Raw genomic sequence first — 89,309 nt, forward strand, 5'->3', positions numbered from 1 at the left:
ACGGGACAGGGGGAATCATCATGGCAGTACAGTATCGCTGGGCCACGCTTGGCTGCGGCGTCATCGGGCATCAGCTGGCCGAGGCCATGCAGAAGCTTGGCGGCAATCTCTACAGCGTGGGAAACCGGACGTATGAGAAGGGCCTGGCCTTTGCGGCAGAATACGGCATCCCAAAAGTCTATCGCACGCCGGAGGAAATCTTTGCCGACGACGATGTCGATATCGTCTACATCTCGACGCCGCACAACACGCATATCAAATACCTGCGCCAGGCTCTGGCCGCCGGCAAGCATGTGCTGTGCGAAAAATCCATCACGCTCAATGCGGCGGAGCTCGCGGAGGCCGTGCAGCTGGCGAGAGAACACCATGTGGTGCTGGCGGAAGCGCAGACCATCTACCATATGCCCATCTATCGCGTGCTCAAGGAACGCATGGAAAAGGGCGAGTTCGGCCCCCTGCGCCTGCTGCAGATGAATTTCGGCAGCTACAAGGAATACAACATGAAGAACCGTTTCTTCAACCGCAGTCTGGCGGGCGGCGCTATGCTGGATATCGGCGTCTACGCACTGTCGTTCGTGCGCTGGTTCATGAGCTCGTGTCCGCATGAGATCCTCTCCCAGGTCAAGTATGCGCCGACGGGCGTCGATGAACAGGCGAGCATCCTCTTGAAGAATGAGCAGGAGGAGATGGCGACGGTTATCCTGTCCCTGCACGCCAAGCAGCCAAAGCGCGGCACAATCTCCTTTGACAAGGCCTATATCGAGCTTTACGAGTATCCGCGCGGCGACAAGGCCGTCATCACCTGGACGGAGGACGGCCGTAAGGAAGAAGTGACAGCGCGTGATACGGCCGATGCCCTGACTTATGAAGTGCGAGATATGGAGCAGGCCGTAAGCGGGGCTGAGAATACCATGCACCTTGATTATACGGTCGATGTCATGGATATCATGACGAAGATTCGTCAGGACTGGGGCATGAAGTATCCCGAAGAAAAATAAACACGATATAGAGACAAAAAAGTCCTCGCAGACGGCAATCCGCGAGGACTTTTTATCAGGAATGAGAAAATTTTTGACGGACTTCTTCATAATCGGGGATGGAGGATTGCGCACCGGGACGCGTTACGGCAATGGAGGCTGCTTTGGCGCCAAAATCGATGGCCGGTGCGAAATCCCTGCCATCAAACTGACTGATGAACGAAGCGAGGAAACAGTCTCCGGCGGCCGTCGTATCGACCGCTTTTACCGGATAAGCCGGGAATTCCCGCATGCCGCTCTCCTGAAGGAGAAGCGTGCCTTGCCCCCCAAGGGTCACCATGACATTCCGGACGCCCAGCGCATGGAGCTTCTGTGCCGCCCGTATGATTTCCTCCCGGCTGCCCGTGGGCATGCCAGTCAGAACAGACAGTTCGGTTTCATTGGGCTTGGCGATATCGACGAGCGGAAAGAAATCGGCCGGTATGTCCCGCATGGCTGGCGCAGGGTCCAGGATGAAGAGCTTTCCCTTCTGACGGCAGAGCTTTGCGGCCTGCTGGACAATGGGGAAGGGAATCTCCAGCTGCATGACGACGGCATCGGCCTGCTCAAAGAGATCGATGTGGTCGAGCAGCAGGGATTCATCGAGATCGTGATTGGCACCGGCAATCACCGTGATGTAATTCTGTCCCTGCCCGTCAATCTCGATGAAGGCTTTGCCGGTTTCCCGGTCAGACAGGCGGATGCCGCTCGTGTTCACGCCGGCTGTTTTGAGGTTTTGCACGAGCATCCTGCCGAACGGATCATCGCCGACAGCGCCGATCATGGACGTCTTTACCTTCATTCGGGCCAGTGCGTAGGCCTGATTGGCACCTTTGCCGCCAGGGACCATTTTCATGCTTTGTCCCATGACGGTTTCGCCAGCCGCCGGACGGCGGCTGGTATAGACGTCAAAATCCATGTTGAGACTGCCGATGACCAGTACATTATTCATGATGGATTCCTCCTTTTTCCATAAAGCGAATCTGAATCTCTTCGCGGTATGATTCCAGCAGATTCCGCTGGGGCAGTGAGGGCTGAACGCCGGGACCCGCGATGCAGAGACCGGCACTGTAGGTACCGAAGCCGATGGCCGTTTCTATGGACATGCCCTCGCTGAGACAGACGGCCAGTGCGCTGATGAAGGCATCGGCACCGCCTGTCGTGTCGACTGGCTGGATGTCCATGGCAGGGAAGTATTGATGTCCCCCCTGGTGGCAGAACAGGCAGCCATCGGCTCCCAGTGTGATGATGACATGTTTCACACCGGCCTGCAGGAAGTACAGTGCTTTTTCCTCCAGCGAGGACGGTCCCGGTATTAGTGTCTCGATTTCCCGGCGGCTGGGGATGAGATACGTAATGACGGGCAGCAGCGCGGCGGGAAGACTGCGGATATTCGCCGGCTTGACGAGAACCGGGACGCTTTTTCGCTGGCAGATCTGCAGGGTTTCTTCGATAGCTGACATGGGGATTTCCGTGGACAGCAGGCAATAATGCGCACCGTCAAAAAGCGTTTCCTGTGCCGCGATGTGTTCCCGGGTCAGCAGGCTGTTGGCACCTGGGTAGATGACAATGCTGCTATCGCCTTTGGCCGTGACGTTGATATAGGCCGTGCCGGTATCGAGTGCGGCATCGAAGGAAACACCCGTACAGCCGACATGATTTTTCTGCAGCTCATTGAAAATCGTTTGGGAGGCGGCATCCTTTCCCATCATGCCGATGAGACAGGTTTCCGCACCGAGTCTTGCGGCTCCGACTGCCTGATTGGCCCCCTTGCCGCCAGGAGCCTGCACGACTTTTGACGCCATCAGGTTTTCTCCGGCGGCAGGAAGATGCGGAAGGAAGATATTGCGGTCCATGTTGATGCTGCCGACAACGATGAGCTTCCTGCCAAGGCCCTTTTGAGGCGGTGCGGCGGTACTGCCGCATGGCAGGAGCTGTATCATTTGTTCATCATCTGCGGGTACATCTTCGGCACGGACGCCCAGCTGCTCCAGAAGATCGCGGCTTATCTTCGCCGCATAAGCCGTCCAGTCCATCCAGGCCATGGTGATTCTGGCAGCTTCCTTGTCAGCTTTTTCCACGCCGCTGAGACAGGCCAGCGAGATATCCTGCGGCACGCGCAGCCCGTGGCTGCGCAGCACTTCCCGTACCAGGACGGCCGTTTCAAGGTCGGAGCAGAGGATGGCTGTACATTCCTTGGGCAGCCAGAACGTCAGGGCGTTTTTGAGGACCTCGGAGGAAAGGACTGTTCCTGCCTGCTGATGCGCTTCCCGGAAGGCCTGCTCATACCCTTTTTGCCAGAGACTGGTACCGTCCCGGGCAAGGCCGAGAATGTGATGATGCCCGAGTGCGAGCAGGTATTTGGTCATGCGGTAAGCTGCCTGTTCTTTGATTGATGGCAGGGAAATCATCGTGGGATCTTTTTCGCCTGCCAGCCAGAAAACAGGAAGGCCGGATTCGGCAAGCGGCTTGAGCAGCAGCGGAGGGTCCTTGGTCAGTGCGAGGACCGCTTCGGCATGCTGCTTTTTTATGTTGTCCGTGAGAGGCGTTTGATAATCCGGATGATAGGGAAACACCATAAGGGAGTAGCCGGTCTGCATGAAGGCCTTTGTTAGGGCCGACAGGAAACGCATGGTGTCTGTGCTGCTGATATCGGTTGCGACGCCGATGATCCTGCTTTGGCGTTCATGTTCCTGGAGAATCTTTTTATAGGGCTGATACTGATATTTTTCGATGACGGCCAGGACGTTCTGCCGGGTGATGTCGCGTATGCCGCTGTCTTTGTGATGGATGACCTTGGATACAGTAGCTGGTGATACGCCGGCTAGTTCAGCAATATCCTTGATGTTCAAACTCTCACGCTCCTTTCTTTTTATTTTTTTGAGAAATAGTTTTCGTAAAACTGTTTCTCAAAGTGATGATATTATTATATAACCGTATTCGTGTTCTGTCAATTCTTTATTATTGATTGTATTTATTTTTTCTTATACAAATAAAAAGCCCCCATGAACCGGCTGGCTCATGAGGGCTCGTTCAAACGTATGGGAGATCACGCGTAATACATGCTGGCGCTGATGGAGTTGGCAAGCTCTTCCTTGCTCATATCCTTGAGGTTTTTCTTTTCCTGCTCGTAGGAGCGGATGCGGTTCTTGATGAACTGCGTATCGATGTTGCCCGTGCGGAAATAGATATCCTTGAGGATCTTCTTGTGCAGGGATACCGTCGTCTTGACGCCGTCGATGCGGAATTCGTTGAGCGCGCGCTGCATGATCTTGATGGCGTCGCCGCGCGTGCGGCCGTGCACGATGATCTTGGCAATCATGGAATCGTAATACGGCTCGATGGCAAGACCGGCCGTCACGCCGCTGTCGAAGCGGACACGCGGGCCGCTCGGCTCATGCATGAAGTTGATCTGGCCCGGCGACGGCATGAAATTGTTGTCCGGGTCTTCGGCGTTGATGCGGCATTCGATGGCATGACCGCTGAAATGCACATCGCGCTGGACGAAGTCGAGCGGCTCGCCGGCGGCGATGCGGATCTGCGTGCGCACGAGATCGACGCCCGTGACGGCTTCCGTGATGCCATGCTCCACCTGGATACGCGGATTGATCTCCATGAAGTAGAATTCGTTGTTCGAGAGGTCGAGCAGGAATTCCACCGTGCCGATGTTGGAGTAATGGACGCTCTTGGCGGCTTTGACCGCGAGGCTGCCGACGCGCTCGCGCATGTCCTGCGTCAGGGCGATGGACGGCGATTCCTCGAGGAGCTTCTGGTTGCGGCGCTGGATGGAGCATTCGCGTTCGCCGAGATGCAGCACTTCGCCGTAGTTGTCGGCGACGATCTGCACTTCGATGTGGCGGGAGCGTTCGATGTAATGCTCGAAGTAGTACTTCGTCTTCGTGACATCGACGAGATAATCGAGGATGTTGCGAAGATCTTTTTCGTCATGGGCGACACACATGCCCTTGCCGCCACCGCCGGCTACCGGCTTTAAAATGACGGGGTAGCCGACCTCGGCTGCTGCCTCGATGGCCTCCTCCTTGCTTGTGAGCGGATCGCTGCCCTTGGCCATCGGGATGCCCGAAGGCGCGATGGAGGCGCGTGCCACGTCCTTGTCACCGACAAGACGGATGGTTTCCGGCATCGGGCCAATCCAGGTCAGGCCGATGCTCGTGACCTGCTCGGCAAAATCGGCATCTTCCGACAGGAAGCCGTAGCCCGGATGGATGGCGTCAGCATCCATATCGATGGCGGCGCGCAGGATGGCGGTTTTGTTGAGGTAGCTGTCCGCGGCGTCCGCACCGCCGACACAGACCTTGTGGTCGGCCAGCTGCACGTGCAGGGCGTTTGCATCCGCTTCCGAGTAAATGGCGATGGTTTCGATGTCGAGTTCCTGGCAGGCGCGAATAATGCGAACGGCAATTTCTCCGCGGTTCGCAATAAGAATGCGTTTGAACATGGAATGACCTCCCTTGGTTTACAATATATCATCATTTCGTCATATTTCATCGTTATTCGTTAAATATCAGATGTTATAACCTGCTGCTAATTTACGAACATGAATAGATTCTAGCATATGTGTCTGAGAATTGCAATGATAACTTTTGTATATTGGTGTAATGCCATGAAAGAATAATTAATACATGTATACAAAGCGCAGATGGCAGGTACAAAGCATTCAATGGTATAATGAAAGCAGCATTTCTTTTTGAACACGGAGGAAGATCATGACCGATATCGTAGCGGAAAAGCTCAAGCTGCTGCCGGACAGTCCCGGCGTTTACATCATGAAGGACGATCACGGGCGCATCATCTATGTGGGCAAAGCAATCGTGCTCAAGAACCGCGTGCGGCAGTATTTCCAGAATAACCGCAGCCATACGCCGAAGGTCCGGGCCATGGTTTCCCATGTTGCGGATTTTGAGATCATCATGACGCATTCCGAGGTCGAGGCACTGATCCTCGAGTGCAATCTCATCAAGAAGCACCGTCCACGCTATAATATCAGCCTTAAGGACGACAAGAGCTATCCGTATGTCAAAGTCACGGTGAATGAGGAATATCCGCGCGTCTTCCTGACGCATCGCGTGCAGAAGGACGGGGCCCGTTACTTTGGGCCGTATACGAACGTCACGGCCGTGCATGAGAGCCTGAAGCTGCTGCGCCGCCTGTTCCCGCTGCGCACCTGCCGCCATCTGCAGGAGCGGCCGTGCCTGGAGTACCATATCCGCCGCTGCCTGGCGCCGTGTGCGGGCAAGGTAACGAAGGAAGAATACGCGGCGATGATCCGCGCCGTGCTGCTCTTCCTGGAGGGACGCACGGAGGATGTGGAACGCGAGCTCTCGCAGCGTATGGCCAAGGCGGCAGAGGCGTATCACTTCGAAGTGGCCGCGCGCCTGCGCGACCAGCTGCAGGCCGTGCGCAAGGTCGCGGAAAAACAGAATATCGTCACGGGCTCGGGCAATCAGGATGCCGTCGGCATGGCCCGTTCGGAGGTCGGCGTCTGCGTGCAGATCTTTTTCATCCGTGCCGGCAAGATGATCGGGCGCGAGCATTTCCTGCTGCAGGGCAGCGAGGAGGAGAGCGACGAGGATATTCTCACGGCCTTTCTGCAGCAGTATTACCACCGCGCGACATTCATCCCGCAGGAAGTCCTGCTGCCGCTTGAGCTGCCGGCAGCGGAACGCGAGCTGCTCGAAGCCTTCCTGCAGGAGAAAAAGCGGCAGGGCAGGGTCAGCCTGCTCTGCCCGAAGCGCGGCACGAAGCACGATATCGTGGCGATGGCTGCCGGCAATGCTGAAAAGTATCTGTCAGATGAGGCCGCACGCATCAAGCGGGCCAATGAACAGACCCTGGGGGCCGTGGAGGAGCTCGGGCGTTACCTCGGCCTCAAGACGCCGCCCAATCGCATGGAATGCTTCGATATCTCACACATCCAGGGCTCGGAGACCGTGGCCTCGATGGTCGTCTTTGAGGGCGGGCTGCCGAAGAAATCGGATTACCGGCGGTTCAAGATCCGCAGCACCGAGGGCAAGCCGGATGACTTTCTGTCGATGCGCGAAGTGACGACACGCCGGTATGTCGGTCTGCCCGAGGATGAGCTGCCGGACCTCATCGTCATCGATGGCGGCAAGGGACAGCTTTCGTCGGCGCTCGAGATCATTCGCGGCGCCGGTCACAAGGATGTGCCGGTCGTGGGCCTTGCCAAACAGTTTGAGCTTGTCTTTACCGAGGGCAATCCCGAGCCCGTCGTTCTGCCGCGCCACAGCCAGGCGCTCTATCTCATCCAGCGCATCCGCGACGAGGCGCACCGCTTTGCCATCACGTATCACCGCAAGCTGCGCGGCAAGCGCAATCTCGTCTCGGTCCTCGACCATATCGTCGGCATTGGTCCGAAGCGGCGGCAGGCTCTGCGCGCGCATTTCGGCTCGCTCGCGCGCATCAAGGAAGCCGGTGTGGAGGAACTGGCCGCGGTGGAGGGCATGAATAAGCCGGCGGCCGAAGCTGTCTATCAGTTCTTCCAGACCCAGAAGGAATGGCGCGGCGGCCATGTGACGTTATAATCTGCCAAAATGTGGAGGTGTGCATGATATGATCGATGAACATGAATGGCGCAGCGTCCTGCAGGTCGTGGAAGACGGGACGTTTTCCGCAGCAGCCCGCCATCTCTTTATTTCACAGCCCTCGCTTTCACAGTGCATCAAGAAGATTGAGGGCGAGCTGGGACAGCCCATCTTTGACCGCAGCCAGACGCCGCTAGCGCTGACCGAAGCCGGGCGCATCTACGTGCGGGAGGCCCGCCGCCTGGCTGCCGTGGCGCGGGACATGAAGAAGGCCGTGGAAGATTTGTCGGCCCTGCAGACGGGACGGCTGGTCATCGGCAGTTCGCATACGCGGTCTTTCTGTTATCTCGCGCCGCATCTCGTGGCTTTTCACCGCATGTTCCCGGGCATCGACCTGGAGGTGCTGGAAGGCAGCGTGGTGCAGCTCAAGGAATACGTGCGGCAGGGCAAGGTGGACTTTGCCCTGCTCTATGCGCCTTTGCCGGAACGGGAATTCTCCTTTCTGCCGCTGCTCGATGAGCACGTGTGCCTGGCGATTCCCCAAAATCATCCTTTGGCAGCGCCTTACCACGGGAAACAGCCGCTGACGCGTCCGGTGATATCGTTTTCTGCACTTCAGGGCCTGCCATTCATTCCGCTGAAGCCGCATCGTCAGATGGCATCTGTTTACGAGCAGCTCTGCAGGCAGACGGGGACGCAGCCCCAGGAGGTCTTTGTGGCCGATACGATCATCGGTGCCATGCGGCTGGCCTCACTCGGCATGGGGGCGACACTCGTCACCGATATGATGATGGAGAGGCAGGAGGATCATGAACATCTTTTGTATGTTTCTCTGGCGGAATACGTGGAGCCGCGTCATCTGCTGGCCGGCTATGGCAGCCGTCAGCCGCTTTCGCAGGCGGCACGCGAATTCATACGGCGGCTGCAGGAATCCTGAAGGATTTGCCTAATTTTTCCTATTGATAGCTCGTGTTTTTGCAATTGTATACGGCCATTTATAAGGGGTATTGGAAATTCCAATACCCCTTATAAGCATGTTGTATTTTTCGATAGTTTTTCTTAATGGTAAAATATCCTATAGCAAACAGGGATTCATCGGAACGCGCTGTGTTTGTTTTGCGATGAGAAGCTTAGGAGGAAGAGGCATGTCAAAAGAGATTTCAAGACGTACCTTCATCAAGGGGGCTGCGGCAGCCGGTGTCGTGCTCGCGGCCGGCAGCTATTTCACCTGGAATGGCCGCAATATCCCCGAGAAGGTACAGCAGGGCAATGTGACGTATGATGTATTGATCATCGGCAGCGGCGGTGCCGGGATGCGCGCTGCCTTGGCCGCGGCCGAGGACAAGAACTTGAAGGTGGCGGTGATGACGAAGCTCATCCCGACGCGTTCGGCTTCGACCATGGCGCAGGGCGGCATGAACGGCGTCACGGGGGTCACGGATCCGGCTGATTCCGTGGAATCGCATGTATTTGACACGGTCAAGGGCGGTGATTATCTCAGCGACCAGGATGCCGTGGAATACTTTGCCGAGCGGGCCGGTGCCAATATCTACGAGATGGATTACATGGGGTATCCCTACAACCGTCAGGCAGACGGTTCGTTCCATCAGCGCAAGATGGGCGGCTCATCGCATGCGCGTGCGGCGTATTTCGAGGACCGGGCCGGCCACGCGATGGTGCACACCTTGTTCGAGCAGTGCCTGGCGCACGATATTGATTTCATCTCGGAATGCCAGATGCTGGAGATCTCGATGGGCGGCGAAGACAGGAAACAGCTCAATGGCGTCATTGCCATGGATATGCGGACCGGCAACATCATGGGCATTCCCGCCAAGACCGTTTTGATCGCGACTGGTGGCTATGGCCGTGCCTATTGGATCCGCACGTCCAATCCATACAGTTCCACGGGCGATGGCATCGTGGCCGGCATGAAAGTGGGCATTCCCTTCAAGGATCCTGAGATGGTGCAGTTCCACCCGACCGGCCTGGCCGCCAATGGCGTGCTGCTGTCGGAGTCCAGCCGCGCCGAGGGCGCGCTGCTCATCAACAAGGATGGAGAACGCTTCATGAAGAAGTATGCGCCGGAGCGCATGGAACTTGCCACGCGCGATATCGTCGCCCGCGGCATCGCGACAGAGATCGAGGAGGGACGCGGCATCGGCGAGGGCATTCATGCCGGCGTTTATCTCGATTTCACGAAAATCCCGCCTGAACGCATCCGTGAACGCCTCGGCCAGGTCTATGATCTCGCGCGCCGCTTTGCCGGTGTCGACATCACGAAGGAACCGGTGCTCATCAGTCCGACCTGCCATTATTCGATGGGCGGCCTTGAGATGGCGGATTTCCATACGGGAGAGTCACGCGTGCCGGGCATCTATGTGGCTGGTGAATGCAGCTGCGTTTCCATCCATGGCGCCAACCGCCTCGGTGCCAACTCGCTCTCGGAGGTGCTGGTCTTTGGTCATACGGCTGGCGATGGCGCAGCGGCTTATGCGAGGGAGCATGCGTACGCGGGTTCTCAGCAGGATCTGCAGGCAGGTTGCCAGAAATGGCTCAATCACTTCGACGAAGTCACGCACCGCGCTCATCTCGGCAATTACACCGTGCCGGAGCTGCGCGATGCCATGGTCAATACCATGTGGTTCAAGGTCGGCGTGTTCCGGGATGAGCAGCATCTGCAGGAAGCGGCCCGGGAGCTGGAAGCGCTGGAGCAGGCATATCAGTCCGTGTATGTGGGGGACACGTCGCATGTCTACAATACGGCGTTTGAACAGTATGTGGAACTCGGCAATCTGCTTCAGGTCTCTCATGCCATCGTGCAGGGTGCCATCGCCCGCAAGGAAAGCCGCGGCGGTCATTCGCGCCGTGACTATCCGCAGCGCAACGACAAGGATTTCCTCAAGCATACCCTGATCTTCAAGGACGAAAATGGCTGGCGCACGGAATACAAGGACGTAGTCATCACGAAGTATCCGCCGAAAGAAAGGAAGTACTGATATGGACGCCAAACTCAGAATCCATCGTTTTGTCGAGGGGCGCAAATGGGTCCAGGATTATACGGTCACGGTCCGGACGGGCATGACCATCCTGGAAGCCCTGACGGAAATCAAGGAACATCAGGACCCGACGCTTTCCTTTACGTGCTCCTGCCGCTCGAGCATCTGCGGGGCCTGCGCCGTACGCGTCAACGGCAATGCGGAGCTTTCCTGCGAGATCCTTGTGGAGAAGCTTTTGGAACGCTATGAGACGGATACGCTGACTGTGGAACCTTTGGGGAATTTCCGCGTCATCCGCGACCTCATCGTCGACTGGGATCCCAAGTACGCCCGTTTGAAGAAGGTCCATCCGACGCTGCAGCCCAAGCCTGAATTCACGGCGGAGACGGGATGCAAACAGTCGCCAGCTGATTTTGACAAATACAAGAAATATGCCGGCTGCATCCTCTGTGGTTCCTGCGTATCGGAATGCAACAAGAATGCCTTGAACCAGAAGGATTTTCTGGATCCATTCGCCTTTGTCAAGGCGGAGAAACTCGTGGCGGACAGCCGGGAACGCAGCCCCGAGGAGCATCTGAAAGCCGTCATCGATGCCGGACTCTGGCGCTGCTTCAACTGCCAGGAATGCACGGCCAAATGCCCGAAGGGATTGGATCCTGCCGGTGCCATCGAGAAACTCAAGGCGGAAACGTTCCGCCATGGCCTGGCGGATAACGTGGGAGCCAAACATGCCAAGGCGATTTACGATGACATCCAGGAATCGGGCACGCTCGATGAGTCGAAGCTCAATATCAAGTCCGAGGGCTTCTTCCTGGCCTCGCTGCGCGCTCCCATGGCCCTGCGCCTCATGCATGTCGGCAAGATGAATCCGCTTGAGAAGCATCCGGTCAATCCGGAAATCGATACGGTCCGCAAACTCGTGAAGACCGCAGAAGCTGCTTCAAAAGAGGAATGAGAAAGAGAGGAATAGACCATGGAATTTGCATTATTTCCCGGCTGTGTCCTGAAGGGAGCGGCAGCGGAAGCCGAGCAGTCGCTCTATAAGGTTTGTGAGGCTCTCGGTATCGGCTTGACGGAAATCCCGAATTGGACCTGCTGCGGCGCCTCGCATGCCCAGGGCGTCAACGATCTGGCGGCGCTGGCCGTCAATGCCCGCAATATCTCGATTGCCGAGCATATGGGCCTCGATATCATGACGGTCTGCAATACCTGCACGCTGCAGCTCCGGACGGCGAAATACCGCCTGGATCACGATGAGGCCCTGAAGGAAAAAGTCAATGCACTGCTGAGGGAAGCCGGCCATCCATATCCCTATCAGGGAACGAGCAAGATTACGCATTTCCTTTGGGTGCTCGATGAACATCCGGAGCTCCTGGCAGGCAAGGTCACGGATGCCCTGCATGGCATCCGGGTTGCTTCCTACTATGGGTGCCATATCCTGCGCCCGCAGGAAATCATGGATCATGGCGACGGCAAGCATCCCGCTTACTTTGAGCGCCTGGTGCGGCGCCTCGGCGCGGAGCCCGTCTGGTTTGACGCCAACCGCCTCTGCTGCGGCTTCCATGCCCAGCTGGCGGCGGAGCATGATGTGCTCGTGCGCACGGGCCAGATTGTGCAGAGTGCAGATAAGGCCGGTGCCGATGTCATCGTGACGCCATGCCCGCTCTGCCAGATGCAGCTCGATATGTATGAACCAGAGGGACGCGACGCCGTTCATTCGCAGGCGGAAATCCCCATCCTGCATTTGCAGCAGCTTATCGGTTTTGCCCTGGGCATGAGCCGGGAGGACATGGGCTTTACGCGCCATGTTTCTGCGCAGCGCAAGTGGAAGGTAGGCTGACAGCAGCCTGATGCCTTGTCGTGTGATGGATCATCATGGAAAATCTTATCATCGGAATGCCTGCTTTCTTCCAGAAAAACGTGTATAATGAAGACAGGTTTTCCCTAGAGAAAGGAATCTTCCATGAAACAAAGCGAAAAACGAATCGATCTTCACGTCCATTCGCTCGTGTCGGATGGCAGCTATACACCGGCCGGTCTTGCGAAGCTGGCCAGGGAGCGCGGCCTGTCCGGCTTTGCGCTGACGGACCATGACAATATTGCAGGCGACGCAGAAGCGGCTGCCGCTGCGCAGCAGGAGGGGATTGACTTCATCCCGGGCATGGAGCTCACGGTGGAATTCGAGAACCGCAAACTGCACATCGTCTGCCTTGGCTTTGATGCCGCGCAGCCGGATTTCCAGTCCCTTTACCGCCGGATGCGGGCGACGAAAGAGGCAAAGATTGCAGAAATCATTCAATACATTGCGCAGAAGGGCATCGACATCTCACTGGAGAAGGTTCAGCCGTTTGCCTACGGGCGGACGATTGACCGCTATGCCATTATGCGTTATCTCGTTTCGCTGCATCTTTACGATCATGCACAGCCGCTCTGGGACAATTATCTGGATCCGGCCGTGCGCCTGCTGGACCTTGAAGTCAATATCACGGCAGAGGAGGCCCTGCCCGTCATCCACAAGGCGGGCGGTGTGACCTCGCTGGCACATTTCCATAAGAACATCGGGTTCAAGGGACTTTCGCGCCTCGAGCAGGAAGCCGCCATCCTGCGCCTCCATCAGCTCGGACTCGACGGCATGGAGCGCTGGTATCCGAATTATACAGCAGAGGATGCCGCCTTTGCCGGCTATATGATTGAAAAGTACGAACTGCTGCCGACGGGCGGCACGGATTTCCATGGTTCGAACCGTCCGGAAATCGAGCTTGGCACGGGCCTCCATGACAACATCGCCATTCCGTATGCCTATCTTGAGGGCGTTCGCGCAGCCTGCAAGAAAAAATTTGAGCTGGAGAAGGAAAAACAGGCTGGTAGGGCGAATTAACTAAGTGTGAAATTCTTTAGGATGTTCATGTTTCGCAGAGCGCGTTTCCGTTCTCTGCGGGACATTTCACGATTCATCACAGATGATGAGAATTTCCATTTGTGGATATCTTAATGATAAGGAGGCTGAACTATGAAAGTTTGGGTTTGCACGGTTTGTGGCTGGATTTATGATGAGGCCAAAGGTGATCCGGATTACGATCTCGCACCGGGTGTACCGTTCGCTGATCTGCCGGATGATTTCGTCTGCCCGCTCTGCGGCGTAGGCAAGGATATGTTCGAGGAGCAGTCCTGACGATTTGCCATCTCCTTTTGGAGGTGGCGGGGAGTCAGGATGGCTCCCTTTTTTGTCTGCTTGTCCTTTTGCGTATGGATAGGCATTCCAATAAGTATGGCTAATGATTCGATAAAATGTACACAAAATCCATTGATTTTTGACAACCATTTTGCTATAATTTACACGTAATGAATCATAAATCTGATGCATAACGTGTGGGCATTCCGAAAGTGGTTTCCTGCCCTTGTGCGCAGAAGAACGCTTTCAAGTCATAAGGAGGCAATTTATTATGAAGGTAACAGTTGTTGGCGCAGGTAATGTTGGTGCAACGGTCGCAAACGTGCTTGCCACGAAGAAGTTCTGCAGTGAGGTCGTTCTCGTTGATATCAAAGAGGGTGTTCCTCAGGGCAAGGCCATGGATATCATGCAGACGGCTCATATGCTGAACTTTGATACGACGGTAACGGGTGTTACGGCTCTGCCGAACGATCCGGAAGGCTATGCTCCGACGGCTGGTTCTGACGTCATCGTTGTAACCTCCGGCATGCCGCGTAAACCGGGCATGAGCCGTGAAGACCTCATCGGTGTCAACGCCAAGATTGTCAAGAGCGTTGTTGACCAGGCCCTCAAATATTCTCCGAACGCTTACTTTATCATCATCTCCAACCCGATGGATGCTATGACGTTCCTGACGCTGAAAGACACGAAGCTTCCGCGCAACCGCATCCTCGGCCAGGGCGGTATGCTCGACAGCAGCCGTTTCCGTTATTTCCTTGCACAGGCTCTGACGAAAGCCGGCTATCCGGCTACGCCGGCTGATGTTGATGGCATGGTCATCGGCGGCCACAGCGACAAGACGATGGTTCCGCTCGTCAGCTATGCAACGCTGCGCGGCATCCCTGTAACGCAGCTCCTCAGCAAGGAAGCTCTCGACGATGTCGTTGCCAACACGAAGGTCGGCGGCGCTACGCTGACGAAGCTCCTCGGCACGTCCGCCTGGATTGCACCGGGTGCTGCTGCTGCTACGATGGTTGAGGCCATTGCTCTCGATGCCAAGAAGCTCATCCCGTGCTGCGTATACCTCGATGGCGAGTATGGCGAGAAGGATCTCTGCATCGGCGTACCGTGCATCCTCGGCAAGAATGGCCTCGAGAAGATCGTCGAGATCAAGCTCGATGGCGACGAGAAGGCCAAGTTCGAGGAAAGCGTCCAGGCTGCTCGCAACACGAACGCAAAACTCGGCGATGCACTCAAATAATTGCCCTTTGGCCAGTTTGTCACTGGCATGATAAAAGCCTCCGCTTCGGCGGGGGCTTTTTTATACTAGAATTTGTACAGGATTTATGATGGCAGAAGGACAAGGCGGGGGTATGATGACGAGAAAACGACGAGGATTGCAGCTGGGCATTATTTTGATGCTGCTGAGTCTGCTGGTCCTGTTTTTCGTGCGAGAATCGCGAGATCATGTCGATATTTATTTTGATGATACACAGCGCGTAGAATCCTATGCGTTTGACACGCATGAACAACCGTTGAAAATTGCCATGATTTCTGTTCTTGATCAACAGGATACAGAACAGTACCAGAAACGACTGGCCAATGGTATTGGGCGCCAGCTTCATCGGCCGGTTCTGCTGCTGCGGCGTAAAAGCTATATGGAAATTAACCGTCTGATCAGCAAAGGCGAAGCAGATATTGCCATGATGTCGACCGGAGCATATTGCATGTATGGCCAGCAGGAGGGACTGTCTTTGCTAGCCATGCAGGAACGCAATGGACTGCCTTATTATTTCAGCTATATCATTGTGCCACAGGACAGTGCCGCATCTTCTTTAGACGAATTGAAGGGAAAGTCATTTGCCTACGTTGATCCATTAAGCTATTCTGGCTACCTGTCTGTACAGGAACGTCTGGCTCAGTCTGGCGAAGATCCTGCACAGTTCTTCAAGACAAGTTATTTTACTTATAGCCATTCCGACTCCATCGATGCAGTCGCGAATCGTGAAGTAGATGGAGCAGCGGTGGACAGCCTGGCCTGTGACTATTTGCAGCGCTATAATCCACAGATGCTGCAAAAGATTCGAGTTATAGAAGTCCTGCCAAAGCGTGGAACGAGCCCCGTTGTCGCACGAAAAGATTTTTCAGCAAATGATGAAGTTCAGCAGGCACTATTGCATTTGCATGAGGATCCGGATGCAGCCGATGCGATGCATCACCTTCTCATTGACCGGTTTATCCTGCCGGATCCTTCACTCTATCCGCCAATCCAATTAAGGGAGGGACGTTGATGGGATGGCTGACACATCTGAAGATTGCCAATAAACTCATCGTTATGCTGGTGAGTGTCATTTTCCTGTTCAGTGTCTTGTCGGGACTGTTATTCTATCAGACGCTTTCCAGTGTGATGGAGGAGGATCTGATTGTTCGTGGCCGTTCGGTTTCTTCCGGGATTGCGGAATTGGCAGCAGATCCGATTTTATCTGGCAATTTGCTGGCTCTGGAAGAAATCCTTTACATGGAAAAAAAGAATAATTCCTTTATCGAATATATCTTTATCCTGGATAAGGATAATCGTGTGATGGCACATACCTTTTCAAATGGGATGCCAAAGGGACTTTTGGGCGTGCATCGCGTTGATGAGGACGAGGTAAAGGCGTTTTCCAGTGATCGTGGCCGGATCCAGGATATTTGCAGACCAATCGAGGATGGTTCTTTGGGGTATGTGCGTCTCGGCGTAAACGAGAATTTGCTGGATGAGGTCTTGAAAAATAATTTCCTAAAATTTGCCGGTATTATCTTTTTGGCTGGCTTGCTCGGTGCACTGTTCGTCTATTTTCTGACACGCATCTTTACGCGTCCATTGGAAGGATTGATGCGATGGGCAAGGGAAATCACAAAAGGAAATTTTGCAGCGATGCCATTGAGCGTCTATTCGCGCGATGAGTTCGGGCAGCTGACCATAGCGATGAATGTCATGGCCACCCATTTACGGCGGGCAGAGGAAGATCGCCGCAGATTGCTGGCTCATCTGCTGACGGTTCAGGAGGAAGAACGTCAGCGCATATCCATGGAACTGCATGATGAAAGCGGTCAGGCTTTGACGGCCCTGATGCTTTCCCTTCGTACACTGGCCAAGCAGGCTGAAGATGAAGAGAGCCGACATTATATCCTGGCTGTACGGGAAGAAACGGCCCATACGTTTCAACGTTTGCGGAATCTGGCTGTGGAATTGCGTCCGCCGGCACTTGACGAACAGGGAGTAGAGGCTGCCATTTTCAATCTTGTTGAATCATACCGCAGGCAACATGAAGTTGTTATTGCATTTCATTGTCAGATGCAGGAATTGCCGGATAAAACGTTGAGTCTGGCACTTTACCGGATTATCCAGGAATGCCTGACAAATATTTTCAAGCATGCACAGGCCAGGCATGCAGAACTTGACCTGAAAAGTGCATCAGGAGAACTGCAGCTTTTCGTAAGAGATGATGGTATTGGCTTTACGAAAGAACGCTTGCGTCAGGCAAGGCGCGAGAATCATTTGGGATTATATGGCATACAGGAGCGTGTGCGTCTGCTGGGAGGGACGATTCATTTCACTTCGGAAGAATCGGAGTGGACGACGGTAATCGCGATTACCTTCTGGATGCATGGCAAAGAAAAAGGGGATGAAGTTGTTGAAAATCATGCTGGTAGATGATCATTCACTCATTCGTACGGGGTTGCGCCTGTTACTGAAGGGCGAACCGGGATTTGAGGTTACAGCAGAGGCTGGGACTGCGGAAGAAGCATTGGCAAAACTTGACCAGCAGCCGGTGGATTTGATGATTCTTGATATTTCCATGCCTGGCATGGGCGGGTTGGAATGCATTGCAGAAGCAAGGCGCCGATATCCCTCTCTGCGCATCATTGTCTTGAGTATGCATGAAGATGATTCATATATCCGTAAGGCGATGCAGCTCGGAGCCAATGGGTATATTCCGAAAAGTTCTGCCGATGATGAACTGCTGGATGCCGTGCGCGCTGTAGCTGCTGGACGCTTTTATCTGAGCCGGAATGCGGAACAATCCCTGTTTCAGGCTCTTTTCCAGACCTGCGACAAGCAGGATAATCCCCTGGACCGTCTCAGTCCGCGGGAGTTTGAAGTATTTACATATCTGGTTCATGGCTATACGATTACCGAGATCGGTCAGAAACTCCATTTAAGTGTGAAAACGATTGACACGCATAAGACCAAGCTTATGGAAAAGTTGGGCTGCATGAAACGCAGTGAACTCGTGACCATAGCACTGCAATATCGGATTTTGCAATGAGTGTGCGGGTAGGAATTTTTCCGATGGCAGAGGGAAAATATCTGAAGCAGAATGCAGAAGTGCTCTGATATCGGAATACTGATAATTCACATACAATAAAGATATCAAATTCCTGATATTCTGAATGGAGTGAAGAACATGATATCTTTGTTGAAACCGCGTCAAGTTCGTACCCGTGTCCCGAACGATCAGATTCAGCGCATCTATCGGTCGTTTCGCTTGCGTACCTTGCTGGGAATCACCATCGGCTATGCATGCTTCTATGTGGTGCGCAATAATTTTGCGCTATCGACGCCGTATCTCAAGGCGGATTTGGATCTTTCTGCCGGCAGTATTGGCTTGCTCAGCAGCTATATGCTGATTGCTTATGGTTGCAGCAAAGGCTATATGAGCAGCTTTGCGGATAAGGCGGATCCCAAACGTTTCATGGCCCTCGGACTTCTGCTCTGTGCCTTCATCAATATACTGCTGGGCTTCAGCTCAGGATTCATGGCAATTTCTGCGCTTGTCATCCTTCTTGGCACGTTTCAGGGAATGGGGGTTGGCCCCTGCTTCATTTCCATGGCCAAATGGTATCCGAAGAAGGAACGCGGTATCATCGGCGCCATCTGGAATACGTCACATAATCTTGGTGGTGGTATAGTAGCGCCGATTGTCACAGCAGGATTTTTCCTGTTTGGTACGGAACATTGGCAGGTGGCCAGTTATATCTTCCCTGCCATGATTGCCGTCATTGGTGCTGTCGTTGTTCTCTGCCTGGTCAAAGGTGCTCCTGAAAATGAAGGCCTGCCGAAACTGAGTGAGATAGTCCCCAATGATGAAAGCCTGGATAATCTTACACAGGATGACCGTACCGTCAAGAATATGAGTTCCTGGCAGATTTTCAAGACCTATGTCTTGCCAAATAAGAATGTCTGGTGTGTTTCACTCGTTGATACTTTCGTTTATACGGTTCGTTTCGGCATGCTGACCTGGATGCCGATTTACCTCTTGCAGGTGAAGGGCTTTACAAAAGCAGAAATGGCCATTGCCTTTCTCGTCTTTGAATGGGCAGCTATTCCGACGACTCTTTTTTCCGGTGTAATATCGGACAAGCTTTTTAAAGGGTATCGCATGCCGCCTGCCATCATCAGCATGATCCTGATCTTTGGCTGCATCATTGGATACTGGCAGAGTGATTCCTTGTTGGAAACGACAGTCTTTGCGGCTATTGTCGGCTGCTTAATTTATGTACCGCAGTTCCTGGCTTCCGTACAGACGATGGAAATCGTTCCTTCTTATGCTGTTGGCTCGGCTGTAGGGTTGAGAGGATTCATGAGTTATGTTATCGGCACCTCCTTTGGCACGAGCATCTTCGGTGTCGTCGTAGACCGTGTCGGCTGGAACGGGGGCTTTTATATTTTGTTTACGGCGGTTATCCTTTGCTTGCTGTTCTGCGTGCTCACGCATCTTGGGGCAGTAAAACTTCATCGGCAGCTTGCTGTACAAGGCGCAGAGACAACTCCAGCATCGGCGCCGGCTGATCATGTGTCCCGGAAGCTGGAAACAAATTCTTACAATTGAATTGAATGCAGGAATGCAAAATCCCGGCTGGGTTTAATCTCAGCCGGGATTTCTTATGTGCAGGAGAGTATTCAGCGCAGCCCCTGCAGGATCTTATAGAGTTCTGCTTTCATGGTTTCAATCTCGTCGGGGGAGAGAATGACTCCTGCTTCGGTCAGATGACAGCCCATCTGCTTCGGCACGTTCTTGGCCTGTTCCTTGAGCGCCATACCGTCTTCTGTCAGGATGGCATTGACGACGCGCTCGTCCTCGGCGCTGCGCCGGCGTTCGATATAGCCGAGCTGCTCGAGTTTCTTGAGTACGGGCGTCAACGTGCCGGAATCCAGGTAGAGACGATGTCCAAGATCACGCACGGATATCGCCTTCTTTTCCCAGAGCACCATCATGGTCACATATTGCGTATAAGTCAGGCCGATGGCCTTGAGGAAGGGGTGATACGCCGCCACGATCTTGCGGGCACAGGCATATATGGGAAAGCAGAGCTGCTTATCGAGCAAGAGTAAATCATCTTCGTGTTTTTGTGTCATATGGCATCCTTTCTGCGGTTCATAATAAGAATCCTTACGTGTATCATGTGCTTAATTATAGTATAGCAGATTTTTCAGGAACCATAAATAAAATTTTTTAAAATTGTATTTGACAAAATTAATTTGATACAATATAATTAAACCATACCAATTGACGGTAGATATTGTGTATGAATCGAACAGGAGGAAAAACGATGAGCTTGAATGGAATCATGAAAGGTACGGAACTGGAAGATGTTATGAAGAGTCTGATGCAGGGCGAGGCCAATGGCGTCATGATGTACTATGCGCTGGCACAGCTCGCACGTGAGCAGGGCTTTGAGGATGCGGCAGAGAGCTTCATCGAGGCTGCCAATGAAGAGGCTGTCCACGCTGGCTTCTATGCTGTTCTGAGCGGCAAGTATCCGTCGGATTTCTGGGGCCTCGTACGCGGCATCCAGAAAGCTGAGACGAATGGCGAAGCACAGATCAAGGCACTCGCCGACCAGGTCCGTGCTGCTGGCCATGCTGAGGCAGCTGATCAGATGGACGTCTTCGCTCGTCAGGAAGGCGGCCACGGTGTTCGCCTGCAGAAGCTGCTCGACAAGTACCAGAAGCATGCAGAAGCACCAGTTGGCCAGAAGGTCTATGTCTGCCCGGTCTGCGGCTATGAGCATGTCGGCGATATCAACGATGAAGATGATTCCTACGTCTGCCCAATCTGCGGCCAGTCAAAGAGCGCCTTCATCCTGAAGAAATAAACAGCATATGAACACATCGCGCAGCCGAATCTATAGGCTGTCTCCCAACTCCCAAATGAAGCAGATTGAGGTGCAATAGCAATGGATAACCAAAACGTAATCGATGCCTTTCACATGATGTGGGACAATTTTCCCGAACCCGTCATGCTCATCCAGAAGAGCCGTCAGATTTACGCTGTCAACAAGAAAGCGGCGTCGATGGGACTCAACACGGAGATGAAATGCTCTCAAATCGGTACAAAACCACATCGCGGCTGTCTCTGCAACAAAGCAGCAGATGAGAAAAAAGCCGTTTACATCACTTATGAGACCCCCTTGGGACAGGCCTATGGCTACTGGATACCGGTTGCCGGTCATGAAGAATATCTGCTTCATTTTGGCGTGGGATATACGTTTGAATACCCAAAATCGGAACTCAGATAATCCCTATTGCAGCAACTTCGCGTGGATAACTCCCTCTCTATTGCGAAACAGCAAAAATCGGTGTATGGATCTGTGCGCCGATTTTTGCTGCTTTTATGGCGTTTTGTGGATGACATGCCCTATGATATAATAAAGACGAAAATCTGTATTTGAGAAACGGGGGATGGTCATGCGAGAAGATGCGGATTATATGAGGATGGCGCTTGAGGAGGCGCAGAAGGCATATGATCTTGGCGAGGTGCCGATTGGTGCGGTGCTTGTCGATGCGGACGGCGAGGTTGTTGCGCGCGGCCACAATATGCGCGAGGTCTGGCACGACGCCACGGCGCATGCCGAGATGATTGCGATACGTGAGGCCTGCGAAAAGCAGGGCCGCTGGCGGCTTTCGGGGCTTACGCTCTACGTGACGATTGAGCCGTGTCCGATGTGTGCGGGGGCCATTGTCATGAGCCGTGTCGACCGCGTGGTTTACGGCAGCACCGATGCGAGGGCCGGAGCCTGCGAATCGGTGTTCAATATTCCCGGGAATCCGACGCTCAATCACCGCCCGGAGATGACGGCCGGTGTCCTGCAGCAGGAGTGCGCGGACATCATGAAGCGTTTCTTCAAGGAACGGCGGGGTCAGCGCAAACGCGCAAAACAGGAAAAGCAGGCAGCAAATTGAAGCTGCCTGCTTTTCTTGTATGTGGTCTGTTTTTATGGTGCTGACTGGGATGGCTGTGCAAGCCAATGGCTCCAGCTCGTCATAAAATCTTGGTCGCGATTGTCTCTGATGTATGTGTGGAACTTCTCAAGCCATGGCAGATAGCCGGCTTGCACGAGGTCGGCGCCACCGAGGGCTTTTTGATGCGCGGCGGCTTCTGCGGCGGAATGGTCCGGCTGCTCCAGCAGTTCGTATAAGGTCATGAAGGTCGTCGTGCGTCCTTGTCCGGCCTGGCAGTGGAAGAAGAGCCAGCCGTGCTCACGGGGCAGGCTGCGGTAGAAGGCGACGAAGTCGTCGATGGCCTGCGGCTCGGGCCAGCTCATATCCGTGGCTGCAAAGCGTTCGTAGCCGTAGCCAAGGGAACGGGCGAAGTGGCGTTCTGTTTCCCAGCTGCTGATTGTGCCGGCGAACGGAGCGGCAATCGCGAGCTGGTCGGCCTTGCCTATCGGCATGGCGATGACAGCGGTCTGCATGGCCGCTGCGAGCTGATGGCTCTCGCGTGCTTCCACTTCCGACGCGCCAAGGCCGCGGTTGGCTGCATTTTGCTCCGTGTGCCAGCTCACAGCCGCGCCGTTCAGGAAGCCGTGTGATTCCTGCCGGAGATCGATGATCCATAATGGCGTGCTGATAGGGAGGCCGAGTTCCTGCCGCAGATTTTTCAGTGTTTCCGGCGTCGGCTGATTGCCGCCGGCAATCTTCAGCTGCGCATCACTGCGGAAATTGCGCGGTCTCACCTGAGCCGGGTCGGCATCGAGGCGCCAGGAACCGGGATTTGCTGCCTGCACGTCGGCGGACAGCAGGCAGAGGAGTGCGAGGCAGGTGCAGATTGCGCAGAGAAGGCTGTTCATTCTGATTGTCATTGTGATGATTCTATTCATAGTGCGTTCCTTTCAATCTGTTATTAAGGCTGTGAGACAGAAGGTGAAACGGGGGCGGCTGTCTTACCGTACCTTTAAGTATACACGAACAGAAGCCGTTTCGTCATGGTGTCATCACAACGGGAAAATCATTTCGGGTGCCATGCGCGGCTACGGCTATTCGCTGCCGCCGGCGCTCCTGATGATGCTCACGATCTGCGGCGTTCGCATCGGCTGGATCTATACGGCGTTTGCGGCCGTGCCGACGTTCTTCATTATCATGCTCTCGTATCCGATCAGCTGGGCTGTGACGGTTGTCCTGCTGCTCGTCATTTACCGGTTCTACTGCAGGAATCTCACGGTACCCCGGCGGGGATGATGGGCCATGCCATGGACAGGATGCATCAATTGTCGTGCAATATTCGTCCATATCCATTATAATGAATATAATTGACCGTGACGATGGGAAATCCGTCACGGCAGGTGAGCCATCTGCTGCCGGAACGAGTTGCACGGATGGCAGGACAGCAAGATGAGGTGATAGCATACAGATGGATATTTCGATGACCTATTTGCTCAACAGCGGTTTTCTCGTGCGTGTGGGCCGCGTGCTGCTGGTCTTTGACGATTACAAGGACCCGAGCCATGCCGTGGACGAGGCTGTGGCAGCCGATGACTTTGACCAGCTTTACGTCTTTGCCTCGCATGCGCATTTCGACCATTTTGACCCGCACATCGGGCTTTACGCCGATGCCGTAAACCAGTACATCTTCGGCTATGACATCCGCCATACGAAGCGCGTGCGCGCCTTTCCGCAGGATAAGGTGCAGTTTCTGGCCACGTACAGTCATTGGGAGGATGAGGACCTGTCGGTTGAATCCTTTGATTCGACGGATACTGGTGTCTCCTTTCTCGTGACGCTCAAGCAGCAGGGCGTTCGCATCTTCCATGCCGGGGATTTCAACTGGTGGGATTGGGATGGCGAAGACCGCGAGACGCGGAAACTCGCTGAGAACGCTTTCCGCAAACAGATGAAGAAGCTGCAGGGCCTGCAGGCCGACGTTGCGTTCTTCCCGGTGGACGGACGCCTTGGCGGGCAGCTCGACAAGGGCGCGAAGGAATTCTGCGCGGAAACGGATATCGGTGCACTCGTGACGATGCATTCCGTGGGATATCCGGCCTGGCAGCCACCGGCAGGCTTTTTCCGTCCTGGCCATGAGGTGCCGATCTGGTCACCGCGTGAGCCCGGGGAAAAAAATGTGCTGCGTGATGGCAGGCTATTGAAATGACAGGAGGAGATGGGGTAGAATGAAGAAGATGCTTATGATGCTGCTGGCATTGACGCTTCTCCTGACGGGAAGCTGCCTGGCGGCAGGAAACAGTAACGCAACATCATCAGCCAATGGAGGAGAGAAACACATGGCAAATCGCATTGCAGTATTTGAGACGAACCAGGGAAATTTTGAAATCGAGCTTTTTGAGGATCAGACGCCGATTACGACGAAGAACTTCATCGACTTGGCACAGAAAGGCTTCTATGACGGCGTCATCTTCCACCGCGTCATCGACGGCTTCATGATCCAGGGCGGCGATCCGACGGGCACGGGTACGGGCGGCCCCGGCTATACGATCGAGGATGAGTTTGTCGACAGCCTGCGCTTCACGGGCGAGGGCATCCTGGCCATGGCGAACACGGGCATGCCTCATACGGGCGGCAGCCAGTTCTTCATCACGCTCGACAAGACGCCGTGGCTCAATGGCCACCATACGATCTTCGGCAAGGTCGTCAAGGGCATGGATGTTGTTCGCAAGATCGGCCATGTGGAGACGGATTTTGCCGATCGTCCGCTCGAGGATGTCGTCATCAAGACGATCAAGATCCAGGAAGCAGAATGACCGATGCCGGAAGCGTATACCTATATGGTTGAGTGCGCAGATGGCAGTCTCTATACGGGGTGGACGAATGACCTCAAGCGGCGCGTCGCGGCTCATAATGCGGGCCGGGGCGCCAAGTATACGCGCTCGCGCCGTCCGGTGCGCCTCGTTTATTTCGAGTGCTTCGCGACGAAAGAGGAAGCGCTCTCCCGCGAAGCCGGCATCAAGCACCTGACCCGTGCGGCCAAGCTGGCTTTGATTGACAGGTGCGGGAAAGAAACGTATAATGAATAAGTTAAACTGAACATACAAAGGGGCGTTTTATCATGGCAGACAAAAAGGTCATGCTGACCGAAGACGGCTATAATAAACTCGTAGAAAAGCTCAATTATCTCAAGAGCGTCAAGCGCATTGAGATCGCACAGCGCCTGAAGGCAGCCATTGCCCTCGGCGACCTTTCGGAGAACTCCGAGTACGATGATGCCAAGAATGAGCAGGCATTCCTCGAAGGCGAGATCCAGGATCTCGAGGCGAAGATCCGCAATTCGCACATCATCAAGGCTGGTGCCGGCGATGTCGTCCAGATGGGCAGCAGCGTAACGGTCAAGGACCTCGAGTTCGATGACGAGGACACGTTCATGCTCGTCGGTTCGACGGAGGCAGATCCGGACGAGGGCAAGATTTCCAACGAATCGCCGCTCGGACAGGCTCTGCTCGGCCAGAAGAAGGGCAGTGTCGTCGATGTGCATGCACCGGCTGGCATCATCAAGTACGAGATTATCGATATCAAGGGATAAGACTCCCGCAGAGATTGGAGTAAAGCAAGCATGGCAGATAAGCAGAAGAAGGGGCAGCAGGCCCCTGTGGAGGACCTCAATGAGATGATGAAGGTCCGCCGCGAGAAGATGGAAGAGTTCCGCGCCATGGGCGTGCCGCCGTTTGGCCATCGTTATGAGGTCACGGACTACGCAGAGCCCATCAAGGAGAAGTACGCGCATCTCGAGGGCGATGAAGAAGGCGACGAGGTACGCATTGCAGGCCGCCTGATGGCTATCCGCGGCCACGGCAAGGCTTCGTTCTGTACGCTCAACGACCGCACGGGCAATATCCAGGTCTATTTCAAGATCGATGTGCTCGGCGAGGACAAGTACAAGAATCAGTTCCGCAAACTCGATATTGGCGATATCGTCGGCATTCGCGGCGTGGTGTTCAAGACGCATCGCGGCGAGGTGACGGTCCGCGTCGAGGATTTTGATCTGCTCTCGAAATCGCTGCGTCCGCTGCCGGAGAAGTTCCATGGCCTGCAGGATGTCGACATCCGCTATCGCCAGCGCTACCTCGACCTCATCATGAATCCGGAGGTCCGCGATACGTTCCGCAAGCGCACGAAGATCATTCAGTCCATCCGTCAGTACCTCGATGACCGCGATTATCTCGAGGTCGAGACGCCGGTGCTCTCGACGATTGCCGGCGGTGCTGCGGCACGTCCGTTCGTCACGCATCACAATGCGCTTGACATCGATCTCTATCTGCGCATCGCGACGGAGCTCAACCTCAAGCGCCTCGTCATCGGCGGCTTTGACCGCGTCTATGAGATGGGCCGCGTCTTCCGCAACGAGGGCATGGATGTGCGCCACAACCCGGAATTCACGACGATTGAGTTCTATCAGGCCTATGCAGACTACACGGACATGATGGACATCACGGAAGGCATTGTCGTCAATGCGGCAAAATCCGTACTTGGCACGCCGGTCATCAATTACCAGGGCGTCGAGATCGACCTCTCGAAGGTCAAGCGCATCAGCATGAATGATGCCGTCAAGGAAGCGACGGGCAAGGACTTCCTCTCGTGTGAGACGGTGGAAGAGGCCCGCAGGATGGCTGACGAGATCGGTGTTCCGTACGAGCAGCGCCATGGCATCGGCGGCATCCTCAACCAGGCGTTCGAGGAGAAAGTCGAGGAGACTCTGATGCAGCCGACGTTCATCACGGGCCATCCGACGGAGATCTCGCCGCTTGCCAAGCGCAATCCGGAAGATCCGCGCATCACGGACCGCTTTGAGTTCTTCATCTATGGCCGCGAACTGGCCAATGGCTTCACGGAGCTCAACGACCCGATCGATCAGGAAGGCCGCTTCCTCGATCAGCTCAAGCAGCGCGAGGCCGGCGATGATGAGGCACATGTCATGGATCGCGATTACATCACGGCTATGGAATACGGCCTGCCGCCGACGGGCGGCGTAGGCATCGGCATCGACCGTCTCGTCATGCTGCTGACGGACGCACCATCCATCCGCGATGTCCTGCTCTTCCCGACGATGAAGCCGCTTGCTGAGTAAGGTATCTTATCCTGCATGAACAAAGGAGTTGTGATGGCGGGCTTTTGCCCGCTGTTCACAGCTCCTTTTTGGCACTCTGCTTATTGACAGCGTCTGGTGGATATATTACAATATCTGTAAAACATACTAGTAAACTATGTTAATGTGAATAACTGAGATAAAGTGAGGGATTCCCATGCAGCAGAATGAAATCATCGATAAGATCACCGAAGAATTTTACTGGTTCCACCGTCATCCGGAACTTTCCTATGAAGAGATTGAGACGACAAAGCGCCTGCGGCAGGATCTGGAGGCTGCTGACATCAAAATCCTTGATCTGCCGCTCAAGACGGGACTCGTCGCCGAGGTCGGCACGGGCAAGGCACCTTTTATCGCGCTGCGCTGCGACATCGACGGTCTGCCGATACAGGAAGAATCGGGGCTTGACTATGCGTCCGAACATGAGGGCCGCATGCATGCCTGCGGTCACGACTTCCACATCAGCACGGTGCTCGGTGCGGCGTATCTGCTCAAGGCGCAGGAAAATGAGCTCCGAGGCACGGTCTATCTGATCTTCCAGCCGGCGGAGGAGGCCCCGGGCGGTGCGCGCAAGGTCATGGTGACGGGCGTGCTCAAGGAGGTGCAGGCAATCTTCGGACTGCACACATCGCCGCTCTACGATGTCGGCACGCTCGGCATCCGCGAGGGAGCCGTGACGGCCTCGGTCGATAAATTCACGGTGACGTTTCATGGCAAGGGGACGCATGCGGCACATCCGGAACGCGGCATCGACCCCATCGTCATGGCGGCAGGCTTCGTCACGGCGGCGCAGAGCATCGTTTCGCGCAACATCGATCCCGCGCATCCTGGCCTCGTCTCGATCACGCATATCGAGAGCGGCAATACCTGGAATGTCATCCCCGAGTCTGCCTGGCTCGAGGGCACGGTGCGCTGCCTGACCGCGGAGGACCGCAAGCTCATCAAGAAGCGCATCTACGGGCTGGCGGAGGGGCAGGCCGCTTCCTTCGGCGGCCACGCGGAACTCACGTGGTATGCGGGACCTCCGGCTACGAACAACACGCCGTCTTGGACGGAATTCGCAGCGGAAGAGGCACGCAGGGAGGGCCTGACGGTGGAGCCGGCCCCCGTCAATCTGGCCGGTGAGGATTTTGCGTATTATCAGGAGGAGATTCCTGGGGCATTCGTGCTCGTCGGCACGGGCAAATCCCCGGCCAATCACAATCCGAAGTTCCATGTGGATCCGGCGGCACTCGGCCCAGCGGCCCGCTATATGGCAAATCTGGCCCGCGAGGCGTTTGCCCGCCTTTGAGTTGAAGCGAGGGATATCATGAAAATCATCGATGCGCATCTGCATTTCGGCGCGGATGCCTATTTTGACCAGATTGCCAGGGCTGCCCAGCACGAGAACAGCGCTGAGCACCTGCTGGAGCAGTATCGTGCACGCGGGCTCGTTCACGGTATTGTCATGGGCAATCTGCCCGTGGAGGATGTCTCGCCGGATTACCCGCCGTTCCTCTCGTACTGCGTGGGACTCGACAGCAGGATCTTTGACTTCGAGCATCTGGAAGCGCAGCTGCCTTTTCTGGAACGGCATCTGCAGCGTGACTGCTGCCGGGGCATCAAGCTGTATCCGGGGTACAGCTCGTTTTACATCTACGATGACCGGCTGGCGCCAATCTACGAGCTGGCCGTGAAATACCGGAAGCCGGTGGCCGTCCATACGGGATTGACGGCGACGGACCAGGCACTCCTCAAATACAGCCACCCGCTCGTCATGGATGAAGCGGCGACGCGCTTCCGCAAGGTACAGTTCGTCATGTGCCATTTCGGCGAGCCGTGGTTCACGGATGCAGCAGCCGTGATCGAGAAGAATCCAAATGTGGCGGCTGACCTTTCCGGACTGCTCGAGGGCAAGATTCCTGATTTTGAAGCGTTCCTGCAGAAGAAGCACTTCTACATCGAGCGCCTGAAGGGCTGGCTCGAGTATCTCGACTCGTATGACCGCTTCATGTTTGGCACAGACTGGCCGCTCGCGAATCTCGGGGACTACATCGCGTTCACGAAGGAGATCATTCCGGAAGAACATTGGCATGAGGTGTTTTACGAAAATGCCGTTCGCATCTATGGTCTGGACCCAAAAACATTGAGTGTTTGAGCTTTATCTGGTAAAATGCTGTGGACAGCGAAATTTCGTTGTGCCATAGCATTTTTTCTAAGAAAGTAATGTGCTCTTGTATTGGCATGATGCTGATGCCCTTTTGTCCTCTGTGTGTGTATCTTGAGATTTTGCGGGGACGATGGTCCTTTTCTTATGTACAATTTGTCGCTTTTTTAGTTGGAACCAATTGCTGTCCGCCGTGTAGTGATACGGCGCTGCAGCTGAGATGCCTTGTCGCTTCTGCGTTCTTTTGTTATAATTATATCGTGACTCATACCGTTGGTCAGACCGGTTTTGTGCACGACTCACGGACAGAGTCAAGAGAAAATGATTCAATATAAAGTACGAGGTGGTTTCAATGGCAATGGAAATCGAAATGGAAACTCTGGTGAAACGGTTCCGCGACTACATCTCCTTTGATACGCAATCGGATGAAAGCAGCGCGTCGTGTCCGTCAACTGCCAAGCAGCTGGTGTTGGCCAAGCACCTGGCTGAGGAACTCAAGAACATCGGTCTTGAGGAGGTTACGCTCGACGAGAACGGATACATCATGGCCACGCTGCCGGCCAATGGCGTGGAAGGTGCGCCGGTCGTCGGCTTCATTGCACATATGGATACGAGCCCGGATGCTTCGGGTGCCGATATCCACGAGCAGATCATCCACTACGAGGGCGGCGATATCCTCCTGAATCCGGAGAAGCAGATTGTCTTCTCGGTCAAGGATTTCCCGGAAATCGAGAAATACAAGGGCCAGGACATCATGATGACGGATGGCACGACGCTGTTGGGCGCTGATGACAAGGCCGGCATCACGTCAATCGTCAGTGCGGCCGAATACCTCCTGCACCATCCGGAAATCAAACACGGCAAGATCCGTCTGGGCTTTACGCCTGATGAAGAGATCGGACGCAGTGCAAACTTGTTCGATGTTGAGAAATTCGGTGCGGACTTTGCCTATACGATCGATGGCGGCGAGCTCGGCGGCCTGGAATATGAGAATTTCAATGCGGCCAACCCGACCATCCACATCCATGGCCGCAGCGTCCATACGGGCTCGGGCAAGGGCAAGATGAAGAATGCCGTCTCGATTGCCGCCGAGTGGCAGATGATGCTGCCGGCCGGCGAGAAACCGGAGTACACGGAGGGCCATGAAGGCTTCTACCATGTGCACAAGATCAAGGGCGGCGTTGAAGAAGTCACTATGGGCATGCTGATTCGCGACCATGACAAGGAGCACTTTGCTGCACGCAAGGCATACCTCGACAAGATGGCGGCGTTCCTCAATGAGAAATACGGTGAGGGTACCGTAGAGGTGGAGCACCGCGACGTCTACCACAACATGCTCGAGAAGATTGCTGACGGCAACATGTACATCGTCGAGCTCGCTCATGATGCGATGGAAGCTGCTGGCGTTGAGCCGAAGGTCGCGCCGATTCGCGGCGGCACGGATGGTGCACGCCTCTCGTTCCGCGGCCTGCCCTGCCCGAACATCTTCACGGGCGGTGCCAACTTCCATGGCCGGTTTGAATACCTGCCGCTGGAATCGCTGCAGAAGGCTGCCAATGTCACACTGGCCATCATGGTCAAGGCAGGCGGCTTGAAGAAAGCATAAGTTTTAGTTACACATAAGGAGTCACCACAAGCAAATGTCAGTAATGGAAATTGTCAAGGCCGGGGCGCCCGTCCTCAAGGAGGTCTGCGCCCCTGTCGAAAAGATCAATAAGGAATTACGGCAGCTGCTCGATGACATGGCGGAAACCATGTATAAAAATGATGGTGTCGGACTGGCTGCGCCCCAGGTGGGGCGCGCCATCCGCGCTGTCGTCATCGACTGCCAGGATGATACCGGTCTCATTGAACTCATCAATCCGGTCATCACGTTCCGTGAAGGCGAGGACGTCGACACGGAAGGCTGTTTGTCAATTCCGGGGATTTATGGAGAAGTGAAGCGTTCGGCCAGGGTCAAGGTTGAATTCCTGAACCGGCGCGGCAAGAAACAGCATATTACAGCCACAGGGCTTTTGGCGCGCTGCATCCAGCATGAACTCGACCATCTCGATGGCCAGCTGTTCATCGATATCGCGACGAGCCTGCACGGGAGGAACCAGACGTGAAGAAATTTCGTGTGATTTTCATGGGAACGCCGGAATTTGCCGTACCCTGCCTTGCTGCCCTGCATGCATCGTGTGAGGTCATCGGTGTTGTGACACAGCCCGACAAGCCGCGCGGACGCGGCCAGAAGCTCGTGCCGTCGCCGGTCAAGGCCTGGGCGGAATCTCATGGACTGCCAGTCTGGCAGCCGCAGAAAATCAAGGAGGAGTCCTTTACGGCCTTCCTCGAGGAACAGCATCCGGATCTTATGGTCGTCGTGGCCTTTGGACAGATTCTGTCCCAGCGCATCCTCGATATCCCGAAGTATGGCTGCATCAATGTCCATGGCTCCCTTCTGCCGCGTTACCGCGGTGCTGCCCCCATGCAGTGGTGCGTCATTGACGGCGAGACGAAGACCGGCGTGACGACGATGTTCATGGATGCTGGCCTCGATACGGGCGATATGCTGCTGAAGGCGGAATTCCCAATCGGTCCGGATACGACGCTCGCCGAAGTTCATGACGGGCTCATGGAGCTTGGCGCCAAGGTCCTGATGGAGACGCTGGAGAAATTGTCAGACGGTACGCTGCAGCGCATTCCGCAGACCGGCGAGTCCAATTACGCGCCGATGCTCACGAAGGAAACAGGCCGCATCCACTGGCAGGATGCCGCTTCTCATATCCACAACCTCGTGCGCGGCCTCGATTCCTGGCCGGGCGCTTACACGTTTTTATCAGGAAAGAAGTTTAAGATATGGCGTACCAGACGGACGGCAGAAACGACCCAGGCTCTCCCGGGCACGGTGCTGCTGGCCGACAAGAAAAAGGGGCTGCTGGTCGCAACGGGTGACGGCGTGCTCGAAATCCTCGAGCTGCAGGCCCCGGGCAAGAAACGCATGCGTGCGGCTGATTACCTCAATGGACATGGATTTTCGCTGCCGGCACGCTTTGAGGACTGAATGTCATGGTGCAGAACAAGAAGAAGATCACAATGCCGGGCCGGCCGAAGAAGCGGCTTTTCATCGGCATGCTCTCGCTGACAACCATCCTGATGGCTGTCGCGCTCTACATCATCTGGTATATCGGTGTGCCGGGGCTGGCCTCAATACAGCCTGCCCTGCCGTGGATTCTCGGCGCCATTGTGACGGCGGTCGTGGTCGTGGCTTTCCTCGGCATCTTCAATATGGTGCTGGCCGTGGCAGGCCTGCCGTATGTGCCGTTCCTGCAGAAGCAGACGTATGAGCTCATCAACATGCTCTTCCCGCTGGCCGTGCGCCTCGGGAAGGTTTTCGGCATTTCGCGGCGCCGCCTCGAAGGCTCGTTCATCGCAGTCAGCAACCTGCTCTTCAACCGCATGGGCATCCGCGTGCCGGCAGATCGCCTGCTCGTCGTGACACCGCACTGCCTGCAGCTGGCCTCGTGCCCGCACAAGATCACCAGGGACCCCGAGAACTGCAAGCGCTGCGGCGGCTGCGACATCGGGGCCCTTGTGACGTTATCGCACGAGATGGGCTTCCACTTCTTCGTGGCGACCGGCGGCACGCTGGCCCGTCAGATCGTCTACAAGACGCGCCCCAAGGCCGTGCTGGCCATTGCCTGCGAGCGCGACCTCATGAGCGGCATCCAGGATGTCTATCCGCTGCCGGCCGTGGGTGTGCTCAACATCCGGCCCAACGGGCCCTGTTACAACACCCATGTCGATATGGCGGAAGTGAGGGCCCAGCTCGAAAAGATTATCATTCCGCAGGAAAAGGCGGCAAAGGAAGAGCCGGCGCCGCCGCAGAAGGAAGCTGCGGACAAAGGACAGGAGAAGTAAGAATCATGATGGATAAAGCGCGCGAGACGGCGGTCCGCATCTTATATGAAGTACATGAAAACGGCGCCTATGCCAATGTGGCGCTTGCCAGGGCACTGCGTCAGGCAAAGCTCTCGGAGCAGGACCGCTGCTTTGTCACGGAGCTCGTCTATGGCGCGGTGAAAGCCGGCGGTACGCTCGATTGGATCCTGCGCCGTTACGTGAAGCGCCCTGTCCGCAAGATCCAGCCATTGGTGCGGGAAATCCTGCATCTCGGCCTCTACCAGCTTTTTTATCTTGATAAGGTTCCTGCTTCGGCCATCTGCAATACGTCGGTGGAACTTGCCAAGGGCATGGGCATGAAGGGGCTTTCGGGCTTCGTCAACGGCGTGCTGCGGACAGCTGCGCGCGAACCGCAGCGGGCAGCCTTTCCCGAAGGCAAGGGCCATGCGACCGAGGGACTGGCGCTGCGCAGCCAGCACCCGGAATGGCTCGTGCGCCACTGGGTCAGGACATTTGGCTTCGAGGCGGCTGAGAAGATTTGTGCGTTTGACAATGAGCAGCCCGTTCTCTCCGTGCGCACGAACACGCTGCGCATCGGGCGCGAGGAACTGAAGGCAGCGCTCGAGCAGTCAGGAGCCGTGGTGGAGCTTTCCCGCTGGGCGCCTGAGGGCCTGCTCATCACGAAGCACGGAGCTCTCGATGAACTCGCACCTCTCCAGCAGGGACTCTGCCAGGTACAGGATGAAAGCTCCATGCTGGTCGCGCATGTCGTCCGGCCGCAGCCCGGAGAATTCGTGCTCGACTGCTGTGCGGCCCCGGGCGGCAAGACGACGCATCTCGCCGCTCTGATGCATGACGAGGGACGCATCGTGGCAGGCGATGTCTACGATCACAAGCTGCTGCGCATCGAAGAGAACGCCAGCCGGCTGGGCATCCACATCATCGAAACGCAGCGCCTCGATGCCAGGGAGGCCGGTGAGTACTATGCGGGTATGGCAGACCGCGTGCTCATCGATGCACCGTGCTCGGGACTCGGCGTGCTGCGCCGCAAGCCGGATGCCCGCTGGCGCAAGACCCAGCAGGAAATCGAGACCCTGCCGCACCTGCAGCTGGAGATTCTCGAGGGTGCCTCCAAGGCCGTCAAGCCCGGCGGTGTTCTCGTCTACAGTACGTGCACCATCGAGCTGGCAGAGAATCAGGCCGTCGTGAGCCGCTTCCTTGAGGAACATCCGGAATTTGAGCTCGAGACGACGGGGGCGTTTTTGCCGCTGCCGAGCATCCATCAGCAGGCAAAGATGGTGCAGCTCATGCCGCAGGTGGATGGCACGGATGGCTTCTTCATCTGCCGGATGAAGCGGAAAGGATGAAAGGATCATACACGTGAAGAATATCTTTGGTCTTACACTTGAGGAACTCCAGGAGGCGCTGAAGCCCTTCGGCGTGCCGTCTTACCGCGCCCGTCAGGTGGCTGAGTGGATGTATCAGAAGGGCGCGCGTTCCTTTGACGATATGACGAATCTGCCGAAGAACCTGCGCGCAACGCTGCCGGAGACGCTCGCCATCGGCCGCCCGCGCGAAAAGGACCGATTGGATTCTGCCGATGGCCGCACGACGAAATTCCTGCTGGAGTTCGACGACGGCACGGCCGTCGAGACGGTGCTCATGCGTCAGCCGTACGGCAACAGCATCTGTGTCTCGACGCAGGCCGGCTGCAACATGGGTTGTGCATTCTGTGCATCGACACTCCACGGCATGGCGCGCAACCTCTCGGCCGGGGAAATCTTTTCCCAGGCCATCATCATCGAGGAGATGCTGCACCGGGAAGGACAGGGCAAGGTTGATACCGTCGTCATCATGGGCTCTGGCGAGCCATTGATGAACTACGACAATGTCCTCGCCTTCATCCGCCTGCTGCATGAGCCGTATGCGCTCGGCATGGGGTACCGGAACATCACGCTCTCTACCTCGGGAATCGTTCCCAATATGTACCGGCTCGCAGAGGAGGGGCTGCCAATCTCTCTGTCTGTCTCCCTGCATGCACCGAATGATGCATTGCGCTCAACGCTCATGCCGATCAACCGCAAGTATCCGCTCGCGGATGTCGTCAAGGCGGCCCGCCATTACGCGGAGACGACGAAACGGCGTGTGACGTACGAATACATTCTCATCGACCAGCTCAACGACGGGGAGGAGCAGGCACAGGAACTCGTCTCTCTCCTGTGCGGACAGCTCGCCAGCGTCAACCTCATCCCCATCAATCCCGTGGTCGAACGCCATCTGCTGCGCCCGTCCGCCGCGCGCATCAAATGGTTTGAACAGTACCTGCTCGACCACCATATCCAGGTGACGGTGCGACGCGAGATGGGAACAGATATACAGGCTGCCTGCGGCCAGCTGCGCAATAAGCACCTCAAGGACTGACGTTTGTCTATAAATCCCTTGCGTTTTCTGTTATAATGAGACAGACAGAAACGCAAGGAAAGGAGCCTTAGTATGGGACTTGGTACATGGGAATCCTATCTGACCAATCACATCGAAGGATTTTTCAATAAGCGGTTCAGCAGCAATCTCGAAGTGGCGGAACTCATGAATGGCGTGGAGCGCGAAGTCACGCGCCAGGCGCGTGGAGCCGGTTCGCCGGTGGACAATGCCTTTTATTTTTACCTTTGTCCCGACGATTACCATCGCCTCTGTGCACAGCGCGTCATCGATACGCTCTATACGACCGTAGGCCGCCAGCTCATCCTGCAGGACTGCACGATGGAGGGCAGGCTCTCCATCCATATGAAGCAGAGCCGGAAGCTTTCGCGCGGCATGTATAAGCTGCGCTGCTTACAGGAAAGCGAACCGGAGGAACCGGACAATACGCTGGTGCTCGAGCGCCCGCGGCTGGATGAAGCCGGGCCGCTCTCGCTGCCGGCCTTTCATCCGCTGGCCTCGCTGACCGTGGTGGAGGGGCCGGACCGCGACGCCTATCTGGAGCTTGGTGAAAAGCAGATCTACATCGGCCGCCGTGACAAGAATGAGTTCATCCTGACGGATACAAAGGCATCACGGCTCCATGCCTGGATTTCCTATGAACATCATCGCCATGAGCTTCATGACGCCAGGAGTACGAATGGTACCTTTGTGGAGGGGGAGCGCATCGATGCCTGCCGTCTGCAGCATGGAGATACGATACGGATCGGTGTTACGGTCCTGCGATATGAGGTGATTTAAGTGCCTGTAACGGCTTGGTTCTTGAAAGGTGTCCGCGTCATACTGGAATACGGCATGCTGCTGTGGCTGCTGTGGTTTACCGTCAAACTGGCGAAGGGACTCCTGGGGGCGGTGCGCAGGCAGAAGGCTGACCTGCGCCCTCCTGAGACGAGTCCTGCGGAGGCCGTCCTGTCCGTAGAGGAGGCGCCGGAAAAAGAACTCAAGGGGAAGCGTTTTGCCTTTCGCGAGCAGATCGCCATCGGCCGCGGCCCCGACAACCATATCATCATTCCCGAAGGCTATGTGTCGCATCATCATGCCGTCATCTATCGCCATGGCAATCAGTATGTCATCGAGGATCTCGGCAGCGTCAATCATACCTATGTGAATGGCAAAGTACTGGAGGGCAAAGCCTATGTGCGCCCGGGTGACAAGATACGCATTGGTCTGGTCACGCTTCAGTTCGAGAGGTGAGTAATTTGAATAGAGTTTATGAAGCGACAGATGTCGGATGCGTGCGCCCCATCAATGAGGACCGTGCGGCCGTATTCGAGCCGTCCGTCTATGTGGTGGCAGATGGCATGGGCGGCCATGCTGCGGGAGAAGTGGCCAGTCACATCCTCGTGGAGGTCGTGCGGCAGGAGCTTGCCGGCTGCGCGGCCATCGGCGAGAAGGAACTCTCGTCAGCCATCCACAGGGCGAATCACGCCATCCTGCAGACCGTTGCGGAGCGGCCGGACTGCAAGGGGATGGGCACGACGGCGACCATCCTGCATCTGGATGGTGATCAGGCACTCTGGGCACATGTCGGCGACAGCCGTCTCTACCTGCTGCGCGGCGGCGTGCTGCATCAGGTCACGCGTGACCATTCTTACGTCGAGGATCTCGTGGCACAGGGCGAGCTCACCGAGGAGGAAGCCCGCATCCACCCGCAGAAGAACGTGCTGACGCGTGCCGTGGGAGTCGAAGCAGACATCATCGTCGATACCGGCCGTTTCACGGTCCAGTCCGGCGACGTACTGCTGCTGGCCACGGACGGCCTCATGAACATGGTGCAGGAACCGGAAATCTGCGCCATCCTCGGGCGTCAGGAGGGCGATGTGGCGCGTGCGCTCATCGAGGCTGCGCTGGCCTCGGGTGGACGCGACAATGTGACGGCTGTCGTGGTGGTGTATGCGCCATGAAGAACGGTAGCCTGCTGCTGGCACCCGCCGGCATCCTCATCGCCGGGCTCGGCGTGCTGTACCTCAAGGCCAATCCGGCCATCGGGCATGTCACGCCCGATATGCTCCTCGGCCTCTCCTATCTGCCGTGGCTGACTGCCGTCATCGTCTTTTCCCTGATGATGCAGGCCATCCTCGTGCGCCACAAGCTTGATACGTGGCTCTTTCCCATCGTCATGACGCTCGCGAGCGTCGGCGTTGTGGAGATTGCGCGGCTGAAGCCTTCGCTGCTCGTGCCGCAGCTCCGCTGGCTGCTCATTGCCATGGTCCTGATGCTCGTGCTCGTGCGTCTGTGGGGACGCATTCACCGGCTGCTGGAATATCCCTATATTCTTGGCATCTGCTGTGTGATCGTCCTTTTTCTGCCGCTTCTCTTTGGCACGGAGATCGGCGGCAGCCGGAACTGGCTCGTGCTGGGCCCCTTTTCCGTTCAGCCGTCGGAGTTTGGCAAGATCCTCATCGTGCTGTTCCTCGCGGCGTATCTTTCGGATCATCGCCGCGTGCTGACCATGCCGGCAAGGCGCATCCTGTTCCTGCGCCTGCCGCCGCTGCGCTTCATTGCGCCGCTCATCTTCATCTGGGGCATGGCGGTCCTCATGTTCGTCGTGGAGCGCGACCTGGGTTCGGCGCTGCTGTTCTTCGGCATTGCGGTGCTCATGACCTACATGGCGACGGGCAGCCGCTCGTATGTGTTCCTGGCGCTGACATTCATGGGCCTCGCCGCTGTCATCTGCTATTTTGCCTTCGGTCATGTGCGCGTGCGCTTTGATATCTGGCTGAATCCCTGGCAGGATCCAAGCGGCATGGCCTATCAGATCGTGCAGTCGCTCTTCTCATTCGGTACCGGCGGCATCTGGGGGACGGGCTTTGGCTTCGGCCATCCCGGCTTCATCCCGGAGGTGCATACGGATTTCATCTTTGCTGCCATTGCGGAGGAGATGGGGCTCGTCGCTTCGCTGGCGCTGATGGCCTGCTATGTGCTGGCCTTTTGGCGCGGTATTTGCATCGCGCTGGCCTGCCCGCGCGAAAAGGACTTGCTGCTGGCGGCCGGCTGCAGTACGCTGCTGTTGATGCAGGCGTTTATCATCATTGCCGGTGTTACGAAATTCCTGCCGCTGACGGGCATCACGCTGCCCTTCATCAGTTATGGCGGCAGTTCCATGGTGTCGGGCTTCCTGTTGCTCGGCATGCTGATATCCCTGTCAAAGGAGCAGAAGAATGGCTGATTGGAAAATCAAACGGCAGGTCCTGCGCGCAGCTTCCATCTGCATGGTCCTGTTCGGTATCCTGGCGGTCTACGTGATCTACCTGTCGACCTGGGAAGCCGATGATCTTGCTCGCAACCCGCTCAACATGCGCAGCGCAGCCGCGCGCTCAGACATCGTGCGCGGCTCGATCCTCTCGTCTGACGGCAAGGTTCTTGCCGAAACGGAGGACGGTGGCAGACGTGTCTATCCCTTCGGCAGTGTCATGGCTGCCGTGACGGGCTACAATGGCGAGCAGATCGGCAGTGCCGGCATCGAAGGCCATGCCAATCAGGCCCTGCTCGGACTCACAGGTGATATGAGCCGACTGGGGCCGCTGGCACAGCTGCTGCAGTCAGACCGCGGCAATGATGTCAGGCTGACCATCGATTCCCACGTTCAGCAGGCGGCTTTTTCAGGCCTCGGGAACCGGCGCGGAGCCGTGGTCGTCCTCGATGCGGAAACCGGGGCTGTCCTGGCCATGGTCAGTTCGCCTTCGTACGACCCGAATGACATCGAATCGAACTGGAAGAATCTTTCGCAGCAGGAAGACAGCCCGCTGCTCAACCGTACCGTCCAGGGCCTTTATCCGCCGGGCTCGACCATCAAGCCGATGATCGCCGATGCGGCGCTCACGGATGGCGTGACAAATGAAGCGGAGATCTTTGACTGCACGGGCGTCCTCGACGTTGGCGGCGGCCATACGATACGTGAAAGTCATGGCGAGGTCCACGGCAGGCTCAACCTGCGCCAGGCCGTGACGGAATCCTGCAATGTGACGTTCGGCACGCTCGGGATGCGCCTCGGGGACAGCAAGCTCAAAACGGCCTTTGATCGCTTCGGTTTCGACAAGGAAATCGGAGAAGAAATTCTCATGACCAAGTCGCATTTCCCGGCTTTCGGCACGCTGTCAGCCGGTGATCAGGCGCAGACGGCCATCGGCCAGAGTGCCCTGCTCGTCACACCGATGCACATGGCACTCCTGGCCGATGCGTTCGCTCACGGCGGCATCATCATGAAGCCGTATCTCGTGCAGGAGGTTGTGACGCCGGGCGGGACTGTCGTCCAGGAGGCGAAGCCTTCGGCCTGGCTGAAGGCCACGACGCCGCAGATGGCAGCCTTGATTGACAGCTATATGGAAGATGTCGTGACCAAGGGGACGGGAACGGCCGCACAGGTCAGCGGCGTCCGCGTGACCGGCAAGACGGGGACGGCGGAAAATGCCGCCGGCAAGGATCATGCCTGGTTCATCGGTTCGGCGCAGCTGCCTGCCCGCAAGATTGTCTTTGCGGTCATCGTCGAGAATGCCGGTGGCGGCGGTACCGAAGCGGCACCGGTTGCCCGCAGGATCATCCAGAGTCTGATGTGAGTCAGATGATTAACTATAGTAGGGGGAACAGATATGTTACAGCGTATCTTAGATCAGCGCTATGAGCTCGAGGAGCTGATCGGCGGAGGCGGGATGGCCGATGTTTACAGAGCGAAAGACCTGTTGCTGAATCGGCCGGTGGCCGTCAAGATCCTGCACGAGCAATTCAAGCAGGATAAAGAATTCATCGAGAAATTCCAGCGTGAGGCTCAGGCTGCGGCCCGCCTTTCCCATCCCAATATCGTCAATATCTACGACGTCGGCGTGGCCGACGGCGACCACTATATCGTCATGGAATACGTGCCGGGGCGTACCCTGAAGGACAAGATCCGCCAGGAAGGCCATCTCCCCGTCAGCGAGGCACTGCGCATTGCGCGTGAGATCGGCGAGGCGCTGGCGCACGCACATGCCAACAACCTCGTGCACTGCGACATCAAGCCGCACAACATCCTGATGATGCCGGACGGCCATGCGAAGGTAGCGGATTTCGGCATCGCGCGCGCCGTCACGGAGTCGACGATGACGTACAGCGGCAACGTCGTGGGGTCGGTACACTATTTTTCACCGGAGCAGGCCAAGGGTACGATGATCACGCCGAAATCCGATGTCTATTCCTTGGGCGTCGTGCTCTATGAAATGCTGACGGGCAAGCTGCCCTTCACGGGTGAGACGCCGGTGAGCATTGCCGTCAAGCATCTGCAGGACGAGCCCGTCTCGGTACGCCAGCTGGATCCTTCAATCCCGCCGGTCGTTGAGGCACTCGTGGCACGCGCCATGAGCAAGGATCCCGCGCTGCGGCCGACAAGCGCCGAGTTCGTGCAGGAAATCCAGCACGCGGAGCGCATGATACTGACGGGCGGGCAACCGTCTGTCGGCATGCCGGCCGATCCCGATGCCACGCAGGTCCTGCCGCGCGTGCAGGAGACGAGAGAGCTGCCGCCGCGCCGCATGCGGGAGCAGGATGATTATGAAGAGGAGCCGCACGAGGAAAAATCCATCTTCAAGTCGAAGAAGTTTATCGTGGGCTTGCTGCTCGTGCTGCTGGCCGGCTTCTTCGTCGGCGCCTTCATGAGCTACGGCAAGTTCTGGAGTACGGCCGAGGTCGTGGTTCCCGACGTCACGGGCAAGCAGATGACGCTGGCCCGCCAGATCCTCGAGGACAAGAAACTGCGCGTCAATGTCGCCGAGACGTATAACGCCGATGTGCCTGCCGGACAGGTCGTATCGCAGACTCCGGAGGGCGGCACGAAGGTCAAGGAAGAACGCCTGGTCACGATATACGTCAGCAAGGGCGGCGAAGATGTGGAGATGCCGGACCTCACGGGCATGTCGAAGTCCGATGCCGAGGCGCAGCTCAAGAAGATGGGGCTGAAGCTGGGCTCGGTCTATGAGAAGTACTCCGATGAGGAGGCCGGTACGGTCATCAAGCAGGATCCGCGCGCGGGCTCCAAGATTAGCCGCGGCCAGAGTGTCGACATTACGGTCAGCAAGGGCAAGCAGACGAAGAAGGTCAGCATCCCCGATGTGACGGGCGGCAGTCTCTCTGCAGCCAAATCGGCGTTGCAGAGCCGCGGACTCAAGGTCGGCAATGTGACGTACGAGAGCAGCCGTCAGGCTCCGGGCACGGTCATCCGCCAGTCTCCGGCCAGCGGTGAAGTAGAGGAAGGTACGAGCATCAGCCTCGTCGTGGCGCAGGAAGCCAAGACGCAGGTCCAGAAGCAGGATAATAAGGAACCGGGCAAGAATACGAGTCAGGGAGAGAACAAGGTTCCTGTGCGTCAGGGAGAAACCGGCAAGGAGCGCTGAGTCCTGCTCCCGCTGAAAGAAAGAGAGGCAGTATGTTAGAAGGGCGTGTCATCAAGGCCTACAACAGTTTTTTCTATGTGGCAACGTCAGAAGGATTGATTTCGTCCAAGCTGCGCGGCAAATTCAAGAAGACGCGCAAGAGCACGGGTGTTGTCCCGGGTGACCGCGTGGCCGTGGAACGCCTGCCAGAGGGCACGGGCGTCATCGAGCAGCTGCTGCCGCGCACCAATCTGCTGCGGCGTCCGGCTGTGGCCAATCTCACGCAGGTCGTGCTGACCTTTGCGGCAGCTCAGCCGGATCTTCATCCGCTGCTGCTCAACCGTTTCCTCGTGCTGGCGGAATGGTCCGGCATTGAGAAGATCATGATCTGCGTGAATAAGATGGATCTCCTCAACAGTCCCTGGGAAGCATTCCTCTCGGCCTACGAGCGCATCGGCTATCCTGTCCTGCGCGTCTCGGCGCATACGGGAGCGGGCATTGAGGAACTCCGCGACCGCCTGCGCGGTGAGATTTCCGTTTTTGCCGGCCCTTCCGGTGTGGGAAAATCCTCGCTGATGAATACTATCGATCCGTCGCTCTCGCTGCAGACCGGCAAGGTCAGCGACAAGATCAAGCGCGGGCGTCATACGACCCGTGTGGCGGAACTGCTGCCGTATGAGGGAGGCTACATTGTCGATACGCCCGGTTTCAGCGCAATGGAACTCATGGAACTCGATACGGCGGATCTGCCGGACTGCTTCCCGGAGTTCCGTCCTTACCTTGGCGCCTGCCGCTTCCAGCCCTGCAGCCACAGCCATGAACCAGGCTGTGCCGTCAAGGAAGCCGTGGAAAAAGGCGCGATTGACGAGGAACGCTATCAGGCATATCTGAACATCCTGTCGGAAATAAAAGAAGGTCAATTGCTCGCGAGAAAGAAGGAATATAAATGATTAAGATTGCACCATCCATCCTGTCGGCTGATTTTTCCCGCCTGGCTGAAGAAGTCAAGCGCGTGACGGACGCCGGTGCGGAATACATTCACATCGATGTTATGGACGGCACGTTCGTGCCGAATATCACGCTCGGTTCGCCGGTCGTCAAGAGCCTGCGCAAGACGTCGGAGGCCGTCTTTGATGTGCATCTCATGGTCGAGCATCCTGAGACGCAGATTGAGGCCTTTGCTGATGCCGGTGCTGACATCATCACATTCCATGTCGAGGCTGCAAAGCACAGCCATCGCATCGTCCAGCAGATCAAGGCCGCTGGCTGCAAGGCAGGCATCGCCGTGAATCCGGGGACGAGTCTCGCGATGATCGAGGAACTGCTGCAGGATCTCGACATGGTTCTCATCATGACGGTGAATCCGGGCTTCGGCGGCCAGAAATTCATCGAGTCGCAGCTTGACAAGATCCACATGCTGCGTCACACAATCCAGGATATGGGCTTTGACTGCGACATCGAAGTCGATGGCGGCATCAACGCGGAGACGAGCAAGCTGGTCCGCCAGGCCGGTGCCAATGTTCTCGTAGCCGGTTCTGCCATCTATGGCACTGATGATGTGGCCAAGTCCATCGCGGCCATTCGTGGCGATGCCTGAGGAGATGTTCCTGTTTCAATTTTAGATTCAGTCCGGCAATTCCCGCCGGGTAAGGAGTATCCAGAGATATGGAAAAAGCAGTCGTTTTACTTTCGGGAGGCCTTGACAGCTGCACGTGCATGGCAGTCGCCAAGTCCAAGGGATATGAGGTATATCCCATCAGTTTCAATTATCACCAGCGTCACAGCATTGAACTTGAGGGCGCGAAGAAGATAGCCGCCTTTTACGGTGTCAAGAAACATCTGATCATCGAGACGAACATGGAGGCCATTGGCGGTTCGGCACTGACAGATGAGCACATCGAGGTGCCGGAAGGCGATGTCAACCGCACGTCGGTGCCGCCGACGTACGTGCCGGCCCGCAACCTGATTTTCCTTTCGTATGCGATGGGCTATGCGGAAGTGCTCGGCGCAACGCATGTCTACATCGGCGTCAATTCCGTCGATTATTCGGGCTACCCGGACTGCCGCCCGGAATTCATCCAGAAGTTCCAGGCGCTGGCGGATTACGCGACGACGGCCACGGCTGTCAAGGGACAGCACATCACCATCGAGACGCCGCTGCAGGATCTTTCGAAGAAGGATATCGTCCTTTTGGGCACGAAACTTGGTGCGCCGTTCCAGTTTACGCACAGCTGCTACAAGGGCGGCGAGAAGGCCTGCGGTGTCTGTGACAGCTGCAAGCTGCGCCTGCGCGGCTTTGCGGAAGCGGGCGTCGAGGATCCCGTCCCGTATGAGACGAGGGATATCTGATGCGCGACGTACAGAATCAGACAGATGCCCGCGGCATCGCCATCCAGCGCGTCGGCATCAAGGATGCGCATCTGCCGTTCCTGATCAAGACAAAGGATGGTGGTTTCCAGCAGGTGCTGGCGCGTATCCGCTTTACGGTGTCGCTGCCGATGGAGTACAAGGGCACGCATATGAGCCGTTTCCTCGAAATCCTCATGCCGTGGAGTACGAAGCCGCTGGCTGAACCGGAAATGGAAGCCATGCTGGAGGAGGCGTTGGAACGACTCGATGCCCAGTCGGCAGAAGTAGAGCTCGCGTTCAAATACTTCATTGACAAGTATGCGCCAGTCAGTGGACGCCGTTCCATTCTTGACCTCGATTGCCGCTTCAAGGGGACGAAGCGGCGGGGGGAGGCCATGGTTTTTGAGCTCGGCGTCGATGTGCCGTTTACCTCTCTCTGCCCCTGCAGCAAGGAAATCTCCGCTTACGGGGCGCATAACCAGCGTTCGGTCTGCCGCGTGGAAGTCCGCTTCCAGCCGGGAGAAGAATGCATTTTCATCGAGGATCTGGCAAAGCTCGTGGAGGCTCAGGGGTCGTCACCCATCTATCCGCTGCTCAAGCGCGAGGATGAAAAATACGTGACGGAAGCCGCTTACGAGAATCCGAAATTCGTGGAGGATATCCTGCGCGATACGGTGCTTGCCCTGCGCAAGCTGCCTGGCATCGCCTGGTTTTCCCTGGCATGTGAGAATTATGAGTCGATCCACAACCACAATGCCTTTGCGGCTCATGAGGAGTACGTCGCCCGGCCGTAAGGCGATGTGCCGGCAGGAATGGAGTTTTCATGAATAAGTTTTACAAGCGTTTTTTCATATTGATCCTGCTCGTGCTCGTGATTTCGGGAACGGTCATTTACACGACGGTCGATATCAATACGCTCAAGAATCTCGACCGGTTCAAGAGCTGGTCGATTGCACTGGCCCTGTTTGCGGTTTCATTGGGACTCTTCTTTGATGGCAGCCGCCTGATGCATCTCGTGAAGATCTCGGGTGAGAAAATCACGCTCTATCAGGCGGTGCAGGTCATATTCGGCAATTACTTCCTGGCGCTCCTGACCCCGGGGGCTACGGGCGGCGCCGTCGCACAGCTCATGTTCCTGCGCCATGCGGGCGTGCCGACGGGCAAAGCTGCCGTCCTGGTCATCGTGCGGACCATCCTGTCCATTTTCTTCCTGATCTTATGCATGCCCTTCATTTTCATGCATGATTCAGGCATCGTGCCCGGCATCTCGAACGATACGTTGATGGCCATTACGATTACAGCCTTCGTCGTCATCGTCATCATGGTGGTGGGAGCAAGGCGCGGCTATCTCGATTACCTCGTCATCCGGCTGACGCGGAACATGAAGCGTCAGCGCCGCATCAAGGTTTTCGCCTTCTACCGCGATACGAAGAGCGCCATCGCCCTACTTGCGGCTTCGCCGAAATCCATGCTGCTGGTCTTCGTGGAGTCAGGGCTCAACCTGCTCTGCATTTATGCCATTGTGCCCTGCCTGCTGCTGGGACTTGGCGTCACGGATGCGGACTGGTACAGCGTCATGGGACGCATGATTTTCCTGAACATGTTGCTGTACTTCACGCCGACGCCAGGCGGCTCCGGCGTCGCAGAGGGCGGTTTTGTGCTTCTGTTCAGCGACACGGTCCCGGCGGGCACCGTCGGCATCGTGGCCGTCTGCTGGCGCTTGATTGCCGAATACATCCCGTTCCTCGTCGGGCTCTACTACACGCTGACGGTCTTTGGACGCGATTTCCTCAACCGCCAGCTGCGCTGACTGCCTGATCGGCAAGATAACATGATTTTTCAAAGGAGGATGAGAGATGGGCGAGAAGGTTTTGCGCGGCGGCTATACCACCGGGGCCTGCGCGGCGGCTGGTGTCAAGGCTGCCCTGCTTTACGCGCAGGGCAGGCCGTGGCAGGTCGTGACGCTTATGGCGCTTGACGGCACGATGCTGACGATACCCGTGCGCGCGGTCTGCCGCACGCAGCAGGGGCTGCAGGCTGAAGTCATCAAGGAGTCCGGTGATGATCCCGATATCACGAATGGCGTCTCGGTCTTCACGACGGTTTGCCGGCGGGAGGATGAGGAGCCCATGCGCTTTGCGGCGGGAGAGGGCATCGGCACGGTGACGAAGCCGGGCCTTTCGGTACCCGTCGGCGAGCCTTCCATCAATCCGGGGCCGCGCAGACTCATGCGCCGGGCGGCGGAAGATGTCCTCGGCACGAGTGCGGGCCTTTCCGTGACGATCGCGATCCCGGCCGGGCGGGAACTGGCCAGGAAGACGCTCAATCCCGTGCTCGGCATCGAAGGCGGCATTTCCGTCATCGGCACGACGGGCGTCCTGCGCCCCATGTCGGAAGAGGGCTTCAAGAATTCGCTGGTGCCGCAGATTGATGTGGCGCTGGCAGCGGGCTATCAGGACCTCGTCTTCGTGCCGGGCAAGATCGGCGAGCGTCTGGCCCTTTCCTGGGGCCTGCCGCGGGAAGCCATCGTCGAGACCAGCAATTTCATTGGCTTCCTGCTTGAAGCAGCTGCCGACCGTCATGTTTCCCGCGTGCTGCTTCTCGGGCATATCGGCAAGCTCGTCAAAGTGGCCGCGGGAATTTTTTATACGCATAACCGCATCGCCGATGCGCGTCTCGAAACGATGGCGGCGTATGGCGCTGCGGCGGGCCTTGAGACGCAGGATGTGCAAAGGGTCCTCGCGAGCAATACGACAGAAGATGCCCTGGCGGTCCTGCGGGAAGCGGGCCTCCTGCCAGGCGTTTGCCACACCTTGGCGGAGCGTGCCGGTGAGCGTGCTGAGCGCTACTTGTTCGGGCGCATGCAGGTCGGTGTGGCCATGATGACCATGCAGGGCGAGCTCCTTGGCATGAATGAAACAGCGGAAGCAATCGGGAGGGATTACGGATGGAATCAGAAGGTCTGAACCAGGAACGGGCAGTGCTGCCGTCGCATCGCATCGTCGTGGCCGGCATCGGGCCAGGGAATCCTCATTACATGGTTCCCGCGGCCCGGGCTGCCATAGAGGAGGCCCGCGTGCTCGTGGGCGGCCGCCGTGCGCTCGCACAGTTTGCCCGGCCGGCTGGCAGCGGGCAGGAAACCATGGCAGTGACGCGGGATATTGCAGGCGTCATGGCTTTCATCAAAAGCCATCTTGCGGCCTCTGACGTCGTGGTCATGGTATCGGGCGATCCCGGCTATTATTCGCTGCTCGATGCGCTGCGCCGCTGCTTCCCGCCTGCATGCCTGAAGGTGATCCCGGGAATCAGCGCGATGCAGCTGGCCTTTGCGCGGCTGGCCCTGCCCTGGCATGAAGCGACGCTCCTGTCCTTCCACGGCAGGCGGCCGCAGGATGCGCAGCTTGCATACCGGCCCGGGCGCATCCTCGGACTCTTGACGGATGCGCATTACACCTCGCATACGATTCCCGCCATACTGCTGGCAGCCGGCTGGCCCGCGGATACAGGACTTTACATCTGCGCCCGTCTTTCCTATGAGGATGAAGCGGTTACGGCGACGACGCTCGGCGAAGCGGCTTCCCTGCCGGAAGTCGTGAGCTCCGTGCTCGTCGTCGTGGCGCCGGAGCCGTAGGAGAGCACGAGTCCAGAAGCTTGAGAGGAGGAAATCTTATGGAATTTGGCATCGATGACGCCCAATTCATTCGCGGCAATGTGCCGATGACAAAGCAGGAGATTCGCATCCTGACAATCGTCAAGGCGCATATCCACCGTGCGGATATCGTCTATGACATCGGAGCCGGTACGGGCTCTCTTTCCATCGAGGCGGCCAATCTGGCGCCTGAAGGCAGGGTATATGCCCTCGAGCGCAATGCGGAAGCCGTCGCACTCATCGAGGCGAACAAGAAACACTTCGGCATTGCGAATGTCGAGGCGCTGCATGCGGAAGCTCCAGCCGGTCTTGACGAACTGCCAGCGCCCAACGTCGTGCTGATCGGCGGCAGCGGCAAGCACCTCAATGCCATTCTCGAGGCCGTGACGGAAAAGCTCGTGCCGGGAGGACGCATCGTTCTCAACTGCATCACGCTGCAGACGGTTATGACTGCCATTTCCTTCATGCGCCGTCACGAGGACATCTATACGTACGATGCCATCCAGGTGCAGGTCAGCCGCCTGCAGCGCGTCGGTCCGTACGACATGGCCAAGGCCATGAATCCCATCTACATCATCACTTGCACAAAAGGAGGAACGAACTGAATGGTTCATATTGTTGGAGCAGGTCCCGGCGACCCGGAACTCATCACGGTCAAGGGACAGCGCTATCTAAAGGAAGCCGATGTCGTCATCTATGCGGGCTCGCTCGTCAATCCGCAGCTGCTCGACTGCTGCCGCAGTGATGCCAAGATCCTGAACTCTGCGCATATGACGCTGCCGGAGGTCGTGGCAGCCGTGGAAGAAGCCGAGCAGGCGGGCAAGATGACCGTGCGCCTGCATACGGGTGATCCCGCCATCTACGGAGCCATCCAGGAACAGATGGATGCCTTCGAGAAGCGCGGCATCGCCTATGATGTCGTCCCGGGCGTCAGTTCGTTCCTGGCTACGGCAGCGGCTTTGAAGCAGGAATACACGCTGCCCGGCATCTCGCAGACCGTCATCATCACGCGCCAGGAAGGCCGCACGCCGGTGCCGGAGCGCGAGAAGCTTCGGAGTCTGGCTGCGCATCAGGCGACGATGTGCATCTTCCTTTCCATCACGATGCTCGAGGATGTCGTCAAGGAACTCATCGCCGGCGGCTATGAGGAAACGACGCCGATTGCCATCGTGCAGAAGGCTTCGTGGCCGGATCAGAAAATCGTGCGCGCCACGCTTTCCACCATCTGTGAGGCCATCGAGGGCAAAGGCATCGACCGCACGGCCATGATTGTCGTCAGCCGCTGCCTCGGCTCCGATTACGAGCTGTCACGCCTTTACGCGCCGGAATTCTCGCATATGTTCCGCAAGGCCTCGAAATGAGGACGGCGGTCTTTGCCCTGACGCAGCAGGGCGTGCAGTGCGCCGGACGCGTGCTTTCCTGTCTGGAGGAAGGTGCAGAGCTTTTTCTGCCCGAACGCTTTCTGGCCCTGCAGGATGCTCCTGCCGCTTCTCTGCCTGCTGCGGCGGATAAGATCCATGGCTTTGCACGTCTGCGTCCTGCCGTGCAGCAGGTATTTCCGCGCGTCGAGGCTATGGTGTTCATCATGGCCACGGGCATCGTCGTGCGCATGATTGCGCCGCTGCTCAGGAACAAGCTCGAGGATCCTGCCGTCGTGGTGCTCGACGAACAGGGACATCACGTCATCAGCCTCCTTTCCGGCCACGTGGGCGGGGCCAACAGCTTGACACACCTGCTGGCGGGGGCGCTAGGCGCGGATCCCGTCATCACGACGGCCACCGATGTGGAAGGCCTCATGGCGCCCGACGCCTGGGCCTCAGGCCTCGGGCTCAGGCCCTGGCCAAAGCCGCATATCCAGACGGTCAATACGGCCCTGCTCGAGAAGAGGCCTCTTCCGTATTACGTTTCCCCGGGGATGCCTGCGAGGGAAACATATGAGGGCTGGCTGACTGCACACGGCCTCGACTGGCAGATACAAGACGGGCGGGCCGTGCAGAAGGGGCCGGCTGTCATCCTTGCACCAGAGCGGGAACTGCCGCCTCTGCAGGCTGTGCCGGATGATGTGCTCTGCCTCGTGCCGAGGCCTCTTCTGGCAGGTGTCGGCTGCAAGCGAGGCATGAGCGCCGCACACATCCTGGAGGCTCTGCAGGAAGCCTGCCGGCGCATCGGCATGCCGCTGGCGCGCATTGCCGCTCTCGGCAGCACGGACGTCAAGTCGGACGAAGCCGGCCTGCTGGCAGCTGCCGCTGAACTGACACGTCCTCTTCATTTTTTCTCGCAGAAGGAGCTGGCAGAGGCCATTGCCGCTTACGGCCTGCAGGAGTCGCCTTTTGTCAAGAAGACCATCGGCGTCGGCAATGTCTGCGAAGCGGCAGCCGCCTGCTGCAGTAAAGGGCGCGTGCACTTTGCGCTGCTCAAGACACGCTTTGCGGGCGTGACGGTGGCGCTGGCCTGGGGCAGCTGAGCGGCAGGGTCTAGGGCATAGCCGTTGTTTATGGTATAATTGGAAAAGAGTTTTGCTTGGAGCAGGACAATGGATTTTTCAGGAGGTTTTTCATGGGCAAGATCACTGTGATTGGCATTGGTCCGGGCAGTCTGGAAGATATGACGCCGCGGGCACGCAAAGCCATCGAAGCAGCCGATGTCGTGGCTGGCTACAATACATATATCCGACTCGTTGAGCCGCTGCTGGCGGATAAGAAGGTCATCGGTACGGCCATGATGCAGGAAATCGACCGCTGCCGCATGGCGGTGGAAGAAGCGGCCGGCGGCGCGGATACGGTCGTCGTCTCAAGCGGCGATGCCGGTGTCTACGGCATGGCCGGACTCGTGCTCGAGCTCCTGCTCAAGCGGGACAAGGCCGAGCGTCCGGAATTCGGCGGCATCATCGCCGGCGTATCGGCTGTCAATGCGGCGGCATCCGTACTCGGCGCACCACTCATGCATGACTTTGCCGTCATCAGCCTGTCGGACCTCCTGACGCCCTGGGAGCTCATCTGCAAGCGCGCCGAGATGGCGGCTGCGGGTGATTTCGTCGTTGCGCTCTACAATCCGAAGAGCCGCAAGCGCGTGCAGAATATCGAAGAGATCCGCGAAATCATGCTGCGTCACAAGCGTCCGGATACGCCGGTCGGCATCGTCACGGCTGCGAGCCGCGAGGGACAGAACAAGATCATCTCAACGCTGGCGGATTTTACGAAGGAAGAGATCAACATGTTCTCGCTGGTCATCATCGGCAATTCCAAGACGTATGTCAAGGAAGGCTATATGATTACGCCGCGCGGTTATGAGAACAAGGAGCAGGGCTTATGATTTTCGTAGCAGCGGGCACGCAGGACGGCCGCGAGCTCACGAGGCTCCTGCTGGAACGCGGCCATGCGGTCACGGCTTCCGTCGTCAGCCATTACGGCGAGCAGCTGTTGGCAGCGGCCGGCGGTAGCAGGCTCGTCATCAACGACGAGCCGCTCGATGAGGAAGGCCTCGTGCAGTATCTGCAGGCACACGGTATCCGCCTCTTTGTCGATGCCAGTCATCCGTATGCCGTTCATGTCTCGCAGAATGCCATGTCCGCCTGCCGCAGGCTCGGCATCCCGTACATCCGCTACGAGCGTTCGCTGACCGAGCTTTCGTATGAGGGCATTGTCGTGGTGCACAGCTACGAGGAAGCAGCCGCTGAGGCTGCCGCGCGCGGACGTGTGATCTTCCTGACGACGGGCAGCCGGAACCTGAAGAAATTCACGGAGGCCGGGGCTCTGGCAGACTGCACGCTCATCGCAAGGGTCCTGCCGACGGCGGAGGTGCTGGCGCTCTGTGAGGAGCTGGGACTTACGCCAAAGCAGGTCGTGGCCCTGCAGGGGCCGTTTTCGACGGAGCTCAATCGGGAACTTTTCAAGAAGTATCATGCCGATGTCATTGTCACGAAGAACAGCGGCACGATCGGCGGCACGGATACGAAGCTGGCTGCTGCTGCTGCCCTGCATCTCCCGGTCATCGTCATCGACAGGCCGGTCCTGCAATACGATCATCTGGCACATACGTATGAAGATGTGCTGTCATTTGTGGAGGAGAACCATTGATGGAATTTATCAAGAAACCCATGGCCATTGAGAATCGCAGCATGGAAATCATCGCACCGCATCTTGCGGGACTGCATCTTTCGCCCGAGGCCGTCAAGGTCTATTCGCGCATCATCCATGCGGCCGGCGACGTCGAATACGCGCCAATCATCCGCATGTCGGATGATGCCATTGCGGCGGGCATGAAGGCACTGGCTGCCGGCTGCGATATTTATACGGATGTCGAGATGGTACGCACGGGCATCAACAAGCGCAAGCTCGCCTCCTTCGGCGGCGAGGTGCACTGCCGGATCGCAGATCCCGAGGTGGCGGCGAAGGCCAAGGAGCTCGGCATCACGCGGTCGATGGCAGCCATGCGCTCCTTTGGCCATGCGCTGGACGGCAATATCGTCGCTATCGGCAATGCTCCGACGGCACTCTTTGAGGTTCTGCGCCTCGCTCTGGAGGAAGGCGTGCGTCCAGCCTGCATCGTCGGCATCCCTGTCGGTTTCGTCGGTGCGGCGGATTCCAAGGCAGAACTCGCGAAGAATGGCCGGATTCCCTACATCACGGTAGAGGGGACGAAGGGCGGCAGTCCGATTGCGGCGGCAGCCGTCAATGCGATGATGTATCTCATCGACAACAGCCGGGACTGACTTGCGTCATCGTTCCTTGCTCATTTCCCATCACGGTTTTTCATTGAAAGAGGAGGATTTTCATGGAGTATTCTCTTCCCAGACTGGTCATTGCGGCTGCACAGTCCGGCTCAGGCAAGACGACGGTCGCAACGGGACTTTTATCGGCCCTGCGTCAGCGCGGTATCGTCGTGCAGTCCTTCAAGGTCGGTCCCGATTACATTGATCCCGGGTATCATCGCCTGGCCAGCGGCCGGGCCGCGCATAACCTCGATACCTGGCTCGTGCCGAAGGAGCGCGTGCCGGCTTTGTTTGCCGAGGAATCGGAAGGAGCGGACATCGCCGTCGTGGAGGGCGTCATGGGCCTCTATGACGGCGGCCGGGAAGGCGTGAGCTCGACGGCCGAGATCGCAAAGCTGCTCAAGGCGCCGGTCATCCTTGTCATCGATGCCAAGTCGATGGGGGCTTCGGCGGCTGCTCTGGCCATGGGATTCCGCGATTACGACCCCGAGGTGCAGCTCGCGGGCGTCATCCTCAATCGGCTGGGCTCCAAGACGCATGAGGCCATGATCCGCCAGGCCATGAAGGATATCGACATGCCGGTATTCGGCGCGCTCTATCGCAATGAAGAGCTGCATATGCCGGAACGCCACCTCGGACTCCTGCCGGCTGAAGAGAATACGGACCGCGAAATTGTCGAGGCGCTCGGCAACGCCGTGGCGGGCTCGCTGGATCTTGAGGCCATCCTGCACATGGCCTGCCTGACGCCGGACCTTGCTCTCCACGAAACGGCGGCAGAGCAGCGCGGGCTGGCAAAGACCATCTGCCGCATCGGCATCGCCCGGGATGAAGCATTCTCGTTCTATTATCCGGCGAGCCTCAAGGAGCTTGAGCGCCTCGGCGCCGAGCTTGTGCCGTTCAGCCCGCTTCATGATGAAGCATTGCCCGATGTCGATGGTCTGTTCATCGGCGGCGGCTTCCCGGAGATGTTCGCGGAGAAACTGGCGGGCAATGCATCCATGCGCACAGCCATCCGCGAGGCAGCGGCACAGGGCATTCCCATCTATGCGGAATGTGGCGGCTACATGTATCTGATGCAGGAACTGCAGGCTTTTGACGGTCATTGCCATCCGATGTGCGGCGTATTCTCCGGCCGGGCTGAGATGACCCGCAAGCTCCAGATGGTCGGTTATGTGGAGGCCTGCCTGCAGCAGGATACGGTTCTCGGACCTGCCGGCATGGTCATCCATGGCCATGAATTCCACTTCTCGCAGGAAGACGTAGCAGGAGACGGAGAGGGGCGGCCGTTCATCTTCACCAAGATGCGCAACGGCAGCCGCTATGAAGCCGGTCAGTGCCGCAAGCAGGCGCTTGGCAGCTACCTGCATCTTCATTTTGCCGGCTGCCCGGAGGCGGCAAAGCATTTCGTGGAGGCGTGTCAGGCATGGCAAAGATGATCCTCGTGACGGGCGGCGCCAGGAGCGGCAAGTCCTCGTTTGCCGAGGCGCTCGTGGCCAAAGCGGGCAGGCGCATCGCGTACATTGCGACGGCACAGATCTTTGACGAAGAGATGAACTACCGCGTCAAGCTGCATCGCCAGCGGCGTCCTGCCTCCTGGCAGACCTACGAGGCGCCGTTTGAAGCGGAAAAGGCCCTGCTGGAAGCCGGGCGCTTGCACGATGCCATCCTGTTTGACTGCGTGACCATTTACCTCAGCAATCTTCTTTGCAAGCCGGGCGAGCGCACGGAGGAAGAGGAATACGAGAATGTACGGCAGGCCATGGCGCAGCTCACTGCAGCTGTCCGGCAGATGCCGGCAGAGGCCACGGTGGTCTTTGTCACAAATGAAGTCGGGGCCGGCATCGTGCCCGAGAATGCCCTGGCGCGCCGCTACCGCGATCTCGCGGGCCTTGCCAACCAGCAGCTCGCGCAGGCTGCAGATGATGTCTATGCCGTCATCTGCGGCCTGCCTCTGCAGCTGAAATAAGACGTATCTGAGTACAATCCATTCGGAATCAAAGGGGGACTTTGACGTGTCCAAATCCATCATGCTCATGGGAACAAGCTCTCATGTTGGCAAAAGCATCCTGACGACGGCGCTCTGCCGCATCTTCCATCGTGAAGGACGCCGCGTCGTGCCGTTCAAGGCGCAGAACATGGCGCTGAATTCCTACGTGACCAAGGAGGGCCTCGAAATGGGGCGGGCACAGGTCGCGCAGGCTGAAGCCGCCGGACTCGAGCCGATGGTCGACATGAATCCGGTCCTCCTGAAGCCGACGGGCCATTCGTGTTCGCAGGTTGTTCTTGAAGGACGGCCGGTTGGCAATATGAGTGCGCGCGAATACCACAAGGGCTATTCTCTGCAGGCATTCGGTGCCGTCAAGGCTGCACTCGGGCGCCTGCAGCAGGAATTTGATACACTCGTCATCGAGGGCGCGGGTAGCCCGGCGGAAATCAACCTCAAGGATCACGATATCGTCAATATGCGCGTGGCCAAATACCTGCAGGCCCCCGTGCTGCTCATCGCGGACATCGACCGCGGCGGCGCACTGGCCTCGCTCGTCGGCACGCTGGAACTTCTCGATGAAGAGGAACGCGCCCTCGTCAAAGGGCTCGTCATCAATAAATTCCGCGGCGACGTGTCGCTCTTGACGCCGGCTGTCGACTTCCTCGAGAAGAAGACGGGCAAGCCCGTGCTCGGCATCGTGCCGTACCTCGATCATCTCGGCATCGAAGATGAGGACTCGGTGTCGCTCGAGGACAAGGCTGCCGTGCCACAGGGCGATGCGGAGATCCGCATCGCTGTCATCGAGACGCCGAAGCTCTCGAACTTCACGGATTTTGACGCACTTGCGGAGGAGCCCGATGTCGAGGTCGATTACGTGCGCACGCCCGAAGAACTCGGTCACCCCGACCTCATCATCCTGCCGGGATCGAAGAACACGACGGAAGACCTGCTGCACCTGCGCAAAACCGGCATGGAGGCAGCCATCCGTGCCTGCACGGATCGCGGCATTCCGCTCATCGGCATCTGCGGCGGGTATCAGATGCTCGGCCGCCGGCTCGAGGATCCCGGCCATGTCGAATCGGAGCATGAGGCCATCGACGGTCTCGGTTACCTGCCGATGATTACGACCTTCGGTCCGGAAAAGCGCACGGTTCAGGTGACGGCGGCCTGCCCGTCGCTGGATTTTTTCCACGGTCATCTGACGGCAGCGGATATGCCGGGGTATGAGATCCACATGGGGCGCACGGAATTCCTGAAGCAGGTCCCGCATCCCTTCCATATCGTGCGGCAGGGAGATGAGCCCGCTGACTACTGGGACGGCGCCATGAGCGGCGACCAGCTGATCTTCGGCACGTATATCCACGGCCTCTTTGACCATGACGGCTTCCGCCGCCAGCTCATCAACATCCTGCGCGGCTGCCGCGGCCTCTCGCCGCTGCCCGTTCAGCGCAGCCGCTGGCAGGAAAAGGAGGATGCGTACAACCGTCTGGCCGATACGGTGGCAGCGAGCCTCGACATGGAGAAACTGCGCGCCATCATGGAGGAGCGCCCATGAATGTAGCAATCCTGGCCTTTGTCATCGATACGATCATCGGCGATCCGCGCACGAAGTTTCACCCCGTCGTCCTGATCGGCAGGCTCATTTCGCTGCTCGAGCGCTTCTACTATCGTCCGGAGGACAGCGACAGGCGCAAGTTCCTGTCGGGAGCCATCCTCGTGCTCATCGTCCTCTTCCTCACCTACGACGTGGCAGCGGCGCTGCTTTATCTATCGTATTACATCCCGTGGGAATGGGGGCAGGAGATTGTCGCGGCCTTTCTGCTCTCCTTCACGATTTCCCCGCAGAGCCTCGCCAAGGCGGGCAAGGGTATCTACGCGCTGCTCATTACCGGCGATCTGGCGGAGGCGCGCAAAAAGGTGGGCTGGATTGTCGGCCGCGATACGGACAAGCTCGATGACAGCGAGATTGCCCGCGCGACGGTGGAGACCATCGCCGAGAATACCGTGGACGGAATCATCTCGCCGCTCTTCTTCTTTGCCATCGGCGGCGTGCCGCTGGCCTTCCTTTACCGCGCGGCCAATACCATGGATTCGATGATCGGCTACAAGAATGAGAAATACTTGTATTTCGGCAGAGCTGCCGCAAGGCTCGACGATGTCCTCAATTATGTCCCCGCGCGTCTGACGGGACTGCTGTTTGTGGCGGCAGCCTCGCTCCTGGGATTCGATGCCGGCAACGCCCTGCGCATGATGCGCCGGGACGCCGACAAGCATCCGAGTCCGAACGGCGGCTATGCCGAGGCGACAGTGGCGGGGGCGCTTCATATCCGCCTTGGCGGCATCAACAGCTATTTCGGTAAGAAGACCTTCCGTGCCTATATGGGCGAGGCCATCGAAGCCACGGCGCCCAAGCACATCATGGAATGTATCCGCATGATGTACACGGCGACTGTACTCTTCCTGATTCTTGCCTATGCCGTGCTGAAATTCATGGGACATTGAGGGCAGACGAATCCTGCATTTTTGAAAGGAGCTTGAGCTTGCGTAGTTTTCTTACGGCGCTGCAATTCTTGACGCGCATCCACATCGTCAATCAAAGGGACCTGACGATGGCAGATTTTGGCCGCAGCACGCGGTATTTCCCGCTCGTGGGAGTTGTGCTGGGGCTTATTTATGCGTTTTTTGCCCTCGTGCTCATGGTGTTTCTGGGCAGCCATCTATACACGGTGCGGGCTTTTCTGACCCTTTTGCCGCTGCTCCTGACGGGCGGCCTCCACTGTGACGGCTTCATGGACACGGTCGATGGGCTCTTTTCAGGACGCAGCCGCGAGCGCATGCTCGAGATCATGAAGGACAGCCGTACGGGGTCGTTCGGCGTCGTTGCCTTCGGCTCGCTGCTGCTCTTCAACTGGTCGCTGATCCTCGACCTGCAGGAACCGGTGCTCGTCGTGGCGCTCTTTGCCATGCCCATCATCGGGCGCCTCGCGATGCTCTTCGTCGTCAGCTATTTCCCCTATGCACGTCCAGAGGGCATGGGCAAGGCGTTTTCGGAGATGGCGGACCATAAGGCCCTGGCCATCGGTGCCGTGACGGCCGTGCTCTTTGTCGTGCCGGTCGGCCTTGCCGCCATTCTGGCACTTGCCGCCGGCATCTTGTGGGCCTTTTTGCTCGGCCACTATGCGACGCGGAAGCTCGGCGGCGTCACGGGAGATGTCTACGGCGCCGCGGAGATGACGACGGAGACGGTCGTGCTCGTCGTCTTTTTCCTCTGCGCGCATCTGCCGATTACCCGGGGAGCGCTTTTCCTATGGATGTAATCGTGCGGGTGCCGGGGTCCTGCGGTGAACTCGTGCAGGGCTGCTGGCAAGGCGGGCCGTTCCTCGTGACCTGTCCCATCAATCGCTATACGACCGTGCAGATCAGCACCTCCCTTTCAGGCTGTGAAGGCCTGGGTGACAAGGCAAAGCTTGCCCTGCAGTCTATCTGCCGCCGCTTTGGCCGGGATGATCTGCCGTGGGGCATCCGCCTCACTTCGGAACTGCCACGCGGCAAGGGCATGGCCTCGTCGAGTGCCGACATTGCCGCTGTGGCGGCTGCTGCCTCCCTGGCTTTCGGCAAGCCGCTGACAGCGGAGGAGATCCTGCAGCTTGCCGTGGTTATCGAACCAACGGACGGCGTTTTTTTTGAAGGGCTTGCCTGCCTTGACCAGGTACAGGGCAGGCTTCTGGACATCTACCGGCTGTCAGTCAGGGTGCCGCTGACGATCTTCGACACGGGCGGCACCGTCGATACCCTGGCCTTTCACCGCGAGGCGGAAAAACGGACACCTGCGTACGGGGTCATGCAGCTGCAGGAACTTCGCCGGCTCCTGACGATGGGAACACCTGCGGCACTGGCAGAAGCGGCGACGAGGAGTGCCTTCCTGCATCAGGCCGTGCTGCCAAAGCCCAATCTTCTGGAATTCCTGCATGATGCGCGTGCCTGCGGGGCACTCGGGCTCAACGTGGCCCACAGTGGCACCGTCGTCGGCGTTTTCTGGCCGCCGTCTCTTTCCGCGCAGCAGATTGTCAGGCAGACGAAGCAACTCCAGGCAAAGCATGCCAACCTCTCCCTCTGGGGACAGGTATATCTGCAGGAAGGCGGCATAGAATTCCAATATCAGCGAAAGGAAGCGGGGAATGATGAAACGCTTTGTTCATGGCGGCAATATATATGAGGATATACCGGCAGATGGCTGGCTTGATTTTTCAGCCAACATCAATCCGCTGGGGCTGCCGGCAAGTGCGCGTGAGGACATTGCCGCGCACATCGGTGATGTCATCCATTATCCGGACCCTGCGGCCCGCAGGCTGCGTCAGGCGCTGTCGTCCTCGTATGATGTGGCGCCGGACGCGCTCGTGCTCGGCAATGGGGCAGCGGAACTCTTTTATCTCTTTTTTCAGACCTTCCGGCCGCAAAGGACCATCCTGCCCGTGCCTTCCTTTAGTGAATACGAACGGGCGGCGCTTGCCGCGGGCAGTTCGGTGACGTATTTCCAGCTGGACGCGCAGGAGAATTTCCGCCTCGATGGCGAGAAGCTGCGGGCGGCACTGCCCGAGCAGGGCTGTGTCGTTGTCGGCAATCCCAACAATCCGACGGGCACCCTGCTCACGCGCGGGGCACTCATGCAGCTCGCAGATGCTGCCGCCGCCAGGAAGACCTGGCTGCTCGTCGATGAATCCTTCCTCGATTTCCTGCCGGACGATGCGCCGTACAGCCTGCTTGATGCAGCCGCAGAGAAGCCGTATCTTTTCGTCATCCGTTCGCTGACGAAGTTCTTTGCCCTGCCGGGCCTGCGCCTCGGTTTCGGCGCGGCTTCCCCGTCGGCTGTCCAGGCGATGGAACGCGGCAAGGATGTCTGGAACGTGAATCTCCTGGCGCAGGAAGCGGGCACAGCCGCCCTGCAGGACCATGCCTACGCTGAGAAGAGCCGCGTGCTCGTTGCGGAGGAGCGCCGCTTCCTTTGCAGCCGCCTGGCGTCCCTTCCCGGCGTGCGCGTCTATCCCACGCAGGTGAACTTCCTGCTGCTTGATATCCGCGGCACGCATCTCTCGAGCGCAGAGCTTACGGCACGCATGCGCCGGGAAGGGGTACTCATCCGCGACTGCGGCAATTATCCGGGACTCGACGGCAAAAGTTACGTGCGCCTGGCCGTAAGACCGCATGAAGAAAATGTGAAACTGTTAGAACGATTGGAGACGATTCTTTTATGATACGTTTTATCCTGGTCCGCCATGGCCAGACGGAGTGGAATGTGGGCGGCCGCTATCAGGGCCAGTCTGATGTGGCCCTGACGGAGGAGGGACGTCAGCAGGCAAGGCTCCTCGCCGAGAACTTTCCCGTGGCGGAAGTCCACCGGATCTATGCGAGTGACCTCAAGCGGGCTTCGGAGACGGCCGATATCATCGCGGCGCGCTTCGGTCTGCCCGTGACCAAGGACAAGATTTTCCGTGAACTGTCCTTCGGCGACTGGGAAGGCCTGACCTATAAGGAAATTGTCTCGCGCTGGCCGGATGCCATGGAGAATTTCCTGCGCCATCCGGACAAGCTCAACATTCCGCACGGTGAGACGTTCCAGGAAGTCCAGCAGCGCGCGCTGACAGGCTTGCACGCCATCATGGCAGACCCTGCAAATGAGGACAAGACCGTTGTCATCGTCGCGCATGGCGCCATCCTGCGCACCATCCTGACGGCACAGCTCCACATGTCCCTCGAATACGCCTGGAGCATCCGGCAGTTCAACACGGCTGTCAACATCGTGCGCTACGATGAGGGCCGTCCAACCGTGGAACTCATCAACGGCACGGCACATCTCGGCAAGCTGCGCTGACGGGCTGACTTTTCCACAAGCGGCAGTGGAAAAAATCGTGGAAAAGCCTAAAAAATTCCTTGACGAACAGCCTGTTTTTGAGTAGAATAGTTCTATGTGATGTCACGTCATGTGTTTCCATAAGCCCCGGAGGCATACGATGGTTGCATCATATATGCTGAAACCAACAATTGAAATTATTAGGGGGGAAATCGCATGAAGACAACGTTTATGGCAAATGCATCCAATATCGAGCGCAAATGGTATGTTGTAGACGCTGAAGGCCAGACGGTCGGCCGCCTCGCAGCCGAAGTCGCTAAAGTTCTTCGCGGTAAAAATAAACCGACTTTTACTCCGCACGTTGACACGGGTGATTATGTCATCGTCATCAATGCAGAGAAGGTAAAATTCACGGGTAAGAAACTTACGGATAAGACGTATTTCCGTCATTCCGGTTATCAGGGCGGCACGACGTTCACGGCTGCCGGCCAGATGCTGGAGAAGTTCCCGGAGCGCGTTCTTGAGCATGCAATCAAAGGCATGCTGCCGAAGAACCGTCTCGGCGCGCAGATGTACCGCAAGCTCAGCGTTTACGCTGGTCCGGAGCATCCGCATGCAGCTCAGAAGCCGGAAAAGCTTGAGCTGAACATCCGCTAATACTGGAAAGGGAGGAACATAACACATGGCAGAAGTCATCTACTACGGCACTGGCCGCAGAAAGTCGTCCGTTGCCCGTGTTCGTCTGGTTCCAGGCGAGGGCAAAGTCACGATCAATGGTCGCGACATGGAAGAGTATTTTGGTCTCAAGACTCTCGAACTCATCGTTCGTCAGCCGCTGAACCTCACGGAGACGGTTGACAAGTACGACGTCATCGCAAATGTTGCTGGTGGCGGCGTTACGGGTCAGGCTGGCGCAATCCGTCACGGCATCACGCGCGCCCTGATGGAGATGAACGCAGAGCTCCGTCCGGCCCTCAAGAAGGCTGGTTTCGTCACGCGCGACCCGCGCGAGAAAGAGCGCCGCAAGTACGGCCTCAAGAAAGCCCGCAAGGCTTCCCAGTTCTCGAAGCGTTAATCGCTCGTTTCATACGAACATACAGATCCCATCGGTCATTGGCCGGTGGGATTTTTTGATATGTTGTCAATCCTTGTGAATCCTAGTAAAATGGAGGTAGAAAGGCAGGTGGAGTGCCAAAGGACAGGAGAAACTCCATCAACCGCTACCGGATGACAGAAGAGCGCCTGCACGGGAAATACCGCGCAGAGCAGTGGCAGTATAATCTCTTGAATGTCGTCATGCTGTATCTCGGCAATCGCAAGACGCAGGACAGCCTGATTGAGATGCTGCGCATCATCTTCAAGGAGAAGGCACCCGCGTTGGAGAAGAAGCAGCAGTTGGAGGAAGAATACGGCATCCATCTGACAGAGGATGAGACAAAGGAGCTGAAAAAAATGTGTAACTTAAGCGAGGGCGTCTATAATGACGGATTTAATAACGGATTTGATAATGGAGTCAATGTCGGCACCCTTAATCGAGCGAAAGAGGATTTGCAGAATCTCATCGAGAGTACAGGCTGGTCTTTGGAGAAAGCGATGCAGGTACTGCGCATCCCTCTCGAGGAGAAAGACCATTACGAGAAGGCGCTGAAAAAGGAGCATTAACAACGTTTATCGCATTGTGTCTGTTGCGATAAACTATACGCGCAATATACAAAGAGACTGTTGAAGCCTTATAGATAAGGGATTTTCGGCGTCATCCAGTTCTCGAAGCGAAACGAAAGGATGAAGACATGTCAACTACCGCCACTTATAGAAGTGGCGGCTTGTAAGTCGAAACTGCATAGGTAGTAACGACATCCTAAGATGCCTCCCTATATTCGCCTACATCATCGGGTGATTGACAGCACCCGCTTTACCAAGGAGTTTACTCCGAGGCAGTCGTTATTCGTTCATATCGAGGATTGTTGTCTCCAGAAATCCACATAGTTCCGAGAAGCTGGATATTCATGGCTCCGATACGGTCATCGTTGGACTGGTAGCCACACTGACAACTATACAGGTGCTTATGGTGGTCCCGGTTTTCCTTGTGGATGGTGCCACATTTTGGGCAACGCTGAGACGTATATCTTGCCGATACCTTCAGGACTTCCGAACGGTTCTCGTGAGCCTTGTAAGTTAGGAACTGCTCCAACTGGTAGAACGCCCAGCTCCGCAAATCGTAGTTCTGTTTCGCGGTTCTGGAAAGATTGCTTTCTTCGAAGCTGACGCCAGCAAGGTCCTCGAGTACGAAAAGCGTATCTTTGCCGTATTTCTGTACGAGTGTCTTAGAAATCTGATGGTTCACATCAGACATCCAACGGTTCTCTCGCCCAGAGATAGCTTTGAGCTTGCGCTTTGCTGATTTTGTCCCTTTTGACTGGAGCTGTCTGCGTACTTCTTGGAATTTATGGCGTTTGGTGGCAATCTTTTTGCCAGAGACGAACTCTGTCTTGCCTTGCTCGTCATAGCTGACTGCAAGGAAACGAAGCCCGCGGTCGATGCCGACAACATGACGGACACTCTCCTTCTGGAAATCCTCGACCGTCTTGGTGATAGGGATATGCAGATACCATCTCCCTTTCAGTTCGACCAGTTTGGCAGTACCAAGTTGATAGGAACCATCAAGGTATCCAGCGAAATGTTCGCCATCAAAACTACACTTGATTCTTTTACCGAGCGTATTGATGGACAGGACTCGCCCGTCATCTATAAAGCTGTAGTCTCGGTTACGGACTAAGTCAGCCTGCGGCCGGCGAAAGAATACGGGTTTCCAGAGCCATTCCAAAGTCTTAGGGATGCGTTGCCAGTTGCTATTTTCGTCTTTGTATCTATAAGGATTTTGAAATAACTGTTGTTTTACAGTCTTGTATCTGGCAATCGTCGTCTTAATAGAAGACTGTGCTAACTGCGATTTCAAGCCGAACAAGCCACGAAGGCTACTATACAGTTTCTTGTTGAGGCTTTGGTAAGCCAAGTCAAATTGGTTGTCGAAAATGTATTGAGACACGAAGTTGCAAGCCTGACGGTACTGCTCTGTCATTTGGCGGAATAATGCTTCCTGTTCAGGAGTAACATGTATGCGAAGTTTTATCGTTTTGGTTAGGTTGGACACTTTTCTCACCTGCCTTTCTAAAATGTATATTACTTCATCAAAAATATTATAACATAGTTTTGCTGAAGTTCTAGTTGATAAGAAAGTGAGGTGAAGCGGGCATTCCTCTCCAACCTAAGAGGTCGGAGTATCCTGCCCGCATTTAGATGACATTCATGGAATTGGCAAAGGAAAGATTTTCGGTTCGGAAATTCAGTGACAAGCCGATTGAAAAGGAAAAACTGGACGCCATCCTGGAGGCGGGGCGCATTGCTCCTACCGGCCATAATTACCAGCCGTACCGGGTGTACGTTCTTAAGAGCCCGGAAGCACTGGAGAAGATACGGGGACTCACGCGCTGCGCCTTCAATGCACCGGTGGTGCTGATGGTAACGGTGCGCAAGGATGAAGAATGGGTCAATCCCTTTGAGCACAGCATCCGTGCGGGTGAACAGGATGCCAGCATCGTGGCCACGCACATGATGCTGGAAGCTTGGGAACTCGGCATCGGGTCCTGCTGGGTAAACTTTTTCCCGGTGACGAAGACGGCGGATGCTTTCAATCTGGAACTGAATGAAGTGCCTTTGCTGCTGCTGCCAATTGGCTACGCTGCGGCGGGAGCAAAGGCTGCCCCTCTGCACATGCAGCGCAGGAGTAACGAGGAACTCGTGAAAGTCTTGTAAAACATGATGATGTCCAAAGTCCCACTGTGCATTGGCCGGCGGGACTTTTTGATGTGTTGTCAATCCCTAGGAATCCTAGTAGAATAGAGATAGAATAGATTGGAACGAATATGCAGAAAGGCATTGTCATGAGCAATATTTCGGGGAAATTTTCAGGGAAACATAAACTGGAGCCGGGAGGCGTGGATGGACGCGTGGATATGCTGCAGGGCGTAGCAGGAGGCTTTGCAGAAGGAAACCAGATGCTGAGGACGCTGATGGATGCCATGCCAATCGGCTGCTACGTGCTGCGGCCGGATCATACGGTGCTGTACTGGAATCCTGCGGCGGAGCGGCTTCTGGGCTTCTCGGCGGAAGAGATGCAGGGCAGGCGGTGCGTGGATATGCCGCTTGGCTGTTCCTTCACGGACAGCAGCCGTATCGGCTCGCACTGTCCGGCAATCATTGCCTATGCGACGGGCAAGCCCCGGACGCTGGAGATGTTCATGCGGCGCAAGGATGGCAGGGACGTTCTGCTGCGCAATACGTTGGTGCCGCTGAAGGATGAGGAGGGAACGGTCCGGGAGCTCGTTTCATTCTTTGTCCCGCTGACAGAGGAAAATTACGATCAGGGGCTGGTAAAGGCTATCTATGAGACAGCGACGCGGGATCCGCTCACATGCCTGCCCGGACGGAAATTCATGGAAGTCTGCCTGGATGAGGCGATGGAAATTTATCGGCGGACGGAGCAGCCGTTTGCCGTACTCTTTGCCGATGTCAATAATTTCCATGACATCAATAATACATATGGCCATGCGGTGGGGGACGACCTTCTTCGTGCGTTCGGGATCGCCCTGCGGCAGTATGGCAGGAAAGCTGACCGGTTCTGCCGCTGGGGCGGAGACGAATTCGTGGGGTTGCTGCATCTGAAGCAGCCGGATGACATCAAGGGGGCGGCGCAACGTTTCCTGAGGATTGCCAGCGACTGTGAGACAACGGAAAACGGACAGACGATATCCTGCCGTGCGGCAATCGGCATCACTGTCGTCCGTAAAGACGATACCATCCACACCATCGTCGCGCGCGCTGACCACTACATGTACCTGGCCAAAAAGCGCAAAGAGGACCAGATTGTCACAGACTTTGATTTTGATTGATACAGGGAATAAAGGAAAAGGAAGAACATACAGGATATGACCATTTTTATGGACGATTGGAAGAAGAAACAGGAAATTACCGTGGAAGAACTGGCGGCACTTAGCCCGGACGAGGTCTGCCTCGTGGACATCCGCGATGAGGTGGCGTTTGAACGCGGCTCGCTGCCGGGCGCGCAGAATCTGAATCCCTTGGAATTGCAGCAGGGGGGATACGATCTGCCGGAGGAAAAACTCATCGTCTGCATCTGCATGTGGGGCAAGATCAGCCTTGGCCTCGCGCAGAATCTTTGTCAGCAGGGCTATACGGCCGTTTCCTTGCAGGGGGGCTATGCCCTCTGGCTGCAGCGGAAACTGGAACGTGAGACGGCCGAGGCAGCGGAGGACGAGGAGCGCCTCAAGCGTATCGAAGGCTCTCTGCGCAAGAAGTTCAAGAGCAGGATATCCAGCAAATTCGTCGAGGCCATCTGCAAATTCGAGCTCGTGCGCCCGGGCGACAAGATTGCGGTCTGCATCTCGGGCGGCAAGGACTCGATGCTCATGGCGAAGCTCTTCCAGGACCTCAAGCGTCACAACAAGTTCCCGTTCGAGCTCGTCTTTCTCTGCATGGATCCCGGCTACAACGAGATGAACCGGCGCATCATCGAGGAGAACGCCAAGCTGTTGCACGTGCCGCTGACATTCTTCTCGACGGATATCTTCGAGTCGGTCTTCCATGTGGAGGAATCTCCGTGCTACCTCTGCGCCAAGATGCGCCGTGGCTATCTCTACCGCAAGGCCCGCGCGCTCGGCTGCAATAAGATCGCACTCGGCCATCACTTCGACGATGTGATCGAGACGAATCTCATGAGCATGCTCTATTCCGGTGCCATCCGCACGATGATGCCGAAGGTCAGAAGCACGAGCTGCCCGGGCATGGAGCTCATCCGGCCGCTCTACTACATCCATGAGGCAGACATCAAGCACTGGCGTGATGACAATGGCCTCTACTTTATCCAGTGTGCCTGCAAATTCACCGAGACGTGCTCGACCTGCCACACGGACGGCACGACGGACTCCAAGCGCCTCGAAGTCAAGAAGCTCATCGCGAAGCTCGCGGATACGAACCGTCAGGTCCCCGGCAACATCTTCCATGCCCTTGAGAATGTCAATCTCGACACGGTCCTGAAGTACAGGCAGGCAGGCAAAGAACACAGCTTCCTGGAACAATACGATTAAGCATCAGCCCCTCCGCTTTCGGCGGGGCTTTTGCTGTCTTCGTGGCAGTCTGCAGGCAGATTTTGCATTTCATGACAAAAAATGACCGTTTCGTGCTATTTTCATACAGGAGGTTCAAATCCGTGCTATCCTAAAAGCAAATGAATCTTATCTTTGCTTTATTGTTTACCTGCATTTGGATTGAGAGCATCACAGCGTGATTTTTGTGTGACATCTTTTGTGTGATATCCCCCGCAGGCACTGGAAATGGAGGCGCGAATCATGTTCATGGATGCAGAGAATTTCAAAGGGCAGGTTGAAATCCTGGCCCGTAACATCAATCACGATTTTTATGAAAAGCGCAAGACCATTGAGGAGCTCCTGGAACAGGCTGATCCGCACGGCTTCAGCTGGATTGGTTCGGCGGAGCATGAAATCTTTTACGATTTGAAATCTGCCAAGCGGTATTTTGCTGAGCAGCGCCGCAAGATGGCAGTGCCTCCCATCGACATCCGCGATGAGAAGTATACGGCACAGCTGCTGACGCCGGAAGTCTGTGTGGTCATCTGCGAATACATCGTGGAGACGCCGCCGCAGACGGAGCAGATTATCAGCGAGCATCAGCGCGTGACGTTCGTCGTGCGTCAGGATGAAGACGGCAGAATATGGATTTGCCACATCCATACGTCGAACCCCTGGGCTATCATGCGGCACGATGAATATTTCCCGACGAAGATCGGACGGCGCAATTATGAATACATGGAAGAGCTCATGCAGAAGCAGAAATTCAAGGAGATCAAGGAGCTGACGAAGCGTCAGAACCAGATTCTCTTCCAGATGATGCAGGGCAAGACGTATGCGCAGATTGCCGAGATCTTGGGCATCAAGGAGCGTACGGTGCGCTATCACATCACGGAGATCTGCAACCGCTATCATGTGGCGGGGCGCAAGCAGCTCATGGCATACCTCTTTGAGCGGTCTTCAGCGGCGGATGAAAAGCCAGTGGTGTATGACAGCAGCATGGCAAAGAAATGAGAGGAATCCTCCGGGTACGGCATATGAAACCAGCAGTCATAGCATAGCTGGTTTTTTCTTTTCCCTGTCGTTTCCCTGTCGGTTATGACAGGGACGTGCAAAGCTGAATTTATTATAATGAAAGCAGAAACTGGGAAAGGGAGGATTTTTGCCATGTTCACAGATCAAGAACGCTTTAAGCAACAGGCGATGGTCATAGCCCGCAATCTGACGCATGACTTTTATGAGAAGAAGAAATCGATGGAGGATATCCTGTCCGCAGCGGACCCGCATGGATTCAGCTGGATCGGTGCGGGGAAAGAAGAGGTCTTCTGTACCTTGAATAAAGCCCGGATTTATTTTGCCGAGCAGCGCCGGGAGAAGGCTGTGCCGCCCATTGAGATTCACAATGAAGTATATGAAGTGCAGCTGCTCGCACACGACATCTGCCTGGTCATCTGTGAATATCTGCTCAATGTCACGCCGGAAACGGGACAGGTTCTGAGCGAATGGCAGCGCAAGACGATCATCGTACGGCAGGATGAGGAAGGCAAGTGTTTCATCAGTCATATCCATGCCTCCAATCCCTGGTCCCTGATGCATGACGAGGAATCCTTCCCAACCAAGATCGGCCGGCGCGATTTTGAATACATGACAGAATTGCTGCAGCAGAAGAAATTCCAGGAAATCAGAGAGTTGACGAAGCGGCAGAATCAGATCCTTTTCCATATGGTCCAGGGCAAGACGTATCCGCAGATTGCCCTGGCACTTGGCATCACGGAACGCACCGTGCGCTACCATGTCAACGAGATTTGTGCACGTTATAAGGTGTCGGGGCGCAAGCAACTCATGGCCTATCTCTTTGAGCAGGTCCTAGAGGCTAAGGAGGAAGTAAAGTTTTCATAATAATCACAATATCGTCATCCTAGTGAATATACAAAGAGCAGGGTAGAAGGGGGATTCATCCATGACGAATCAGCAGATTGCACGTTTACTTTTGACCATCATCCTGGGCGGCTGTGGCATGGCGGCAGCGGAAGCAGCACCAGATGTGCCGTCCGAGCGCCCGGACAGCTATAACGATTCCGGTGTCCAGCTCAGCAGGACGCGCCAGTATCTCGAATATCAGTACACGCAGCGCCGCCTCGCGGAAGAACAGGCCGCTTCGAAGGTGGAGGGGGAGACACCCCAGGAGCCATCTGCGGAAGAGACTGTCACGTTCCATCTGAATCGCGTGGATATGCCGGCTTCAAGCGTCCTGAAGTCAGAAGACATTGAGGCAATCGCGCAGGAATACGTCGGCAAAGAGGTGAGCATCGAGGATCTTTATGCACTCGTGGCGAAAATCAACAAGCTCTATGATGCGAAGGGCTATCTGACCTGCCGCGCGTATCTGGCGCCGCAGACCATCCACGATGGCGTCGTGCGCATCGAGCTCATCGAGGGGAAGACAGGCGAGGTCAAGCTGCAGGGCAATGCGACGACCAAGGATTATTATATCCGCGACCGCGTTTCGCTCAAGGAAGGCAAAGTGGCCAATGTCAATGAACTAAACCGCGATCTCCTGCGCTTCAATGCGACAAACGATGTCCAGCTGCGCATCGCCATGAAGGCTGGCACAGCAGCGGGCACGACGGATTACGTCATCACAGCCGTTGAGCCGCAGAAAGAAGTCTTCGGCATCATGGCCGATAACGCCGGTTATAAGACGAGTGGCCTTTATCGCAGCGGCATCTACTGGCAGGACCGCAGCCTGACGGGCAATCGCGATTCCCTGTTCCTCAGCACCTTGTTCTCACAGGGGACGAAATCCTTTGCTGGCACGTATATGGTGCCTATTGACCATCAGGGTAGCAAGGCCGGGCTCTCGTACAGCACGAACAGCGTCCACATCACGGATGGCGCGCTGGAACCGTTGCAGGTACGAGGCCATTCGTATGCCTACGACCTGTTCCTGACGACACCGGTGAAGACGACAGAAACGGTCAAATCGGAAATCGGCCTTGACTACAATTACCAGAGTTCCCATACGAGTTTTTACGGCATGCCCTGGGTCAACGACCGGCTGCACAGTTTCCAGATCTTCTACGATCAGATTGATTACGGCCGTTCGACCATCTGGTATCAGAAGCATGGCTACAGTTTCGGCCGCTACACGAACATAGAGGATACGAGCCGCACCTATGGCAAGTACGAGCTCACGACCTTGTTCCAGAAGCATTTCCGTCATGGCCAGTCGTGGAATCTGCGTTTTGACGGGCAGCTCTCGAGCACGCAGTACCTGCCTTCGGCGGAGATGTTCTACCTCGGTGGCATGTACAGCGTCCGCGGCTACAAGGAGAGCCTCATTGGCGGCGACGGCGGTTTCCTCGCCGGTGCTGAGTACAACTGGCCCATCGCGAAGAACCATCAGGTCCAGGCCTATGTTTTCCTTGACGGCGGCCGCGTCTGGGGCAGCAGTGCCTTCGGCGATCGCAGCCTCGTTGGCACGGGCTTCGGCATCAAGGGCAATCTCGGCGAGCACCTCTACCTCAATACGGCCCTGGCATTCCCCTTGGTCCGTACCATCAACGACGAGGAACAGAGCCGGGCACGCGTCCATTTCTCGCTGAACGGCACGTTTTGATTGCATGAATCGCATAGACGGATGAATCGCTTGCAACTCAATCTATCTAAAAGGAGGCCATCATGAGTTATTCACGTCATATCAACCGAAAAAATGAGCGCCTTGGCGCCAAGAATAAAAGAGAAGCCGAGATAAGTCAGTTGACGCATAAGGTGCTGTCGACGCTGCTGGCCGCAGGGCTCGTGATGAGCCCTACAGCTGTTTTCGCAGCTGATACTTCGCAAATCACGCGTGCCAATGGGGACGACTATGTGGCAGACAAGAATGGCGTATTCAATATCTACGCCCAGCAGTATAACGGTAAGAACAATGCCGTCAATCAGTTTAAGAATTTCCAGCTGGGTGCCAATCAAATTGCCAATATGTATTTCCATACGGAAAAAGACAGTCGGGAAGCACTGAATCTGTTGAACTTCGTGGATACCCGCATCGACATCAATGGTACGCTCAATGCCATCCGCAATAAGCAGATCGGCGGCAACCTGTTTTTCCTGAGCCCCGGCGGCATGGCCGTCGGCAAGAGTGGTGTCATTAATACGGGGTCACTCTATGTGATGGCTCCTTCCTGGTCCCAGGATCTGCTGGATAAAGATCAGAGATCCTATGAAATCCTGAAGGGTAACTTTGCTACAGGAAATTATGGGGATACAGAACTGGAAGCCATTCAGAATGGGTCTGCCAACATCCGAATCAATGCCAGCGGTACCATCAGCGTGCTGGGCAAGATCAATGCCACCAATGAAGTGAAGCTCTATGCCGGCAAAGTGGCGGTGGGCAAGAACCTGACCGATGATACCATCGGTGGTACGGCCGCCGGCGACATCGTAAAAGAAGCGGCCATCACCACGGGCGTCGCTGATTTCTCCCAGATGGTGAAGTTGAGCGACCAACAACAGAAAGACATGGGACTGACGACCAAGCTGACCGCGGCCCAGGACGGCAGCGGGGACGTGGTCCTGTCCGCCCGGTCCGACGCGGCCAACAGCCTGGATCAGGCCTTCAATGACCTGGTGAACACCACCGGGGTTTTGGGCGGCACGGATATCAATATACCCAAGACCATCACGGCCAGCGTGGAAAATTATGGCACCGTGACGGCCGCCGGGGACGCCACCCTGACTGCCAAAGCTACCAATGGTTATTTCAAGGAAGAGGAGGAAACGTATTCCAGCAATGCCAGTGGCTTTGCCCAGACTGTGGCCAAAGTGGACGTGCAGGGGAATGTGACTGCTAAGGGCGCCGTGGACATGAAGGCCAGCGCCGACAATACTTATGTGGATAGCGGCAATTCCCTTACGGATAAACTGGGTGATACCCTCAGTTACGTGGTGCCGGTGAGCGCCAATGTGATGCTGCTGAAAAACGAAGCCAGCGTCACCGTTGGGAAGGATGCCACGGTCACCGGGGATGCGGTGAAGGCGGAGGCTGAGGCCAACCTGGACGGCACCGCCGGTACGGTGGCGGCCGGCAAAAAATATCTCAAAAAGATCCCCAGTGAAATTCCAGCTGCCGGGGTGAGCTATGCCCAGGTGGACAACAACGCCACCGTCCAGATTGACGGCATGGTAAAGGCCACCGGCCAGGATACCACGGACCGTGACGGCAACAAGCAGGAAGCCCTGCAGGTGGAGGCTAACGCCACTTCTTCCGTGACCAACAGTGCCAATGCCTTGGTCAGCGCCGGCCTGCTGGGTGCTGGTTCTTCCAGCATTGTGACCGCTGTGGCGGTGACCAACAGCGACAATAATGCCCAGATCAAGGTGAACGGTACGGCAGAAGCCCAAAAGGGCAGCGTGAAGATGGACGCGGACGCCACCCAGAGCCTGAACACGGCGGCAGCCGCCCAGGCACCGGATACCGCCGTGGGTACGGCAGCTGTGGATGTAATCGTCCACGATGGGGATGCCTCCATCGATGTACAGGGAACGGTGAAGGCTGACCAGGATGTGACCCTTACGGCCACCAACCATACGGCGGAAAATACCCACAGCGCCAACAACAACCTGGGGCAGGGCAAGTTCAAGGCCCAGCTCATGAAAGGGGTTATGAAGGCCGCTGATGTGCAGGGCATCGTAGCCAAGGTCAAGGAAAATCCCCTGGTAAAGGACGCCATGAGCAAGGCTTCCAAAAATACGGGTACGCCTGCTTCCAGCGGCTCCACCAGTTCCAAATCCCTGACGGATACCCTAGGTAACACCCTGTCCGCCGGGGCTGCCATTACCGTGGCCGACGAAACAACTACGGCCCGGGTGAAATTTGGCAAAAATTCGGTGACGGAAGCCAAGAACGGCTCTCTGGAGGTTTCGGCCAACAATACGGTGTATGATACCCTGCTGACCGCTTCCGGCGTCACCAGTACCTTCAAGAATACGGACAGCGATTCTGATACGGTGACCATAGCCGTAGGGACGGTGTTCGGGGGCATGAAGAATTCGGCCAGCGTTACGGTGGAAGACGGAACGAAAGACCAGAAAGCCCAGCTGAAGGCAGGGAAGGACCTTTCCTTGAAGACCAGCACCCGGATGGATTACAACCGGGTGACGGAAATCAAGAAAGGGCTGGATGAGAGCCTCCAGGCTGTGAAAGCAGCCGCCGAAGACATGAAGAACTGGGAGGAGCTCGGTGAATTCGGTGACCTGAAGACCATCTATGACAATCTGGTGACCCTGGAAGGGAAACTGGAAAATATGAGCATCACGTTCTACGAGAACTATCTGAAGCACACCCCCGACGGGACGAACCTGACCGCGGAGGGTACTCTCAATGAAGTGACGAACCTGGCGGCTACCGGCTGGGATCTGTACAACCAGTTCCTGGAACTGCAAAATGCGGCTATGGACCTCTATGCGGATATCCAGGCCCAGGATCCTCTTTTCCAAGCCAAGCAAGAGCTGCGGGATAAGGTGACGAACCTGCTGGCCAGCCCCATGGATGTGGTCAGTTCCTCCATGGAATACCTGAGCCCCAACAACTATGCCAATATCTCGGCGGCGGCTTCGGCCAAAGGCGGCGCAGACACGGCCGTGGCTACGGCGGCTTCCGTCACCGTTTCGGATTTCAACTTCGACAGCCAGGTGAAAGTGGGGAAAAATGCCCAGCTGACCGCCGGAGATACCCTGAAACTGCAGGCGGATGAAGCCATCAAAGACGTGACCATGACCGGCAAGAGCAAATTCTGGCTGAACAATGCGGCCACCGGCAAATCGGACGGGGTGGGGATCGGCGGCAGTTTCGACTACCAGGATTTCGACAACGCTACCCTGGTCCAGGTGGATAAGGGTGCCAGCCTGACGGCCGGGGATATGGCCCTTGCCAGCAACTCTGACGTGTTCCATACCGGGGTCATGCTGTCTGCCGGCAAGGCGGACGGCTCGGCCATCAGCGGCATGATGGCCCTGACCAACAGCGACAGTTCCAACCAGGTGCTGGTGGATAAGGACGCCCTGCTGAAGGCCGTGAAAGATGAGGCCAACAATCGCAAGGGCAGCATTGCCATCACCGGGTACAACAATACCAACGTGAACAATGCCATCCTGTCCCTGTCGGCGGGGAGTGGAGCAGCGGCAGCCGGAATCGCCGTGGCGGTGAACAACATCGACGTGACCAACCGGGCTGCGGTGGAAAACATCACCACCGCTGATGATGACGATGACAAAGGCCAGATCGAAGCCGCCTCCCTCCAGGTGAATGCAGAGACCACCGGCCTGATGAACGCCGTGAGCGTGGCCGGAGGCGTGACCTCCAGCGGCACGGATCCGGAAAAAGGCAAGACGGAAAAGGGCGGCATGGGCAGCGTGGGCAACCTGTTCGGCAAGGTGACGAACCCTGTGGGGACCGTTACTTCTGCCGTAGGGACCGTTTCCAATAAAGTGAAGGATGCCATCACCTGGGTGAACACCGGCGGCAAGAGTCAGGGCGGTACCCAGACCGCAGTGCCCACCCAGTCGGATACGGCGCCTTCCTTCAGCCTGGCCGGGGCCGGGAGCCTTTCCCTGAATCTGGTGGACGATACCACCCAGGCGGTGGTGGACGGCGCCACGGTGAAACTCAATAACGACGGGGCCATGAGCGTGGGCGCCCGGGATACGGCCTATGTGGGGGCTTACAGCGGCGGTGCGGCCATTTCCCTGCGCAAGGGCAAGGGCAGCCAGGACAACACCAGTGTGGCCTTCAGCGGTGCCGTGGGCATGAACTCCATCGACAATACCATCGAAGCCGCCGTGCGCAACAGCACCCTGACCGGGGTGAAGAGCCTGGACATCGAAGCCCTGAGCGGCGGTACCTCCGTAGCGGCCGGTACGGCCCTGGCCCTCACCAAGAGTGGCCAGGCCGGCAACAACTTCGCCGGCGGGGCTTCGGCTTCGGTGAACCTGATCGACAAGGACGTCAAGGCTCTGGCGGAAAACAATGCAGTGACCGGAAAATCGGCCACGGAAAAAGCAAACGTCGACGTGACGGCCTACGAAAGCGACCTGCAGATCACCGGCGGCGTCAATGCGGACGTGGCCATCGGCGGCGGCAATGCAGCCGGCGGCAGCCTGACCGTGGCCAACATCAAGAATAACCTGGAAGCCGGGATCCACGGCGGCACCTATACCAACATCGAGGATACCCAGGTGCAGGGCCTTCTGGCCACCAAACAGATTTCGGCAGCCATCTCGGCCGGCGTGGCTGTGGGCGGCAACGGTACGGACAATGCCTTCACCGGTGCCATGCTCTACAACGGGCTGCACAATACGGTGAGCGCGGACATTGCGGATGGCGCCAACATCACGGCGGATTCCATTGCCGTGAAAGCCCACGATACCACCAGCGGTTCGGCTGAAGCCAAGCCTTATGAGGATAAACTGGGCACCTATCGGGTGAAGGAAAGCCTGCTCCAGGATGCAGGGGTGGATACGGACGGTTCTTCCTATTACAAGACCTCCGATGCTAAAAATGGCCTGGATACAGCCGGTGAAAAAGTGGACTTCGACGGCAACAAGGGCAGCCTCAGCGTGGGCGCCGCCTTTGTGGTGGCCGGGTCCAAAGACAATGCGGCCGGCGCGGCGGTGAACGTGGCCAACCTGGACAATACCTTTACGGCCAAAATCGATGGAGCGACCCTGACGGCCGGTACCATCGCCTCCCAGGCCGAAGCGGACAGCCTGGCGGTGAACGTGACCGCCGGTGTGGCCGCCGGCTCCAAGGACTTCGGCGGCATGGGCAGCGTGACCTGGCAGGATCAGGACAACCGGATCCAGTCCCAGGTGACGGATTCCGCCCTGACCACGGATGACCTGAAGGTGCATGCGTCCAGCAATGCCCAGGCCGTGAACGTGGCCGGTTCCGTGGCCTACGGCAAGACGGCAGGTGTGGGGGCCGCCCTGGCTTACAATGGGCTGGACAACCATATCGGCGCCTACCTGGCCGGAGGCAGCGTAACGGCGAAGACCCCGTCCACTGGCGTGAGCGTGGATGTGGAAGGCAAGAATACGGGCAAGATCTACGGCCTGGGGGCTGCGGTGGCGGCCAGCCAGACGGCAGCCGTGAACGGGACCGTGGTGGTGAACCACGGCGGCAGTGACACGGAAGCCGCTGTAGGGGAAGTGCGCCCTGAAGACGGAAACAACACCGTAAAAGCAACCGCAATCGCAAACGCCAAAGCCGTGAAAGTGAAAGCGGAAAGCGACGATGTGCGGGTGGCTGCTGCCGGGAACGTCAGTGCCAGCGGCAAGGTGGCCCTGGGCGGCGCCGTGGCCTACAACGATGTGGGCGGTGCTTCCGCCAGCACGGAAAAAGCCAGCCAGAAGACCCGGGCAGTCCTGAACAAAACCACCCTGACCCATGTGACCAGCGGGAGTACGTCTGTACAGGCGGTGGATGATTCCACCCTGACCACGGCGGCTGTGGGCGTGGGCGGTGCCGGCAAGGTGGCCGTCCAGGGGGCAGCTGCCACGGCCCTGGTGAACAAGGCTGTGACGGCGGAAGTACAGGACAGCACGGTTGATAAAGATACGGATAAAGGAGCCTATGTGACGGTCCAGGCGGACAGCAAGAGCACCATCAACAGCCTGGCTGTGGTGGGCGCCGGCGGCAGTGACTTTGCCGGCGGTGCCGGGGTCAGCGTGAACCGGATCAACCAGGATACCACGGCTGCCCTGAGCGGCAGCACGGTGAGAGACAGACACACCACCGTGCAGGCGGCAGGAGACTCTGCCATTACGTCCATTGGTGTGGGCGCCGCCGTGGCCGGTAAGGCAGCCCTTGCGGGAAATATTGCCGTGAACCAGATTGGCAACAACGTGAAGGCAGCGGTGACGGGCAGCACCCTGACCAGCAGCGGCAACATCGGTGTACTGGCCAGCGGGAAGGAAACCCTCACCAACTTTGCCGGGACGGTGAGCGGTGCAGCCGGCAATGCCGGGCTGGGCATGGGCGTCAGCTACAATGCCATTACGGGCAATACGGAAAGCACCGTGGAAGACAGTTCCCTGGAGGCCCGGGGCAAGGAAAACGGGACGGTGGGCGACAAGCAGAAGGGCGTGGTCGTGACTGCGTCTGGTCAGCATGCCCTGAACAGCGTGGCTCTAACCGCCGGTTTGGCCGGTTCTGACAATGTGGCCGTAGGGGCCGCCGGCACGGTGACAGTGAACAACATCGGCGGGACCACCCGAGCAGCTGTGACTGGCACGGACATCAATGCCAAGCTGGATAACAGTACGGCTGATGATGTGGCTGTGAAAGCCCAGGATGTGACCACCAGCGAAAGCCATGTGGGGGTCCTGTCTGTGGGCATCGGCGCCGATGGCGGGGCCGGTGTCAGCGCGGCTTCGGATACCCTGCTCCTGAGCCGGAATACGGCTGCGGAACTGAGCGGCACGGATACGGGGAAGAAGACCGTCAACGGCCGGAACGTGGCTGTCACCGCGGACCAGAAGTCTGAGGTCATCACCAATGCGGACGGCGTGGCTGGCGCCGGTGGGGTCTACGGAGCAGGCGCAGTAGCAGCAACGGCTGCGGCCACCAAACTGGATGGCTCCGTGACCGCCACCATGAAGAACATCATCAGCATCAACAAGGGGCTGGAAATCTCGGCCAAACACGACCATAAGACCACCCTGATCAGCGCTTCGGCAGCTGTCAGTGCGGCCATGGCCTCCGGTGCCGTAGGGGCCGGTGTGGGCGTGGTCAACGATGAATTTACCACGGAGGCGGAACTGGCGGGCAGCACGGTTACGGCGAAGAAAGACAGCAGCCTGAGCGATTCCGGCTCTGTGAACGTGGCGGCGGACAGCAGCACCGGCGTAACCACGGTGGTGGCTGGTGTGGCCGGGTCCGTGGGGGCTGCGGCTTCCACCATTTCCGTAAACAATGTGAACAGCCAGACTTCGGCGGTGGTGGACAACAGCACCGTGGGGGCTGAGCAGGACTTCACTGTGGATGCCCATAACAAAGTGACCACCAAATTCAATGCGGCCACTCTCGGCGCGGGCGGTGCCGCCATTGCCACGGGCGTGGGTGTCAACACCATCGGTACCTCCACCCTGGCCAAGGTGAACCAGAGCACCGTCACGGCCCGGAAAGCGGCTGTTGCCTCCAGGGAAGAATTGGACGTGGATCAGAACCTGGTGGGCGCTACGGTGGGCGGCCTGGGCATCAATGCCAACGTGATGGTGACCTCCATCGGCACCAAACTGGCGGATACCTACGGCAGCAGCGATAACAAGGGAGCTTCCTTTGATACCGCTTCTGTGTTGGCGAAGGCCAATACGGCCCTGGATTCTCAGAAAACGGCTACTACGGATGACACCACTGCCAGCAGCAAAGTGGTCAAAGACACCCTACACAACACGGATACGGGTGTGGCGACCACGGATGCTTCCGGCGTGACCGCTTCTTCCGGCAAGAGTGATGCCAAAGGCACCCAGGTGGCGGTGACGAACTCTGCCATCACCACGGCAGATACGCTGGACCTCAGCGCGGATCGCAAGACCAATGCCCAGATTACGGCGGCTTCGGCCAGCGTTTCGGGGTCGCTGGGGCTCAGTGCGACGGTTGCTGTTTTGGATGCGAAGAAAGATGCCGGCGTCAGCATCAGCGGCAGTACGCTGCAGGCGAATAATGCGCTCTCTGTAACGGCTGACCAAAGCGGCAAGACGAGCATCGATGCTTATCAGGCGAACATCGCCGGTGTAGCGGCTGTCAGTGCGGCCTATGCCCAGAGCAGCTCCAGCGGTGAGACGACAGTCGAAGCCGTGGATTCCACGCTGACTTCCGACAACAAAGATATCACGATGAAGGCAGCGGACGCGTCCCGGACGGCGTCGTCGGTCTACGGCGCTACGGCAGGCCTCGTGACGGCCGGAGCCCTTGTATCCGAGGCCGATAATACCAGTAATACGAATCTTGCCATCAAGGGAAGTACTCTCGAAACGGCGCAGGGAACGGCTGACTTGCAGGCCGATAAGGTCAATGTGGTGTCTGCCAGAACGTACGGTGGTTCTTTTGGCCTGGCCGGTGCCAACGGCGTCGTCGCCATGGCAAGTGACGAGGGCGTATCCAAGATTCTCATCGCGCAGAGCGACAGCAAGAAAAAAAGTGCTTTTAGTGGCCAGACGGCAAGCCTGCAGGCCACGACCCGTCCGGCCGTTACGGCGGAAACGGGCAGCCTCTCTGTTGCCCTTCTCAGCAGTGCCAGTGCGTCTGTAGCAACGGCCTCTGCCAAAGGCGAGGCCGGCGTCCAGGTAGCTGACGGCACGACTTTCGATGTTGACAAGGCAGCAATCACAGCCAGCGCTGAAAGCCAGAATGGAGAAAACAACAGTGAAGCCAAGGTCAAGGGCTTTGCAGCGGCTGGCCGCGGTACGGCCGTCGTCAATACGGCAACAGCCAATACGGACATCGATACAGATGTGACGATGGGCAAGGTTTCCTTCAAAAAAAATAAGGGAACGGCTCTGAACGTTACCTCAGCCAATACGACGCAGACTGCAGCCGATGCCCGCGGCATCACTGTCGGCGGACTTTTTGCCAGTGGTACGAATCTAGCCTATACGGGAAGCGGCATGGAAAACGATGCCAATACGGCAGCCATCACGCTGACTGGCGACCAAGCACAGCTAAAGTCCCTGACCGTCAATGCCAGCGGTACGACGCACAATCTGACCACGGCCGACGGCAGCGGCGGTGGTATGATCAGCGGCGACCTGGCCGGCGCAGTGGACAACAAGACGTATACGGGCAGTAAGGTTACCCTGAAAGGCAGCTGGGATGTGAACGGTGACGTGACTATCCAGTCGGCTCAGACGGACCATATGGACCTGAACGCCGATGCCACGAAGGCAGCCATCGTCGGTGCCAGTGCCACCAAGGCTGATAATACGGCCAGCGGTGCTGCTGATGTGATATTGACGGGCAGCCAGATCACCAGTAGCGGCACGCTCACGGCCAAGGCGGACAGCAAGGCAAATCTCGGTCAGAACAAGACGTATGCTGTTGAAGGCAGCGGGTATGGCGGTGTTGCAGTGCAGGGCGCCAAGCTCAATAATACGGTGAACCGCACGGCCACTGTGGATGCCGGCCATGCGTCCCTTGCGAGCAGCGGCAGCCAGACCCTGGCAGCTGAATCGGGCGGCAAGATCAATGCGGCCGGCTATATCAAAGCAGCCGGTGCCGGCGCAGCTACCTGGGTGGATGTAGATAATACCCTGACCAGCCAGAATACCATCACGACGGATGGGAAGACGTCCCTGCGCACGGATACGGCGGCTGGCGATATCACTCTGTCGGCTTCGGACGACTGGGCTGTGACGGCCAAAGGCGTGGCCGATACCCAGGGCGGGGCCGTCGGTGGCGCTTCGTCGGATGTGAAGAACACCCTGCAGCGGACCAACAAAGTCGATGTTCAGGGCAAAGTCTACAGCCTGAATGATGTCAATCTCTATGCGGGCAAAGACGCGAATGGTGCCATGGACAACCTGGACCTTACTGTCGAATCGGAAGCCTACAACAAGACGGCTCTTTCTGTAGCCGTTCCGAAATTCAAGGATACCCTGATTCAGGCAAACCAGGTCGTCGTCGGCCAGGGAGCTGATGTCGCCGGTGTCCGCCATGTCAATGCCTATGCCGATGAAGCCGACAAATACCTGCGGGAGCAGTCTGTGAAGTACACCTGGTATCACAGCGATGCCAAGGAAAATTTCACGAGCACGTCCGTGGGTAAAAAGTCCGACAGTATCAACGACAAGACGGATAACTATGTACAGATTGACGGCAAGGTAACGGCCGGCGCACAGAACAAGCAGAAAATCGTCATCGGCGGGTCGGGACAGATTGTTGTCCTCGATAAAGACGAACTGGCCGCCGTTCAAGCCGTCAAGGGACAGGAAAAGGCTGTCCAGCGGCCGACAATCGAAGCTTCGGATAACATTGATACGTCGCAGATTACCTATGCGAGCATCGACTACGCCAATGCCCTGATGGCACGTTACTATGAATTGTCTACGCTTATCGGCCAGTACAGTGACAGCAAGGACCTGACGGCGCTGAAAGGCTACCAGGATGAGCAGACGCGCATCTATAATGAACTCAACGACCTCGGCCTTCTTTCCAAGGCAACCGGGGCAGACGGCAAGGAATATCTGGTTCCTGTCAGCGGGCTTACGGTGGATACCATCGTCCTGCCGGATATCGTCGCTTCGGGCGGCAATATCGTGGTGGAAGCAGGCAGCCTGAAGGGCGCCGGTACGCTGAAGGCACAGGGAAGTCCGGAAGTCACCGTGGAAAACCATACGAATCTTTATATGAAAGTGGGGGATGTGAAGGCAGTCAATCCGGGCGGCGAAATCCATTACAACGGCCAGTCCCTGGCTAAGGACGCTGCTGCCGTTATCAAGAGTGCCAATCAGGACAAGGCCGCTGCCGTCAACCTGACGGTCAGCACCGATGCTGCCACCAGCACCGGCGGCACGGTCACCATCAAGAGTGATTACGGCACGTCTGCCATCAAGGCAAAAATCGATGAAGTCGATGCAGAGGGCAAGAAGACGGGCAAAAAAATTGATGCTGAGCTTGTCCCGAAGGCCGATATCGAAATCAACGGCAATGTGGAGGCGGAAAATGGCGTCGTCACGGTAGAGGATAAGAACTACAATATTCTCCTGCAGGGCGAGGGCAGCCGCACGGCGGAAGTCAACGGCAAGGAAATCCACCTGACGGCCGGCAAGAGCATCAGCCAGGGCTTTACCCAGGGCATCGTCAACATTGGCGGCAACCCGGAAGAGCTGTACAAAAACAAGTATTTCAACAGTGATGTGAATGATTTCAATGGAACCTATGGTTATGAAACCACGAGACGGATTCATGATGAAGATCGGACGCATGATGAGATGCTCAACGGCAGCGGCTCGCGCATTGCCGGCGACAACATCTACATCAACGCATCGGACATCAATGTCAACGGCCTGATCCAGAGCGGCTATGGCAAATACGAAGTCACCATTGACGATACGGTAACGCCGAAAGTCCAGAACTTGAATCGCAGTTGGGCACTCATGGGCAAACAGGATCTGTCCGATGCGGTCATCACGACAGGATCGTATTATCTTGTACAGCAGGGCGGCAAAGTCCTGCAGTCGGACGGTACCTATAAGTACCAGCCCGATGTCTACTACAATCCATCGACGCAAAAACTGGTCATCCCCGATATCGATGCCCACGGCGGCAAGATTTATCTGAGTGGCCGCATTTCCAGCACGGGCAACGGGAAAATCGTTGCGCTGGATGGTGCCTATGATATCAGTGTGACCAATCCGACGAAAACGGATCTGCAGGTGGGCAAGCTAATCAGCAACAAGAATGATGGCCTGATCAGCATTGCTGATTCTTCCACCAACCGGCTGACGGAATACACCCGCGGCAGCACGGTGGTCAAGGACCTGACAAAATGGGATAAGACCACAGGCGACTGGAAGGTACTCAGCACCAGCGGGGCTTCTTCGCAGTACAATCCGCAGGAGAATCTGCGCTACAACTGGACCAGCGGCCAGAAAGTCACGACGAGAAAACATTATAAGCATGACCATAAAGCAGGCCTCTGGGGAGCCGTCACGACGCTGAATGAAACGGAACTGGAGAAGTATGAACAGGAAATCACGCCGCAGGATATGGGTCATAATACCTTTACCAATGATAACGGCGTCTATATCGACACGAGCAGTCTCACGAACAAGGACAAACAGTATGTCTTTGTTTACGACAATGTCGTCCTGAACAATTCCCGGACGCAGCCGGTCGTCACCGAGCGCTGGAAGACGGGCTTCTTAGGCTGGTTCCATTGGGAACGCACCGAATGGGATACCAACACGGGTACGGCCCAGCAGTATGTGGGCAGTGTCAAGGCGGATCACGGCATCAATATCGGCTTCCTTGGCAATCAGAATGGCAATTCGGCCATCAATGTGACGAGTCAGGCTGGTGTCACCCTGGCCGGCAGGATTCAGTCCAGCCAGAGCGGTGCGGGCTCGACCATCGCCATCACTTTGCAGGAAGGTGCCATCAACCAGAAGGGCGGCCTGCTCAAAGGCGACAACATCAAGCTCAGTGCCAAAACCGGCCTGACGAATATTGCCATCGAGTCCCTTGGCGATACGGTGAAAATCGACGCGGCCAATACCGGCAGCGGCAATATGAACATTACCGTTGACGGTGCCTATGGCAAAGCAGGTCATGTGGATCTCGTTCAGGCGAAGAACTCGAAGGGTGATGTCAGTCTGACCGTTTTGGGCAATCTGACCCAGAATGGCACAGCTGCGGCTGTGGAGGGCAATCGTATTGATCTCGTGAGCCGGCAGGGAAGCATCGGTACGGATACGTCGGCCTTGAAGGTGAAAACACCGGATACCGCTGTGGACGCGCTGAACCCGCTTTCCAGCAGTGTCAACGTCACGGCCAAAGGCAATATCCATCTGGCCGAAGACAGCGATATGCGTGTCGGCATCATCCAATCCACGGACGGCGATGTGAAGCTGAATGCGGCGGGCAGCCTCATCGATGCCCTGCCCAGCGGCGATATCATTGACCGCGGCAATACGGCAACCCTCGTCCAGGGCTGGAAAGACCTGGGCCTGATCGAAGGCGATGGCCAGTACAAACAGAAACAGGCAGAAGACGTGGCTGAATACAAGGCCGGCGTCCAGTCTGAAATGGAGCAGTATCTCAAGCTGAAGACTGCTTATGAAAACAATGAAGAAGCAGCCAGAAACGATGCCAACTATCAGGTTCTGAAAGACCGCTATGGCGATTATACCAGTGCTGACGACTACCTGGCTAAAAGCGATACAGCCCAAAATCATCTGGCTGATCTGCAGAAGGCCGGCGCCGGTTGGACGGAGAATGAACTGCTCTATGCCATCAGCGATGCCATTGTCAATAAGCAGCAGGGCAGCACGGATACGGAGCTCAAGCAAGCCAGCATCTCCGGCAACAATATCACACTCCAGGCCAAAAACATCGGCTCGGACAAGGCGGCCGAAGATGTGCTGGTCAAGGATATTACCACGGATGCACGTCTCGATGACTTGAAGAAAGTCGTCAATGCCAACGTTTCGGATGTAGGCTATACCGAAAATGACAAGGGAGAGAAAGTGTTCCGCATCTACGGCAAGGTGCCTGTGGGCATCGAAGCCAAAGGGGAACTGAATGTCCAGTCCGATGGCAATATCTATGTAGCCGGCCGTACGTCCGGTGAAAATAAGGATACGGTCCTGAAACTGGGCAACGTAACGACCAACACGGGTGATATCCGCATTCTGGGCAAAGCCGGCGTGACCAACTCCCTGACGGATGGCAGTGCCAACTTGAAGGGCAAGGATCTCATCCTCGAAGGTGGCAGTGCTGACATCGGTACGGCAGATAAGAAAATTGCCGTCGACCTGACGGGCAGCCTGTCTGCTCTGACAGAAGGCAGTATGTATATCAGCAGTGTGGGTGGCCACAATCTGCAACTTACCGGTCTCTATGCCGGCAAGGACATGGTACTCGATTCCACGAAGGACATCCTCATGAGCCCTGCCGCTTCGGCACAGGCTTACCTCAATGCCGGTAGTCTGCTTGATCTGAAGGCAGCGGGCAGCATCGGTGCGAAGGACAGCGGCGTACGCATCCTGGGGAATGGCACGACCATCAATGCCGAAACGAAAGATGGCAACATCTACCTGGCCGGCAAGAGCAAGGCCGGGGAAACAGAAGGACTCCTGCTGCTCGGCACCCTGAAGACTGTTCCTAGCCATACGATTTCGGTTGCTTCTGAAACCAGCTTGAGCCTTGGCAAAGATGACGAAACATCGCCGCTGGACAGCCAGGTAACGGCCGATGCGGTGAGCCTGTCCAGTGACAGCTCCATCAACCTGGCCAAAGGCAGCCTGACCACGGATAACCTGGCCCTGAAGGCCGGAGGATATATCAGCCAGACTGCGGGCCATGCCATTGCGGCACCCACGGTCAGCCTGGATGCGGTTTCCGGTATTGACCTGAAGAGTGGGGCCGAGTTGGCTGCGGATAAGGTGTTCAACGACTTCCAGTCCGTGACCGTGAAGAACGGCAGCGATGCCACCGATGTGATTATCGGCAGCGGCGGCAGCAAAGATCTGACCGTTTCCTTCAACAATGACAGCAAGGCCAAGAACGTCACCGTCCACAACTACAAGAACGGTGAAGTGAATAACCTGACTGTCAACGGGCCGGTGACGGTTGCAGAAGGCATCAGCCTGATCAATGATGAGGCCGATTTGAAAACCAGGGGAACCCTCACCGTAGGCAGCGGCCGGCTCCATGAATACGCAGTCGGGGCGCTGGAGAATGAAGACGCCCTGACCGGAGAGGACATCATTCTGAACTCCACCAAGGGCATGACCAACAAGAGCCTGATTGCCACCAACCAGGTGGAATTGACGGCAGCCGATGACATCCTCAACCAGGGCATCGTACAGGCAGGTACCTATGTAAGCATGAAATCCGATACCGGCAGCATCACCAATAAAGGCGATGTGGAAGCCAAAGACGGCGGCGTGACCATGGACGCCAAGACTGACCTGAACAACCAGGGAGCCGTAACGGCCAGCCAGAGTGTGAACCTGAAATCCGATACCGGCAGCATAACAAACAAAGGCAATGTGGAAGCCAAGGGCGGCGATGTGGCCATGGACGCCAAGACGGACCTGCGCAACCTGGGCGTGGTGAAAGCCAGCCAGGATGCAGGGCTGAAATCCGGCGGCAGCATGGCCAACGAACAGGCAGTGACGGCCGGACGGAATCTCACGATGGACGCCGGTACGACGCTGACCAACGGCGGAGCGCTGACGGCTGAAAACGGTGCAGTCAGCCTGACCTCCCAGAAGGAACTCCTCAACAAGGCCAATGTACAGGCAGGTACGTCTGTGACCATGACCTCCGCCGGCAGTAGCATCACCAATGCTGGTGCTGTTACGGTCGATCAGGGTGTGACCATGACGGCTGGTGATTCCATCGCCAACCAGGCTGCCGTGCAGGCCACCAAGGCCGCCATCAGCCTGACAGCCCAGAAGGACATTACCCAGACGGGCAATGTCTTGGCAGGGACCAGCGTCCTTATGGACAGCCAGAACAAGGGCAATATCCTGGTAACTGGAGATGTGGTTTCCGGAACGGATACCCGCATGAAGACCAAAGACGGCAGCATTACCGTGGGCACCGCCGGACAGAAAAATACTGTCCAGGCAGGCACTACGGCAGAGCTGACCAGCGAAACCGGCGACATTACCGTCTACGGTACGGTAACGACCAAGAATGGTGCCAAACTCCAGGCTGCCAACAAGGGCAGCATCCTCATCGACGGCGACCTGCTGGCCACAGAAAGCGGCAACGCGGAAGCCTTGACCAAAGATGGGAATATCACCATCAATGGGAAGACAAAAGCTGAAACCGGTGATGTCAAGGCCTTGACGGAAAAGGGGAACGTACACATTACCGGGCAGATGGATGCCGGGCAAAATGTGACGGCCCAGTCCGACAACGGCAGCGTTTCCATCGGCGGTACTGTTACCGGCGGTACCTCCGTAACGACCCAGGCCACGAAAGGGAACATCTCTGTCAATGGCTCTATGGAAGCCAAAGGCGGAGACCTGCATCTCCAGGCTTCGGACAGTCAGAAATCCTCTGACAAGGGTAATATCGATGTCAAAGGTACGCTGAAAGCCAGCCAGGCTGTAGCGGTTTCGACAGATGATGGTTCCATCACCATCGGGACGTCGGATAAGAACGGTACGGTTGATGCCGGTACGACAGCTACGCTGACGACCGTGAATGGACCGATCACCGTTTATGGGACGGTAACGGCCAAGAACGGTGCCAAACTCCAGGCAACAAAGTCCGGTGCCATTTCGCTTAAAGGCGATTTGCTGACTACGGACAGTGGCAACGCCGAGGCTCTTAGCCAGGATGGCAACATTGAAATCCAGGGCAAGGTTGAGTCGAAACACGGTGAAGCTGCGGTCAAGACGAAGCATGGCAGCGTGAACGTCAACGGCCAAATGCATGCGGCTCAGAACGCAGTAGCTGAGTCCGGTGATGGCAATGTCACGATTGATGGCACGGTTGTCGCCGATACCGGCAATGCTATGGCCCGTACGGATCACGGCGACGTGAACGTCAAAGGCCTGATGAAGGCCGGAAACGATGTGATGGCTCAGTCCGACCGCGGCAGCGTTACGATTGATGGCAGCCTGACCAGCGGCCATGCCACTTTGGCCCAGGCCACCGGCGGCGATGTTTCCATCCAAGGCGATGTGACCAGCGGTACGTCTGCAGAAATGCTGGCGACGAATGGCAGCGTCGATGTTACGGGGAATATCGGTAGCGGCACCTCCGTCACGGCGAAAGCCACGGAAGGCAATGTCACCATCGGTGGCTCGTTAGTCTCGAAGAATGGCGATACGATGCTTTCGGCAACGGACAGCCAGGTTCTCGATGACAAGGGCAATATCAAGGTAACAGGCAATGTCGATTCGTCGGCTGACATCAAGATGATGACGGAAAACGGCAACATCGAAGTCGGCGGCACGACGACGGCGGCGCAGAACATCCAGGCAAAAGCCGATAAGACGGGGGCTATCCTCTTTATCGGCGATGCTCAGGCTGTTGCGGGCAATCTGCAGGCCGAGACGAAGGCTGGCAACATCACATTTGCGGGTCGGGCTCAGAGTGGCGATGATCTTGCTGCCAAGACGGAGAACGGCGACATCGGTTTCGCGGGCCAGGTTCAAAGCGGCAACAATCTGACGGCTGAAACGGCAACTGGTGATATCACCTTTGCCGGACAGACTGCCAGCGGCCGGGATTTCATGGCTGTGACGAGGAACAAGGGCAACATCACCTTTGATGGGCTCGTCAGTGCCGGACAAAATCTCATGGCTGATGCCGTTCAGGCTGGCACGATTACTTTGCACAAGGACGTCAAGGCTGGCCGCGATGCGACACTGAAGGTGAATGATGGCAATATGCTGTTTGTCGGCAATGATGCGCAGCAGCTGGAGGATATCCATCTGACGGCTGATGAAGGAAATGTCTTGCTCCAGGTCACGGGCACGGGCGATATCAAAGATACACATCGCCAGCAGAATGGTGACCGCGGCTTCGTCAACGCGACGAATGGCAATGTCATGATCAAGCACGAGGGCACGGGAGATGTCGACCTTTACGGCATCTATGCCAAGAAGGATGCCGCGATTGAACTCAAGAACGGCAGCCTTTACCTCGACAACGTCGATGGCGATCTCGTGGCGATGTTTGTCCGCAATCCAGAGAAAAACATGGATGTCGAGCATATTACGGCCGGCACGCAGATTGCGGCTTCGGGCGCGGATATCGGCATTGAAGATATCCTGCAGCGTGAGGACGCCGATGATCTGCTGACGATTACGCCGAATGGCGTCAGGGAGGATGTGCCAATTCAGAACCTCCATATCGGCAACATCCGCACGAATAGCGGCAGCGGTGTGCGCTTCGAGCATCTGTGGCTGGAGAACGGCGATGTCACCGTCAGCCAGGGCAAGCTTTTCGTTGACAAGCTCCATGTCCTCAATAAGGCAACCTTTAGCAACGGCATGATGACGACCGACGTATTCGGTACAGCGCCCGTTTATGATCCGGCGGTTTCCAGCGCCTATTGGAACGATATCAACAAGAATCGTCCGCAGGATCATCTGGATGAGTGGCTCAGCAAGGCGTCGTCGCCGCGCTGGACGTACCTGCGCTTCTACGGTCAGAGCCGCACGCAGTTCAGCAACGGCAACCTGCTCAATCTGCAGGACCACTATTACGTCTACAGAGAGCGCTATACGCAGACGGATTGGCTGCGCATGAATACGGACCACGAGCCGTATAACTTCTACGAGACGTATTACCATCCGGCTCTGTCGTACCATGAGCGCTACAACCTGCTCGATACGTCGGACCTCCTGTCCTGGCATCCAGATCAGGCAGAGTCGTCAGAAATCGATGTGGACGCTTAAGAGCTGTCGAGAAGAAAGGAAGGAATACCATGAATCCAAAAGCAGAATCATTCCGTAAATACCTTGATACGAAGGGCCTGCGTGCCTTTCAGAGCGAGGAAATCCCAGACGACGAGTTCCAGACGGTGGTGTTCCGTTCGTTTGCCGATATCCACGGGGCGCGCCTGCCTGTAGCCGTGATCCTTGACACGAGCATCTACGGAATTATCCGTTTCCTCGTGGCGCCGAAGGCCGTACAGGAAGAGACGCAGGAAGAGCTCCTGGCTTTCATCAACGGTTACAACAAGAAGTACAAGTCTTTTAAGTATTACCTCGATGACGAGGGCAACCTCGTGCTCGATACCTGCCTGCTCTACAAGGACGATGCGGTGGATGGCGACATGATCTACACGATGTTCGACGTCATCCTGCACCATCTGAATGAGTCGTATCCGAAGCTCATGAAGATTATCTGGGATTGAGGCAAGTGTCAGCAGGGCAATAAAAAAGGGGCTGTGAAATAACAGATCCCCAAAAACAAGAGG

At 57.0% G+C, this 89,309-nt stretch carries 74 protein-coding genes; 68 read left to right on the forward strand and 6 right to left on the reverse strand.

The features are described from left to right. The first annotated feature begins 20 nt into the window (after positions 1-20). Positions 21-998, forward strand: coding sequence for a Gfo/Idh/MocA family protein (locus DWX75_RS00565; protein ID WP_118013870.1), 978 nt, complete (start codon positions 21-23; stop codon positions 996-998). 55 nt (positions 999-1,053) lie between these two features. Here the strand turns inward: DWX75_RS00565 and rbsK are convergent, their stop codons facing one another. From rbsK to DWX75_RS00580, 3 genes are all read right to left on the reverse strand, one after another. After that, positions 1,054-1,968 (reverse strand): ribokinase, encoded by a 915-nt coding sequence (gene rbsK / locus DWX75_RS00570; protein WP_118013872.1) that lies wholly within the window; start codon positions 1,966-1,968, stop codon positions 1,054-1,056. Continuing rightward, positions 1,961-3,868: a PfkB family carbohydrate kinase gene (locus tag DWX75_RS00575; protein ID WP_118013874.1), complete on the reverse strand. Its 1,908-nt coding sequence runs from the start codon at positions 3,866-3,868 to the stop codon at positions 1,961-1,963. Before DWX75_RS00575 ends, rbsK begins: the two co-directional genes overlap by 8 nt. Positions 3,869-4,065: 197 nt before the next feature. Then, a complete protein-coding gene (locus tag DWX75_RS00580) occupies positions 4,066-5,475 on the reverse strand; it encodes an acetyl/propionyl/methylcrotonyl-CoA carboxylase subunit alpha (RefSeq protein WP_118013876.1) in 1,410 nt (469 codons plus the stop codon). Positions 5,476-5,743: 268 nt separating this feature from the next. Between DWX75_RS00580 and uvrC the strand changes: the two genes are divergently transcribed. The 12 genes from uvrC (at position 5,744) to DWX75_RS00640 (ending at position 19,602) form a co-directional block, all read left to right on the forward strand. Then, on the forward strand, positions 5,744-7,579 hold the full coding sequence (uvrC, locus tag DWX75_RS00585; protein ID WP_118013878.1) for an excinuclease ABC subunit UvrC: 1,836 nt from the start codon (positions 5,744-5,746) through the stop codon (positions 7,577-7,579). Positions 7,580-7,607: 28 nt separating this feature from the next. Next, complete coding sequence (locus DWX75_RS00590) at positions 7,608-8,516, forward strand: LysR family transcriptional regulator (protein ID WP_118013880.1); 909 nt, start codon at positions 7,608-7,610, stop codon at positions 8,514-8,516. Positions 8,517-8,724: 208 nt separating this feature from the next. Next, positions 8,725-10,575, forward strand: coding sequence for an FAD-binding protein (locus tag DWX75_RS00595; RefSeq protein ID WP_118013882.1), 1,851 nt, complete (start codon positions 8,725-8,727; stop codon positions 10,573-10,575). 1 nt (position 10,576) lies between these two features. Next, positions 10,577-11,530 (forward strand): succinate dehydrogenase/fumarate reductase iron-sulfur subunit, encoded by a 954-nt coding sequence (locus tag DWX75_RS00600; RefSeq protein ID WP_118013884.1) that lies wholly within the window; start codon positions 10,577-10,579, stop codon positions 11,528-11,530. 18 nt (positions 11,531-11,548) lie between these two features. Next, positions 11,549-12,415, forward strand: coding sequence for a CoB--CoM heterodisulfide reductase iron-sulfur subunit B family protein (locus DWX75_RS00605; protein WP_118013886.1), 867 nt, complete (start codon positions 11,549-11,551; stop codon positions 12,413-12,415). Between the two features lie 123 nt (positions 12,416-12,538). Further along, positions 12,539-13,453, forward strand: a complete 915-nt coding sequence (locus DWX75_RS00610; RefSeq protein WP_118013888.1) for a PHP domain-containing protein — start codon at positions 12,539-12,541, stop codon at positions 13,451-13,453. A gap of 132 nt (positions 13,454-13,585) precedes the next feature. Further along, positions 13,586-13,747: a rubredoxin gene (locus DWX75_RS00615; protein WP_118013890.1), complete on the forward strand. Its 162-nt coding sequence runs from the start codon at positions 13,586-13,588 to the stop codon at positions 13,745-13,747. A 271-nt stretch (positions 13,748-14,018) separates the two neighbouring features. Further along, positions 14,019-14,987, forward strand: a complete 969-nt coding sequence (locus DWX75_RS00620) for a malate dehydrogenase (RefSeq protein ID WP_118013892.1) — start codon at positions 14,019-14,021, stop codon at positions 14,985-14,987. A 112-nt stretch (positions 14,988-15,099) separates the two neighbouring features. Then, positions 15,100-16,017, forward strand: coding sequence for a PhnD/SsuA/transferrin family substrate-binding protein (locus DWX75_RS00625; RefSeq protein ID WP_233519413.1), 918 nt, complete (start codon positions 15,100-15,102; stop codon positions 16,015-16,017). After that, the gene (locus DWX75_RS00630) at positions 16,017-17,426 is read left to right on the forward strand and encodes an ATP-binding protein (protein ID WP_118013894.1); all 1,410 of its coding nucleotides are present in this window, start codon (positions 16,017-16,019) and stop codon (positions 17,424-17,426) included. The genes DWX75_RS00625 and DWX75_RS00630 overlap by 1 nt, the downstream gene beginning before the upstream one ends. Beyond that, entirely contained in the window at positions 17,413-18,039 is a 627-nt protein-coding gene (locus DWX75_RS00635; protein ID WP_199497480.1) for a response regulator transcription factor, read from the forward strand. The genes DWX75_RS00630 and DWX75_RS00635 overlap by 14 nt, the downstream gene beginning before the upstream one ends. Before the next feature lie 138 nt (positions 18,040-18,177). Continuing rightward, complete coding sequence (locus tag DWX75_RS00640) at positions 18,178-19,602, forward strand: MFS transporter (RefSeq protein WP_118013896.1); 1,425 nt, start codon at positions 18,178-18,180, stop codon at positions 19,600-19,602. Between the two features lie 71 nt (positions 19,603-19,673). Here DWX75_RS00640 and DWX75_RS00645 read toward each other — a convergent pair whose 3' ends face one another. Then, on the reverse strand, positions 19,674-20,129 hold the full coding sequence (locus DWX75_RS00645; protein WP_118013898.1) for a MarR family winged helix-turn-helix transcriptional regulator: 456 nt from the start codon (positions 20,127-20,129) through the stop codon (positions 19,674-19,676). A 194-nt stretch (positions 20,130-20,323) separates the two neighbouring features. On the opposite strand from DWX75_RS00645, the gene DWX75_RS00650 reads away from it, so the two are divergent. The 3 genes from DWX75_RS00650 (at position 20,324) to tadA (ending at position 21,956) form a co-directional block, all read left to right on the forward strand. Further along, entirely contained in the window at positions 20,324-20,869 is a 546-nt protein-coding gene (locus DWX75_RS00650) for a rubrerythrin family protein (protein ID WP_118013900.1), read from the forward strand. A gap of 81 nt (positions 20,870-20,950) precedes the next feature. Beyond that, positions 20,951-21,292: a hypothetical protein gene (locus tag DWX75_RS00655; RefSeq protein ID WP_118013903.1), complete on the forward strand. Its 342-nt coding sequence runs from the start codon at positions 20,951-20,953 to the stop codon at positions 21,290-21,292. 169 nt (positions 21,293-21,461) lie between these two features. Then, entirely contained in the window at positions 21,462-21,956 is a 495-nt protein-coding gene (gene tadA / locus DWX75_RS00660; RefSeq protein ID WP_118014027.1) for a tRNA adenosine(34) deaminase TadA, read from the forward strand. Positions 21,957-21,988: 32 nt separating this feature from the next. On the opposite strand, the gene DWX75_RS00665 is transcribed toward tadA, so the two are convergent. Then, complete coding sequence (locus DWX75_RS00665; protein WP_158558741.1) at positions 21,989-22,855, reverse strand: hypothetical protein; 867 nt, start codon at positions 22,853-22,855, stop codon at positions 21,989-21,991. Positions 22,856-22,916: 61 nt separating this feature from the next. On the opposite strand from DWX75_RS00665, the gene DWX75_RS00670 reads away from it, so the two are divergent. From DWX75_RS00670 to DWX75_RS00885, 44 genes are all read left to right on the forward strand, one after another. Continuing rightward, positions 22,917-23,231 (forward strand): hypothetical protein, encoded by a 315-nt coding sequence (locus DWX75_RS00670; RefSeq protein ID WP_199497477.1) that lies wholly within the window; start codon positions 22,917-22,919, stop codon positions 23,229-23,231. A gap of 184 nt (positions 23,232-23,415) precedes the next feature. Then, a complete protein-coding gene (locus DWX75_RS00675) occupies positions 23,416-24,141 on the forward strand; it encodes an MBL fold metallo-hydrolase (RefSeq protein ID WP_233519414.1) in 726 nt (241 codons plus the stop codon). A 19-nt stretch (positions 24,142-24,160) separates the two neighbouring features. Then, complete coding sequence (locus tag DWX75_RS00680; RefSeq protein ID WP_118013909.1) at positions 24,161-24,748, forward strand: peptidylprolyl isomerase; 588 nt, start codon at positions 24,161-24,163, stop codon at positions 24,746-24,748. A 3-nt stretch (positions 24,749-24,751) separates the two neighbouring features. Beyond that, the gene (locus tag DWX75_RS00685; protein ID WP_118013911.1) at positions 24,752-25,021 is read left to right on the forward strand and encodes a GIY-YIG nuclease family protein; all 270 of its coding nucleotides are present in this window, start codon (positions 24,752-24,754) and stop codon (positions 25,019-25,021) included. Between the two features lie 32 nt (positions 25,022-25,053). Continuing rightward, positions 25,054-25,524 (forward strand): transcription elongation factor GreA, encoded by a 471-nt coding sequence (gene greA, locus DWX75_RS00690; RefSeq protein ID WP_118013912.1) that lies wholly within the window; start codon positions 25,054-25,056, stop codon positions 25,522-25,524. Between the two features lie 30 nt (positions 25,525-25,554). Beyond that, complete coding sequence (gene lysS / locus DWX75_RS00695) at positions 25,555-27,066, forward strand: lysine--tRNA ligase (RefSeq protein ID WP_118013914.1); 1,512 nt, start codon at positions 25,555-25,557, stop codon at positions 27,064-27,066. 175 nt (positions 27,067-27,241) lie between these two features. Next, complete coding sequence (locus tag DWX75_RS00700) at positions 27,242-28,375, forward strand: amidohydrolase (RefSeq protein WP_118013916.1); 1,134 nt, start codon at positions 27,242-27,244, stop codon at positions 28,373-28,375. Between the two features lie 18 nt (positions 28,376-28,393). Then, a complete protein-coding gene (locus DWX75_RS00705) occupies positions 28,394-29,221 on the forward strand; it encodes an amidohydrolase family protein (RefSeq protein WP_118013918.1) in 828 nt (275 codons plus the stop codon). Positions 29,222-29,588: 367 nt separating this feature from the next. Then, the gene (gene pepT, locus DWX75_RS00710; protein ID WP_118013920.1) at positions 29,589-30,836 is read left to right on the forward strand and encodes a peptidase T; all 1,248 of its coding nucleotides are present in this window, start codon (positions 29,589-29,591) and stop codon (positions 30,834-30,836) included. 34 nt (positions 30,837-30,870) lie between these two features. Then, positions 30,871-31,338, forward strand: coding sequence for a peptide deformylase (gene def, locus DWX75_RS00715; RefSeq protein ID WP_118013922.1), 468 nt, complete (start codon positions 30,871-30,873; stop codon positions 31,336-31,338). After that, positions 31,335-32,273, forward strand: coding sequence for a methionyl-tRNA formyltransferase (fmt, locus tag DWX75_RS00720; RefSeq protein WP_118013924.1), 939 nt, complete (start codon positions 31,335-31,337; stop codon positions 32,271-32,273). Before def ends, fmt begins: the two co-directional genes overlap by 4 nt. A 5-nt stretch (positions 32,274-32,278) precedes the next feature. Next, on the forward strand, positions 32,279-33,130 hold the full coding sequence (locus DWX75_RS00725) for a DUF116 domain-containing protein (protein ID WP_118013926.1): 852 nt from the start codon (positions 32,279-32,281) through the stop codon (positions 33,128-33,130). An 8-nt stretch (positions 33,131-33,138) separates the two neighbouring features. Continuing rightward, on the forward strand, positions 33,139-34,479 hold the full coding sequence (gene rsmB, locus DWX75_RS00730) for a 16S rRNA (cytosine(967)-C(5))-methyltransferase RsmB (RefSeq protein ID WP_118014029.1): 1,341 nt from the start codon (positions 33,139-33,141) through the stop codon (positions 34,477-34,479). A gap of 13 nt (positions 34,480-34,492) precedes the next feature. Further along, positions 34,493-35,533: a 23S rRNA (adenine(2503)-C(2))-methyltransferase RlmN gene (gene rlmN / locus DWX75_RS00735; protein WP_118013928.1), complete on the forward strand. Its 1,041-nt coding sequence runs from the start codon at positions 34,493-34,495 to the stop codon at positions 35,531-35,533. Positions 35,534-35,605: 72 nt separating this feature from the next. Continuing rightward, positions 35,606-36,331: an FhaA domain-containing protein gene (locus tag DWX75_RS00740; protein WP_118013930.1), complete on the forward strand. Its 726-nt coding sequence runs from the start codon at positions 35,606-35,608 to the stop codon at positions 36,329-36,331. After that, entirely contained in the window at positions 36,332-36,784 is a 453-nt protein-coding gene (locus DWX75_RS00745) for an FHA domain-containing protein (RefSeq protein ID WP_233519415.1), read from the forward strand. 5 nt (positions 36,785-36,789) lie between these two features. Then, positions 36,790-37,494, forward strand: coding sequence for a Stp1/IreP family PP2C-type Ser/Thr phosphatase (locus DWX75_RS00750; RefSeq protein WP_369974320.1), 705 nt, complete (start codon positions 36,790-36,792; stop codon positions 37,492-37,494). Next, the gene (locus tag DWX75_RS00755) at positions 37,491-38,759 is read left to right on the forward strand and encodes an FtsW/RodA/SpoVE family cell cycle protein (protein ID WP_118013934.1); all 1,269 of its coding nucleotides are present in this window, start codon (positions 37,491-37,493) and stop codon (positions 38,757-38,759) included. The genes DWX75_RS00750 and DWX75_RS00755 overlap by 4 nt, the downstream gene beginning before the upstream one ends. Further along, positions 38,752-40,146 (forward strand): penicillin-binding protein 2, encoded by a 1,395-nt coding sequence (locus DWX75_RS00760; RefSeq protein ID WP_118013936.1) that lies wholly within the window; start codon positions 38,752-38,754, stop codon positions 40,144-40,146. Before DWX75_RS00755 ends, DWX75_RS00760 begins: the two co-directional genes overlap by 8 nt. A gap of 33 nt (positions 40,147-40,179) precedes the next feature. Further along, positions 40,180-41,952: a Stk1 family PASTA domain-containing Ser/Thr kinase gene (gene pknB, locus DWX75_RS00765; RefSeq protein WP_118013938.1), complete on the forward strand. Its 1,773-nt coding sequence runs from the start codon at positions 40,180-40,182 to the stop codon at positions 41,950-41,952. A 32-nt stretch (positions 41,953-41,984) separates the two neighbouring features. Next, a complete protein-coding gene (gene rsgA / locus DWX75_RS00770; RefSeq protein WP_118013941.1) occupies positions 41,985-42,881 on the forward strand; it encodes a ribosome small subunit-dependent GTPase A in 897 nt (298 codons plus the stop codon). Further along, positions 42,878-43,528 (forward strand): ribulose-phosphate 3-epimerase, encoded by a 651-nt coding sequence (gene rpe, locus DWX75_RS00775; protein WP_118013943.1) that lies wholly within the window; start codon positions 42,878-42,880, stop codon positions 43,526-43,528. The genes rsgA and rpe overlap by 4 nt, the downstream gene beginning before the upstream one ends. Positions 43,529-43,596: 68 nt before the next feature. Further along, positions 43,597-44,280, forward strand: coding sequence for a 7-cyano-7-deazaguanine synthase QueC (gene queC, locus DWX75_RS00780; RefSeq protein ID WP_118013945.1), 684 nt, complete (start codon positions 43,597-43,599; stop codon positions 44,278-44,280). Further along, entirely contained in the window at positions 44,280-45,074 is a 795-nt protein-coding gene (gene folE2, locus DWX75_RS00785; protein ID WP_118013947.1) for a GTP cyclohydrolase FolE2, read from the forward strand. Before queC ends, folE2 begins: the two co-directional genes overlap by 1 nt. A gap of 29 nt (positions 45,075-45,103) precedes the next feature. Then, entirely contained in the window at positions 45,104-46,090 is a 987-nt protein-coding gene (locus tag DWX75_RS00790; RefSeq protein ID WP_118013949.1) for a lysylphosphatidylglycerol synthase transmembrane domain-containing protein, read from the forward strand. 46 nt (positions 46,091-46,136) lie between these two features. Continuing rightward, a complete protein-coding gene (cbiD, locus tag DWX75_RS00795) occupies positions 46,137-47,246 on the forward strand; it encodes a cobalt-precorrin-5B (C(1))-methyltransferase CbiD (RefSeq protein ID WP_118013951.1) in 1,110 nt (369 codons plus the stop codon). Continuing rightward, positions 47,228-47,911: a precorrin-6y C5,15-methyltransferase (decarboxylating) subunit CbiE gene (gene cbiE / locus DWX75_RS00800; RefSeq protein WP_118013953.1), complete on the forward strand. Its 684-nt coding sequence runs from the start codon at positions 47,228-47,230 to the stop codon at positions 47,909-47,911. Before cbiD ends, cbiE begins: the two co-directional genes overlap by 19 nt. A 38-nt stretch (positions 47,912-47,949) precedes the next feature. Further along, positions 47,950-48,534, forward strand: a complete 585-nt coding sequence (cbiT, locus tag DWX75_RS00805; RefSeq protein ID WP_118013955.1) for a precorrin-6Y C5,15-methyltransferase (decarboxylating) subunit CbiT — start codon at positions 47,950-47,952, stop codon at positions 48,532-48,534. After that, positions 48,535-49,290 carry a precorrin-4 C(11)-methyltransferase gene (gene cobM, locus DWX75_RS00810; protein ID WP_118013957.1) on the forward strand — a complete coding sequence of 252 codons (756 nt, stop codon included), beginning with the start codon at positions 48,535-48,537 and terminating at the stop codon, positions 49,288-49,290. Further along, entirely contained in the window at positions 49,287-50,393 is a 1,107-nt protein-coding gene (locus DWX75_RS00815; RefSeq protein ID WP_118013959.1) for a cobalt-precorrin 5A hydrolase, read from the forward strand. The genes cobM and DWX75_RS00815 overlap by 4 nt, the downstream gene beginning before the upstream one ends. Before the next feature lie 92 nt (positions 50,394-50,485). Beyond that, positions 50,486-51,241 carry a precorrin-3B C(17)-methyltransferase gene (cobJ, locus tag DWX75_RS00820; protein ID WP_118013961.1) on the forward strand — a complete coding sequence of 252 codons (756 nt, stop codon included), beginning with the start codon at positions 50,486-50,488 and terminating at the stop codon, positions 51,239-51,241. Continuing rightward, positions 51,238-52,005 (forward strand): precorrin-6A reductase, encoded by a 768-nt coding sequence (gene cobK, locus DWX75_RS00825; RefSeq protein WP_118013963.1) that lies wholly within the window; start codon positions 51,238-51,240, stop codon positions 52,003-52,005. The genes cobJ and cobK overlap by 4 nt, the downstream gene beginning before the upstream one ends. Beyond that, positions 52,005-52,640, forward strand: coding sequence for a precorrin-8X methylmutase (locus DWX75_RS00830; protein ID WP_118013965.1), 636 nt, complete (start codon positions 52,005-52,007; stop codon positions 52,638-52,640). Before cobK ends, DWX75_RS00830 begins: the two co-directional genes overlap by 1 nt. Before the next feature lie 62 nt (positions 52,641-52,702). Next, entirely contained in the window at positions 52,703-54,076 is a 1,374-nt protein-coding gene (locus DWX75_RS00835) for a cobyrinate a,c-diamide synthase (RefSeq protein ID WP_118013967.1), read from the forward strand. Beyond that, positions 54,064-54,606, forward strand: coding sequence for a bifunctional adenosylcobinamide kinase/adenosylcobinamide-phosphate guanylyltransferase (cobU, locus tag DWX75_RS00840; RefSeq protein WP_118013969.1), 543 nt, complete (start codon positions 54,064-54,066; stop codon positions 54,604-54,606). The genes DWX75_RS00835 and cobU overlap by 13 nt, the downstream gene beginning before the upstream one ends. A gap of 46 nt (positions 54,607-54,652) precedes the next feature. Further along, complete coding sequence (locus DWX75_RS00845; protein WP_118013971.1) at positions 54,653-56,182, forward strand: cobyric acid synthase; 1,530 nt, start codon at positions 54,653-54,655, stop codon at positions 56,180-56,182. After that, a complete protein-coding gene (gene cbiB, locus DWX75_RS00850) occupies positions 56,179-57,129 on the forward strand; it encodes an adenosylcobinamide-phosphate synthase CbiB (RefSeq protein WP_118013973.1) in 951 nt (316 codons plus the stop codon). Before DWX75_RS00845 ends, cbiB begins: the two co-directional genes overlap by 4 nt. Positions 57,130-57,167: 38 nt before the next feature. Further along, positions 57,168-57,944, forward strand: coding sequence for an adenosylcobinamide-GDP ribazoletransferase (gene cobS / locus DWX75_RS00855; RefSeq protein WP_118013975.1), 777 nt, complete (start codon positions 57,168-57,170; stop codon positions 57,942-57,944). Continuing rightward, the gene (locus DWX75_RS00860) at positions 57,935-58,843 is read left to right on the forward strand and encodes a GHMP kinase (RefSeq protein WP_118013977.1); all 909 of its coding nucleotides are present in this window, start codon (positions 57,935-57,937) and stop codon (positions 58,841-58,843) included. Before cobS ends, DWX75_RS00860 begins: the two co-directional genes overlap by 10 nt. Next, a complete protein-coding gene (gene cobD, locus DWX75_RS00865; RefSeq protein ID WP_118013979.1) occupies positions 58,806-59,879 on the forward strand; it encodes a threonine-phosphate decarboxylase CobD in 1,074 nt (357 codons plus the stop codon). Before DWX75_RS00860 ends, cobD begins: the two co-directional genes overlap by 38 nt. Continuing rightward, positions 59,876-60,496 carry a histidine phosphatase family protein gene (locus DWX75_RS00870; protein WP_118013981.1) on the forward strand — a complete coding sequence of 207 codons (621 nt, stop codon included), beginning with the start codon at positions 59,876-59,878 and terminating at the stop codon, positions 60,494-60,496. Before cobD ends, DWX75_RS00870 begins: the two co-directional genes overlap by 4 nt. A 195-nt stretch (positions 60,497-60,691) precedes the next feature. After that, positions 60,692-61,132 (forward strand): 50S ribosomal protein L13, encoded by a 441-nt coding sequence (gene rplM, locus DWX75_RS00875; RefSeq protein ID WP_118013983.1) that lies wholly within the window; start codon positions 60,692-60,694, stop codon positions 61,130-61,132. A gap of 25 nt (positions 61,133-61,157) precedes the next feature. Next, positions 61,158-61,550 (forward strand): 30S ribosomal protein S9, encoded by a 393-nt coding sequence (gene rpsI, locus DWX75_RS00880; protein ID WP_005838873.1) that lies wholly within the window; start codon positions 61,158-61,160, stop codon positions 61,548-61,550. Positions 61,551-61,663: 113 nt separating this feature from the next. Continuing rightward, positions 61,664-62,137, forward strand: coding sequence for a hypothetical protein (locus tag DWX75_RS00885; protein WP_147671500.1), 474 nt, complete (start codon positions 61,664-61,666; stop codon positions 62,135-62,137). 262 nt (positions 62,138-62,399) lie between these two features. On the opposite strand, the gene DWX75_RS00890 is transcribed toward DWX75_RS00885, so the two are convergent. Further along, on the reverse strand, positions 62,400-63,635 hold the full coding sequence (locus DWX75_RS00890; RefSeq protein WP_369974321.1) for an RNA-guided endonuclease TnpB family protein: 1,236 nt from the start codon (positions 63,633-63,635) through the stop codon (positions 62,400-62,402). A gap of 146 nt (positions 63,636-63,781) precedes the next feature. Between DWX75_RS00890 and DWX75_RS00895 the strand changes: the two genes are divergently transcribed. The 8 genes from DWX75_RS00895 (at position 63,782) to DWX75_RS00930 (ending at position 89,246) form a co-directional block, all read left to right on the forward strand. Then, positions 63,782-64,288, forward strand: a complete 507-nt coding sequence (locus DWX75_RS00895) for a nitroreductase family protein (RefSeq protein ID WP_233519416.1) — start codon at positions 63,782-63,784, stop codon at positions 64,286-64,288. Positions 64,289-64,416: 128 nt separating this feature from the next. Then, positions 64,417-65,424, forward strand: a complete 1,008-nt coding sequence (locus DWX75_RS00900) for a sensor domain-containing diguanylate cyclase (RefSeq protein WP_158558742.1) — start codon at positions 64,417-64,419, stop codon at positions 65,422-65,424. A 36-nt stretch (positions 65,425-65,460) separates the two neighbouring features. Beyond that, entirely contained in the window at positions 65,461-66,639 is a 1,179-nt protein-coding gene (locus DWX75_RS00905) for an ATP-binding protein (RefSeq protein ID WP_118013993.1), read from the forward strand. A 261-nt stretch (positions 66,640-66,900) separates the two neighbouring features. Then, complete coding sequence (locus DWX75_RS00910) at positions 66,901-67,653, forward strand: helix-turn-helix transcriptional regulator (RefSeq protein WP_158558743.1); 753 nt, start codon at positions 66,901-66,903, stop codon at positions 67,651-67,653. A gap of 153 nt (positions 67,654-67,806) precedes the next feature. After that, on the forward strand, positions 67,807-68,538 hold the full coding sequence (locus DWX75_RS00915; RefSeq protein ID WP_158558744.1) for a helix-turn-helix transcriptional regulator: 732 nt from the start codon (positions 67,807-67,809) through the stop codon (positions 68,536-68,538). A 61-nt stretch (positions 68,539-68,599) separates the two neighbouring features. Beyond that, positions 68,600-70,258 carry a ShlB/FhaC/HecB family hemolysin secretion/activation protein gene (locus DWX75_RS00920; RefSeq protein WP_118014000.1) on the forward strand — a complete coding sequence of 553 codons (1,659 nt, stop codon included), beginning with the start codon at positions 68,600-68,602 and terminating at the stop codon, positions 70,256-70,258. A 62-nt stretch (positions 70,259-70,320) separates the two neighbouring features. Next, positions 70,321-88,785: a leukotoxin LktA family filamentous adhesin gene (locus DWX75_RS00925; RefSeq protein WP_118014002.1), complete on the forward strand. Its 18,465-nt coding sequence runs from the start codon at positions 70,321-70,323 to the stop codon at positions 88,783-88,785. 29 nt (positions 88,786-88,814) lie between these two features. Next, positions 88,815-89,246: a YbjN domain-containing protein gene (locus tag DWX75_RS00930; RefSeq protein WP_118014004.1), complete on the forward strand. Its 432-nt coding sequence runs from the start codon at positions 88,815-88,817 to the stop codon at positions 89,244-89,246. The last annotated feature ends 63 nt before the right edge of the window (positions 89,247-89,309 follow it).

The organism is Mitsuokella sp. AF21-1AC (genome assembly GCF_003458855.1).
GTDB lineage: Bacteria > Bacillota > Negativicutes > Selenomonadales > Selenomonadaceae > Mitsuokella.

Coding starts and splice junctions, on each gene's coding strand:
- def (WP_118013922.1), top strand. CDS start 30,871: ATGTCAGTAATGGAAATTGTCAAGGCCGGGGCGCCCGTCCTCAAGGAG.
- DWX75_RS00835 (WP_118013967.1), top strand. CDS start 52,703: ATGGAGTATTCTCTTCCCAGACTGGTCATTGCGGCTGCACAGTCCGGC.
- greA (WP_118013912.1), top strand. CDS start 25,054: ATGGCAGACAAAAAGGTCATGCTGACCGAAGACGGCTATAATAAACTC.
- DWX75_RS00620 (WP_118013892.1), top strand. CDS start 14,019: ATGAAGGTAACAGTTGTTGGCGCAGGTAATGTTGGTGCAACGGTCGCA.
- rsgA (WP_118013941.1), top strand. CDS start 41,985: ATGTTAGAAGGGCGTGTCATCAAGGCCTACAACAGTTTTTTCTATGTG.
- DWX75_RS00680 (WP_118013909.1), top strand. CDS start 24,161: ATGAAGAAGATGCTTATGATGCTGCTGGCATTGACGCTTCTCCTGACG.
- DWX75_RS00925 (WP_118014002.1), top strand. CDS start 70,321: ATGAGTTATTCACGTCATATCAACCGAAAAAATGAGCGCCTTGGCGCC.
- DWX75_RS00930 (WP_118014004.1), top strand. CDS start 88,815: ATGAATCCAAAAGCAGAATCATTCCGTAAATACCTTGATACGAAGGGC.
- DWX75_RS00910 (WP_158558743.1), top strand. CDS start 66,901: ATGTTCATGGATGCAGAGAATTTCAAAGGGCAGGTTGAAATCCTGGCC.
- DWX75_RS00900 (WP_158558742.1), top strand. CDS start 64,417: ATGAGCAATATTTCGGGGAAATTTTCAGGGAAACATAAACTGGAGCCG.
- DWX75_RS00725 (WP_118013926.1), top strand. CDS start 32,279: ATGGTGCAGAACAAGAAGAAGATCACAATGCCGGGCCGGCCGAAGAAG.
- DWX75_RS00625 (WP_233519413.1), top strand. CDS start 15,100: ATGATGACGAGAAAACGACGAGGATTGCAGCTGGGCATTATTTTGATG.
- cbiE (WP_118013953.1), top strand. CDS start 47,228: ATGGAATCAGAAGGTCTGAACCAGGAACGGGCAGTGCTGCCGTCGCAT.
- DWX75_RS00580 (WP_118013876.1), bottom strand. CDS start 5,475: ATGTTCAAACGCATTCTTATTGCGAACCGCGGAGAAATTGCCGTTCGC.
- DWX75_RS00605 (WP_118013886.1), top strand. CDS start 11,549: ATGGAATTTGCATTATTTCCCGGCTGTGTCCTGAAGGGAGCGGCAGCG.
- DWX75_RS00870 (WP_118013981.1), top strand. CDS start 59,876: ATGATACGTTTTATCCTGGTCCGCCATGGCCAGACGGAGTGGAATGTG.
- uvrC (WP_118013878.1), top strand. CDS start 5,744: ATGACCGATATCGTAGCGGAAAAGCTCAAGCTGCTGCCGGACAGTCCC.
- DWX75_RS00590 (WP_118013880.1), top strand. CDS start 7,608: ATGATCGATGAACATGAATGGCGCAGCGTCCTGCAGGTCGTGGAAGAC.
- rbsK (WP_118013872.1), bottom strand. CDS start 1,968: ATGAATAATGTACTGGTCATCGGCAGTCTCAACATGGATTTTGACGTC.
- DWX75_RS00815 (WP_118013959.1), top strand. CDS start 49,287: ATGAGGACGGCGGTCTTTGCCCTGACGCAGCAGGGCGTGCAGTGCGCC.
- DWX75_RS00790 (WP_118013949.1), top strand. CDS start 45,104: ATGAATAAGTTTTACAAGCGTTTTTTCATATTGATCCTGCTCGTGCTC.
- rplM (WP_118013983.1), top strand. CDS start 60,692: ATGAAGACAACGTTTATGGCAAATGCATCCAATATCGAGCGCAAATGG.
- DWX75_RS00595 (WP_118013882.1), top strand. CDS start 8,725: ATGTCAAAAGAGATTTCAAGACGTACCTTCATCAAGGGGGCTGCGGCA.
- cobK (WP_118013963.1), top strand. CDS start 51,238: ATGATTTTCGTAGCAGCGGGCACGCAGGACGGCCGCGAGCTCACGAGG.
- DWX75_RS00740 (WP_118013930.1), top strand. CDS start 35,606: ATGGGACTTGGTACATGGGAATCCTATCTGACCAATCACATCGAAGGA.
- cobD (WP_118013979.1), top strand. CDS start 58,806: ATGATGAAACGCTTTGTTCATGGCGGCAATATATATGAGGATATACCG.
- DWX75_RS00610 (WP_118013888.1), top strand. CDS start 12,539: ATGAAACAAAGCGAAAAACGAATCGATCTTCACGTCCATTCGCTCGTG.
- tadA (WP_118014027.1), top strand. CDS start 21,462: ATGCGAGAAGATGCGGATTATATGAGGATGGCGCTTGAGGAGGCGCAG.
- DWX75_RS00760 (WP_118013936.1), top strand. CDS start 38,752: ATGGCTGATTGGAAAATCAAACGGCAGGTCCTGCGCGCAGCTTCCATC.
- DWX75_RS00895 (WP_233519416.1), top strand. CDS start 63,782: ATGGAATTGGCAAAGGAAAGATTTTCGGTTCGGAAATTCAGTGACAAG.
- DWX75_RS00755 (WP_118013934.1), top strand. CDS start 37,491: ATGAAGAACGGTAGCCTGCTGCTGGCACCCGCCGGCATCCTCATCGCC.
- DWX75_RS00675 (WP_233519414.1), top strand. CDS start 23,416: ATGACCTATTTGCTCAACAGCGGTTTTCTCGTGCGTGTGGGCCGCGTG.
- DWX75_RS00860 (WP_118013977.1), top strand. CDS start 57,935: ATGGATGTAATCGTGCGGGTGCCGGGGTCCTGCGGTGAACTCGTGCAG.
- rpe (WP_118013943.1), top strand. CDS start 42,878: ATGATTAAGATTGCACCATCCATCCTGTCGGCTGATTTTTCCCGCCTG.
- DWX75_RS00685 (WP_118013911.1), top strand. CDS start 24,752: ATGCCGGAAGCGTATACCTATATGGTTGAGTGCGCAGATGGCAGTCTC.
- cbiD (WP_118013951.1), top strand. CDS start 46,137: ATGGGCGAGAAGGTTTTGCGCGGCGGCTATACCACCGGGGCCTGCGCG.
- rsmB (WP_118014029.1), top strand. CDS start 33,139: ATGGATAAAGCGCGCGAGACGGCGGTCCGCATCTTATATGAAGTACAT.
- lysS (WP_118013914.1), top strand. CDS start 25,555: ATGGCAGATAAGCAGAAGAAGGGGCAGCAGGCCCCTGTGGAGGACCTC.
- DWX75_RS00705 (WP_118013918.1), top strand. CDS start 28,394: ATGAAAATCATCGATGCGCATCTGCATTTCGGCGCGGATGCCTATTTT.
- DWX75_RS00635 (WP_199497480.1), top strand. CDS start 17,413: ATGCTGGTAGATGATCATTCACTCATTCGTACGGGGTTGCGCCTGTTA.
- DWX75_RS00700 (WP_118013916.1), top strand. CDS start 27,242: ATGCAGCAGAATGAAATCATCGATAAGATCACCGAAGAATTTTACTGG.
- DWX75_RS00920 (WP_118014000.1), top strand. CDS start 68,600: ATGACGAATCAGCAGATTGCACGTTTACTTTTGACCATCATCCTGGGC.
- DWX75_RS00905 (WP_118013993.1), top strand. CDS start 65,461: ATGACCATTTTTATGGACGATTGGAAGAAGAAACAGGAAATTACCGTG.
- DWX75_RS00665 (WP_158558741.1), bottom strand. CDS start 22,855: ATGACAATCAGAATGAACAGCCTTCTCTGCGCAATCTGCACCTGCCTC.
- cobM (WP_118013957.1), top strand. CDS start 48,535: ATGGTTCATATTGTTGGAGCAGGTCCCGGCGACCCGGAACTCATCACG.
- DWX75_RS00640 (WP_118013896.1), top strand. CDS start 18,178: ATGATATCTTTGTTGAAACCGCGTCAAGTTCGTACCCGTGTCCCGAAC.
- DWX75_RS00650 (WP_118013900.1), top strand. CDS start 20,324: ATGAGCTTGAATGGAATCATGAAAGGTACGGAACTGGAAGATGTTATG.
- cobJ (WP_118013961.1), top strand. CDS start 50,486: ATGGGCAAGATCACTGTGATTGGCATTGGTCCGGGCAGTCTGGAAGAT.
- DWX75_RS00915 (WP_158558744.1), top strand. CDS start 67,807: ATGTTCACAGATCAAGAACGCTTTAAGCAACAGGCGATGGTCATAGCC.
- rpsI (WP_005838873.1), top strand. CDS start 61,158: ATGGCAGAAGTCATCTACTACGGCACTGGCCGCAGAAAGTCGTCCGTT.
- cbiB (WP_118013973.1), top strand. CDS start 56,179: ATGAATGTAGCAATCCTGGCCTTTGTCATCGATACGATCATCGGCGAT.
- DWX75_RS00655 (WP_118013903.1), top strand. CDS start 20,951: ATGGATAACCAAAACGTAATCGATGCCTTTCACATGATGTGGGACAAT.
- DWX75_RS00565 (WP_118013870.1), top strand. CDS start 21: ATGGCAGTACAGTATCGCTGGGCCACGCTTGGCTGCGGCGTCATCGGG.
- DWX75_RS00830 (WP_118013965.1), top strand. CDS start 52,005: ATGGAATTTATCAAGAAACCCATGGCCATTGAGAATCGCAGCATGGAA.
- pknB (WP_118013938.1), top strand. CDS start 40,180: ATGTTACAGCGTATCTTAGATCAGCGCTATGAGCTCGAGGAGCTGATC.
- DWX75_RS00630 (WP_118013894.1), top strand. CDS start 16,017: ATGGGATGGCTGACACATCTGAAGATTGCCAATAAACTCATCGTTATG.
- cbiT (WP_118013955.1), top strand. CDS start 47,950: ATGGAATTTGGCATCGATGACGCCCAATTCATTCGCGGCAATGTGCCG.
- folE2 (WP_118013947.1), top strand. CDS start 44,280: ATGCGCGACGTACAGAATCAGACAGATGCCCGCGGCATCGCCATCCAG.
- DWX75_RS00600 (WP_118013884.1), top strand. CDS start 10,577: ATGGACGCCAAACTCAGAATCCATCGTTTTGTCGAGGGGCGCAAATGG.
- DWX75_RS00645 (WP_118013898.1), bottom strand. CDS start 20,129: ATGACACAAAAACACGAAGATGATTTACTCTTGCTCGATAAGCAGCTC.
- DWX75_RS00615 (WP_118013890.1), top strand. CDS start 13,586: ATGAAAGTTTGGGTTTGCACGGTTTGTGGCTGGATTTATGATGAGGCC.
- cobU (WP_118013969.1), top strand. CDS start 54,064: ATGGCAAAGATGATCCTCGTGACGGGCGGCGCCAGGAGCGGCAAGTCC.
- pepT (WP_118013920.1), top strand. CDS start 29,589: ATGGAAATCGAAATGGAAACTCTGGTGAAACGGTTCCGCGACTACATC.
- queC (WP_118013945.1), top strand. CDS start 43,597: ATGGAAAAAGCAGTCGTTTTACTTTCGGGAGGCCTTGACAGCTGCACG.